General features: G+C 61.2%; 77 protein-coding genes, 4 tRNA genes and 1 pseudogene (1 of these 82 running past the window's edge). 28 read left to right on the top strand and 54 right to left on the bottom strand.

What is annotated here, in order from left to right; translation table 11 throughout:
- The 3 genes and pseudogenes from CCD76_RS19710 to CCD76_RS07325 all read right to left on the bottom strand — a co-directional run.
- Positions 1 to 126: pseudogene (locus CCD76_RS19710) on the bottom strand (ISL3 family transposase); the annotation flags it as partial.
- Between the two features lie 21 nt (positions 127 to 147).
- The gene (gene lspA / locus CCD76_RS07330) at positions 148 to 660 is read right to left on the bottom strand and encodes a signal peptidase II (protein WP_004863699.1); all 513 of its coding nucleotides are present in this window, start codon (positions 658 to 660) and stop codon (positions 148 to 150) included.
- 3 nt (positions 661 to 663) lie between these two features.
- Entirely contained in the window at positions 664 to 1,560 is an 897-nt protein-coding gene (locus CCD76_RS07325) for a cation transporter (RefSeq protein WP_004574643.1), read from the bottom strand.
- Between the two features lie 95 nt (positions 1,561 to 1,655).
- On the opposite strand from CCD76_RS07325, the gene cadR reads away from it, so the two are divergent.
- Together cadR and CCD76_RS07315 are read left to right on the top strand one after the other, a co-directional pair.
- Positions 1,656 to 2,063 (top strand): Cd(II)/Pb(II)-responsive transcriptional regulator, encoded by a 408-nt coding sequence (cadR, locus tag CCD76_RS07320; RefSeq protein WP_029396360.1) that lies wholly within the window; start codon positions 1,656 to 1,658, stop codon positions 2,061 to 2,063.
- Positions 2,064 to 2,160: 97 nt separating this feature from the next.
- The gene (locus CCD76_RS07315) at positions 2,161 to 2,829 is read left to right on the top strand and encodes a nucleotidyl transferase AbiEii/AbiGii toxin family protein (RefSeq protein ID WP_256961189.1); all 669 of its coding nucleotides are present in this window, start codon (positions 2,161 to 2,163) and stop codon (positions 2,827 to 2,829) included.
- Here CCD76_RS07315 and cydC read toward each other — a convergent pair.
- From cydC to CCD76_RS07295, 4 genes are all read right to left on the bottom strand, one after another.
- Positions 2,826 to 4,502, bottom strand: coding sequence for a thiol reductant ABC exporter subunit CydC (gene cydC / locus CCD76_RS07310; protein ID WP_087718870.1), 1,677 nt, complete (start codon positions 4,500 to 4,502; stop codon positions 2,826 to 2,828). The two genes, CCD76_RS07315 and cydC, sit on opposite strands and share 4 nt — an antisense overlap.
- Positions 4,499 to 6,178, bottom strand: a complete 1,680-nt coding sequence (gene cydD, locus CCD76_RS07305) for a thiol reductant ABC exporter subunit CydD (RefSeq protein ID WP_306298796.1) — start codon at positions 6,176 to 6,178, stop codon at positions 4,499 to 4,501. Before cydD ends, cydC begins: the two co-directional genes overlap by 4 nt.
- 113 nt (positions 6,179 to 6,291) lie before the next feature.
- Entirely contained in the window at positions 6,292 to 7,293 is a 1,002-nt protein-coding gene (gene cydB / locus CCD76_RS07300) for a cytochrome d ubiquinol oxidase subunit II (protein ID WP_087718868.1), read from the bottom strand.
- A 3-nt stretch (positions 7,294 to 7,296) separates the two neighbouring features.
- Positions 7,297 to 8,709, bottom strand: coding sequence for a cytochrome ubiquinol oxidase subunit I (locus tag CCD76_RS07295; RefSeq protein WP_087718867.1), 1,413 nt, complete (start codon positions 8,707 to 8,709; stop codon positions 7,297 to 7,299).
- A 594-nt stretch (positions 8,710 to 9,303) separates the two neighbouring features.
- Here CCD76_RS07295 and CCD76_RS07290 point away from each other — a divergent pair.
- From CCD76_RS07290 to CCD76_RS07275, 4 genes are all read left to right on the top strand, one after another.
- Positions 9,304 to 10,533 (top strand): multidrug effflux MFS transporter, encoded by a 1,230-nt coding sequence (locus CCD76_RS07290; protein WP_218776985.1) that lies wholly within the window; start codon positions 9,304 to 9,306, stop codon positions 10,531 to 10,533.
- A 166-nt stretch (positions 10,534 to 10,699) separates the two neighbouring features.
- Positions 10,700 to 12,457, top strand: coding sequence for a carbon starvation CstA family protein (locus CCD76_RS07285; protein ID WP_011507300.1), 1,758 nt, complete (start codon positions 10,700 to 10,702; stop codon positions 12,455 to 12,457).
- A complete protein-coding gene (locus CCD76_RS07280) occupies positions 12,444 to 12,740 on the top strand; it encodes a cory-CC-star protein (RefSeq protein WP_011507301.1) in 297 nt (98 codons plus the stop codon). Before CCD76_RS07285 ends, CCD76_RS07280 begins: the two co-directional genes overlap by 14 nt.
- A 27-nt stretch (positions 12,741 to 12,767) precedes the next feature.
- Positions 12,768 to 13,709 (top strand): ArsA family ATPase, encoded by a 942-nt coding sequence (locus tag CCD76_RS07275; protein WP_087718865.1) that lies wholly within the window; start codon positions 12,768 to 12,770, stop codon positions 13,707 to 13,709.
- 26 nt (positions 13,710 to 13,735) lie between these two features.
- Here the strand turns inward: CCD76_RS07275 and CCD76_RS07270 are convergent, their stop codons facing one another.
- Positions 13,736 to 14,710: a calcium/sodium antiporter gene (locus CCD76_RS07270; RefSeq protein WP_087718864.1), complete on the bottom strand. Its 975-nt coding sequence runs from the start codon at positions 14,708 to 14,710 to the stop codon at positions 13,736 to 13,738.
- Positions 14,711 to 15,077: 367 nt separating this feature from the next.
- On the opposite strand from CCD76_RS07270, the gene CCD76_RS07265 reads away from it, so the two are divergent.
- From CCD76_RS07265 to CCD76_RS07255, 3 genes are read left to right on the top strand one after another with little or no spacing between them, the layout of a single operon-like run.
- Positions 15,078 to 16,454, top strand: a complete 1,377-nt coding sequence (locus tag CCD76_RS07265) for a PqiA/YebS family transporter subunit (RefSeq protein ID WP_373419407.1) — start codon at positions 15,078 to 15,080, stop codon at positions 16,452 to 16,454.
- Positions 16,447 to 18,087, top strand: coding sequence for an intermembrane transport protein PqiB (gene pqiB, locus CCD76_RS07260; RefSeq protein WP_087718863.1), 1,641 nt, complete (start codon positions 16,447 to 16,449; stop codon positions 18,085 to 18,087). Before CCD76_RS07265 ends, pqiB begins: the two co-directional genes overlap by 8 nt.
- Complete coding sequence (locus CCD76_RS07255; RefSeq protein WP_256961188.1) at positions 18,084 to 18,713, top strand: PqiC family protein; 630 nt, start codon at positions 18,084 to 18,086, stop codon at positions 18,711 to 18,713. Before pqiB ends, CCD76_RS07255 begins: the two co-directional genes overlap by 4 nt.
- A gap of 175 nt (positions 18,714 to 18,888) precedes the next feature.
- On the opposite strand, the gene CCD76_RS07250 is transcribed toward CCD76_RS07255, so the two are convergent.
- From CCD76_RS07250 to fliD, 21 genes are all read right to left on the bottom strand, one after another.
- The gene (locus tag CCD76_RS07250; RefSeq protein WP_087718862.1) at positions 18,889 to 19,587 is read right to left on the bottom strand and encodes an RNA polymerase sigma factor FliA; all 699 of its coding nucleotides are present in this window, start codon (positions 19,585 to 19,587) and stop codon (positions 18,889 to 18,891) included.
- A 129-nt stretch (positions 19,588 to 19,716) separates the two neighbouring features.
- Positions 19,717 to 20,124, bottom strand: coding sequence for a flagellar protein FlhE (locus CCD76_RS07245; protein ID WP_179208870.1), 408 nt, complete (start codon positions 20,122 to 20,124; stop codon positions 19,717 to 19,719).
- Positions 20,125 to 20,234: 110 nt separating this feature from the next.
- Complete coding sequence (gene flhA / locus CCD76_RS07240) at positions 20,235 to 22,319, bottom strand: flagellar biosynthesis protein FlhA (protein WP_087718860.1); 2,085 nt, start codon at positions 22,317 to 22,319, stop codon at positions 20,235 to 20,237.
- Complete coding sequence (gene flhB, locus CCD76_RS07235; protein ID WP_087718859.1) at positions 22,316 to 23,479, bottom strand: flagellar biosynthesis protein FlhB; 1,164 nt, start codon at positions 23,477 to 23,479, stop codon at positions 22,316 to 22,318. The genes flhA and flhB overlap by 4 nt, the downstream gene beginning before the upstream one ends.
- A 151-nt stretch (positions 23,480 to 23,630) precedes the next feature.
- The gene (gene cheZ, locus CCD76_RS07230; protein WP_087718858.1) at positions 23,631 to 24,299 is read right to left on the bottom strand and encodes a protein phosphatase CheZ; all 669 of its coding nucleotides are present in this window, start codon (positions 24,297 to 24,299) and stop codon (positions 23,631 to 23,633) included.
- A gap of 19 nt (positions 24,300 to 24,318) precedes the next feature.
- Positions 24,319 to 24,708, bottom strand: a complete 390-nt coding sequence (cheY, locus tag CCD76_RS07225; RefSeq protein WP_071230202.1) for a chemotaxis response regulator CheY — start codon at positions 24,706 to 24,708, stop codon at positions 24,319 to 24,321.
- A gap of 76 nt (positions 24,709 to 24,784) precedes the next feature.
- Complete coding sequence (locus tag CCD76_RS07220; protein WP_087718857.1) at positions 24,785 to 25,849, bottom strand: protein-glutamate methylesterase/protein-glutamine glutaminase; 1,065 nt, start codon at positions 25,847 to 25,849, stop codon at positions 24,785 to 24,787.
- Between the two features lie 11 nt (positions 25,850 to 25,860).
- Positions 25,861 to 26,757: a CheR family methyltransferase gene (locus tag CCD76_RS07215; protein WP_087718856.1), complete on the bottom strand. Its 897-nt coding sequence runs from the start codon at positions 26,755 to 26,757 to the stop codon at positions 25,861 to 25,863.
- Between the two features lie 14 nt (positions 26,758 to 26,771).
- Positions 26,772 to 28,946: a methyl-accepting chemotaxis protein gene (locus CCD76_RS20580; RefSeq protein WP_087718855.1), complete on the bottom strand. Its 2,175-nt coding sequence runs from the start codon at positions 28,944 to 28,946 to the stop codon at positions 26,772 to 26,774.
- Between the two features lie 134 nt (positions 28,947 to 29,080).
- Complete coding sequence (locus CCD76_RS07205; RefSeq protein ID WP_087718854.1) at positions 29,081 to 30,715, bottom strand: methyl-accepting chemotaxis protein; 1,635 nt, start codon at positions 30,713 to 30,715, stop codon at positions 29,081 to 29,083.
- Between the two features lie 208 nt (positions 30,716 to 30,923).
- Positions 30,924 to 31,424, bottom strand: a complete 501-nt coding sequence (locus CCD76_RS07200) for a chemotaxis protein CheW (protein ID WP_087718853.1) — start codon at positions 31,422 to 31,424, stop codon at positions 30,924 to 30,926.
- On the bottom strand, positions 31,421 to 33,571 hold the full coding sequence (gene cheA / locus CCD76_RS07195; RefSeq protein WP_087718852.1) for a chemotaxis protein CheA: 2,151 nt from the start codon (positions 33,569 to 33,571) through the stop codon (positions 31,421 to 31,423). The genes CCD76_RS07200 and cheA overlap by 4 nt, the downstream gene beginning before the upstream one ends.
- Before the next feature lie 49 nt (positions 33,572 to 33,620).
- The gene (gene motB / locus CCD76_RS07190; RefSeq protein ID WP_087718851.1) at positions 33,621 to 34,535 is read right to left on the bottom strand and encodes a flagellar motor protein MotB; all 915 of its coding nucleotides are present in this window, start codon (positions 34,533 to 34,535) and stop codon (positions 33,621 to 33,623) included.
- Positions 34,532 to 35,419: a flagellar motor stator protein MotA gene (gene motA, locus CCD76_RS07185; protein ID WP_087718850.1), complete on the bottom strand. Its 888-nt coding sequence runs from the start codon at positions 35,417 to 35,419 to the stop codon at positions 34,532 to 34,534. Before motA ends, motB begins: the two co-directional genes overlap by 4 nt.
- A gap of 207 nt (positions 35,420 to 35,626) precedes the next feature.
- Complete coding sequence (gene flhC / locus CCD76_RS07180) at positions 35,627 to 36,217, bottom strand: flagellar transcriptional regulator FlhC (protein ID WP_087718849.1); 591 nt, start codon at positions 36,215 to 36,217, stop codon at positions 35,627 to 35,629.
- A gap of 3 nt (positions 36,218 to 36,220) precedes the next feature.
- The gene (gene flhD / locus CCD76_RS07175; RefSeq protein ID WP_087718848.1) at positions 36,221 to 36,553 is read right to left on the bottom strand and encodes a flagellar transcriptional regulator FlhD; all 333 of its coding nucleotides are present in this window, start codon (positions 36,551 to 36,553) and stop codon (positions 36,221 to 36,223) included.
- A 314-nt stretch (positions 36,554 to 36,867) separates the two neighbouring features.
- Complete coding sequence (locus CCD76_RS07170; protein ID WP_087718847.1) at positions 36,868 to 37,173, bottom strand: EscU/YscU/HrcU family type III secretion system export apparatus switch protein; 306 nt, start codon at positions 37,171 to 37,173, stop codon at positions 36,868 to 36,870.
- Complete coding sequence (locus tag CCD76_RS07165; RefSeq protein WP_087718846.1) at positions 37,166 to 37,627, bottom strand: flagellar hook-length control protein FliK; 462 nt, start codon at positions 37,625 to 37,627, stop codon at positions 37,166 to 37,168. Before CCD76_RS07165 ends, CCD76_RS07170 begins: the two co-directional genes overlap by 8 nt.
- 764 nt (positions 37,628 to 38,391) lie before the next feature.
- Positions 38,392 to 38,772, bottom strand: a complete 381-nt coding sequence (gene fliT, locus CCD76_RS07155; protein ID WP_087718844.1) for a flagellar protein FliT — start codon at positions 38,770 to 38,772, stop codon at positions 38,392 to 38,394.
- Positions 38,773 to 38,776: 4 nt separating this feature from the next.
- A complete protein-coding gene (fliS, locus tag CCD76_RS07150) occupies positions 38,777 to 39,187 on the bottom strand; it encodes a flagellar export chaperone FliS (protein ID WP_087718843.1) in 411 nt (136 codons plus the stop codon).
- Positions 39,188 to 39,214: 27 nt separating this feature from the next.
- On the bottom strand, positions 39,215 to 40,552 hold the full coding sequence (gene fliD, locus CCD76_RS07145) for a flagellar filament capping protein FliD (protein ID WP_087718842.1): 1,338 nt from the start codon (positions 40,550 to 40,552) through the stop codon (positions 39,215 to 39,217).
- A 236-nt stretch (positions 40,553 to 40,788) separates the two neighbouring features.
- Between fliD and CCD76_RS07140 the strand changes: the two genes are divergently transcribed.
- The 7 genes from CCD76_RS07140 (at position 40,789) to CCD76_RS07110 (ending at position 45,709) form a co-directional block, all read left to right on the top strand.
- Entirely contained in the window at positions 40,789 to 41,289 is a 501-nt protein-coding gene (locus CCD76_RS07140) for a hypothetical protein (protein WP_087718841.1), read from the top strand.
- Between the two features lie 71 nt (positions 41,290 to 41,360).
- A complete protein-coding gene (locus CCD76_RS07135; RefSeq protein WP_087718840.1) occupies positions 41,361 to 41,984 on the top strand; it encodes a CBS domain-containing protein in 624 nt (207 codons plus the stop codon).
- Between the two features lie 6 nt (positions 41,985 to 41,990).
- The gene (locus CCD76_RS07130) at positions 41,991 to 43,049 is read left to right on the top strand and encodes an asparaginase (protein WP_087718839.1); all 1,059 of its coding nucleotides are present in this window, start codon (positions 41,991 to 41,993) and stop codon (positions 43,047 to 43,049) included.
- A gap of 69 nt (positions 43,050 to 43,118) precedes the next feature.
- A complete protein-coding gene (gene queC / locus CCD76_RS07125) occupies positions 43,119 to 43,808 on the top strand; it encodes a 7-cyano-7-deazaguanine synthase QueC (protein ID WP_087718838.1) in 690 nt (229 codons plus the stop codon).
- A 126-nt stretch (positions 43,809 to 43,934) separates the two neighbouring features.
- Complete coding sequence (queE, locus tag CCD76_RS07120) at positions 43,935 to 44,588, top strand: 7-carboxy-7-deazaguanine synthase (protein WP_087718837.1); 654 nt, start codon at positions 43,935 to 43,937, stop codon at positions 44,586 to 44,588.
- Positions 44,588 to 45,442 (top strand): 6-carboxytetrahydropterin synthase, encoded by an 855-nt coding sequence (locus CCD76_RS07115; protein WP_087718836.1) that lies wholly within the window; start codon positions 44,588 to 44,590, stop codon positions 45,440 to 45,442. The genes queE and CCD76_RS07115 overlap by 1 nt, the downstream gene beginning before the upstream one ends.
- A 15-nt stretch (positions 45,443 to 45,457) precedes the next feature.
- A complete protein-coding gene (locus CCD76_RS07110) occupies positions 45,458 to 45,709 on the top strand; it encodes a YkgJ family cysteine cluster protein (protein WP_087718835.1) in 252 nt (83 codons plus the stop codon).
- Between the two features lie 30 nt (positions 45,710 to 45,739).
- Here CCD76_RS07110 and CCD76_RS07105 read toward each other — a convergent pair whose 3' ends face one another.
- The 11 genes from CCD76_RS07105 to CCD76_RS07055 form a co-directional block, all read right to left on the bottom strand.
- On the bottom strand, positions 45,740 to 46,744 hold the full coding sequence (locus CCD76_RS07105) for an NADP-dependent oxidoreductase (RefSeq protein WP_087718834.1): 1,005 nt from the start codon (positions 46,742 to 46,744) through the stop codon (positions 45,740 to 45,742).
- Positions 46,745 to 46,864: 120 nt separating this feature from the next.
- Positions 46,865 to 48,688: a SurA N-terminal domain-containing protein gene (locus CCD76_RS07100; protein ID WP_087718833.1), complete on the bottom strand. Its 1,824-nt coding sequence runs from the start codon at positions 48,686 to 48,688 to the stop codon at positions 46,865 to 46,867.
- Positions 48,689 to 48,928: 240 nt separating this feature from the next.
- Positions 48,929 to 49,201 (bottom strand): nucleoid-associated protein HU-beta, encoded by a 273-nt coding sequence (gene hupB, locus CCD76_RS07095; protein WP_071230177.1) that lies wholly within the window; start codon positions 49,199 to 49,201, stop codon positions 48,929 to 48,931.
- Positions 49,202 to 49,378: 177 nt separating this feature from the next.
- Positions 49,379 to 51,781, bottom strand: coding sequence for an endopeptidase La (gene lon / locus CCD76_RS07090; RefSeq protein WP_087718832.1), 2,403 nt, complete (start codon positions 51,779 to 51,781; stop codon positions 49,379 to 49,381).
- Between the two features lie 199 nt (positions 51,782 to 51,980).
- The gene (gene clpX, locus CCD76_RS07085; protein WP_087718831.1) at positions 51,981 to 53,261 is read right to left on the bottom strand and encodes an ATP-dependent Clp protease ATP-binding subunit ClpX; all 1,281 of its coding nucleotides are present in this window, start codon (positions 53,259 to 53,261) and stop codon (positions 51,981 to 51,983) included.
- Between the two features lie 63 nt (positions 53,262 to 53,324).
- Positions 53,325 to 53,945 carry an ATP-dependent Clp endopeptidase proteolytic subunit ClpP gene (clpP, locus tag CCD76_RS07080; RefSeq protein WP_071230174.1) on the bottom strand — a complete coding sequence of 207 codons (621 nt, stop codon included), beginning with the start codon at positions 53,943 to 53,945 and terminating at the stop codon, positions 53,325 to 53,327.
- 84 nt (positions 53,946 to 54,029) lie between these two features.
- On the bottom strand, positions 54,030 to 55,385 hold the full coding sequence (gene tig, locus CCD76_RS07075; RefSeq protein WP_087718830.1) for a trigger factor: 1,356 nt from the start codon (positions 55,383 to 55,385) through the stop codon (positions 54,030 to 54,032).
- A gap of 385 nt (positions 55,386 to 55,770) precedes the next feature.
- Positions 55,771 to 55,845 (bottom strand) — tRNA-His (locus CCD76_RS07070).
- Between the two features lie 22 nt (positions 55,846 to 55,867).
- A tRNA-His gene (locus tag CCD76_RS07065) sits at positions 55,868 to 55,942 on the bottom strand.
- Between the two features lie 45 nt (positions 55,943 to 55,987).
- A tRNA-Arg gene (locus CCD76_RS07060) sits at positions 55,988 to 56,064 on the bottom strand.
- A 45-nt stretch (positions 56,065 to 56,109) separates the two neighbouring features.
- Positions 56,110 to 56,186 (bottom strand) — tRNA-Pro (locus tag CCD76_RS07055).
- 246 nt (positions 56,187 to 56,432) lie between these two features.
- Here CCD76_RS07055 and folD point away from each other — a divergent pair.
- Together folD and mtnN are read left to right on the top strand one after the other, a co-directional pair.
- Positions 56,433 to 57,290: a bifunctional methylenetetrahydrofolate dehydrogenase/methenyltetrahydrofolate cyclohydrolase FolD gene (folD, locus tag CCD76_RS07050; RefSeq protein WP_087718829.1), complete on the top strand. Its 858-nt coding sequence runs from the start codon at positions 56,433 to 56,435 to the stop codon at positions 57,288 to 57,290.
- Between the two features lie 60 nt (positions 57,291 to 57,350).
- Entirely contained in the window at positions 57,351 to 58,055 is a 705-nt protein-coding gene (gene mtnN / locus CCD76_RS07045; RefSeq protein WP_087718828.1) for a 5'-methylthioadenosine/S-adenosylhomocysteine nucleosidase, read from the top strand.
- Between the two features lie 83 nt (positions 58,056 to 58,138).
- Here mtnN and cysS read toward each other — a convergent pair whose 3' ends face one another.
- Together cysS and CCD76_RS07035 are read right to left on the bottom strand one after the other, a co-directional pair.
- Positions 58,139 to 59,530, bottom strand: a complete 1,392-nt coding sequence (cysS, locus tag CCD76_RS07040) for a cysteine--tRNA ligase (RefSeq protein WP_179208872.1) — start codon at positions 59,528 to 59,530, stop codon at positions 58,139 to 58,141.
- Positions 59,531 to 59,551: 21 nt separating this feature from the next.
- Positions 59,552 to 61,291: a glutamine--tRNA ligase/YqeY domain fusion protein gene (locus CCD76_RS07035; protein WP_087718826.1), complete on the bottom strand. Its 1,740-nt coding sequence runs from the start codon at positions 61,289 to 61,291 to the stop codon at positions 59,552 to 59,554.
- Positions 61,292 to 61,475: 184 nt separating this feature from the next.
- On the opposite strand from CCD76_RS07035, the gene CCD76_RS07030 reads away from it, so the two are divergent.
- Together CCD76_RS07030 and CCD76_RS07025 are read left to right on the top strand one after the other, a co-directional pair.
- Positions 61,476 to 61,970, top strand: coding sequence for a peptidylprolyl isomerase (locus tag CCD76_RS07030; protein WP_087718825.1), 495 nt, complete (start codon positions 61,476 to 61,478; stop codon positions 61,968 to 61,970).
- Positions 61,971 to 62,016: 46 nt separating this feature from the next.
- Entirely contained in the window at positions 62,017 to 62,739 is a 723-nt protein-coding gene (locus CCD76_RS07025) for a UDP-2,3-diacylglucosamine diphosphatase (RefSeq protein ID WP_087718824.1), read from the top strand.
- A 177-nt stretch (positions 62,740 to 62,916) separates the two neighbouring features.
- Here the strand turns inward: CCD76_RS07025 and CCD76_RS07020 are convergent, their stop codons facing one another.
- Together CCD76_RS07020 and CCD76_RS07015 are read right to left on the bottom strand one after the other, a co-directional pair.
- Positions 62,917 to 66,816: an AAA family ATPase gene (locus tag CCD76_RS07020; protein WP_087718823.1), complete on the bottom strand. Its 3,900-nt coding sequence runs from the start codon at positions 66,814 to 66,816 to the stop codon at positions 62,917 to 62,919.
- A 101-nt stretch (positions 66,817 to 66,917) separates the two neighbouring features.
- A complete protein-coding gene (locus CCD76_RS07015) occupies positions 66,918 to 67,565 on the bottom strand; it encodes a tRNA-(ms[2]io[6]A)-hydroxylase (RefSeq protein WP_087718822.1) in 648 nt (215 codons plus the stop codon).
- Positions 67,566 to 68,076: 511 nt separating this feature from the next.
- Here CCD76_RS07015 and acnB point away from each other — a divergent pair.
- The gene (acnB, locus tag CCD76_RS07010) at positions 68,077 to 70,680 is read left to right on the top strand and encodes a bifunctional aconitate hydratase 2/2-methylisocitrate dehydratase (protein WP_087718879.1); all 2,604 of its coding nucleotides are present in this window, start codon (positions 68,077 to 68,079) and stop codon (positions 70,678 to 70,680) included.
- A 136-nt stretch (positions 70,681 to 70,816) separates the two neighbouring features.
- Here the strand turns inward: acnB and CCD76_RS07005 are convergent, their stop codons facing one another.
- Positions 70,817 to 71,185: a nucleoside-diphosphate sugar epimerase/dehydratase gene (locus CCD76_RS07005; protein ID WP_087718821.1), complete on the bottom strand. Its 369-nt coding sequence runs from the start codon at positions 71,183 to 71,185 to the stop codon at positions 70,817 to 70,819.
- On the opposite strand from CCD76_RS07005, the gene CCD76_RS19705 reads away from it, so the two are divergent.
- The 3 genes from CCD76_RS19705 to CCD76_RS06995 all read left to right on the top strand — a co-directional run bounded on the left by CCD76_RS19705 (position 71,184) and on the right by CCD76_RS06995 (position 74,095).
- Complete coding sequence (locus CCD76_RS19705) at positions 71,184 to 71,507, top strand: hypothetical protein (RefSeq protein WP_143543259.1); 324 nt, start codon at positions 71,184 to 71,186, stop codon at positions 71,505 to 71,507. The genes CCD76_RS07005 and CCD76_RS19705 overlap by 2 nt on opposite strands.
- Positions 71,504 to 72,103, top strand: a complete 600-nt coding sequence (locus CCD76_RS07000) for a porin family protein (protein ID WP_256961185.1) — start codon at positions 71,504 to 71,506, stop codon at positions 72,101 to 72,103. The genes CCD76_RS19705 and CCD76_RS07000 overlap by 4 nt, the downstream gene beginning before the upstream one ends.
- A 177-nt stretch (positions 72,104 to 72,280) precedes the next feature.
- On the top strand, positions 72,281 to 74,095 hold the full coding sequence (locus CCD76_RS06995) for a glycerophosphodiester phosphodiesterase (RefSeq protein ID WP_087718819.1): 1,815 nt from the start codon (positions 72,281 to 72,283) through the stop codon (positions 74,093 to 74,095).
- A gap of 107 nt (positions 74,096 to 74,202) precedes the next feature.
- Here CCD76_RS06995 and ppsA read toward each other — a convergent pair whose 3' ends face one another.
- Positions 74,203 to 76,581, bottom strand: a complete 2,379-nt coding sequence (gene ppsA, locus CCD76_RS06990; protein ID WP_373419406.1) for a phosphoenolpyruvate synthase — start codon at positions 76,579 to 76,581, stop codon at positions 74,203 to 74,205.
- Between the two features lie 272 nt (positions 76,582 to 76,853).
- Between ppsA and ppsR the strand changes: the two genes are divergently transcribed.
- The gene (gene ppsR, locus CCD76_RS06985) at positions 76,854 to 77,687 is read left to right on the top strand and encodes a posphoenolpyruvate synthetase regulatory kinase/phosphorylase PpsR (protein ID WP_087718878.1); all 834 of its coding nucleotides are present in this window, start codon (positions 76,854 to 76,856) and stop codon (positions 77,685 to 77,687) included.
- 73 nt (positions 77,688 to 77,760) lie between these two features.
- Here the strand turns inward: ppsR and CCD76_RS06980 are convergent, their stop codons facing one another.
- The 3 genes from CCD76_RS06980 to CCD76_RS06970 form a co-directional block, all read right to left on the bottom strand.
- Entirely contained in the window at positions 77,761 to 78,333 is a 573-nt protein-coding gene (locus CCD76_RS06980) for a hypoxanthine-guanine phosphoribosyltransferase (RefSeq protein ID WP_087718817.1), read from the bottom strand.
- 75 nt (positions 78,334 to 78,408) lie between these two features.
- Positions 78,409 to 79,425, bottom strand: coding sequence for a beta-N-acetylhexosaminidase (nagZ, locus tag CCD76_RS06975; protein ID WP_087718816.1), 1,017 nt, complete (start codon positions 79,423 to 79,425; stop codon positions 78,409 to 78,411).
- Positions 79,426 to 79,512: 87 nt separating this feature from the next.
- Positions 79,513 to 80,181 (bottom strand): TetR/AcrR family transcriptional regulator, encoded by a 669-nt coding sequence (locus CCD76_RS06970; RefSeq protein WP_087718815.1) that lies wholly within the window; start codon positions 80,179 to 80,181, stop codon positions 79,513 to 79,515.
- A gap of 237 nt (positions 80,182 to 80,418) precedes the next feature.
- Between CCD76_RS06970 and lexA the strand changes: the two genes are divergently transcribed.
- A complete protein-coding gene (gene lexA, locus CCD76_RS06965) occupies positions 80,419 to 81,072 on the top strand; it encodes a transcriptional repressor LexA (RefSeq protein WP_087718814.1) in 654 nt (217 codons plus the stop codon).
- A 19-nt stretch (positions 81,073 to 81,091) separates the two neighbouring features.
- The gene (gene dinB, locus CCD76_RS06960; protein WP_087718813.1) at positions 81,092 to 82,165 is read left to right on the top strand and encodes a DNA polymerase IV; all 1,074 of its coding nucleotides are present in this window, start codon (positions 81,092 to 81,094) and stop codon (positions 82,163 to 82,165) included.
- Between the two features lie 17 nt (positions 82,166 to 82,182).
- On the opposite strand, the gene purU is transcribed toward dinB, so the two are convergent.
- Positions 82,183 to 83,031 (bottom strand): formyltetrahydrofolate deformylase, encoded by an 849-nt coding sequence (gene purU / locus CCD76_RS06955; RefSeq protein WP_087718812.1) that lies wholly within the window; start codon positions 83,029 to 83,031, stop codon positions 82,183 to 82,185.
- A gap of 263 nt (positions 83,032 to 83,294) precedes the next feature.
- On the opposite strand from purU, the gene CCD76_RS06950 reads away from it, so the two are divergent.
- Entirely contained in the window at positions 83,295 to 84,983 is a 1,689-nt protein-coding gene (locus CCD76_RS06950; protein WP_256961184.1) for a ribonuclease J, read from the top strand.
- Between the two features lie 263 nt (positions 84,984 to 85,246).
- Here CCD76_RS06950 and CCD76_RS06945 read toward each other — a convergent pair whose 3' ends face one another.
- The 4 genes from CCD76_RS06945 to moaC all read right to left on the bottom strand — a co-directional run.
- On the bottom strand, positions 85,247 to 85,537 hold the full coding sequence (locus tag CCD76_RS06945; RefSeq protein WP_087718811.1) for an H-NS family histone-like protein: 291 nt from the start codon (positions 85,535 to 85,537) through the stop codon (positions 85,247 to 85,249).
- Between the two features lie 161 nt (positions 85,538 to 85,698).
- On the bottom strand, positions 85,699 to 86,688 hold the full coding sequence (moaA, locus tag CCD76_RS06940; protein ID WP_087718810.1) for a GTP 3',8-cyclase MoaA: 990 nt from the start codon (positions 86,686 to 86,688) through the stop codon (positions 85,699 to 85,701).
- Positions 86,685 to 87,146: a molybdopterin synthase catalytic subunit MoaE gene (gene moaE, locus CCD76_RS06935; protein ID WP_087718809.1), complete on the bottom strand. Its 462-nt coding sequence runs from the start codon at positions 87,144 to 87,146 to the stop codon at positions 86,685 to 86,687. Before moaE ends, moaA begins: the two co-directional genes overlap by 4 nt.
- A gap of 16 nt (positions 87,147 to 87,162) precedes the next feature.
- Positions 87,163 to 87,539: the final stretch of a cyclic pyranopterin monophosphate synthase MoaC gene (gene moaC, locus CCD76_RS06930; protein ID WP_087718808.1), read on the bottom strand. The gene runs 439 nt beyond the window's last position; only the last 377 of its 816 coding nucleotides appear in the window; its start codon lies off the right edge, out of view — the gene reads right to left on this strand; its stop codon occupies positions 87,163 to 87,165.

Raw genomic sequence — 87,539 nt, 5'->3', positions numbered from 1 at the left:
GCCGCATTCCTCGCAGGCGATGGGATCGGGCACGTCCACCTGGAAGTGCATTTCGTCGTCGGTTGATTTGCAGCCCAGTACTTGGTATTGCGGCAGGTGAAGGATGTTGTCGGGACGTTCGGTCATGGTGTTGTATAGGCGTAGGTGTCAGTCAGATCCATCCGGCTCGGCATTGGTGTTTGCTTTTTTACCCAACAAGCTGCTGGAAACGAAAAGTAAGGCACCGAGGACAATTGCAATATCAGCCAGGTTGAAGGCCGGCCAATGCCAGTCTCGCCAATAGAAATCAAAGGAATCCACAACATAGCCGCGAAAGACCCGGTCAATCAGGTTGCCCATGGCGCCACCGAGGATAAGACTGTAAGCGATGGCTTCTCCTTTATGACGATTTTCAAGGATCAGCTTGATCAGAAAAATCGAGACCACTACCGCGATTCCGATAAAAAAGTAGCGCTGCCAGCCTCCACCATTCGCAAAAAGACTGAATGCGGCACCGGTGTTCCATAGGTGCACCCAGTTAAAGAACGGGGTCACCGAAACATACTCGCCATAGGCCATTGATTGCTGCACCAGCCACTTTACAGCCTGATCAGACGCTGCCAGCAGGCCCGATATGGACAATAGGGCATACGGCGAGAGCTTTTTGCCAATAATGAGCATTATTTAACCCTTCAACGCCAAAATGCGTCTGGCACCGTTAAGTACAATGCCCCCCGCGATGGTGCCGATAATCAGATCCGGATAATTGGAACCGGTCCACGCGACCAGGGCGCCGGCGGTGATGACCCCCAGGTTGATCACCACGTCGTTGGCCGAGAATATCCAGCTTGCCTTCATGTGCGCCCCGCCTTCCCGATGTTTGGATATGAGCAGCAGACAACTGGTATTGGCAATCAATGCGACGAATGCGATAGCCATCATCACCAGCGATTCAGGCTCACTACCGAATACAAAGCGTCTCACCACCTCTACGAGCACGCCCACAGCCAAGATCAGTTGCAGTACACCAGCAAGATGCGCGGCACGTACCTGCATTTTCACGCTATGTCCAACCGCATAAAGGGCAAGCCCGTACACCGCCGCATCGGCAAAATTGTCCAGGGATTCTCCAATCAGGCCGGTGGACTGGGCGATCAGACCGGCAGTCATTTCCACCACGAACAGAAGTGCATTGATGCCGAGCAACCAGCGCAGGGTCCCGGATTCTTGCTTAGCAGAAGCTGCCGAAAACTCGGCGGCCTTGATGGTCTCCGGATTTGCAGCGACGGTTTCCTGAAGCGAGGCGCCTAGCCCCAAGGTCTTCAGTTTCGAGGTGACGGGCTCGACCTCGCCGTCATGCACGACCTTCAGCCGGCGGTTCGACAAGTCGAAGGACAGCGCCCGAATCTCCTCAAAGCCGTTCAGGGCTAGGCGAATCATTCGTTCTTCTGATGGACAGTCCATCTTCGGCACGGCATAAACACTGACCCATCTCCCTGGCGCCTCGGAGGAGGCCTGTATATCGGTATCCGCTGCGGACGTTGCATCACCGCCACAGGCGCCACCACAGGATTTGCTCATGATACGACTCCACTTGAACAATGTTGTGGTACCATTTAAAACTATAAAGCTACTATAAGGTCAATAGAGTAAAGAATCCGTTGGGGAGGAGGCTGATGCGCATTGGTCAGTTGGCGCAGTTGGTAGGGGTCGAAACACAGACGATCCGCTTCTATGAACAGCAGGGCTTGTTGCCGCCGCCTGATCGGCAGGACAACGGTTACCGTGTCTATACCGAGAAGCATGGTGAGGGGCTGGCCTTCATCCGTCGCTGCAGAATCCTGGGCCTGTCACTGGCTGAGATTCACGAACTACAGAGCTATCAGGACGCCCCTCATCAGCCTTGTACCGCCGTCAACGCCTTGCTCGATGATCACATCTCTCATGTGCGGTCGCAGATAACCGCTCTGCAAGCGCTTGAGAAACAACTCGTTTCACTGAGAGCGAGTTGCAACGATGACCGGGAAGTTGAGGCGTGTGGGGTTCTTGCTGGAATTAGCGAAGGAAACATGCACCAGCAGTAGGTGAAGCATCAACCAGATAATCCGATGAGATGCCGGTCTGTCTCACTCTCATGCAAAGGTAAGATCAACCATTTAATCCGCTTACCCTCAATTGGAAGTGACCGTCAAGCAACCGAAAACCCTCCGCGAAGATCCCCGCTATGCCGAAGTGAAAGTCGACAAATGGCAGGTGGCCGTCACTACCGCACCAGCCCGTCGTGACCTGGCCAAGCAGAAAATCAAGCTGGAGATCGCCAACATCCCTGCCTACACGCGGCAGGCACGGGGCTTGCAGCTACACTACCCGTTCCTGCCTGACGGCTATGCAGATCTGCTGGTCCTCACCGAGACAATGGACGAGGTGATGGCCGACAAACTGGTATCGCTGGTCAATACCCGGCGCTACGTCCGTAACCGCGATATCTGGGACCTGCAATGGCTGAAACAGCAAGGTGCGCAGCCAGACGCTACCCTGGTCCAGAAGAAACTGTCCGACTACCGAATAACGGACTATGTCGCCAAGGCAGAAGACTTGATCGAACGCCTCCCGGGGATCATTCAGGGAGCGGCGTTCCAGCAGGAAATGCAGCGATTCCTGCCAGCCGATACGCTCGACCGGACCTTGCGCAATCCAAGGTTTGCGGACTATCTGGCCCCGAGAACTGGCAAGCACTTTCTCGCAGCTCATCGATCCGCTCGAAGGCCGGAAGCCGGCGGGACCGGCTCCGGAATTCTTGCTGTAAACGCCAAAACACGCAGGTTTCGGTCGTCGAAAAGCCGCTGCTAACCGAGGAGCTGTGTGCCCTGCTTGCCCGGCACCAGCCGCCAGTAGCGGTCGCAGCGGGGCAGTGCCGCTTCGTCGTGCCCCAGCAATAGCGCCGTGCGTCCGGCCAGCCAGGCGTCCAGTGTCGTTGCGAGCGACGCGGCGGTGGCGGCGTCCAGTCCACTCAAGGGTTCGTCGAGGATCACCAGCGGCGAATCGCGCAGCATCACCCGCGCCAGTGCGACCCGGCGCGCCTGACCGCCGGAAAGCTGGCGCCCCTGCTCGCCAACCCAGGTTTCCAGCCCTTCCGGCAGCGCCTCCGCCCAGGCCTTGAGTTCGACACGCTCGAGCGCATCCCACAGCTGCGCATCGCTGGCGTCCGGGTCGCCCATGCGCAGGTTGGCGGCCAGGGTGTCGTGGAACAGCTCGCTGCGCTGGGTGAGATAACCGATCCGCGCTCGCAGGGAGTCGGGGGCGAGCCCGGCAATATCCTGATGATCGAATTCGACACGTCCACCCTGTGGGTCGAAGGCGCGCACGGCCAGTTGCGCCAGCGTCGACTTGCCGATCCCCGAGGCGCCGATGATGCCGATACGCTGGCCGGGGTCGAGGGAAAGATTCAGGCCGCTGAACACGACTCGCGCTCCGTGGGCGACCTCGACGTTTCGATAGCTCAGCGACGGCGCCGCGCCGCCCGAGGTCAAGCGCTCGCCGGTCAGCGGCGTCTTCAGTTCGGCCTGGGCGTTGAGTCGCTCCGCCGCTCTCACCGTTGCCCCCAGTTGCGTGAAGGCCATCGGCAGGTTGCCCAGGCCTTCGCTCACCGCGAGCGTCCCCAGCGCCAGCATCACCATGACCGGACCGCTCACCTGCCCGCTACGAAAGGCTTCGAGCCCCAGCAGCAGCACGGCCAGCGTGGCCAGTTGGATTCCCACGGTGACGACGAGATTGCCCGTTGCCGTGCGCTGGCCGAGTCGGCGCTGATCGTCGAGCAGCGCCCGCTCTTCGCGATGCCAGAGCGCGCGGTGGGCATCCAGTGCGCGGTAGCTGGTCAGTTCCGCCAGCCCTTCGACCTGCTCGATCGCGCGGACGCGCAGTCGTTCCTGACGGTCGACCCGGCGATGGCTGGCTCGCCACCCCCACCAGGCGCAGCCGGCGGTGGCAACCAGCCCCAGCGGCAACAGAACGGCTAGCAGGACGATTCCCGCGATGGGCAGAAACGCCGCCGCGAAGGCCGCGAAGGCCAGGATGCTGATTAGCGCGACCAGCGGCGGCGCCAGCAGGCGCAGGTAGAGGTTGTCGAGGGTGTCGATATCCGCCGTCAGCCGGTTGAGCCACTGGGAAGCGCGTGCCCGTGCCAGCGTGCGCGCATCCAGCGTGACCAGCCTCGCGAACACGCGCCCGCGCAGATCGGCCAGCAGCCGCAATATCGTATCGTGATTGTAGAGCCGCTCCAGATAGCGACTGACCGTGCGCGAGACGGCGAAGAATCGAATCCCGCCCCCCGGCGTGAACACGTCCAGATAGCCCGAGGCGCTGACCGCCGCGATCGCCGTGGCGGTAATGAACCAGCCGGAGAGCGACAGCAGCCCCAATGCGCTGAGCAGCGTGGCGAGCATCAGCACCGCCCCCAGCAGCAGGCGCCCGCGACGTTCGGCCAGAACGCCGAGCCATGGCCGCAGAGATAGCAGTGCTTTCATGAGTTCGTCTCCCGCGCATCGGCCGAGCGCTCGACCCGTGACAACCGCCCCTGTTCGATCGCGAAGACCCGGCCGGCCATCGCCATGATCGCCGGATGGTGGGTAGCGACGATCAGCGTCCGCCCGCTCGCCGCCAGTTGCGTCAGCCCCGCGATCACGTGCTGTTCGGTTTCCGGGTCCAGCGCCGCCGTCGGCTCGTCCAGCAGGACCAGCCTGGCCGGGGAGAGAAACACTCGGGCCAGCGCCAGCCGTTGCCCTTCGCCACCGGAAAGCCCGACGCCGCGTTCTCCCAACGGCGTCTCGAGCCCGCCCGGTGCCGATGCCAGCCACTGGCCCAGCCCGGCCTGCGTCAACGCGTTGCGCAAAGACTCGTCGCTGGCATCGGGCGCGACCAGCCGCAGGTTGTCGGCAAGCGTTCCCTGGATGATCAGCGGGCGCTGATCCAGCCAGGCGATGGCCGGATCGCGCCGTACCTCGACCTGCCCCGCACTGGGCGCAATGAAGCCGGCGATCAGTTGCAACAGACTGGATTTACCGCTGCCGGATGGGCCGATCAGCGCCACTACTTCACCGGTATCGATACGCAGCGACAGCGGCCCGAGAATCCGTTCGCGCCCCGCATGGCGCAGTTCAACGTTCACGAGCTCGACGGCACCCGGGACAAGCTCACGACTGGCCGTCTTGTCAGATCGGTCGCATTCCGCAGGTGCGGCTTCGTCGGCATCCGGTTCGAGCAGTGACACCAGCCCTTCGGCGGCCCCCAGGGCGGAGGCGCGATCATGATAGTGCTGGGAGAGCGTGCGCAGCGGCTGGAAGAACTCCGGCGCCAGCAGCAGGATGAACAGCCCGCTGAACAGATCGAGCTGCTCGGCCGGCCCGTACTGGATGTAGCCGAGCAGGCCGAGACCGATATAGATGGCCACGACGGCCACCGACACGGCAGCGAAGAATTCGAGTACCGCCGATGACAGAAACGCCACCCGCAGCGTCTTGAGGCTGCGCCGGCGATAGTCGTGGGCAACCTCGCTGACCTCTTCGACGCTGCGCTCGGCGAGCCCGAAGAGCTGAAGGGTGGCGATCCCCCGCACCCGATCGAGAAAATGACCGGAAAGCCGGGTGACCGCCTGGAACTGCGCCTCGTTGAGACGCTGGGCGCCCATGCCGATCAGCGCCATGAACAGCGGAATCAAGGGGGCGGCGATCAGCAACCAGATCGCCGCCAGCCAGTTGAGCCAGAACACCACGACGAGATAGACCAGCGGAATCAGCGCTGCCAACACCATCTGCGGCAGGAAGCGGGAGTAGTAGCCTTCCAGCGACTCGACCTGATCCACCAGTTGACTGGCCAGCCCCGCGCTATGGCGGGAAGCCAGGCGCACCGGCCCCAGCTGCTGCAGGCGCACCAGCAGGCGCGCCCGCACCTGCTGCTTGACCCGCAGGCCGCAAGCCTGACCGCAGACCTCCTGCCCCCACTGCGCCAAGGCACGGGCGGCAATGGCGATTACGATCAGCGCGACGCCGATGGCGACATCGCCCAGCGTGGCCTGGTTCGAGACGACATCGTCGACGACCCAGGCCAGTGCGCCCATCTGGATCAAGGTCGCGAGGCCCGCCAGCAGGCCGCAGCCGACGGCGCCTCGATACCAGGGCCGGACGCCGGCCGCTTGCTGCTTCAACCACGCTCTCGAAGCGCTCGTACGTGAAGCGCTCGTACGTGAAGCGCCCGTACGTGAAGTGCCCGTACGTGAAGCGTTCATACGTGACGGACCCGTGGTTCGCCTCGCGGCACTCAATGGTAGCCCTCACCCACGCGGACCTTGCCGCGGAAGACCCAGTAGGACCACGCGGTGTAGGTCAGCACGATCGGTACCACGAACAGCACGCCGATCAGGATGAAGAACTGGGATTCCGGCGCCGAGGCGGCGTCCCAAAGCGTGTAGTCCGGCGGAATCACGTAAGGCCAGCGACTGACCAGCAGTCCCAGGTAGGTGAAGATGAACAGGCCCAGTGTCAGCAGGAAGGCCAGACCTTCACGCCGGCGACGAGTCGCCACATAGATGCCCACGGCGCACAGCAGCGCCGCGAACGGCAGCAGCCAGATCACCTGCATGTGGTCGAACCAGCGATCGAACACGCCCGGATCGATCCACGGGGTCCACAGGCTGACGATGACGAACACGGCCAGTACACCGATCAGCAGCTTGGGAATCAGACCTCGCGCCCATTCGCGAACGTGCCCTTCCGACTTCAGCACCAGCCAGGTCGCGCCCAGCAGGGTATAGCCGACCACCAGCCCGAGACCGGTCAGGATGGAGAACGGGGTCAGCCAGTCGAACGCCCCACCGGTGTAGACACGATCGGCGGTTTCGAAACCCTGGATATAGGCACCCACCACGCAGCCCTGCGCGAACGCTGCAACGAAGGAGCCACCGGCGAACGCGGCATTCCACCAGCCGCGCGTGCGCTTGGACTTGAAGCGGAATTCGAACGCCACCCCGCGGAAGATCAGGCCGGCCAGCATCAGGAAGACGCCCAGATAAAGCGCCGGCAACAAGATGGTGTAGACCAGCGGGAAGGCCGCGATGAGTCCGGTGCCCCCGAGTACCAGCCAGGTTTCGTTGCCATCCCACACCGGCGCGACGGAATTCATCATCACGTCGCGGGCATCCTCGTCGGGCGCAAACGGAAACAGGATGCCCAAGCCCAGGTCGAACCCATCCATCAACACATACATGATGATGCCGAAAGCGATGATGACGGCCCAAAATAGTGAAAGATCGAACATTTCCATGGTTTAACTCCTGGACGAGGCGGTGCTGCCGTCAAAGGGAACACGGGTAGCGGAAAGCGGACGCTCGGGGCGGTCGTAATCGTGCATCTCCTCGTCTTCGCCGAGCTCATCCAGGCCCTGACGCACGACCTTGAAGAGGTAGTAGACGCCGGCCCAGAAGATCACCGCGTAAACCGCGATATAGCCGATCAGCGTCGCCAGCACCATTCCACCGGAAAGCGAAGGCGTAACGGCGTCGGCGTAGGAAAGAACGCCATAGACCAGCCACGGCGAGCGGCCGACCTCGGTCACGAACCACCCGGCCAGTACCGCCACGAACGGCGCCAGGCTCATCCCTTGCAAGCCGTGCAGAAACCAGCGCGAGGTATAGATTCGATCGCCCCGGCGCAGCACCAGTCCGGCCACGGCGAAAGCGATCATCAACATACCGAGCGCGACCATGACGCGGAAGCTGTAGAAGACGATCCACACCGGTGGCTGCTGGTCGACGGGGATATCCTTGAGCCCCGGCACCACGCCGTCGGCATCATGGCGCAGAATCAAGCTGGCGCCATTGGGGATGCCGATCTCCATCCGGTTGCCCTGCAGGCCACGATCCGGCAGTGCGAACAGCAAAAGCGGTACGTTGGACTGGGTGTCCCAGTTGCCTTCCATGGCCGCGATCTTCTCCGGCTGATGTTCTAGCGTATTGAGACCGTGCTCGTCACCAATCCAGGCCTGTAGCGGGGTCAGAATCAGCAGCAACCACATGGTCATGGAAAGCGCTCGCTTGTGCGCTTCCACATCACGCCGCCGCAGCAGGAACCAGGCACTGACGCCGCAAACCACGAAACCGCCGGTCAGAAACGCCGCCATCGCCATGTGCGCGAAGCGATACGGGAAGGAAGGGTTGAAAATGGCCTCGATCCAGGAGGTGACATGCACCATGCCCTCGCGAATCTCGTAGCCCTGCGGCGTCTGCATCCAGCTATTGGTTGCCAGAATCCAGAACGCCGAGATGAACGTCCCCGCGGCGACCATCAGCGCTGCGAAGAAGTGCACCGAAGGCGACACCCGATGACGACCGAACAGCAGCACGCCGAGGAAGCCGGCCTCGAGGAAGAAGGCGGTGATGACCTCGTAACTCAACATCGGTCCGATGAAGTTCGAGGCGAACTGGGAGAAGTTGCTCCAATTGGTGCCGAACTGGAATGCCATGACGATTCCCGTCACCACACCCATGGCGAAGACGACGGCGAAGATCTTGGTCCAGAATAATCCCAACCGATCCCACACGGCTTCACCGGTGGCTACGTAAAGGCCCTGAAGCAAGGCCACGTATGAGGCCAAACCGATCGTGAAGACCGGAAATATGGTATGAAAAGAGACCACGAAAGCGAACTGCAATCGTGACAACAGGATAGGATCTAATGCCATGGCTGACTCCTCGCAAGCGTTCAGGGCAGCGGTTCCCTCATGCCCCGACGACAGATGTTTCTTCGTTCTGTTTGCCCGTCGAACGACCATTGCAGCCGTCGATGCTTAACATCGCTTTACATCATAAGGAAAGTGTTTCCGTCGGCCGCCGTGTCCTGATGTCGCATGCCAGCGTCGACCTTTCCCTTTTTCTCCCTAGACAACCTAGGCAATAGTGCCGGAAGTCGCCAACGACGAGGGCTTGCGACCAGCCTCGAGGCTTACCGAGTGCGACGTCATGGCCTCGATGGAATTCATCTCTGCGACAATCTGTCAGCCTGACAGGATCGAATCGGCCTACCCGGCTCTCTCCTCGCCCGCCCTTGCTGCTCCGCGCGGAGTCCCTTCATTCGTCGGGTGCTGTTCGTGAACCAGGCTCTTGCCGACGATATGCAAGCGTTTCGGCGACGCGCAAGCGTTTCGACGACGCGCAAGCGTTCCGGTCAGACGCAAGGCTTTGGTCAAATAGTCATACAAAGTCGAATCGCGTAAGGTCCTAATGGCTACTGCGCTATTCGATTGCTCGACAACCACCGCCATTTCACGAGGCGCTTCGTGACCGATCCCGCCACATCGACGTCCTCTTCCGCAACCCAAGCCACGCCGGCACGCGCAGTGCCAGCGCTATGGATGCTGGTGCTCATCACGCTGGCCGGTACGTTGGCCATGCATATCTTCGTGCCGGCACTGCCCATTGCCGGCGAGGCGCTGAGCGCCGACAACGCCCAGATGCAGTTGACCATCAGCCTCTACATTCTGGGGCTGGCGATCGGCCAACTCTTCTACGGCCCGCTCTCCGACGCGGTAGGCCGACGACCGGCACTGATGCTGGGCATGCTGATCTACAGCGTGGCGGGGATCGTTGCCTGGCAGGCGCAAAGCGTCGAGACGCTGATCACGGCGCGCTTCTTCCAGGCCTTCGGCGGCTGTGCCGGGCTGGCACTGGGCCGCGCCATGATCCGCGACACCGCTGCGCCGGACCGCGCCGTGCAACGGCTGGCAGTGCTCAATCTGGTCGTGGCCATCGGGCCGGCCATGGCACCGCTCATCGGCAGCCTGCTGACCACCACGCTGGGTTGGCGTACCGTGCTGCTGGCACTGTGCCTGATGGGCGTGGGCAACCTGCTGTTCGTCTGGCGGCTGATGCCGGAGACCGCGAAGCCCAGCGGCCGGATCGATCTGCTCAATCTGGCGCATGAATATCGAACGCTGATCCGCTCGCCGGCCTTCATCGGTTACGCCATCGGCGGCGGTTGTGTCACCACCGCGATGTTTGCCTTCGTCGCTTCGGCGCCGTTCATCTTCGTCGAACAACTGGGCAAGCCGGCAAGCCACGTGGCGTATTACCTTTCTCTGCTGATCCTGAGCATTTCGCTGGGCAACTTCATCACCAACCGCACCATCCATCGTATCGGGCTGGTTCGACTGATGCTGTCGGCCAGCTTTCTGAGCCTGGCCGGCGGGATATCGATGCTGACCGTCGTGCTCGCCGGTTGGACTTCAGTCGTCACCCTCGAAGCCTCGATGCTGCTGTTCACCTTCGGCGTGGGCATGACCGGGCCGACCGCGTTGACGCTGGCGGTGGGCATCAACCCCAAGGTCGTCGGTTCCGCCGCCGGTCTTTACGGGTTCGCCCAGATGGGCATCGGCGCGCTCTGCACGGCGCTGGCCGGACTCGGCGACGACCCGGCCCTGGCCGCGGCCCTGGTGCTCGCCACGGCTGCCGTGATCGGCCAGATCGCGCTGAGGAGCGCCTTGCGATTCGATCGCCAGCAGCATCATTGATCGCGTGACTACCGCGCCGGCGGAACGCCTCGAATACCGCCACACCCTTCGCGCCTGATGCGTTCGTCTAACGGAGCGCGCCTCTCTTCTTCGGTAGGGTAGACGTACCACAACAGCGCATCGTGGATGCGGTCCATGCCGCACTCACTATCAACAAGGATCACTCATGAACGCTATCTGGATTGCCCTGTTCGGCGCCGTGTGTTTCGTGATGGGCTATCGCTTCTATTCGAAGTTCATCGCCGAACGCATTTATCGACTCGATGCCGACTTCCAGACGCCGGCGCACGCCTATCGCGACGGCGTCGACTACGTGCCCACCAACAAGTGGATTCTCTGGGGCCACCATTTCACGTCGGTGGCCGGAGCGGCGCCCATCGTGGGGCCTGCCATCGCGATCTACTGGGGCTGGCTGCCGGCCATCCTGTGGGTCGTGCTGGGGACCGTCTTCGCCGCCGGGGTGCACGATTTCGGCGCGGTGGTGCTCTCCAACCGCCACAAGGGCCATTCGATCGGCACGCTGGCCAACAAGCTGATCGGACAGCGCGCCAAATTGCTGTTCCTGTTCATCATCTTGATCCTGGTGTTGATGGTCAACGCGGTCTTCGCCTGGGTCATCGCCAAGCTGTTCATCACCTTCCCGGCCAGTGTGCTGTCGGTCTTCATCCAGATCCCGCTCGCCGTGTGGATCGGCTACCGCGTCTATCGCCATTCGGGCTCGATGCTGCTGCCGTCGGTGATTGCACTGGCCGTGATGTATGGCGCAGCGCTGCTGGCCAGCGAGATTCCCCTGCTGCAGATCGATCTGGTGAGCTGGTTCGGCGGTGCCGAGGCGCCGGTCGTGGGTGGTTTCAACGGCACCTCGATGGCCTTTCTGGTCTGGATCGTGGTGCTGATGACATACGTCTACATCGCCTCGACGCTCCCCGTCTGGAAGCTGTTGCAGCCGCGCGATTACATCAATTCGCACCAGCTCGTGGTCGGCCTGGCGCTGCTGTATCTGGGGCTGCTGTTCGGTGCACCGGAAATGACCGCCCCCAGCGTCAACGGCGAAGCGGACATCAGCTGGTACCCGCTGCTGTTCATCACCATCGCCTGCGGGGCGATTTCCGGCTTCCACGGCCTGGTCGCCTCGGGCACCACGTCCAAGCAGCTCGACAAGGAAACCGATGCCCGCATGGTCGGCTACGGGGGCGCTCTGGGTGAAGGCATGCTGGCGATGATCGCGATCATCGCGGTGGGCACCCTGTTCGCCTCCGGTACCGATTTCACCGCGACGTACTCGAGCTTTTCCGCGGCCGGCTCCAACGGCCTGGGCTCGTTCGTGAAAGGCGCTGGCCAGCTTGCCGGCAATCTGGGCATTCCCGAGCACATGGGCTCGACCCTGGTCGCGGTGATCGTGGTGAGCTTCGCCGCCACCACGCTCGACACCGCCGTGCGCCTGATGCGTTACATCATCGCCGAGCTGGGCAACGAGTACGGCATGCCGGTGATCGCCCGCAAGCACGTCGCGACCAGCATCGCCGTCATCGCCAGCGCCGCGCTGGTCATCCTGCCCGAAGGCCCCAACGGCTTCGGCTCCGGCGGCTACCTGCTGTGGCCGTTGTTCGGCACCAGCAACCAGCTGCTGGCCGGCATCACGCTGATGCTGGTCTCGGTATGGCTCAAGCGCCAGGGCCGCCCGGTGGTCTTCACCCTGGTTCCCATGCTGTTCCTGCTGGTCATGACGCTGTGGGCCATGGGGCAGCAGGTGATCTTCACCTGGTCGGGCTTCGGCGATGCCGACCGCAACCTGCTGCTGTTCACCTTCGGCAGCCTGATCATGGTGTTCACGCTGTGGATCCTGCTCGAGGCGTCGCGAAGCTTCCGTCAGGGTGACCCGGCCGCGCAGCAGCAACCGCTGAGTTCCGATGAATCACGCTGATGACGACGGTTCCGTGATCGCCCTGTGGCGATCACGGTTGCGCCGCGCGATCCAGGGTTACGACGCGGTCCTGAGCTTGCCGCACCGGCGCGAAATCGCCCGGGAGCTTCAGGATGAGGAGGACCTCTTCATGCTGCTGTGCTTCTGCGACATGATGGGCATCCCCAATCCCGTCAGCGACATGACCCTGGAGCTGTACCCGCACATGCTCGAGCGCTTCCATGAATGGCACCAGCGCCAAGGCATGCCGCGTTCGCCACTGGATGGATTTCGCTGCTGCTGAGCGTGCCTGTCCCACGAGGAACTACTCATGGCCAAGAGCCTTTTCTTCGGCGGCAAGGGCGGGGTCGGCAAGACCAGCTGCGCCACCGCCTACGCGCTTGGCTGCGCGGCGGCCGGCTGGCGCACCCTGCTGGTCTCCACGGACCCGGCGCACAATCTGGCCGATCTGTTCGGACGCGCGCCGGGGCCGACCCCCACACGCATGCAGGCCGGCCTCGATGTCGTCGAACTCGATCCCGACCACGAAACGCAACGCTACCTGGAGCAGGTCAAGGCCACGCTGCGTCCTCTGGTCAGCGGCGAGCGCAGCGCGACGGTGTTTCGCCAGCTCGATCTGGCGCGGCACGCGCCCGGCACCGAGGAAGCCGCCCTCTTCGATGCCCTGGTCGGCCTGTTGCTGGATACCGGCGAGAAGTACGATCGGCTGATCTTCGACACCGCCCCCGGCGGGCACACGGTTCGCCTGCTGGCGCTCCCCGAGATCATGGGCGCCTGGGTGGAAGGCTTGATGCAACGCCGCCGCAAGGTGCGCAGCGACTACAAGGCGTGGCTGGGCGACGGCGAGGTGGTCGACGATCCCATTCAGGAAACGCTGATGCGTCGTCGCGGACGCCTCGCCGCCGCCCGCGAGCACTTGACCTGTCCTGCGCATTCGGCGGTGATCCTGGTCGCCAACCCGGAACGCCTGCCGGCACTGGAAACCGCGCGCACCCGCGAGCTGCTCGAAAGCCATGGCCTGCACGTCGGTGCCGTGGTGATCAACAAGTGCCTGCCCGCCGAGGTCGACAGCCAATGGCTCGCCAATTGGCGCGAGGAACAACGCCCCTGGATCGAACATCTCGAGGCGTCTTTCCCCGACCGCGAGCGCATACGCATCGACCACCAGCCCCATGCGCCCGCTTCCTGCAGCGACCTGACGCCGCTCCAGGAGGCACTGGGTGGACTGGCCCCCTGGCACGCTCACGCCTGAAAGACAGGCCGCTAGTGTCGATCCATTTACCGTGCACCGATCACGCTGTAGACCAGCCACGCGGTGTAGGCCACGAAACTGGCAAGCAGCAAAGCGCCCTCCAGACGGTTGATGCGCCCCTGCCCCTTGAGCCCGATGCCGAATATCAACAGCGCCAGCGTCAGGGCCGCCATGACCGGCCAATCCCGCACCAGGACCGCGCCGTCGACGTCGATCGGATCGATGACACCCGCCAGCCCCACCACGGCGAGGGTATTGAAGAGGTTGGAACCCACTACGTTGCCGAGGACGAGGTCGTGCTCGTTCTTGCGAACCGCACTGATCGAGGAAGCCAGTTCCGGCAATGACGTGCCGATGGCGACCACCGTCAACCCGATGACCAGATCGCTGACCCCGAATGCCGAGGCGATATCCACCGCTCCCCAGACCAGCAGACGTGAGCTGACGATCAGCAAGACCAGGCCCACCAGGGTCCAGGTGATCGCCCGCTTGAGCGTCATCGCCTGGGTCTCGAGGTCGGCCGTGGTGTTGTCGGCGAGCTTGTCACTGCCCTGCTGCCGGCCGCGTATGATGCTGTAGGTCAAGAAGGCTGCCAGCATTGCCAGCAGCAGTACCGCGTCCCAGCGCGACACGGCACCATCCTGAAGGCACCAGAGCGATGCCAGGGTCACCAGCATGAGCAGCGGCAACTCTTGACGCAGCACTTGCGAGTGCATGGTCAACGGACTGAGCAGGGCCACGAACCCCACGATCAAGCCGATATTGGCGATGTTGGAGCCATAGGCGTTGCCCAACGCCAGGCCAGGGTTGCCTTGCCAGGCGGAAAGCGCCGACACCATCAATTCCGGCGCCGAGGTACCGAGTCCGATGACCACCATGCCGATCAGCAAGGGCGACAATCCCAGATGACGCGACGTCGCGGCCGCGCCATCGACGAAACGGTCGGCACTCCATACCAATACCGCCAGCCCGAGAGCGACGGCGGTGATCGCCATTAGCACGATAGAATCTCCTTGCACCTGATATAGGGATGGTGTGTGTCGGCGCATGCCGGAAACGCATGCCCCAGGGCCGTCGGCGCCAAGCTACTGACAAACATACGCATGTGAATGTACGCTGTTCGCTGCCCTGACCACGCCTGATCGTCGGTCGGCGTCACCGCACGCCACTCTAGATACCAGGCATTGAGGCAAAAGCATAGCGGAACGACAACGCTGCGAGTTGCTATAGTAGCGTGAGATCGATGGTACCGATGGTGGGCAATCGATCAATACTCGAGTCCCCCTTCGGGCCTGGTGCGCCTGAACCAACGGCTCAAGCCATCACGCATCACGACCGACACCCTGGAATATCAACGCGAGACTCAGCTTGGCCGACACGTTTTCGTCACAGACCGCTCATCCAGCGCGCGCGCCGCACGTGGCGACGACTCGTCATTCGCGGCGGCGTCTGCGCGCCTGTCACGAATGCGATCTGCTGGTGGCATTGCCGGCGCTGAAGCCCGGCCAGAAAGCGGACTGCCCCCGCTGCGAGCACACCCTGGCCGTCCGCCATCACAAGCCCGCCGAGCGTAGCCTGGCCCTGGCCATCGGCGCGCTCATCATGCTGCTGCTGTCGGTGGCGTTTCCTTTCGTCAGCTTCGAGGCCCGTGGCGTCAGCAACCGTATCGAGCTGACCGAGACCGCCTCGACGCTGGTCGGCTTCCATGAGCCGCTGGTGGCGATCTGCGTGCTGCTGACCGTGATCATTCTGCCCACGGTCTACCTGTGCGGCGTGATGTGGCTCTCGCTGGGGCTGCTGAGTCGGCGCTTCCTGCCGCATTCGCGGGGTGTCGCCCGGGCGCTGAAACACCTCACCCCCTGGATGATGGCCGATGTCTTCGTCATCGCCGCCCTGGTGAGCCTGATCAAGGTCGCGGGCATGGCCGAGGTCAGCCTGGGTCTCTCTTTCTGGACGTTTTGCGCCTACGCCCTGCTCCTGCTGCTGACGACGCAGTCCCTCGATACCGACTGGATGTGGTTCTCGCTGGCCAGCGAACCCCTGGCGCCGGCGGGCGCACGCCCGGGTGAGCCGGCCTCGCCCCAGGGATTGAGCGGTTGCGCCACCTGCGGCCTGGTCAATCGTCTCGATGCCAACGGACGCGGGCACTGCCGACGCTGCGGTGAATCCCTTCACGCTCGCACGCCCCGCAGCCGTCAGCGCACGCTGGCCCTGCTGCTCGCCGCGGTGGTGATGTACATACCGGCGAACCTGTACCCGATCATGACCACCACGTCGCTGGGCAACAGCTCCCCCTCGACGATCATCAGCGGGGTCATGCTCTTCCTGCAGCATGGCGATATTCCCATCGCCGTGATCATCTTCACCGCCAGCGTGGTCGTGCCCATCGGCAAGATTCTCGCGCTGGGCTGGCTATGCTACGCCGTCCGCCACCGGGGCGAACCGCTGCGCAACGTCACGCGCGTTCGCCTGTACCGCATGACCGAATTCATCGGCCGCTGGTCGATGGTGGATGTTTTCGTGGTCGCCATCCTGGTGGCACTGATACGCGCCGGCGAGTTGATGTCGATAGCGCCCGGCCCCGCCGCGCTCTCTTTCGCTTCCGTGGTCATCCTTACCATGCTGGCCGCGATCAGCTTCGACCCCCGCATGATCTGGGACGATCTGCCCGAAAAACCGCGGCGGCGCGGGATGTCCCGCATCGCCGCCCTCGCTTCTCCACGCAAGGAACCCGACGATGCCTGATGCTCCCCTGCGCGCGACGCGCCACCATCGCCGGCGGCTTTCGCCGATCTGGATCGTACCGCTCGTGGCGGTTCTCATCGGCGCATGGATGCTCTACGACAATCTCTCGGGACTCGGCCCCACGATCACCCTGGAGATGAAAAACGCCGAGGGCATCGAGGCCGGCAAGACATTGATCAAGACGCGCAACGTCGAGGTCGGCCGCGTCGAGGACGTGACACTCTCCGAAGACATGTCCCACACCATCATCACGGCCCGCATGAAGCCCGATACCGAACGCATGCTGAATGACGAGGCGCGCTTCTGGGTCGTCAAGCCGCGTATCGACCGGGAAGGCATCAGCGGACTGGGCACCGTGCTCTCGGGGGCCTATATCCAGCTGCTGCCCGGCAACGGCGAAACCGCCCAGCGTGAATTCGAGGTACTCGACCAACCGCCCGTGGCTCCGCCCGATGCGCCGGGCATTCGCGTCAACCTGGTCAGCAAGGTGGGCAGTTCCCTGCGCGCCGGCGACCCCATCACCTATCAGGGATTCACCGTCGGGCGCGTGGAGAACACCGAGTTCGATCCCGAAGAAAAGGAAATGCGCCATCGCCTTTACATCCAGTCGCCTTATGACGTTCTGGTCACGGACACCACACGCTTCTGGATCTCGTCGGGTGTCGACGTGCGCCTCGACTCCCAGGGCTTTCGGGTCAACGTGGAATCCATGGAATCGCTCATCGGCGGCGGCGTGACCTTCGGCGTGCCGGAGGATGTCGCCATGGGGCATCCCGCCGAATCCGAGGCGACCTACCAACTCTTCAGCGACGAGGAAAGCGCGCGTGAAGGCACCTTCGACCGCTACCTCGAATACGTGCTGCTGGTCGACGACACCGTACGCGGCTTGAGCCGAGGCGACTCGGTCGAGTACCGCGGCGTGCGCGTGGGGACCGTGGAAGCCGTGCCCTGGCGCTTCTCCGCTCCCCAGCCGGATACGCTGAACCGTTTCGCGATTCCGGTACTGATTCGCATCGAGCCACAGCGCTTCGACGACGCCATGGCGAATTTCGACGCCGAGGACTGGCGTGCCCGCCTCGAACGCATGTTCGAGCACGGCCTGCGCGCCACGCTCAAGGCCGGCAATCTGCTCACCGGCGCGCTGTTCGTCGACCTGAACTTCAGCGACGACGCACCTCCCTACGAGGCGATGACGTTCGACGACAAGCCGGTGTTCCCCACCATCTCCGGCGGCTTTGCCCAGATCGAACAGAAGGTCTCCAACCTGCTCGACAAGCTCAACGAGCTGCAGGTCGAACCGATCCTCGATCGTCTGGACGAGACCATGCAGACCTCCCAGCAGACGCTCGAACAGGTGCGCCAGATCGCCGAGTCGGTCAATGCCATCGTCTCCGACCCTGCGACCCAGCAGTTGCCAGGCAGTCTCAATGACACGCTGCAGGAACTTCAGAATACGCTGAATGGCTTCTCTGCCGGTTCTTCGGGGTACCGTCAGCTGAATGACACGCTCAAGCAGCTGGAGATGCTGACGCGGGATCTGCAGCCAGTCGCCAAGACCTTGAGCGAAAAACCCAACGCGCTGATTTTCGACCGTGAAGTTCAAACCGATCCCGTGCCGAGGGCTCCCCAATGATGAAGTCGTCCCTGCCCCGTTGGCGCCGAGTTGGCGCCACCGCCCTGCTGGCGATCGCCGCCGCGGCGCTTGCCGGCTGCGCCTCCCAGTCGACGCCGACCAACCGGTATACCTTGCCGAAGGCCGACAGTCCGCAGCAGGCGAGCGAACCTTCTCCGCAAGCGGCCACGCTGGCGGTCGGTCCTGTCGAGGTGGCCAGCTACCTCGACCAGGAAGGGATCGTCATGCAGACCAGCGATATCGAACTCAACGCGGCCAACCAGAACCTGTGGGCCGAGTCGCTGGGGCAGCAATTGACACGCCGTCTGCGGCAATCGCTGGCGGCCAATCTGCCGGATATCGTAGTCCTGAACACCGCCCGCAGCGAAGCGGGTGCGCAACGACTGACGCTCAGTGTCGACCAGTTTCAGGGCCGCTATGACGGTCAGGCGGTGGCATCGGGGGAATGGCAGCTCCATGATGGCAACGACCTGGTGGCACAGCGCCACTTCGAGGTCGCGCAACCCTTGAGCGATGACGGCTATCCTGCGCTGGTGCGCACTCTGGGTACCGTGTGGGACGACGTGGCGCGGCAAATCGCCGAAGACATCCGCGCTGTCTCGACGACGTCGCCAGCCGCCGACTAAGCAACGCCCAACGTCAAAGCGCCTATCGAACCTGCATGGCAACGTAGTCAGACATGTAGTCAGACAAAGTCTGCCATGCCGGGCTCGATAGACGCTCGGGAGCCGCCGGGTGTTTCTGGCGTGGGCAGAGAGCCCGATCTCGATCGGGAGCCCAGAGGATGAGTGATTCAGGCGATCAGTGATTCAGACGGCTGCGCAGACGCGCTACCGCCTGGCTGTGCAACTGACAGACGCGGGATTCGCTGACGCCGAGCACAGCGCCGATCTCCTTCAAGTTGAGCTCTTCCTGGTAATAGAGCCCCAGCAGCAGCTTTTCCCGCTCCGGCAAGGCATCGATCGCTGCCATCACATTGGTACGGTTGTCTGCATCGAGCAGCGCCTCCAACGGCGATGGCAGGTTACCTTCCGCAACCGAGGCGATGCCGTTCTCGGTGTCGCTCTCGTCGTAAGCCAGCAGAAAGCCGTTGTTGGCATCGGCCAGCAACTGATGGTAATCGTCGCGGGACATGCCCATCTCCTGGGCGATTTCGCGTTCATCCGGCGCCCGCCCCAAGTGCTGCTCCAGCCGACGCACGGCCTGATCCAGTGCCCGGGCGTTTCGCCGCACGCTGCGCGGCATCCAGTCACGACTACGGAGCTCATCGATCATCGCGCCGCGAATGCGCTGGTTGGCATAGGTCGAGAAACTCGCGCCGTGCGAATTGTCGTAGCGCCCCATGGCGTCCAGCAGACCGAGCATGCCGGCCTGAACGAGATCATCGAGTTCCACGCTGGCGGGTAGGCGCACCTGAAGGGAGAGCGCGTGGCGTCTCACCATCGGCATGTACTGCTCAATCAATGCGTGCTGATCGATTTTGCCCTGTGCGGTATACATCGAATGGCCTCGTGCAAAACACCTTACGGTCATGGGACGCATGACCTATATCCCATTATGCCGCGCGGACGCCGAGCCAAGACGGCAAACTGCCCGTTTTCCAGCGGCTATTTCGGCTGTTTGTCGGCCTCACTGGCGGTAGTCGACGATCAGCTGGCCGCCGGAGATTACCCGGTTGCCGTTGGCATGCTTTCCCGGTGGCCACAGGAAACGCAGCCGGAACGGAATGGACGTGGCTCGCCCCGAAAAGCGCTGCGTTTCCCCCCGCGACCGAGCCAGCGGTAGACAGAGCTGCCCATGGCAGAGCCAGGTCTTCAACGTCGGCGCTGGCGTATCGGTCTCGAACACCCAACGAACATTCGCGATTTCGCCCTGTTCCGCCGACGGCGGCAGCGTGATCGGCGCACTTTCCAAGGGTCGCTCCGACACCACGATCGTCTGGCGCGGCAGTTGGCCTACCCAAGTGGCCTGGGCCGCCCAGGCCGGCGCGATCGTACCCATGACCATCACAACCGTGGCGATCGCACCGCCTAGCATGCAGGTGGCCTTTGAGCGCACGTTCGGCACCAGGGAAAACGCTCTTAACAGAGACGACGCCCGTGGCATCGTAGACAGGGTCCCCGTTCTCATCGACCGGACACCGCCAGTCATGACGATGCCCCGATGGTCGTGGTGACTCGCAAGTTGCGGTCGTCGGGAATTTCAGCCTGAGAAAGCACGACCAGGGACTTGATCTGACGACGCAGGAAACGTGCCAGCAGCGCCCGCAGGCCATGCTGAACGACCAGCACGGTGGGCTCGTCACGGCTCTGCTGTCGCTCCACCGCAGCGGCGGTCTGTTGCATCAGCGTATCGGCCAGCCCCGGTTCGAGCGCGCCGCCGTTGTTGAGCGCTTGAGCCAGAACCTGCTCCAGCCGGGGTTCCAGCCCCATCACGTGCATCGGCTCTCGTCCCGGGAACCACTGCTGGGTAATCGCCCGGCCCAGCGCAACGCGTACCAGCGCGGTCAACTCGTTGGCATCGGATTGCTGCGGCGCGTACTCCGCCAGCACGTCGAGAATCGTGTGCATGTCGCGGATCGGGACGTCTTCGGCAAGCAGGTTCTGCAGGATGCGTTGCAACGTCGTCAGCGCCAGCAGCTTGGGCACCACGTCTTCCACCAGCGACTTCTGCTGCTCCGCCACCTTGTCCAGAAGCTGCTGGACCTCGGCGCGTCCCAGCATGTCGCCAGCGTTTTCATGCAGCAGATGGTTGAGATGCGTGGCGATCACGGTGCTCGCGTCCACCACGGTGTAGCCGTAGATCTGGGCTCGCTCCCGTTGCGCCGTATCGATCCAGTAGGCGGTCAGGCCAAACGCAGGGTCCTGGGTCCGGGTTCCGTCCAGCGATCCGGAAACCTGGCCCGGGTCGATCGCCAGCCACTTGCCCGGAAACGCCTCCGCACGACCGACTTCCACGCCCTTCAGGGTGATCACGTAGGCGTTGGGGCTCAGTTCGAGATTGTCGCGAATATGGACGACCGACGGCAGGAACCCGACGTCCTGGGCGAACTTCTTGCGCACACTCTTGATGCGTCCCAGCAGTTCCCCCTGCTGGCGCTGATCCACCAGCGGGATCAGGCGGTGCCCCACTTCCAGGCCCAGGGTATCGACCAGTTGAACGTCGTCCCAACTCGCCTCCGGCGTTTCCTGTACTGCCGGCGGTGCCTTTTCTTCCACTGCGCGCACGGCTTTGACCTGCTCGCGCCGGGACATCCACCAGCCCAGCGCCCCCAGGATGATGGCAAACAGCAGGAAGACCACGTTCGGCATGCCGGGGATCAGACCGAGCAACCCCATGACGCCAGCCGCAAGGAACATGACGCGCGGATTGTTGAAAAGCTGACTCAACAGCTGCTGACCGACGTCCTGATCGGTATTGACGCGGGAGACCGTGACGCCCGCCGCCGTCGAGATCACCAGCGCCGGGATCTGGGCGACCAGGCCGTCGCCCACGGTCAGCAATGTATAGGTTTTCACGGCTTCGCCGAATGGCAGGCCATGCTGCGCCACGCCGATCATCAACCCGCCGATCAGGTTGATCACCATGATCAACAGGCCGGCCATGGCATCACCGCGGACGAACTTGCTGGCACCGTCCATGGAGCCGTAGAACTCCGACTCCTGATTGATCTCGGTACGCCGCCTGCGAGCCTCTTCCTCGCCGATCAGACCGGCGTTGAGGTCGGCATCGATCGCCATCTGTTTGCCGGGCATGGAATCCAGGGTGAAACGCGCCCCCACCTCGGCGATTCGCCCGGCGCCCTTGGTGATGACCATGAAGTTGATCACCACCAGAATCAAAAACACCACCAGGCCGACGGCGAAGTTGCCGCCGATCAGGAACTCGCCAAAGGCCTCGATCACCTTGCCTGCGGCATCGCCCCCCTCGTGCCCTTCCATCAGCACTACACGGGTGGATGCCACGTTCAGCGACAGTCGCAGCAGCGTCGAGAACAGCAGGACCGCCGGGAACGCCGCGAAGTCCAGCGGCTTTTCCGTGAACATACTGACCAGCAGCACCATGATCGACAGCGCGATATTGAAGGTGAAAAAGAGATCGAGCGCGAATGGCGGCAACGGCAGGATCATCATGCTCAAGATCATGATGATCAGCACAGGGCCGGCCAGGATCTTGAACTGCGTGTCAGCCGGCCACTTGCGCTGACCGAACCACTGGGTGAGCGCGTTCATTCACTCTCCTTGGAAGAATCTGACGCCGCTTCGTCTAGCGCTGGCGGCACGGGCAGGTCGCGGGGCGTTGGCGGAATATCGCCGCCGTCGGTTTCGACCTGTTTGAGGCGGAAGGCCCAGGCCAGGACTTCGGCAACCGCCGTATAGAGATCGCCAGGGATCTCCTGTTCCAGATCGACATGGTGATACAGCGCACGCGCCAGCGGCGGCGCCTCCAGTCGCGGTATGCGATTTTCGTCGCCGAGCTCCCTGATCTTGGCGGCGACGTGATCGGCCCCCTTGGCGACGACCCGGGGAGCGGACATGGAATCCTGCTGGTAGCTCAGTGCCACGGCATAGTGCGTCGGGTTGGTCACGATCACGTCGGCGGTCGGCACCTTGCTCATCATCCGCCGTCTCGCCATGGCCTGCTGCTGAGAGCGTATGCGGCCCTTGACGTGCGGGTCGCCCTCGGTCTCCTTGTGTTCCTGTCGAATGTCCTCGCGGCTCATGCGCAGCTTCTTGTTGTGGCTCCAGAGCTGGTAGGGAACGTCGATCAGGATGACCAGTATCAAAGAGGTCACGATGAGCGCACAGCCCACGGCCGCCAAGCGCATCGCCGTGGCCAGCGCCTGCTGGATCGGCATCTCCATGAGACCCATCAGCGTATCGTGCTGCGCCCACAGGTACACCACGCCGACGCCGCCGACCAGTACCGACTTGGCGATGGCCTTGGCCAGTTCCGCCAACGCCTGGGTCGAGAACATGCGCTTCAAACCCTTGAACGGGTTCAGCTTGCCGAGCTGCGGCTTGAGCGATTTCGCCGAGACCAGCCAGCCACCCAGCATCGTCGGCCCCAGGATCGCCGCGGTCGTGAACAACAGAAACAGGGGCAGCAACGCAACCAGCGTATGTTGCCCCAACACCCAGACGTGGCTCAACATCCGGGCGCTGTCGAATGCCAGCCCATGGTCGAAAAGGAAGGACTGCTCCATGACGAGGCTCAACTCGTCATAGAGATTATTGCCCATGACCCATAGACCCAGCACACCGCTGACCAGCAGCAGGAAAGTGGCGAGTTCACGTGACCGCGCGACCTGCCCTTCCTCTCGCGCTTTCTCGATTCGCCTGGGCGTCGCCGGTTCGGTCTTTTCCTGATCGCTGTCGTTCTGCTCGGCCAAGCGCGCACTCCGCCACGGAAGGGGATGAATACCTGGACGCTATTCTGCTTGGAGAGAAGGAGTATCAAACGGAGAAATAGCAGGATGAACACCCTGCTATTTCGGGAGGCTAGACATTTGCGAAGGCCGGGGAAGGTTCTCTCGGCCGGGATCAGAACCCGAGACTGTCCAACAGATCGTCGACCTGATCCTGACTACTGACGACATCGGCAGCCTGCGGATTGACCTGAGGGCCATTGAGCAGCGAGTCGGGTTGCTCGGCCACGCGAGTGGCGCGCTCACGACGCTCGGTTCCCTCGGGCGCGTTATCGATCAGTACCTGCACCAGCTGCTGCTCGATCTCGTGGATCACGTCCATCATCTTCTTGATGACCTGGCCGGTGAGATCCTGAAAATCCTGCGCCATCATGATCTCGAGCAGTTGGGCATTGGTGGCACTGGTCTGCTTTGGCACGTTCTGCAGATAGGAACGGGTGTCCTTGACCAGCGCCTTGGCTTCGTCGAGCGCCTTGGGCTCGGCAAACCACTCGTCCCAACGCTTGTCGAGGGCGATCGCTTCACTCTCGAGCGCATTCTGCAGAGGCTGGGCATGATCAATGGCATTGAGCGCGCGTTCCGCCGCCTGCTCGGTCATCGACGCGACATAGCTGAGCCGGTCACGAGCATCGGGAATCGCCTGTGCCGCCTTTTCTACCTCTTTATCGAGGCCCAGCTCACGCATGTTCTCACGCAGCATGCGAGTGAGATGGCCAATACGGCGAATCAGATCGTCGGGAGCCACGCTTTCCGCACCGCTGCCTTGAGGGTTGGCACCACTCATGATCTACCCTCCGTAGGCGTCACTTGCCCAGTTTTTCAAAAATTTTGTTGAGCTTTTCCTCGAGCGTCGCCGCAGTGAACGGTTTGACGACGTAGCCGTTGGCGCCGGCCTGGGCAGCCGCGATGATATTTTCTTTCTTGGCTTCGGCCGTCACCATCAGCACGGGCAGCGAGGAGAGCTTGGGATCCTGACGGATCTCCTTGAGCATCTCCAGACCATCGAGATTGGGCATGTTCCAATCTGAGACCACGAATTCGAAGCCACCGGCACGCAACTTGGTCAATGCTTCCTGCCCATCCTCAGCCTCTTCCACGTTTTCGAACCCGAGTTCCTTGAGCAGACTGCGGACGATCCGACGCATGGTCGGGAAATCATCCACTACCAGGATGCTCATGTTCTTGTCAGCCATCATCTTTCCTCTTCACTTCATTAGGCGGGCATGGTGAGGTTATCGGCAGCATGCCCGCTCGCTTTAAACGTCCTGTTTATACGCGCTGCGCGCGTCCGGCCAAGTGCATCTGCTGAACCAGGTGTCCCGCAATATCATTCAGTGCAATAACGTCAGTCGCCCCGCCAAGCGCGATCGCTTCCTTGGGCATGCCGAATACCACGCAGCTCGCCTCGCCCTGCGCCACGGTATGGGCGCCGGCCTCGCGCATCTTGAGAAGCCCGGCAGCACCGTCACGCCCCATCCCGGTCAGGATGACACCCAGCGCATTACGGCCAGCACAGATGGCGGCTGACTGGAACAGCACATCGACCGAGGGCCGGTGGCGATTGACGGGAGGCCCGTCATCGAGCGCGATCACGTAGTTCGCTCCCGAGCGAGTCAGGCGCATGTGCCAGTCCCCCGGTGCGATATACACATGCCCGGGCAGGACGCGCTCACGGTCTTCGGCCTCCTTGACGGTGACCCGGCAAAGACGATCGAGCCGTTCAGCGAAGGAGCGCGTAAAGCCTCCCGGCATATGCTGCGTAATCAACACTGCGGGGCTGTTCGCCGGCAACGGCTCGATGACCTGGCGAATGGCTTCGGTCCCCCCCGTCGAGGCGCCGATAATGATGATCTTTTCGCTCGACAGCATCGGGGCCTTCAATACTTCACGCGGTGCCGCCGGCTTGGCCAGAGCGCCTTGGCGGCTTGGCCGGGCTTGCGCGGCAGCCCGGATCTTCTCGGCGATCATGCCGGCATATTCCAGCATGCCGTCCCGGATCCCGACTTCCGGCTTGGCGACGAAATCGACGGCACCCAACTCCAGCGCCCTCAGCGTGATTTCGGAGCCCCGCTGCGTCAGCGAGGAAACCATCAGCACCGGCATCGGGCGCAAGCGCATCAGACGCTCGAGAAAATCCAGCCCGTCCATGCGCGGCATTTCGACATCCAGCGTCAGGACGTCGGGGTTGTGCTTCTTGATCAGGTCCCGCGCCACCAGCGGGTCCGGCGCCGTGGCAACCACGGTCATGTCCGGCTGGGCATCGATGATCTTGGTCATCAAGTCGCGAATGAGCGCCGAATCATCGACACAAAGTACTTTGATCTTCGGGTTCACCGTTTCACTCCCTAGCGCGAGACGTCCGGCATCGTTCGCGCCGATGGCGATGCCAACGTATAAATGGTCTGGCCTCTCAATCGAAAAGCCTGACTCAGGAAGGAGAAATTCTCGGAGTGACCGGCAAACAGCAAGCCATCCGGTTTCAGCTGGGACGCAAAACGACGCAGGATATTCGTCTGTGTCTCTCTATCGAAATAAATCATGACATTGCGGCAAAAGATGATGTCGAACGGGCCATTGATAGACCACGTTCCCGTGACCAGATTGAGCGGCCGGTAATCGATCATTGCCGCCAGTTCGGGGCGCACTCGCGCTTTGCCGGCGCGAGCCCCGCTACCGCGCTGGAAGAATTGCCGGCAACGGGACTCACCGAGCTTCTCCACCACTTCCAGCGGATAGATACCGGCGCGCGCGGTATTCAGCGCTTCGGTATCGATGTCCGTCGCCAGGATTTTGACCTGGGAGGCCGCGGGCCCCAGCGTTTCCTTCACCGTCATCGCCAGGGAATAAGGCTCTTCTCCGGTGGACGCACCGGCACACCAGATTTTGATACCGGGTCCGCGTCGACGTATTTCTTCGGCCAATGCCGGGAAATGATGGGCTTCACGGAAGAAGGCCGTCAGGTTCGTGGTCAAGGCGTTGGTAAAAGCTTCCCACTCCTTGGAATCGGACCGGCGCTCGAGTCTGTCCAGATAATCGCTGAAACGATTCATGCCATGCAGGCGTAGCCGCTTGGCCAGGCGGCTATAGACCATTTCTCGTTTATTATCCGCCATGACGATACCGGCACGGCGGTAGATCAGATCCCGAACCCGCTCGAAATCGCGCGGGGTAAAATCGAGGTCTCGCGTGAAACCCGTGCCATTGTCACCGTTGCCACCTTGGGATCCGGGGCTCGAGAACATGGCTGCCTCGGTTTTCAAAATGCCTCCCACTCCTCATTGTCATCCGTCGCCGCACGACGATCGGCCTCTGGTTGCTTGGCCAGGGATTTCGCCGGCTTGGTTTTATGCTGCCTGTCGTCAGCATGGGTGACGGAGGCAAGACTCTCGAGTCGAACCACGCGCTCGTCACCGCTGCCCGCAAGACGAAACACGGCAATGGACGTGGTCAGATGTTCGACGCTGGCTCGCAACTCGGCGGCAGTGGTTGCCGTGATTTGCACTCGTTCGGCGTTCTGCTGGGTCACTTGATCCATCTGCGTGACCGCCTGGCTGATCTGCTGGATCCCGCTGGTCTGCTCTTCGGAGGCCGCGGAAATCTCGCTGATGATATCGTTGACGCGCGTCACGGCGCTGATCACTTCCTCGATCGATCCTTCGGCCTGACGCACCAGATCGGCACCGCGCCCCACCTCCTGGGTCGAACTATCGATGAGGTTGCGAATCTCCTTCGCGGCATCGGCGCTGCGGCTGGCGAGATTGCGCACTTCGCCGGCTACCACGGCAAAGCCACGCCCCTGTTCGCCGGCTCTCGCAGCCTCGACGGAGGCATTGAGTGCCAGGATATTGGTCTGGAACGCGATCGAGTCGATCACGCCGATAATATCGGCGACCTTGCGCGAGCTATCGGTAATACGATCCATGGTGCCAACGACCTGCCCCATCACCTCGCCGCTTCGGCGTACGGTGTCGGTCGCGCCATCTGCCAGCTGACTGGCTTGGCGAGCATTGTCGGCATTCTGTTTCACGGTCGCCGTCATCTGCTCCATGCTGGTTGCGGTCTCCGCCAGTGAAGCAGCCTGCTGTTCGGTACGTGAGGAGAGATCTTCGTTACCGCTGGCGATATCCCGCGTGGCCGGGACCACAACCGCCACGTTCGAATTGACGTCGCCCACGATCGTGCCCAGACTCTGGCGCATGCGATTGAGTGCGCCGACCAGACGCCCGACCTCATCATCACCGCGCTGCTTCAACGTGGCACCCAGATTGCCCGAAGCGATCTGCAGTGAAAATTCCAGGGCTTCGCGAACCGGCTTCAGTGTCGCGCGTATCGTCGTCCACCCCACCGCAATCAGCAGGACGGCGCCTACCGCCAGCAACGAGATAAAGATGAGCATCGTGGTGCGCTGGGATTCGGCAGCGCTGATTGCCATCTCCGCCCCGCTCGCACGCTTCGCTTCGACCAGGGCATTCAGGTCACTGCTGATCTTGTCGCTGTTGGCCTGCAGCACGTCGTTGTAGGCTACGTAGGACTGGTAGAAATCCCCGCCGTTGAGCGCCGCCATCACGCCCTTGAGGCCTTCATCGCGATAGGTCTGAAGATCGGCCGCAAAGATTTCCGCCGCCTCTGTCCGGTTGGCAGGTCGCCCTTCGTAGTAGGCGTCCCAGGTGCGGTTCAATTCGGCGATGAGCGCGTCGACCTGCGCATTCACCGGCGCCAGATCCGCGGCCATCGGATTGCTGACCGGTTTGTCAACCAGATCACGCCCTTTCGACATCAACTGATCGATCTTCTGTAGCCGAGCCAGATCCTCCAACCCGTTGGTGGTCAGCTGCTGCAACCGTTGTCCATCTTCATGCAACGCATACATCGAAACCCCACCACTGCCCGCCAGCACGACCAGTGCCAACACCATCATTGAAATCAACCGTCCCTTGAGCGAGCGCAGGCTGATGCGCCGAAGCGCCGGGAGCACTCCTCGCGGCTTCAATTCGCCGTGATCGAGTTTGATGCCTCGCTTGCGCCCTGCCAGCAATTGCGGATAGTACTTTTCAGCCAGACGGCGAGGCTTATCGGCGACCTTGACCCTCACCGAGGTGTAACCCGCGACCTTGCCGTCTTCGACGATGGGCGTAACGGTCGACTGGACCCAGTAATGCGACCCGTCCTTGCGCCGGTTCTTGATGATCCCCGACCAGTTCTCGCCCCTCTCGAGCGTCTTCCAGAGATCGGCGAAAGCCGCCGCCGGCATGTCCGGGTGACGAATGATGTTATGAGGTGCACCGATCAGCTCTTCGCGGCTGAAGCCGCTGATCCGGACGAAAGCCGGATTGGCGTAGGTGATCCTGCCTTTCAGATCGGTTCGCGAGATCAGGTAATCCGATTCGCTTATCACGAATTCCTGGTCGGTCACAGGCTGATTGTTTCGCATCGCAGCATTCCTGGTGTTGTTATGCCCACTCGCGATTCGCCGGAGGGCAATGGAGGCAGACCAAACGTCACTATTATTACCAATTGTTATCGGCCGGCCGCCGACACTCTTGAGCCCTCCGGGGCGCTACCGGTTCAGGCCGGCTGCTCATGCCCCAGGCGCGCTCGCTCGGTGTCGGGGCGCCACTGGGTCAGCCCGGCTTCACTGGTACCGTCGGTCGGCGCCAGACGGTACTGTTCCAGTGTCGATTCGAGCTTTTGCGACTGGCTCACCAACGACTGCGAGGCGTTGGCCGTCTGCTGTACCAGAGCGGCATTCTGGCTGGTGACCTGATCGAGCTCGGTGATCGCCTGGTTGACCTGTTCGATGCCGCTGCGCTGTTCACGCGATGCATTGGCGATCTCTTCCATCAACCCGCTGACGCTGGTCACCGAGGAAACGATCTCTTCCATGGCACGCCCCGCCTGCTCGATCAACGTGGCGCCGCTGTTCACCTGCTCGCCCGAGCCGGTGATCAGCTTGCGAATGTCTCTGGACGCTTCCGCGCTGCGGCTGGCGAGGTTGCGCACTTCCTCGGCGACCACGGCGAAACCCCGTCCGGCGGACCCGGCACGGGCGGCTTCGACAGAGGCGTTCAACGCCAGGATGTTGGTCTGGAAGGCGATGTTGTCGATCATGTCGACGATTTCCGCCATCTGTCGTGAGCCATCCTGGATTCGCGCCATCGTCGTCTCGATGTCACGCATCATCTCGCCACCCTGCTGCGCACGCTGACGCGTCTGCGCCGCGGCCCGGGTCACCGCTTCGGCGTTATCGGCGTTGTGGCGAACCGTCTGGGTCAGTTGCTCCATGCTGGAGGCCGTTTCGACGATGGCCGCAGATTGCTGGTCGGTGCGTACCGCCAGGTCCTGATTGCCGCTCGCGATCTGCCCGGCACCGACATTGACCCATTCAGCGCTGGAGCGGATGTCGGCAAAGGTTCTCGAGAGTCGCTGACGCATGCTTTCTATCGCGAACAGCAGGCTGTCGGTATCTTTCGGCTTGAGTACCAACGCCTGGGAAAAATCTCCCTCAGCAATCTTCTGGATGCTGTTGCGGGCATGTCCGGGATCGCCCCCCAGCCGGCCAAGCACGTTGCGGATGATCCAGGCGACGATGAGAGATAGCAGGCCGCCGATTGCTGCGATGAGTGCCAGATAGACCACGGCCCCATCGATCAGCATGGCATCGATGTCGTCGATGTAGACGCCCGTGGCGATCTGCCAGTCCCACTGAGGCACGCGCATCACATAGCTGAGCTTGTCGTACATGGTTTCGCCGTCGCTGCGACGAGAGGCGTAAGTCACGAGCCCGCCCTCGGGCTGCTGCGCGGCAGCGAGCATGTCTCGATAGAGATAGAGACCGTTGGGATCCTGATAATCCCGCATACTGTCTCCCACCGCGCGCCTAGGATGCTCGACGATCTCGAGATCGGAATCGAAGACGAAAATGTAGCCGTCGGCACCGAATCCTAGATGGGCAAGGGCATTGCGCGCCTGCTGCTTGGCATCCGCTTCACTCAACTCGCCACGTTCCGACTGAACGACGTAGTTGTCGACCAGTTGCTTGGCACTACCGATGAAGTACTGCAGGCTCTGGACTCGCTGCTCCAGCAGATTTTCCCGCATGGAATAGAGCGACCAGCCCGCTACCATGATCAAGCCGACCCACATCAACCCTAACGTGGTCCATAACTTCCGCCGCATCGTCCATTCGCGAAAACTCAGCATGGCATCTCACCCGAATTGCTCGAAATATTCACTAGAAAGGTGCCACGCTCGCTTCCATGAAGCCGATTTTTCAGCGCGGCAGAGGTTTCATCGGCCCGCCGATGGATCACCTTTACCTTTATTAGACCAAAGCCTAAAAACCGACGAATTTACCCTGGATACAACCGCAGCCGAGACCGCGGTTGATAACGAGCTTTCTTGGCGGCAGTCAGACGCTTTCTGCCGTACGCTCGACCAGCTGCATTTCTTCGTGGGTCAGCAGCTTTTCGATATCGACCAATACCAGCATGCGGTCCTCCAGGCTGCCGATTCCGCTGAGATAATCCGACGATAGCGTGACACCGAACTCCGGCGCCGGCTTGATCTGATCCGGTGACAGACTCATCACATCCGAGACGCCATCCACGACAATGCCGACGATACGATCGTCGACATTGACCACGATCACGACCGTCTGCCCGCCGTATTCGACCTTGTCGAGATGGAACTTCAGTCGCAGATCGATAATGGGAACGATGACGCCACGCAGGTTGGTCACCCCCTTGATGAACTCGGGCACGTTGGCAATCCGGGTGACATTCTCGTAACCGCGGATCTCCTGCACCTTGAGGATATCCACGGCATACTCCTCATCGCCCAGAGAGAAGACCAGATATTCGCTGCTCGCTGCGTCAGCGATGTGGGCATCCATGTTCGCTTGCGGACTCATACTCGCGCTACCTCATGTAAGTGTTGGCGTTTCGCCTCGTGACGCTGTTGCGATTTGCGACGATCGAGGCGATGGAGATCGGCAATATCGAGAATCAGCGCAACGCTACCGTCGCCGAGAATGGTAGCGGCGGAAATCCCCGGCACTTTGCGATAGTTGGTTTCAAGGTTCTTGACCACGACCTGCTGCTGGCCGATCAGGTCGTCGACCAGCAAGGCATAGCGGCGGCCCTCGCCCTGGACGATGACCGCAATGGCCTCGGTCAATTCGGTCTTGGCGCCGGCCACATCCAAGGCATGGTGTAACGCGATGATCGGCAGATACTCGTCGCGGACCTTGAGAAGCTGATCGTCGCCCGCCATCGAGTAGACATCCTCGGCTTGAGGCTGTAGCGATTCGAGCACCGCATTGAGCGGCAGCAGGAACGTCTCCCGGCCGCAGCGAATGGACATGCCGTCCAGAATCGCCAGCGTCAGCGGCAGCACGATCCGCGTCGTCGTCCCCTCGCCGGGCTTGCTGAGGATCTCGACGTGCCCGCCCATCTCCTGGATGTTGCGCTTCACGACGTCCATACCGACGCCACGCCCAGAGACATCGCTGACCTGTTCGGCAGTCGAGAAACCTGGTGCGAAGATCAATTGCCAGACGTCATCGTCGCTCATGGTGTCAGTAACGGCGATGCCACTGGATTTGGCCTTGGCCAGAATCTTGTCGCGGTTGAGTCCGGCACCATCGTCGATCACTTCGATCAGGATGTTGCCGCCTTGATGCTGGGCAGAAAGGGTAAGACGCCCGGTCTGCGACTTGCCGGCGGCTACCCGCTTCTCCCGCGATTCCAGCCCGTGATCCAGGCTGTTGCGCACCAGGTGGGTCAACGGGTCGATGATGCGTTCGATCAGACTCTTGTCGAGCTCGGTGGATTTGCCTTCCGTCACCAGTTCGACATCCTTGTCCAGCTTGGCAGCCAGATCCCGAACCAGGCGCGGAAAGCGACTGAAAACGTAGTCCATCGGCATCATGCGGATCGACATCACCGATTCCTGCAAGTCCCGGGCGTTGCGCTGCAGCAGGTTCATCCCGTTGACCAAAGGCCCGTGGGAGACGATATCCAGATCGCTGGCCGTCTGTTCGAGCATCGACTGGGTGATGATCAGCTCGCCGACCAGATTGATGATCTGGTCCACTTTATCGACCGGCACCCGGATCGTGCTGGACTCGCTACCCTTGGCACTCTTGCCGCCAGACTTTCCGGCAGCACGAGCCGGAGCGGCTTGGCTCTTGGCTGGCTCAGGGCTGGTGGTCTGTTCGGGAATCGCTGGTGCTGCCGGTTCGCTTACCGGCGCTGGCGCTTGCTCGGCTGGCTCGCGCTCTGCTGGCGCCTCCGGGGTCTCCGTACCAGCGCCAGGGGAGGCGCTGCCGTCAACTTCGATCGACAGCTGCTCCGGCTCGATGATGAAGCAGAGAACGGCTTCGATATCGTCCTGGGATTCGGCACTGTCCAGAGACACCTGGTAGCGCTGCGCATCCCCCGACTGCGAAACGATCGTGCCGAAATGCTGCAACTCTTCGACCAGCAGGGCACGATCCTTGTCGCTGACCCCTACCAACGCGATCGAGAGCCGTCGCTTTGCGTTCTCCGCGCCATCTCGAGTCGCCTGGTCATCGGCAGGCTGCCGAGGTGCCTCGACCTCTGGCGTCGGCGCTGGAGCCGGTTCGGCGGCCGGTGCCGCTGTTGCCTTGGTTACCGCCTTCTGCTGACCCAACTCATCCAGCGCTATCTGCTGCAGGACACGCGAAATCCGTTCGAACGCCTCGGCATCGGGTTCGCCGCCATTACGGTAGGCATCCAATTGGTCATGAAGCATATCTTTGGTTTCCAGAAACGTGTCGACGATATCGCGCCGCAGACTGAGTTCGCCACGCCGAGTATGGTCCAGCAAGTTCTCAAGCAGGTGGGTCGTCTCCTGCAGGACGGTGAATCCGAAAGTACCTGCGCCGCCCTTGATGGAGTGTGCCGCGCGAAAGATCGCGTTGAGATCCTCGACATCCGGATCGTCGACATCGAGATCCAGCAGCAGGCGCTCCATATCCGCCAGCAGCTCTTCGGCTTCTTCAAAGAAAGTCTCGTAAAAATCTGAAATATCCATGAGCACCTGCCATAGAAGCCCCGCAAATAAGGGCGTGAACGCGTTTGCGTCAGTCCGCTGAATCCTGCCCGGTCGCCGTCACTCCACTCCCCTCGGCGGGCGCCGGTACGCTATCGGAAAGCGGCGCTTGTTCCTGCTGTTCGATTGCCTTGGCCGCCCGGTTGTCCAGCACCACGATGCTGATACGCCGATTGACGTCGTCGCTGGGGCGAGTATTCGGGAGTGTGACGCGCGACCCCATACCCGCCACTCTCAACAACTTGTCGGAAGAAAGACCGGCGGCCACCAGTTCACGTCTCGAGGCATTGGCACGATCGGCGGAGAGTTCCCAATTGCTGTATCCCTTCTCCCCCCCGGCATAAGGGAGGTTATCGGTGTGACCACTAATACTGATCGGGTTGGGCATTTCGTTGAGCACCGGCGCGATCCGCTGGAGTATCTTCTGCATGTAAGGTTCCAGCCGATCACTACCGAGTTCGAACATCGGACGCTTGTCGCTGTCCACGATCTGCACTCGCAGCCCTTCCGGCGAGAAATCCATACGCAGCTGCGAGCGTAGCTCGCGAAGCTGCGGGTCATTCTGAATTACGCGTTCCAAGCGATCGCGCAGGAAGCGCAAGTTACGCTGCTCATCGCTCGGGCGTGTCTGCTCATGAGGGCTCACACGGCGCACTTCACCCTCGGTCTTGGTCGGGTCTTTACCGCCACCCGGGATAGCACTGGTGCTCGCTGTCGTTTTGTCCCCACCCGTCAAGGCGACGGCCAACGGGGTACGGAAGTATTCGGCGATACTTTCGAGTTCGTGATCGTTGACGGTGGACAATATCCACAGCACCAGGAACAGGGCCATCAACGCCGTCATGAAATCGGCGTAGGCAATCTTCCACGATCCGCCGTGATGTCCGGCGCTTTGAACCCGCTTGCGCTTGACGATAATCGGTCGACGATCCCCTCCACCACTCATGCGCCATCCGTCCCTGTTCCCTTGAGCGTCTGGCCGCTGGATCTCACGTGCTCTTCCAGCTCACCAAACGAGGGGCGTACGGCGGTAAATAGCGCCTTACGGCCAAACTCGACCGCCAACTGAGGCGCCAGACCGTTGAGACTGGCCATCAGCGTCACCCGGATGCACTGCAGCATCTTGGTCGCTTCGCCCACCTGAAGATTGATATGGTGCGCCACCGGCGTTACGAAGCCGTAAGCCAGCAGAATGCCGGCGAAGGTTCCCACGAGCGCCTGGGCGATCATTTGTCCCATTACGGCGGCGCCTTGGTCGGCGGACCCTAGCGCATGGACGACACCCATGACCGCAGCAACGATCCCGAAGGCCGGCAGGCCGTCTCCAACGGCAGAGAGTGAATGGGCCGGCAGTTCTGCCTCATGTTGGAAGGTCTCGATCTCGTGTTCCATCAGCGCATCGATTTCGAACGGATCCATGTTACCGCTGACCATCAGACGCAGATAATCGGTCAAGAACGCCATGATCATGGGGTCAGAGAGGATCTTGGGATAATCCGCGAAGATAGCGCTGTCCTGCGGCGCATCGATATCCCGTTCTATCGCCAACATGCCATCGCGACGCGCCTTGGTCAGAAGCCGGTACTGAAGCGCCATCAGCTCCATGTACATCGTCTTGTTGTAGCGCTTGGTGCGCTTGAGCTTCGAGAACGTACGCAGCGTCGCCTTGATCGCCTTGCCATTGTTGGCACACACGAAAGCCCCAAGTGCAGCACCGATGATCATGACGAACTCGGCAGGCTGCACCAAGGCACCAAGGTGCCCGCCGATGGCGACGTAGCCACCGAACACACTACCCAAAACGATGATGTAGCCCAGTAGAATCAGCACGGAAATGCTCCCGAATACAGTGCGTGGCGAACCTGATAACTGTATCGGCAGCGGGACCGCTGCTCTTGAGGGTAGAAATATCAGAAAAGCGTGATTCGTCGACAACAGTGCGACAAATCCATCGACATCATGCTCATGCCAGGAATAAAAAACACGCAAACAAAAAAGGCGGGCCATGATGGCCCGCCTTTTGAAGACATTTCCGAACTAGACCGCCAAGCGTCGAGCCAGCGGCAACTCCACGGGAATGAAGGTACGCCCTGCCGATTTGGCCACTTCTTTGGCCTTGCGTGTCTTGCCTGCACGGGACGGCGGCTGACAGATACCGCAGACATAATCGTGCATGGGGCTGTGCGCGTGGGCCACGAAGTCACCGTGGCAACTCTTGCACCGGGACAACTGCAGCAGGTCGCTCTCGAAGAAACGAACCAGCGTCCAGGCACGTGTCAGGCCCAGAGTCGGCTCCACGCCATCGAGTTCGACCTGCTCGAGATAAAGTCGATAGGCCTTGACGAATGCCGGCATCCGCTCGCACCCCAACTCCTCATTGAGACGGCGATAGATATTGTAGAACAGCGAAGAATGGATATTCGGTAGCCAGGTGATGAACCAGTCAGCCGAAAACGGCAACATCCCCTTGGGCGGCGACATTCCCTTGACTTCCTTGTACAGCTTGATCAGACGGCCGCGACTCAGATCGGTCTCCGTCTCGAGAACCTGCAAGCGAGCACCCAGCTCGATCAATTCAATTGCCAGCTGTACCTGAAGCATTTCTGCAACGAGACTTTTATCCGCCATGACTCAGTTCCTCTGCTGAACAGAAGACCGGGCATGGCTCGCGCCAGCCATCAACAGTGAGGCGTGAGTTTGCTCAAGCCCCTGCGCGCGCGGGTTATGAATCAGCAGATTCAACTGATCCGCGTCAGTGAAGCGCAAGTTGCAAAGCAGCTGGTTGCTACGCGACAGCTGGGTCAACTGCTTGATCGACAGCCTGCCAATGATATCCGCCAGATCAGCACTCAGATCCAGTCGAAACATGGCCGTCTCGCGATCTTCGTTCAGCAGGCGCTGAACCAGCAGAAGATAGGAAAGATTGAGATCCTGGATGTCATCCAGAAGGCTATTCGAGTGCATGCTTGGATTCCCTGCGTATCGTCTTATTGGCACCCGTTGACCGGATGCTTCATCTGCCTGCAGCCATCGGCCACATCAGCTCTTTATGATGGAGCTAGTTTGCGACTTTTTGATGAAAAAAATCAAGCTCCGTAACCAAATTTGTATCGAAGTAACGGATTGATCTCGCATCGCAGAACATTTATTTATATAAACTATTGTTATTATTGGACAATATCAAAATCACACTACATGTAAGAACATGTACGTTACACAAGGCTTTGAAGCGAAGTGATACACTAGGATACTTCAGCGTTGAACCTTGCAGCCAGAAATCAACGCTTTTCGTCTATTCTGGATACTATCGAGCGGTCGACCTGCCCGATCCACACCAGCAACTCTGCTATCACTTGATAGAGCGACTCCGGGATACGGGCGTCCAGGTCGACTTGCATCAGGAGAGCGACCAGCTCGGGGGATTCATGGACGAAAACGCCTTCCTGATCGGCAAGTTCGATAATACGATCCGCCAGATTCCCGTAGCCTTTGGCAACCACCCGTGGCGCATCCGTGCGTTCACCGCTATAAGCCAGAGCGACCGCACGACGCCGGGAATCGGACACGCTATCGTCGTCACTCATACTCCGATTCTCCTACTATCAGCTCCACGCTCATTCCCAGTGACGCCAACCGTTCGCGCATGGGTATCAACTCCTGACGGAGCTGAACCCGGGTTGTCTCCTCGGCAGGCTTGACCTCTACCTGCAGCGCGGCATTGCGACGCGTCACAAAGATGATATCGATAACGCCCAGAGATGGCAGACGAACCTGAACTTCGGCGCGCCAGTCGCTGGCACCCTCCTCTTGCTCGGATCGATCGGGGGAGTCGCCAGCATCGTCATGAACGTTCTCGCGCGGAAGCTCGGTCAGTATCATCGTCATGGGCACGCCAGGCCAAAGCTGCCCTTCCCAGCGCAGATTGGGTGCCGCGATCAGTTCCAGCTGCTGCCGAACCAGTGCTTGCAGCGCATCCGATGAGGACTGCGATAACTGGTGGGCGCGCGTCATCGAAAGCGACGATGGATCCTCCGCCATGCCCTTCCCCGAGGACGCCCACTCCCCGGCAGTACCGCTCCGCGCGGCAGACGGCAAGCTTCGGTCGGAAACCATGGAAGCTGCGAGAACATCGCCCCCACGGCCCACGCTCGATGACGAGGCGGACTGGGTGCTCGAATTCCCCCCGGTCATCGTCCCGGACGAAGCGCCGGGCCGAGGCGCTGCTCGACCATCTTTTGCGGCAAAGGGGAAGCCGTAACTTGTCAGCAAAGACGTTGGCGTGAACGGTCGAAAGGTCAGACTCAGCCAGGCCTGGGGCTCACGCATCAATGATGCACGAGGGTATTGACCGGACATCCAGCGCAACAGATGCGACTCATAGAAAACGCCGCTTTCCCGCACGCTCTGTGAAAGCGACGCCGCCAGCATGTCGGGCTTCTCTATCGGATGAGCCATGAGCGCCAATAATGGCCGAATCGAGGGGGATTGAGTCGCAGGAAAGCGCGAGAGGATATCGGCAATCTCGGTCGCGGTATGGCTCAAGTGCAACTGCGCCGAGGGGACTTTCGCCAGCCCAGGGGCTACTGGTAGCTGAGAGACACCTTCACGCCCTGCGCCAGAGGGCATGGCGGCAACTCTTTCCCCGCCCTGCTGATGCAATCTCGAGTCGCTACGCGCCGGCTGGATGGCATCCGTCGATGCCGTCGCTGAAACCGGCAATGGCTGATCCTTGACAACCGGCGTATCGACCCGTCTGCCGAGAACTTGATGCAGCAGGGTGTCGATTAGCGGCGTGATGCCGCTCACGGCCGTTCATCGGTTGGCACCGCGCGCAGGCGCGAAGCAATGCTGCCTCGTCCCGCCTGATACGCCTGCCCCAGCGCCTGCTGCCGCCGCGAGCTGCCGATAAGATGGCTCAGCTCTTCCCGGCGGGACTCCAGCATGCGACGAGTCTCGGCATCCTGCTCCAGAATCCGCTCGAGCAGATCGCGCTTCTGCTCACGCTCCGAGCCATTCAACGACTGCTCGCGATCCAAAGACTTCACACGCTGCAAAGACACCAGGTAGCCCGCCTCGCACTGGACGAGAGCCTCCCACTGCTGCTCACGTGCCAGGCCCAGCATCTGGGTCGACACTTCGAGCAACTGACGATATTGCTCAATCACCGGCGAGCCTGATGTCATGTGATCATGCTCCTCCAGCCAACTCGGCCGACGAATGCCGAAGCTCGCGCCAGCCGGAACCGATATCGTCGAGCAGTGACGCCGCCTGGTCCAACTTGGCGATATCGTCACGCAAATTGGCCTGCAACAGCAGTCGTGCAATGTAATCGTAAAGCTGCCCGAGGTTGGCAGCGATATCCCCACCGCGCTCATGGTCCAGCGCTGCCGCCAGACCATTATTGACGATGTCTATCGCCTTGGAGATAGCTGCCCCCTTGGCCGCACGATTGCCATCTTCCATATGCAGTCGGGCGCTATTGATGGCTGCTTGCGCCCCATCGAAGAGCATGACGATCAGTTGGTGGGGATCGGCGGACATGACCGCCGACTCGACCCCGACCCTGGCATATGCACCGGCACCACGCCTGATATTCATCATTTTATCGCTCTATCACTGATTGGTTTACGCGCTGAGGGCATCGAACTGCTGTGTCAGATAATCACTGGTCGAGTTCATCTGTGACACCAGCGAATCCAGGCTGGCAAATTGCGTTCGGTAACGGGCGACCGTGGCATCGATGGACTCTTGCATCCGGGTATATCGATCATCCAGACTGCTGAGCGTGGTATCGATACCGTCGGTGGCAGTCTGCAGCAAGCCGCCGTCGTCGAGGATCGACCCCATGGTGTCGTCGATACTGGCGACCAGACCACTCTCGCCATCGGCACCAGAGAAGAACTGGCTGACGGCATCACTGTCGTTCGTAATGGCGTCGCTGAGCTTGTCGTCGTCGATTTCCAGCGTGCCGTCCAACTGCCGCTCGATCCCGAGATCCGACAGCATCGAGAACGCACCCTCGCTATCGCTATAGCTGAGAACGCTGCGCAATCGGGACTCGATACTGCGCATGGTCGAGTTGCCCAGCAGTGTCCCTGCGGTATCCGACTCGGAATCGTAGGAGGTCAGATTGTCGGCAGTGCTCTGGAAGCTATTGTAAGCCTTGACGAAGGCCTCAACGGCCTCGGTCATCGATTCCGTGTCCTTGGACACGGTAAGCGTCTCTGCGCTTTCCGTGGTCGAGGTCAGGTTGAACGTGACGCCCTGCAGAGCTTCCTCGACGGTATTCGATTGGCTGGTGATCGAGATGCCATTGACCGTGAGCTTGGCATCCTGCGCGTCGACGGTAGTCGAGAACCCGGGGGTAGCCGTATCGCCGAAGGCAGCCGTATCGCCAGATAACGACATTGTGGAATCGGTACCGGTTGCGTCGGACGTCAGCGTCAGGCGATAGCCATTGCCATCGTTGACGATGGCTGCCGTCGCGCCGGCGTCGGCCGCATTGATGGCATCGCGGATGTCTTCCAGCGAATCACCTTCGGCGTAATCGATGTCGACAGAGGCACCATCCCCCACGGATAACGTCAGGGTGCCGCTGATACCCAGGTCATCGGACTTGCTGTCGAAGGCCTTTGAAGCCATCGACTCGGCCTGAGCCAACTGGGAGACTTCGACCTGATAACGCCCAGCAACCGCATCCCCGGTGGTACTGGCTGTCACCGCATCGCCGGTCATGGAGCTGGTGACTGCAGTGAACGTCTCGGGATCGCTCAACTTGGTTGCCGCGTCGCGCAACGCGGTCAACGAGCTTTCGAGCGTACCGAAGGCCGACAGCTTGGTCTTGTAACTCTGCTGCTGCGAGACGATCGGCGTGAGCTTTTCCTGCTCCGCGCTTTCCAGGTCATCGAGCAAGCCGCTCAGATCCAGTCCGGAACCGATACCTAGTGACGATATGGAAGCCATATAACCTCTCTTTGCCTGGCGCAATTTGTAACACGCCGATCAAGACAGCAGGCGCCGATTAGGCGCATTTTAATACGTTATTCTCCTGATCGGCTGCCGACTCGGAAACTTTAGCGCTGACTGATTTTCTTTTTTTCGCTCCGCCAGTGCGGGGAAAGGAGAACCTCGGGTGGTCAGATAGCCGCCGGATGGGCGATCATAGGCCACCGACATATTCGTCACTATCCGGAGAACACATGGACGCCAACTCCTTACATGCCAATTATCGCCTGTGGCAGCGTTTTCAGCGCCAGGAACAACTGGGGCGCGAACATCAGGCGGCGCTGCGCAAGCTGGCGGATACCGGTGCGATGGCGTCCCGTGTTACCGAGGCCTATCGCAGCATGGCGGACCGCGCCGCCAAGGAAGGCGCCAGTTACCGCACCCTGTTCCAGCGCCAACGTGACAACGGCGACAACCTCGCCTGCGAGGGCTGGTTGTTCGTGCGTCGCGTACTGGCAGAAGGGGGAACGACCCGCATCCGTGCCACGCTTTTCGAAACCTTTACCCTGGAAGAGGGTGACATCACCCCGTCCGCAGAGAGCCCGAAGAAGGTCACGCTGGATATTTACGACGAGCTTCTGGTCCAGAAGAGCATGACACTGGGCTGTCGCACCGATCGCCAGGACGATGAGCGCGATACCCGCTTCATCACCTTCCTGGACAGCGTACGCGGCGATCTACGTCAGTATCTGTAACGCTTCATCAAGATTCGGACTTGATCTTCAAATCTCGATTTCAACATTTTGGCTTGCCTGGAGATTTCTCGATGGCCAACACAATTCACCCTTCAAAGATCCATTTTTCGGCATTGGCCCTGGAAAATCTGGACGGTGTCAGCGGCATTGTACAGCCGGTAGCCCAGACGCAGTCCGTGACGCTGGAAAGTTCCGCTACCATGCTGGTCACTGATTTCAGCGTCAGTCATCCGTATACCCTGTCTACCGGGAGCTCTATTGCGCAAGCGCTGGAGACGATGAAGCAGGCCGGCGTACGCCTGCTGATGCTGGTCAATGCCAGTGGCAATTTCACCGGCGTGGTCAATGCCCGCGAACTGATTGGCGGACGCCGCATCACATTGGCGATGCAGAAACATCAGATCGGCCGGGACGAAGTCACCGCGGAGATGATCCAGACCCCGCGCAGCGAGCTCCACTCGCTCTCGTATGCCAAGATCTCCCACGCCAGCGTCGGCGATCTGGTCGAAACGCTGAAGTCTTCGGGCGATCAGCACGTGTTGATTACCGAGCCGGACGGCAGCGGCGGCGGCAGGATTCGCGGCATCATCTCGGCCTCCAATATCAGCCGAGCATTGGGCGTCGACCTGAACCACCCGCCGGAAGCACGTACCTTCTCGTCGATCTGTCAGGTCCTCCTGGGTCACGATCTCTAGACAGCCATGTGCCTCACAGCTAACGACCAAGCCCCTCTCCCTATTCTGGTGATTTACACCGGCGGCACCATCGGCATGCGCGACAGCGACCGCGGCCTGGTGGCCGCCGGTAACTTCGGTTCCCGCATGGCGGCAGCGCTGTCGACGCTGCCGCCCGACCGACAGGGCAAGCTGCCCCGGTATGCAGTCTGGGAAACACCACGCCCGATCGACTCCAGCAGTGCCACGCCAGCCGACTGGGCTGCGCTGGCACTGCTGATCACCGAGCGATATCAGGATTATGCCGGGTTCGTGGTGCTTCACGGCACCGATACTCTCGCCTGGTGTGCGTCCAGTCTGGCATTTCAGCTTCAGGGCTTGTCCAAACCGGTCATCGTCACGGGTTCGCAGAAGCCACTGGGTATCGAGGGCAGCGACGCACTCGACAATCTGGAAGCCTCGTTGATGTTCGCGACACAAACCGACTTGCGAGAAGTCTGCGTGAGTTTCGCAAATCGCCTGATGCGAGGGTGCCGGACACGAAAATGGTACACTCAGGACGCTCAGGGCTTCGAAAGCCCCAATTGGCCGCTATTGGGCGAAATAGTGGATCACGCCCCGGTCATTTACGCTGCACGCTGCAGTGGCATTCAGGGTGCTCCTCGTTTCGAACTGGCCACCGGCCCGACGCCGGTGGTCGTTCGCCTGACCTTGTGGCCGGGCATTCGTGCTCAGGACGTGGACCGATGGTTGGATGACGACCGCATACGTGGCGTCGTGATCGAGTGCTGGGGCAGCGGCAATCTGCCGGAAGACGAAGCACTACTCGGTGTTCTGGCCCGCGCCAGCGCGGAAGGCAAGGTGCTGGTCGCCATCAGCCAATGTCCCTTCGGCGGCGTCCATCTCGGCACCTACGCCGCTGGTCGAATACTCGAGGAAATCGGCATTCTGTCCGGCGATGACATGACGCCGGAAGCAGCCCACTGCAAGCTCATTCATCTGCTCGCCCAGGGATCGTCACAAGAGACGCTGAGACAACGCTTTCTAACCCCCCTGGTCGGCGAAAGAGGCGCCTTCGCGACGTGATCGTACGCCGCGTCGGCCGCCCTCCATCACTTCAAGTTCCAGACAGCTTGCTTGTTATAGGTTGACAGCATGACATCCTCGACTTCCCAGACTACGTCCAGACCGGCCGTCGTGATCTATTCCGGCGGCATGGACTCCTATACGGTCTTGCATAGAGCGCTGCGCGAGGGCCACGACGTCCATGCGCTATCGTTTCACTACGGTCAGCGTCATGCTCGCGAGCTCGATGTCGCTCGCCAGGTATGCACCGACTTGGGCGTCTCGCACCGGGTCGTCGATATTCGCGCCATTCACCAACTGATCGGCAATTCGGCACTGACCGACAGCGATCGAGCCATGCCGAAGGCGGACTACGCCGAGGACAACCTGGCAGATACCGTAGTTCCCAACCGCAACATGATTCTGTTGTCGCTGGCGATCGGCCACGCGGTCAATATCGGCGCACCGATCTGTTTCTACGGCGCGCATGGCGGCGATCACGTTCTCTATCCCGACTGTCGCCCGGCATTCGTCGAGCGCATGAACGATGTCGCTGCCATCGCCAACTTCGAGGCCGTCAGGATCGAAGCGCCGTATCTGCATAGCGATAAAGCCCAGATTCTTGCCGACGGGCTCGAAATGGGTCTGGATTACGCTCAGACCTGGACCTGCTACCTGGGCGAAGCCACCGCTTGCGGCGAATGCGGCAGCTGTCGAGAGCGGCTCGCTGCGTTTGCCAGCATGGGAAAGACGGACCCACTGCCCTATGCCAAACGCTGATATCCGAATCTCACGACAATCTCGCGACGAGACCTGATGCCAGGCAGGACCTGGCGCCAAAGGTAACGCGTAGAATGTCGTCGACATCCAGTGCGTCGAGTCTGACAGCCCAGAACGGAAACTTGCATGTATAGCGTCAAAGAAGCCTTCTACACCCTGCAGGGGGAAGGCGCCCAAGCCGGTCGCGCCAGTGTTTTCTGCCGTTTTGCCGGTTGCAACCTCTGGTCGGGTCGGGAACGGGACCGTGCCGCCAGCCAGTGCACTTTCTGTGATACCGACTTCGTCGGCACCGATGGCCAGAATGGCGGCCAATTCAACGATGCCGACGGCCTGGCTTCACATCTCGAACAACTCTGGCCGACGCCTGCTCGAGGCGACTTCACGCGTTATGTGGTCTTCACCGGTGGCGAACCTCTGCTGCAACTGGACCCGGCGCTGATCGCTGCCATGCATGCCAGAGGGTTCGAGATCGCCGTCGAGACCAATGGCACGATTCAGGCACCCGACGGCATCGACTGGATCTGCGTCAGCCCGAAAGGCGACACGGCATTGCGCCAGACCCGGGGCAACGAGCTCAAGCTGGTCTATCCCCAGGCCGGCGTCGACCCCGAAACGTTCGCTGGACTGAATTTCACCCATTTCTTTCTGCAGCCGATGGATCTCGCGCCAGGCGCCATCGTTACCGATGGCAGCCCGATGGAGGCGACGGTCGAGTACTGCATGCGCCATCCTCAATGGCGACTGTCGCTGCAGACCCACAAGATTGCAGGAATCGATTGATGACCCTGTTCGTGAACAACCTGACCAATATCGACGCCTCGATCTGGTCACCTCAACGCGGCCTGAGCGGCGCCAGCTGGCACGTCGATGTCGAGCTCGACGGCGAACTGGGGGAAGACGGCATGCTGTTCGATTTCGGCGAGGTCAAACCCTGGATCAAGTCACGTCTCGACGCCGGCCTGGACCACACCTTGCTCGTGCCAACCCAGGCGGCGGGCGTCAGGATCGAGGAGTGCAGCGAAGGGCTGCACATGGCGGCGGAACTCCCCTTCCCCTTCGAGGTGCGCGCTCCGCGCCAAGGCTTCACGCTGTTCCCCTGGGGGGAGATCACTGCGGAGCGACTGGGAGCGCATCTCAGTAACGAACTCAGCAAGAGGCCACCACCTCGCGTCGAGGCGATCCGCATTCGACTGCGCGAGGAATTGGCCGATGGCGCGATCTATAGCTACAGCCATGGCCTCAAGCACCACAAGGGGAACTGCCAGCGCATCGCCCATGGCCACCGTTCGCACCTGAGAATCTGGCGCGACGGGCAACGCGACCCGGAGTTGGAAGCGTTTTGGGCGCAACGTCTGGACAATGGTTATCTCGTCGACGATGCCGATATCGTCGACCCTCGCCGCAACGATGACGTCATGCGCGTTCGCTACCGCTCCGGACAGGGGCAGTTTCAGCTCCAGTTGCCGAAAGAGCGCTGTCACATCTTGCCAGCGCCCACGACCGTCGAAAATATCGCGGCCTGGCTGGCCCATCAGATTGCGCAATCCACCGGCGCGCATATTCGGGTGCAGGCATTCGAAGGGATCGACAAAGGCGCTCTCGCCGAGAGCCGTGGTACGGCTACGGCAGGTTAAGGAGACCGAAACACAATGAGTTGTCGGATCGGCTGCGGCGCGTGTTGCATCGCGCCCTCGATCACCTCGCCCATCCCCGGCATGCCCAACGGCAAACCCGCCGGGGAGCGCTGCGTACAGCTGGACGAAAACAACCTGTGCCGACTGTTCGGAGATTCTCGGCGCCCGGCTGTCTGCCATCACTTCGAGTACGACAGGCAGCTGTGCAGCGATGACCGCGAGCAGGCACTCAGAATTCTGGGGGAATGGGAGCGCGCCACTCAGTAGGCGCCCTCCCCATCATCGAGGCTTCCGGGTTCAGGGAAGGCGGACCAGCATCTTGCCCTCGTTCTCTCCCGAGAAAAGCTTCAGGAAGGCGTCAGGCATCTGCTCCAGCCCCTCGATGACAGTTTCGCGGTAACGGATCGCCTCCCGCTCGACCTCCGGGGCCACCTGCTCCAGGAACGTCTGATAGTGACTCCAGTGTTCGCCGACGATGAACCCTTCCATGCGCGCCTTGCGAAACAGCAACTGGTTGAGATTGCCGGGACCACCCGACGGCCCTGTCGCGTTGTAACGGTCGATCATCCCGCAGATCGCAATGCGAGCATGATCGCGAAGATTGGCGAGCGCCGCCTCCAGCAGAGGGCCACCCACGTTTTCGTAGTAGATGTCATATCCTTCGGGGGAAGCTTCGTGGAGTGCCTGTGTCAGCGCCTCGACATCCTTGTTCCGGTAGTTGACTGCCTTGACGCCCATCGATTCCAGCCACTCGCACTTGGCCGGACTGCCAGCGACGCCGACGACATGGCAATCCGCCGCCTTGGCTAGCTGCACGGCCAACGAGCCCACGGCGCCCGAAGCCGCGCTCACGAGGACGCGCTGCCGTGGCTGTAGCTCGGCAATGAGGTTGAGCCCGGTCCAGGCCGTCATGCCCGGCATTCCCAGCACGCCGAGGTAAGCCTGTTCCGACACGTCGAACTTAGGCAGCGGCTCGACCTCGTCACCTGGCAATTGAGCCACATCCCGCCAACCGGCCATATGCCGAACACGGTCGCCCTGTTGAAAGTGCGGGTGACGAGAAGCAATGACTTCGCCCACAGCGCCACCAGACATCGGCTCGCCAAGCGCGTAGGGCTCGACATAGGTCGTGATGCCACTCATCCGGCCGCGCATGTAGGGATCGACCGACAGCCAGCGGTTGCGGATGCGCACTTCGTTAGGTGCCAGATCCGACAACGCCTCTTCTCTGATGGCAAATTGATTCGGCTGCGGCAACCCTTGCGGGATCTCGAGCAGTGCGAAGTATCGGGTGACGGTCATGAAAAACCCTCCTGGCCAACGGTAGATATGCCGTTCAGCCTAGGAGGGCATCCAAAGTCGGGCAAGGTCGCAGTGAAGGTTCGGTGAACCCAGACTAACGCTCCGCCCTGGCTCGATACGTCAGTGACGCTCGACGTCGGCTTCTTCCTCCAGCGTCTGATTCAAGCCCTGAATGGCGATCTGGGCTTGCAGCCGCTGCGCCAGGCGCGTCACGAAATCCGCATCGTCTGAACTGGCGTCACCTGCAGTGACCGCCTCGACGCCGACAATGGCAACGCCACTCTGACTTTCGGTCTGCCCCCAGGTAACCGCACCCGCCTGCGGGCGGGAAAGGCGGAAAGCTTCCTGCAGAATCGGCGCCGGTACGCTATCGGCATCGCGAGTCACGCTATCGGCCTGTTGCCAGTCGAGCCCCGGTACATCATCCCCGTTGCGTAGCGCCACCAACACCTCTTCCGCTCGGGCCTGCAACTGCTGCCGAGTCTGCTCGATCTTGACTGCCGCCAGGACCTGGTCACGAACCTCGTCGAGCGGTAGCGTGCTTGCCTCACGATGGTCCACGACCCGCAGCACGACACGTTGCTGGTCATCCGTCTCGATGACATCACTGTTATAGCCATCCTCGAGCACATCCGAGGAAAACGCAGCAGCGGCGGCATCAGGGTTGGAGAGCACGTCTTCACCACCGGCATCCTGAGAAAACCAGTCGCTGGTCTGAACCGTCAGCCCCATTTCTTCTGCGACCGACTCGAGATCGTCTGCCTGATACGCATCGTCGGTCAGCTTCTGCACCCGCTCGTTGAACAGCGACTCGGATTGCTCGAGCTTTACCTGCTGGGCAAGCGTCTCGCGATCCTCCTCGAAAGAGGGAATGTCGACCCCCGTCACCTTGATGAGATGAAGACCGTACTGAGTCTGCACGATCTGGGATACCTGTCCCGGATCGAGCGAGAACGCGGCGTCGTCGAAGCTATCGCCAAAGAACCCTTTCTGGATCGCGCCAAGATCGCCCCCATCGCCAGCAGACGAGGAATCATCGGAATACTCACGCGCCAGCGCGGCGAAATCCGTTCCCTGCTCGAGTTGCTGCTGCACTTCGGCAATGCGGTCGCGGGCTTCCTGTTCGGTCCGGTCGTCGCCGAACGTCACCAGAATATGGGAAACCTCACGCGGGGCCGCGGCCTTGGCCTGTTCATAGACCTGGCGCAGCTGCTCGTCGGTAACCTCGACATCCTTGGCCACGTCCTCCTGGTTCAATACCAGATAGTTGACCTTGACCTGCTCCGGGCGCCGAAAATCTTCCTGATGCTGGTCATAGTACTGCTGGAGGTCGGCATCGCTCGGAGCAACGGGCTGGTCGAGATCGGCGGGGCTCAACTGCGCGTAGCGAAATGTTCGCTGCTGCTGCTGCAACGATGCCAGTCGCGCCTTTTCCGACGGCAACAGGAAAGCTGATGCCGCAAGCCCCTGCTGAACCTGCCGACGCAGCGTGTCCGCGCGCAGTTCACGGCGGAAGGAAGCGGGCGTATAGCCGGCCTGCGCCAGTCGATTGGTAAATAGCTCTTCGGAGAAGCGGCCATCCTGATCCTGGAACTCAGGCAGCGAGACGATGAGCTGGTCCAACTGACTGTCGGAGATATGCAGACCGCCCTCGTCGGCATATTGATCCAGCGTTCGCTGGCGGATCAGTTGGTCGAGTACCTGTCCGCGAAACTGCCGCTCCTGCTCGGGCGGCACCTGCCCGGAGCGAATACCCCGCTGCACTTGCGTCTCGACCGCCTGACGACTGATGGATTCACCATTGACGGTTGCCGCATCGTTACTGCCCGCCGAGAAGTAGCTGACCAGGGATTCCGCGCCGAAAAGCGCAAAAGTCACGATGATAGCCCCCACGACGACTTTTGCCGCCCAACCTTGGGAACCCTCACGAATTCGTTGCAGCATGCTGTCCTCGCATGTCGATTACCCAATGTGTCGCGCGCGTATCGTACACCGCCATGTCACCACAGCGCATCCGTACACGAAACATTGGCTATCCTTTCTGCAAAAGGTTCGCTCTTGCAGCACGACAATAAAAAAGCGCATCGCTGAGGCGATGCGCTTATGTTTTGCGAACTCTTACCGGCTGGAAGACCTCGGTTTTCCATGCACGCCGGAACGTCGGTCCGCGCGACGGAGCGAAACTCAGTTCACCGCGTCTTTCAGCGCCTTGCCTGCCTTGAAGCTCGGCACCTTGGCAGCGCTAATCTCGATCGGCTTGCCAGTCTGCGGGTTACGGCCAGTACGCGCTGCGCGCTCTTTCACCGCAAAAGTCCCGAACCCTACCAGTGCTACGGAGTCGCCCTTCTTCAGGCTGTCTGACACGGACTCGATCATTGCATCGAGAGCACGCGTTGCAGCCGCCTTGGGAATGTCGGCAGACGCAGCAATGGCTTCAATCAGCTCGGATTTATTCACACTTCACCCCTTGACTGTATACGAAATTAACAGGACATCGATGCGTAATCAGAGACGCGATCACGATCACAACAAGTGGGCATTTTATAGCAATGCCGAGTTTCTGCTGTCAATCGAGATCATCAGAAAAACCGCGTCATATCGGGCCTGACGCACGAAATTTACGCATCGATGAGATCAATGTGTGCTGACATTGGTTTGCGAAGAAGCTACATCTTCGGCGAGTTTATCATCGTCGTTGACATGGTTCGTCAATGCCGTTGACAACACATCATCAATCCACTTCACCGAACGAATGTCCAATGCATTCTTGATGTTCTCGGGCACCTCTTTGAGGTCCCGACGATTCTCTTCCGGTATGAGTACGATCTTTATACCACCGCGCCGTGCAGCCAGCAATTTCTCCTTGAGCCCGCCGATCGGCATGACCTCGCCGCGCAGATTCACTTCACCGGTCATTGCGACGTCACAGCGTACGGGACGCCCGGTGTAGGCTGACACCATGGCCGTTACCATACCGATACCCGCGCTCGGACCGTCCTTCGGCGTAGCGCCCTCGGGAACGTGAATATGCAGGTCTTCCTTTTCGAAACGCTCGGGGTCGATACCGAACTGGCGCGCTCTCGCCCGCACCACGGTATGAGCGGCACTGACGGACTCCTTCATGACGTCGCCCAGCGAGCCAGTCTTGTTGACTCGCCCTTTGCCCGGCGTCACGACAGACTCGATGTACAGCAGCTCGCCGCCGACCGAAGTCCAGGCCAGGCCCGTGACACGACCGACCTGATGCTCCTGATCCGCCAGGCCATAGCTGTATCGACGCACACCCGCGTAGCGTTCGATATCGTCCGCCGCCAGGGTCAGCCCGGCCTGAGCACCTTGGCCTTTCACCGCTTCCAGGCGCTCACGCAGCACCTTGCGGCTCACCTTGGCGATCTGGCGCTCGAGCTCACGCACGCCGGCTTCGCGGGAGTAGTAACGGATCAGCTCGAGCACGGATTCATCGCTGAACGTCAGCTCGCCCTCCTTGAGACCGTTCGCCTTGAGCTGCTTGGGGATCAAGTAGCGTTTGGCGATCGCGAGCTTCTCGTCCTCGGTATAGCCCGGCAGACGGATGACTTCCATACGGTCCAGCAACGGACCGGGAATGTTCATCGAGTTGGCCGTGCAGATGAACATCACGTCCGACAGGTCGTAGTCGAGCTCGAGATAATGGTCGTTGAACTTGTCGTTCTGCTCAGGATCCAGCACTTCCAGCAGCGCAGAGGAAGGATCACCACGATGATCCATGCCGATCTTGTCGACTTCGTCGAGCAGGAACAGCGGGTTACGTACCCCTGCCTTGCTCATGCGCTGAATCAGTTTACCCGGCAGCGAGCCGATGTAGGTACGTCGGTGACCACGAATCTCGGACTCATCGCGGACGCCCCCCAACGCCAGGCGAACATAGCGCCGGTTCGTGGCGCGCGCAATCGACTGACCGAGTGACGTCTTGCCTACGCCGGGAGGACCGACGAGACACAGCACCGGCCCCTTGAGCTTCTTGACCCGTTTTTGTACGGCAAGGTATTCAAGAATGCGCTCTTTGACTTCTTCCAGACCATAATGGTCTTCGTCCAGTACCTTGGCAGCATGCGGCAGGTCATGCTTCACCCGAGTCCGCTTTTTCCACGGCACGGACAGCACCCAATCCAGATAGGAGCGGACGACGGTGGCTTCGGCAGAGGTGGGCGACATCATCTTGAGCTTGCCGAGCTCCTGGGTGGCCTTGTCGACGGCCTCCTGAGGCATCCCGGCTTCCTTGATGCGCTGCTCGTACTTTTCCGCCTCGTTGGGTACGTTCTCGAGCTCGCCCATCTCTTTCTGGATGGCCTTCATCTGCTCATTGAGATAGTACTCGCGCTGGGACTTCTCCATCTGATCCTTGACCCGCGAGCGGATGCGCTTCTCGACCTGCAACAGATCGATTTCGGACTCGATCAGTGTCATCAGGTGTTCGACCCGATCGCGCACGCGATCCATCTCGAGCAGTTCCTGCTTGTCATCGATCTTCAGTGACAGGTGCGCACAGATCGTGTCGACGAGCCGACTCGGATCCTCGATCTCCTGCAACGAAGAAAGGACCTCGCCAGGCACCTTCTTGGACAATTTGACGTACTGCTCGAACTGGTTGAGCAGCACACGAACCAGGGACTCCTGCTCACGCTCGCTCAATGGCTCGCTATCACGCGCCACTGCCTGCGCGCTGATGAAGCCGTCCTCGTCGTGCGAGACCTTCTGGATATCGGCCCGAAAGCTTCCTTCGATAAGTACCTTGACCGTACCGTCGGGAAGCTTGAGCAGCTGCATGATATCGGCCACCGTGCCGATACTGAAAAGATCGTCGACACCGGGGTCGTCATGCGCCGCCTCACGCTGAGCCACCAGCAGCACGCGCTTGTCGTGCTCCATTGCGGTTTCCAGCGCCCGGATCGATTTTTCCCGCCCTACGAACAATGGTATGACCATCTGGGGATAGACCACCACGTCACGTAGCGGCAAGAGCGGAAGCGTCAATGTCTGGTCAGAGCTCTGCGCCATTACAGCATTTCCTCGACAAACTTTCGGATGGGTGAGCCACCAGAGCGGCAATATCAATATGCAAGGTACGTGGGGGCGTCATCGTTCAGATGCAAGTAGCAACCGGTAGACTAGCGAATCCATGAAAGACCGAATCCATAAAAAAGGGGGCCATCAGGCCCCCTCGCTAGACAGCTGGACGGGTAACGACGCGCCCCGATCATCCGTCCTTGTTGGCAACGCGACTCTCTTCCTGCTTGGAGTAGATCAGCAACGGTTCGCTGTCGCCGGCGATGACGGAGCTGTCGATCACGACTTTGGTAACGCCGTCGAGTGACGGCACGTCGTACATCGTTTCCAGCAGCACCGACTCCAGAATCGAACGTAGCCCACGTGCGCCCGTCTTGCGCTCCATGGCCTTGTGCGCCACGGCCCGCAAGGCGTCCTCGCGGAAATCCAGCTCCACCCCTTCCATCTCGAACAGGTGCGCATACTGCTTGACCAGCGAGTTCTTGGGCTCGGTCAGGATCTGGACCAGCGCATCTTCGGTCAGTTCGGTCAACGTCGCGATCACCGGCAGACGCCCGACGAACTCGGGAATCAACCCGAACTTGACGAGATCCTCGGGCTCGACGCCGGCAAGGATGTCACCGACACCCTTGTTGCTCTCCTTGCTCTTCACCGCGGCGTTGAAACCGATACCACCTTTTTCGGCACGGTCGCGAATGACCTTGTCCAGGCCCGCGAAGGCACCACCGACGATAAACAGGATATTGCCGGTGTCCACTTGCAGGAATTCCTGCTGCGGATGCTTGCGGCCGCCCTGCGGTGGAACGGAAGCCGTCGTCCCTTCGATCAGTTTGAGCAGCGCCTGCTGGACGCCCTCGCCGGACACGTCACGCGTGATGGAGGGATTGTCCGACTTGCGCGAAATCTTGTCGATCTCGTCGATATAGACGATCCCGCGCTGGGCTTTCTCGACGTCGTAGTCACATTTCTGCAGCAACTTCTGGATGATGTTCTCGACATCCTCGCCCACGTAGCCCGCTTCGGTGAGCGTCGTGGCATCCGCGATCGTGAACGGAACGTTGAGCAGACGCGCCAGCGTCTCCGCCAGCAGCGTCTTGCCGCTGCCCGTCGGACCAATCAGCAGAATGTTGGACTTGCCCAGCTCGATGCTGTCGCTCTTGCCACCACTACGCAGACGCTTGTAGTGATTGTAGACCGCAACGGACAGCACCATCTTGGCACGGTCCTGACCAATCACATAGTCGTCGAGCGTGTTACGGATCTCTCGGGGTACGGGAAGACGGTCTTCATCGCTCTCGGCGTCGGCTTCCAGAACCTCCTCGCGAATGATGTCATTGCAGAGATCGACACACTCGTCACAGATGTAGACAGACGGGCCTGCGATGAGCTTGCGAACTTCGTTCTGGTTCTTGCCACAGAACGAGCAATACAGCAGCTTGCCGTTGTCGTCTTTGCCTTTACCGTCGGCCATTCGTGTACCTCGTCAGGACGACGGCGCAGCGCGCCGTCGTGTGAAACCTTGACTCAAACGCTATCAGGATACCGGACGCTTATCCAGCACGGCGTCGATCAGGCCGTATTCGACGGCCTGACTACCATCCATGAAGTTGTCACGGTCGGTGTCCTGGGCGATCTTGTCGATATCCTGACCCGTGTGGTTCGCCAGGATACGATTCAGCTTCTGGCGAATGGTCAGGATTTCACGGGTGTGGATCTCGATGTCCGCTGCCTGCCCCTGATAACCCCCAAGCGGCTGATGGATCATCATGCGCGAATGCGGCAGGCAGAAGCGCTTGTCCTTCGCGCCACCAGCCAGCAACAGCGCGCCCATGCTAGCCGCCTGGCCGATACAGACCGTCGAGACATCCGGCTTGATGAACTGCATGGTGTCATAGATGGACATGCCCGCCGTCACTGAACCACCCGGCGAGTTGATGTAGAGGTGAATATCCTTGTCAGGATTTTCGGACTCGAGGAATAGCAGCTGTGCCACGACCAGGTTGGCCATGTAGTCCTCGACCGGGCCGACCAGGAAGATGACACGTTCTTTGAGCAGACGAGAGTAGATATCGTACGACCGCTCGCCGCGCGCACTCTGCTCCACCACCATCGGGACCAGGCCGCCGGCATTACTGATGTCGAACTCGTTACGCATCGCGATTTCCTTACAGCTGGTGATTGTCAGGCCCATCGACTAGCGGCCCGGCTTCTGCCGGGCCGCTCGCTTACCAAGCACCCATCATGCTTTGGAATCGCTTTCCTCGGCCTCGTCTTCTTCAGCCGATTGCTCGGCCTGTTGAGCCGCCTGAAGCACTTGCTCATAGCTCATGCTGACGTCGTTAACCTGAGCCTGCTCGAGGAGCTTGTCAACGGCCTTGTCTTCCAGCACCGCGGACTTGATCTGCCCCTTGAGCTCGTCGTTCTTCATGTACTGCTCGACGGCCTGCTCGGGCTGCTGATACTGGGACGCCAGTTCTTCGGCGCGCGCACGGATTTCGTCGTCACTGGCATCCAGCTCGTGCTGCTTGATGACTTCCGCCAGCAACAGGCCAACCTTGACGCGAGTACGGGCCTGGTCGGCAAACAGCTCGTTGGGCAACTGGCTGACATCGAAGTCTTCGCCAAGACCGAACTGCTGAGCCGCCTGACGCTTGAGCCCTTCGGTCTCCTGGTCGACCAGTGACTGGGGCACGGTGACGTCATTGGCTTTCTGAAGCGCATCGAGAGCCTGCTGCTTGACGCGATTCTGCGCCGCCTGCTTGACCTCGCGCTCCATGTTGCTCTTGATCTCGGCACGGAACTTGTCGGCATCGCCGTCTTCCACGCCGAATTCCTTGATGAAGTCGGCATCGACTTCCGGCAGCGCCTTGGCGGAGACCTCGTGGACCGTCACCTTGAAGGTCGCTTCCTGACCCGCCAGGTGTTCGGCCTGGTAGTCTTCCGGGAAGGTCACGCTGATACGCTTCTCTTCACCAGCCTTGGCACCGATCAGTTGCTCTTCGAAGCCGGGGATGAAACGGTTGGAGCCCAGCTCCAGCTCGTGACCTTCGGCAGCGCCACCTTCGAACGGCTCGTCTCCCAGGAAGCCCTGGAAATCGATCTTGACCTGATCGCCATTTTCCGCCGCGCGCTCTACCGGCTGGAATTTGGCGCGCTGACCGCGCAACGTTTCGATCATGGTGTCGATATCGGCGTCAGTGATTTCCGTCTTGGGGCGTTCCACGACCGTACCGTCGATGCTCTGCAGTTCGATCTCGGGATAGACTTCCAGCGTCGCGACAAACTCCAGATCCTTGCCCGTCTGATCGACCTTGGGTTCGATCGATGGATAACCGGCCGGGTTCAGGCTCTGCTCGGTGATCGCCCGCACGTAGTGCTGGCGCATGAGCTCGCTGACGACTTCGTTGCGCACGTCCTTGCCGTAGCGCTGACGCACGACCGCCATCGGGATCTTCCCTTGACGAAAGCCATTCAGACGAACGCGCTTGGCGGTGTCTTGCAGGCGAGCAGAAACGGCCTCGTCAACCTCGGCTGCCGGAACCTGAACAGTGATGCGACGTTCGATCTGGGATGTCGTCTCAACGGAAACTTGCATAGATGATCCTCTACCGACGGGGGCGTTCTGTGATTGCAACTCAAAAACCAGGCTTCAAAACTGTCATTTCAAAGCACTCATTTCAAAACAAGAGGGCGATTTTATGAATCCCCATGCCTACTGGCAAGCAGACTAGCGCGGTAAATGGTGCCAATGGGGATGAAATACAAGCCCGAGGCCATAAAAATCGACTCAAGACCAACTTTGCAGGCGTATCGAACCCCAAAACCGGAGATAAGACCCAGACGGGAGCGCAATAACAAACTAGAGGTGCTATCAAAAAGAAGGGATGACAATCGAGAAAGAANGAGATAAGACCCAGACGGGAGCGCAATAACAAACTAGAGGTGCTATCAAAAAGAAGGGATGACAATCGAGAAAGAAATGGGGTGGATGATGGGGATCGAACCCACGACCACCGGAGCCACAATCCGGGGCTCTACCACTGAGCTACACCCACCATTTCTTGAAGCTGATCGGCATGGGGTGGATGATGGGGATCGAACCCACGACCACCGGAGCCACAATCCGGGGCTCTACCACTGAGCTACACCCACCATACCAATTCCGCATCGACCGGGGCCACATCAACAAGTGATGAATGGCGCGCCCAGCAGGACTCGAACCTGCAACCTACGGCTTAGAAGGCCGTTGCTCTATCCGGTTGAGCTATAGGCGCATTCCAATACCGGCTGCATTTCCACCGGCACGAGCGGTATCATCATGGTCGGGGTAGAGGGATTTGAACCCCCGACATCCTGCTCCCAAAGCAGGCGCGCTACCAGACTGCGCTATACCCCGTATGATGCCATTCATGCCCGATGACTCTACGAGCCCCTCGATGCGCTGCGTATTCTACGGATCCTTTCTGTCGGGTCAAGCCCTTACGTGCACTTAACCTCGATTGCCTCTCGCAGCACGGCATCAAAAAATGCCGCAGATCTCACTAACGCCCCGTCGCGCGTTGACTGCATCTCTGGGCATGCGAAAATTGCCGACCTTCGTCGGCCTTCCGCCGACCCCTACAGCACTCATAAAGGAAAGTCGATGACCGCTCAGTTGATCGATGGCAAGGCCATTGCCGGCTCAATCCGCAATCGAGTGAAAGTCGACGTGGAGCATCGAACCCAGCGCGGGCTGCGTCGCCCGGGGTTGGCCGTCATACTGATCGGTCATGACCCGGCGTCGGAGGTTTATGTCAGCCACAAGCACCGTGCCTGCGAGAACGCCGGCATTCTCTCCTTCAGCCACCGGCTCGAGACCACCACGACGCAGCAGGACCTGGAAGCGCTGATCGATCGCCTGAACGACGACCCCGCCGTCGACGGCATCCTTCTACAGCTTCCGCTACCCGCGCATCTCGATGCCAACCCCTTGCTCGAGCGCATTCGCCCGGACAAGGATGTCGACGGCTTTCATCCGTACAACCTGGGCCGGTTGGCGCAGCGGTTGCCGTTACTGCGCCCCTGCACGCCCAAGGGCATCATCACGCTGCTCGAACAGAGCGGGATCCCGCTCCGAGGGCTGGACGCCACCATCGTCGGCGCTTCCAATATTGTCGGCCGGCCGATGGCACTGGAGTTGCTGCTCGCCGGCTGCACCACCACGATCTGTCATCGCTTCACCCAGGGGCTCGAAGACAAGGTCCGACAGGCCGATCTCCTGGTGGTCGCTACCGGCAAGCCCGGCCTGATCGATGGCAACTGGGTCAAACCCGGCGCCATTGTCATCGATGTCGGCATCAACCGTCGGGAAGACGGCACTCTGGTGGGCGATGTCGATTTCGACACCGCAGCCGAGCGCGCCAGCTGGATCACCCCGGTGCCCGGCGGTGTCGGACCGATGACGGTCGCCACCTTGCTGCAGAACACCTTGCAAGCGGCCGAACTACACGATGCGCAATGACGTATCGACGACACTTCAACCTTACGCACTGATCTGACGGACCAACACGACGGATAACGCATGCAGACTATCGGCATCATTGGCGCCATGGAGCAGGAAGTCGCCCTGCTCGCTTCCCAGCTGGACAACGCCCGGATCGAACATCATCCCGGCGGCACTTTTCATGTAGGTGAGCGCCACGGACTTCGGGTCGTGCTACTCCAGTCAGGCATCGGCAAGGTCAATGCCACGGTGGGCGCAACGCAGCTGATGACCCACTACCGGCCGGACGCCGTCATCAACACCGGCTCTGCCGGCGGCTTCGGCACGGCCATGGAAGTCGGCGACGTGGTCATCTCCAGCGAGGTGCGCCATCACGATGTCGACGTCACCGCTTTCGGCTACGAAATGGGCCAGGTTCCCGGCATGCCGGCAGGCTTTGCCCCTGATCCCAAGCTGATCGAGACCGCGCGCGCCTGCATCGAAAGCCTCGGGGATCTGCGCGTCCACGAAGGCCTGATCTGTACCGGCGACAGCTTCATGGCCGATCCGACACGGGTCGACACCGTGCGCGAACACTTCCCCCAGATGCTGGCAGTAGAGATGGAAGCCGCCGCGATTGCCCAGACCTGCCATCTGTTCGAGTGCCCGTTCGTGGTCATCCGGGCGCTGTCGGATATCGCCGGCAAGCAGTCCGAACTCTCTTTCGATGCCTTTCTGGAACGAGCGGCAACCCACTCCGCCAAGATGGTCGATGCGATCATCGCCCGCCTGGCCGGGCAATGATCCCGTTTCCCGAATCATGACGACACCCCCAACGACAAACCCCGCCGATTGGCGGGGTTTGTCGTTTCAGGGGCATCACGCCATCACGCCGGAGGCGCCTCGAAACTCCAACGGGTACCTTCGCGAGAGTCCTTGAGCACGATACCCAGCGCTGCCAGCTCGTCGCGGATCCGGTCGGCTTCGGCGAAATCCCGATTGCCCTTGGCTGCGGCCCGCGCCTCGATGCGCGACTCGATCTCGGCTTCGCTCAGCGGCAAATCGGCAGCCCCCGCCTTGAGGAACTCGGCAGGTTCCCGCTCGAGCAGCCCCAGCACGCTGGCCAATCGCTTGAGCTCCTGCCCCAACGCCCCGGCATGCGCCGGCTCGGCGTCGCGCAGCCGGTTGATCTCCCGGGCCATATCGAACAGCACCGATAGCGCTTCCGGCGTATTGAAATCATCATTCATCGCCGTCGAAAAACGCTCGGCGTAGATTCCCTCGACATCGCCGTGGACTAGCTCGACGCCATCGAGCGCGTGATAGAAGCGCTCGAGGGACTTGCGCGCCTCGTTGAGCGACTCCAACGCGTAGTTGATCGGGCTGCGATAGTGGCTCGCTACCAGCAGGTAGCGAACCACTTCCGGATCGTGCACTTCCAATACATCACGGATGGTGAAGAAGTTGCCCAGCGACTTGGACATCTTCTCCTGATTGACGCGCACGGCCCCGGCGTGCATCCATACGTTGACGTAGGGCTTGCCCGTCGCCGCCTCGCTCTGGGCGATCTCGTTCTCATGATGCGGAAAGGTCAGATCCGGCCCGCCGCCATGGATGTCGAAGGTCTCGCCCAGGCAGCAGGTCGACATCGCCGAGCACTCGATATGCCAACCGGGCCGCCCTTCGCCCCACGGCGACGACCAGCTCGCCTCGCCTGACTTGGCCGCTTTCCACAGGACGAAGTCGAGCGGGTCTTCCTTGTGCGCATCGACATCGACTCGGGCGCCAGCCCGCATGTCGTCGAGATTGCGGTTGTTGAGCTTGCCGTAGTCGGCGAAGCGCCGGACCCGATAGTAGACATCACCGTTATCGGCCGCATAGGCATAACCGCCTTCGATCAGCCGCTCGATCATCGCCACGATCTCGGGGATATGGCCGGTCGCGCGCGGCTCCGCATCCGGGCGCAGCACGCCAAGCCGTGCTTCATCCTCGTGCATCGCCGCGATCATGCGCTCGGTCAGTGCCGAGATCGACTCACCATTCTCCTCCGCGCGCTTGAGGATCTTGTCGTCGATATCGGTGATATTGCGAACGTATGTCACGTCCAGCCCGGTCTGACGCAGCCAGCGCGTAATCACGTCGAACGCCACCATGACGCGGGCATGGCCCAGGTGGCAGTAGTCGTAGACCGTCATGCCGCAGACGTACATCCGCAACTTGCCGGGCTCGATCGTCTCCAGCGCCGCCTTGCGTCGCGTCAGCGTGTTGTAGATCTCCAGCGCGCTCATGTTGTCGTTACCTTAGCCCTGCTTCTTCTGAATCTTGGCCCAGCTATCCTTGAGCCCCACGGTGCGGTTGAACACCAGCTTGCCATCACGACAGGCGTGACGATCGGCACAGAAGTAGCCAACGCGTTCGAACTGGTAGCGCGCTTCGGGCTGGACATCCGCCAGCGCCGGCTCGGCGATGCCTTCCACGACAATCAGCGACTCCGGATTCAGGTGCTCGAGGAAATCGGCGTCCTTGTCACGGTCCGGCGCCTCGTCGAGGAACAGGTTGTCGTACAGACGGACCTCCACCGGTACGCCATGCTCCGCGCTGACCCAGTGAATGACGCCCTTGACCTTGCGCCCTTCCGGATTCTTGCCCAGGGTGTCGAAGTCGACGCTGCAGTGGAGCGCCTCGATCTCGCCGTCTTCACCCTTGACCACCTCGTCGCAGCGGATGACATAGCCGTTGCGTAGACGGACTTCCTTGCCGGGCGCCAGGCGGAAGAATTTCTTCGGCGGCTCCTCCATGAAGTCGTCACGATCGATCCAGATCTCGCGGGTGAATGGCAGCCGGCGCATGCCCATGTCCTCGCGCGCCGGATGCCCGGGCACCTCGAAGACCTCGTCGTGATCCGCCGCGATGTTGGTCAACACCACCTTCAGCGGGTTGAGAACGCACATGGCCCGCGGCGCGTTGTCCTCGAGATCCGAGCGAATGGCGAAATGCAGCATCGCGATGTCGACCACGTTGGCGGCACGGCTGACACCGGTCATGTCGCAGAACTTGCGCAGCGACGCCGGCGTGTAGCCCCGACGGCGCAGCCCGGAGATCGTCGGCATGCGCGGATCGTCCCAGCCATCGACCACGTTCTGGTCGACCAACAGCTTGAGCTTGCGCTTGGACGTCACCGTATAGTTGACGTTCATCCGCGCGAACTCGGTCTGCCGGGGTCTGGACGGAACCGGCAAGTGATCCAGGAACCATTCGTACAGCGGTCGATGGTCCTCGAACTCCAGCGTGCACAGCGAATGCGTGATGCCCTCGATGGCGTCGGACTGCCCATGGGTAAAGTCGTAGGAGGGATAGATCTTCCACGCATCGCCAGTCTGGTGGTGATGCGCATGACGAATGCGGTAGAGGATCGGATCGCGCAGATTGATGTTCGGCGCGGCCATGTCGATCTTGGCCCGAAGCACTTTCGATCCCTCGTCGAACTCGCCCAGGCGCATGCGCTCGAGCAGATCGAGATTCTCGTCGACACTACGATCACGGTACGGACTCGGGCGGCCCGACTCGGTCAGCGTGCCCCGGTATTCGCGGATCTCCTCCGGCGAGAGATCGTCGACGTACGCCTTCCCTTCCCGCACCAGGTGCTGGGCCCAGGCGTACAACTGATCGAAGTAGTCGGAGGCAAAGCGCACCACCCCACTCCATTCGTAGCCGAGCCAGCGAATGTCCTCCTGGATGGCGTCGATGTATGCCTGCTCTTCCTTGGCCGGGTTGGTGTCGTCGAAACGCAGGTGACAGCGTCCGCCGAACTGCTCCGCCAGGCCGAAGTTGACCCAGATCGACTTGGCATGGCCGATGTGCAGAAACCCGTTCGGCTCCGGCGGGAAGCGAGTCACGATCGTCTTGGCCTGGCCCGACTCGATCTCGTCCCGAATCTGGTTACGCAGGAAGTTCGATGCCCCTTGCTGGACATCGGCACCGTGCTGGATCTCGGGGTTGTGGTTGGGGCTCTCGGCGCTCGTGTTGCTTTCGACGCTCATGGAATGCAGGCAACCTCTGTGATTCGAATGATCGGCCGACGTCACGGCCCTGATGGCAGCAGGTTAACACGCGCGTACCGCGGTTTCTTCCAGCGGCCCAAAACGGCTATTATAGCGCGACGCGCGCGGCCGGCGCCAAGCCGTCCGCCACCTCCCGACAGCCCAGAATCACCCAGGATTTCCGATGATCGTCTTGCATACCAATCACGGCACCATCACGCTCGAACTCGACTTCGAAAAAGCCCCGAAGACCGCCGCCAACTTCGAGCAGTACGTCAAGGACGGCCACTACGACGGCACACTGTTTCACCGCGTGATCGACGGGTTCATGGTCCAGGGCGGCGGCTTCGATACCGATTTCGAGCAAAAACCGACTCGCGCCACGATCGACAACGAAGCCGACAACGGCCTGACCAACCAGAAGGGCACGGTGGCCATGGCGCGCACTCAGGACCCGCATTCCGCCAGCGCACAGTTCTTCATCAACGTCGGCGACAACGACTTCCTCAATCATCGCGACAAGAGCCTGCAGGGCTGGGGTTACTGCGTGTTCGGCCGCGTGATCGAAGGCATGGATGTCGTCGACAGCATCCGTCAGGTCGCTACCGGGCGTCGTGGCATGCACAGTGACGTTCCCACGGAAGACGTCATCATCGAACGCGCCGAAGTCACCGCCTGACCTTCATCCCGATACTGGCCGACTATCGAAAGGAACGATCTCTCGCATGCAACTGCTGATTGCCGACCTCCATCTTCACCCCTCCCAGCCGGATATCGCCAAGGGGTTCATCGACTACCTTCGGGGTCCGGCCCGACAGGCATCATCGCTGACCATCCTCGGCGATCTGTTCGAAGCCTGGATCGGCGATGACTACCGTGGCGAGTTCGAACAGCAGATCATTGCCGAACTGAAGGCCTGCAGCGATGCCGGCACGCGGCTGGCGTTCATGCACGGTAATCGGGATTTCCTGATCGGGGAGTCGTTCGCGGCTGACAGCGGCTGCGCCCTGCTCGACGACCCGACCGTGGTCGAACTCGCGGGTCAGCGCGTTCTGCTGATGCACGGCGACAACCTTTGCACCCGCGACGAAGCCTATATGGCCTTCCGCCAGCAGGCGCGCAATCCGGCCTGGCAGGCGCAGATCCTGGCGATGCCGGTCGAAGAGCGCTTGGCGCTGGCCAAGCAGTTGCGGCAGCAGTCCGGCGAAGCCAATACCAACAAGGCCGAAGACATCATGGACGTCACTCCCGAAGCCGTCGTCGAGACCATGCAGGCTCACGAGGTTAAGATCATGATTCACGGCCATACCCACCGTCCGGCCGTCCACGATCTCACCGTCGATGGCGAGCCGGCAAGACGCTACGTCATCGGCGACTGGCGTCCCGGCGTGGGCTGGCAGTTGAGAGTCGAAGACGACGCGCTGACACTCGAGTCGTTCGCCATCTGAGCATTTCGGAACCGGCCAGCCAATGCCAACGCCCGGCTCTAAGACTCGAGCCGGGCGTCTGCTTTTCTGCGGCTATACAGGTCATTCCTACGACGACGCCAGTCCCACACCGCACCGATCATCCCTCGTAGCGATGCCTGCAGCGACAGCCGCCCAATGACTACGGCCAAAAAGTGGCTACATCTGATAATCCGGGGTCCGGGAAGCAGCGCTGACGTTGTCCAGGAGCGTCCGCCAGCGAGTCAGAATCGGCGCATCGGACAGCGCCACTTCTCCCAGCCGATAACGCAGCGCTTGCTGCTTTTCCTTGTCGCCGGCATCGACCAGCGAGAGCCACATTTCGAGGCTCTTCAGCTCCACATGGGCGCAGCCCACCTCGACCGCCCAGATTCTCGCCTCTTCGATCAAAGCCGCAACTGTCTGCATGTCATCCCCCATGCGATGCCTGGCGCGAGCCATCTGCAGCGCTATCTGCGGCATCATCAGCGAACGTCTGGTTCGCGCCTGGTCGAGACAAGGTTCGAGATACGCCACAGCGAGCGCTACATCGTTGAGCGCCAGACAGGCGTCGCCGTACCACAGCAAAGGGCGTTGATGAGGCTCTCGGCCGGTCAGTTCGCTCAACTGCGCGACACAGGCCTCGATTCGCTCCAGGCCGCACGCCTCCCCCGCCAGCGACTGACTCCAACCAAGGACGCAGTCGGCCTCCCAATGCCAGCGCTGGAGATCCGGGGTTCGGGTCATTTCGTACGCCCGGCGACCACGCTCCGTGGCCAGGTGGATATGACCCAATTGCCGGTAGAGCGAGGCGGCAAAAATCAGCGCCAGGGCCAGCGATCCCGGATGGCGAATCGACTCGGCCAAGCGAATGGCGGCCTCCATCTGCTGTTCCGCGCGCAGGTAGTCACCGCGCAGACAAAGCGCCCAGCTCTGGTAGCAGGCTGCCGCCACCTGCGGATGATCGGAGTATGGCAACCACTCCAGCACCATCGGCTGATTCAACGGGTCGATCTGGTCGAGATGTTCGTAGGCAAGCGATATCTTGCCGCTCCAGTACTCTCCGTGAGCCCGGGCATAGAGCGCCAGGCGCTGGTAACGAGGGTCGTCGATGCGCTGGGCGAGCTCGCGCAGCTGCATGGCCAGCGACTCCGCGTCGCGATTGGCGTGACGTTGGCTGGCGCCGACCCAGAGCCCCCAGGTCACCAGAAACGCCTGGTCATCGGCAGCCTCGTCGTCCAGATCTGCACTCTGCCAGAGCGCCTGAGCCTGAAGGAAACTCTCATGCGCCGCGCGCGATCCGTGCCCCTCCAGGGCATAACACGCCTGTCCCTTGACGGTCAGCAGACTGATCTGACGCTCGGCGCCACCGGCGGGCACCTCGTTCAGGCAGGCCAGGCCGGACTCCGCCAGCCTCAGCGCCGTACGGCTGGCACTCACCTTGAGCCCGCTTCGGGCCGCCATCTCGAAGTAACGCGCGGCACGCGCCGGATCGCCACTTCGCCGCAGGTGCTCGGCGAAGTCGCCGGGATGACGGCTGATCCAGGCGGGATGACGCGATTCGATCATCTCGACCACCCGCTGGTGCAGGACGATACGCACGTCCTGCGGACAGGAAAGATAGGCTGCCTCCTGCAGCAGCGGATGCGTGAACTGGAAATCGTAAGGATAGGTTTCGCAGGGCTCGATGATCTCCAGCCGCCGCATCTGCTCCAGCGCGGCCTTGAGAGTACCGTCATCGACTTCCAGACAGTCGCGCAGCATGCCGGCTTCGAACTGCCGGCCAAAGATGGCTGCCATGTGAGCAACCTGGCGGTCGCCTTGCAACTGATCGATACGGCTGGCCAGCAGCCCCAATAAACCGCTCGGCAGGCTGTCGACATCCAGCCGCCGGCCTTCGCGCCGATCGATTTCCAACCGGCGGCAGATTTCCTGCAGATAGAGCGGAACACCCTCGCAGCGCTGGACCAACTGTTCGCGCAACCGGGGCCCGAGCTTGAGGCGATGGCGACGCGCCAGATACTCCAGCATATCCGCTGATTGGCGACCATCGAGACGCCCCAAAATTACCTGCTGATCCCAGTTCAACCTGATCGGAGGGACTTCACGATTCTGATGCGAGGCTATCAGCAACGAAGCGGTATGAATCGGCAGTCTGGCCTGCAGATTCAGCAATACCTTGAGAGAGGGTTCGTCCAGCCACTGCAGGTCATCGACGATGATCACCAGCGGACGACGGGAGGCCATCTCGAGAATCAATGCCTGGACCAGTTGGGTGACCAGCTCCACTGCCTCGTCGGCATCTTCGCGCGCCAGGGGTTCGCGACCCAGCACATCGATCAGCAGCCGCCGGCGCTCGCTGCCGATCTTCTGCAGTACAGCAGTACGATCGATCAGTTGGCCGAGCGCTTCGCTATCCGGCTCCTGTGCCAGATACCATCTGAGCAGCGACTGGATCAGCCCGTACGAAGTCTGGCTGGACAGCCGAGTCGTGGGCCGCCAGAACACCGCGACGTCCTCGTGCTGGAGGTATTCACGGAAATGGATCATCAAGGCGGACTTGCCAATGCCGGTATCTCCCAGCACCAGCAGGCTCTGGCGTAGCCCCAGGGAAACCCGAGCCAGCGCATCCCGCAACTGGCGCAGCTCCGCCTCGCGCCCCATCAGGCTGGGCGGCAAGGCCTCGCGCCTGGAGGATTCCACGCCCAGCACCAGCCCACGCCGCTGGACACGGCCGTCACTGCTGATCAGACGCGGCGTCAGGCGAGATTGCAGATCGAACGCGGGCGGCAGATGCTGGCTGGCATTGAGCGATATCACCAGCTCGCTGCTTTGCGCTGCCGCCATCATCGCCAATGCCACTTGTGTCACGTCACCGAACGGGTCGATCGATTGTCGCTCCGGCAACCAGATCACTCGCCCGCTATCCAGTCCGGCCGTCAGCGTGAATCGCGGGGGCGAATCATCACCTTCCCAAACGCTGTCGAGCTCGCGAGCCAAGCCTTGTCGGCAGTGTTCGAACAGCGCCACCAGTTCGGCCAGCTGATGCGTCGGCCCATGAGTACCAAAACACGCCAGGCCGATCCCGCTGCCCACAGCGGTCTGCCAGAAACCGCCCAGATGCCGGCACTGGGTTTCCAGCCATTGAAACAGTCGCCCCTGCGCTTTCAGGCATGCCAGCGCCCGGCCGAGATCGTTGCCGGCATCCACCGGCCTGAGAGCGATCGCCATCACCGTAATCTGGCGGTAATCGATGTCTTGGGCGACGTAACCCAAAGCACCCGGCTGCGCCGCTTGAGCGGCGGGCGAGCCCGCCTGACTCAGCCAATCGGCGCCGGCCACTCCCTGCGCTGGCACCTCCGACCAGAATCGCGCCAACTGCAAGAAGCCGGGCTCCGGCTGCTGTCCCGAGAGCGCCAGGTGCTGCAGGAAGGCGTTGAACTGTTCCCGAGCAGCAGCAAACTGTCCATGCTCGGCGAGCTGTCGTACGAGACGCTCATGAAAGGGGCAGTAGTCGGGAATACGATGAATCAGGGTGCGTAGCAACGCCTCCGGTAGCGCCGAGGCAGCCTCCAGAACCCGCTCCGCGTATTCGATCAGCCGCTGGCGCCACTCGCCTCGCGTACGCACCAGCCACTGCTGGAAAGCGACACACTGCCCCAGATGAAGCTCCGCCAGCAGATCGCCCCGATAATGGTCGAGCAACTGCTCCAGAGTCGCCACGGTGGGCGGCTGCTGAAGCAGCTCGTCCGCCGCGCGGAGATCCCAGACGACAGAGGCCGGCAGATCGAAGGCGATCGTCTGCCGGGTGACGGACAGGGATACCTCGGCAAGATCACCGAGGCTGTGACGCAGACAGTGCAAGGCGTGGCGAAGGTTGGTTCGGCCGGACTTGACGCCCTGATCCGGCCACAGCATCTCAGCCAGAGCGGCACGACTGACCGGTGTTTCCTGCATCAGGAGATAGACCAGCAGCGCCTTCACCTTGTCATAGCTGAACTGCGTCAGAGCCCGCTCGCCCTGCTGATAACCGAAGTGTCCGAAGAGCGAAATTGTTGTTGTAGCTGGACCTGAGTTCATTGCTTTCCATTCATCCGGTGAGAGGTACAGCCGCCCGGTGGTCACGAACGAGACAGCCGTCGTCGTGCCATGGCTCGAGAGCCATGGTTCCAAAGCGGTGATCAGGAGGCACGGGCTGCCGGCACGCCGCTGTGAAAGCGAAACATGGCGTCTTCACCTTCGATCAGGGCCTGTTCGTGAATGGCAAAGCGGGCCACCCGTTCAGCGACGACCTCCTTTCCCGCATAGCGCTCGGCAAGCCCCAGGTAATCCTCGAAATGGCGCCCTTCCGACCGCACCAGCGAGCGATAGAACTTGGCAAGCGTCTCATCAAGGTAGGGAATCAATCTGGCGAAACGTTCACAGGAACGCGCTTCGATGAAGGCCCCGACGATCAGGATATCGATCAGGCGGTGCGGCTCCTCGCGCGCCACGTGCTCGCGCAGCCCCTCCGCATAGCGCGAGGCCTGAATGTGGGAATAGTCGACACCCCGCTCCTGCATCAGCCCCACTACCTGCTCGAAGTGCAGAAGCTCCTCGCGGGCGAGCTGAGACATCTTGGTCAAGAGTTCGGGGCGGTCCACGTAGCGAAACATCAGACTCATGGCCGTCGACGCCGCCTTCTTCTCGCACTGTGCGTGGTCGATCAGCAACAACGCGGGGTTCTCCAGCGCTGCCTCTATCCAACGCATCGGAGTTTCACACGGCAGAAAATCGAGCAGCTCGGCAGGCAGCAGGTCGTCGGTAGTGCAATCGGTATAAGCAGTCATTCGTTCAGTCGTCATTGACGTTCGTCGAACACTCGACAGGCCATGTCGAGTACATGATAAAAGCGGAGCACATGGGCAGACGACGATCCGGACAGCGCGTCCTGATACGACGCGACCCGCCGAAAAGCGGGTCGGGGCCTCGCCGACCGGCGCCCTCCGCCGGATCGTTGATTCGAGCGTGATGAGACGCGTAAGCATCAGTGCGTTGAATCAAAGTGGATTCGCTGAATTTTCGCCCTATGGTAGCGCCTGGCCGGTCAGACTTCGACACCCATCTGCTCGACCATGGTGACATTGACTTTCTCTGTGACTTTCTCTGTTACTTTCTCCACTCTCCACTCTCCCCCTGCCCAGCCCGAGCAAAGACGGCTTCTTAACATTGTCGACAGTTTCACGTAGACTTCGCTGCGCCCACCGCAGCCGATCTATTTACCGACCGAAACGTACCCACGTAGCGGTTACGAATACACATCGCTCATGCGGGCTCTAACACTAGATGAGGCTCTCCACCGTGCTTGAAGCTTACCGCCAACATGTCGAGGAGCGCGCCGCCGAAGGCGTGCCGCCGAAGCCGTTGAACGCCGAAATGACTGCCCAGTTGATCGAGCTGCTGAAACAGCCGCCAGCTGGCGAAGAGGCATTTCTCCTCGAACTGATCACCGATCGCGTACCACCGGGCGTCGACGAAGCCGCTTACGTCAAGGCAGGCTTTCTCACCGCTATCGCCAAGGGTGAAGCGACCTCACCACTGATCGACAAGATTCATGCGGTCAAGCTTCTCGGCACCATGCAGGGTGGATACAACATTGCCACGCTGGTCGAACTGCTCGACGATAGCGAGCTCGCTCAGGAAGCCGGCGAGCAGCTTAAGCACACACTGCTGATGTTCGACGCCTTTCACGATGTCGCCGAACGCGCCAAGAACGGCAACGCCATTGCTCAAGGCGTGCTCGAATCCTGGGCCGAAGCCGAGTGGTTTCTTGCCAAACCGGCTCTGCCCGAGAAAATCAGCATCGCCGTGTTCAAGGTGCCGGGCGAGACCAACACCGATGATCTCTCCCCTGCCCCGGATGCCTGGTCACGCCCGGACATTCCACTGCATGCCAACGCCATGCTCAAGAACCCGCGCGAGGGCATCGAGCCGGAAGTCGCCGGTACCAAGGGCCCGATGTCGCAGATCGAAGCGGTCAAGGCCAAAGGCTTCCCGGTCGCCTATGTCGGTGACGTGGTCGGCACCGGCTCCTCGCGCAAGTCCGCCACCAACTCGGTGCTGTGGTTCTTCGGCGACGACATTCCCCACGTGCCCAACAAGCGCGCCGGCGGTTTCTGCTTCGGCGGCAAGATCGCTCCCATCTTCTTCAACACTATGGAAGATGCCGGCGCCCTGCCGATCGAAATGGATGTCGACAAGCTCGAGATGGGCGACGTCATCGACGTCTATCCCTACGAAGGCAAGGTGACCCGGCACGACAGCGACGAAGTCGTCTCCACCTTCCAGCTCAAGACCCAGGTCATCCTCGACGAAGTCCGTGCCGGCGGCCGTATCCCGCTGATCATCGGTCGCGGTCTGACCGAGAAGGCCCGCAACGAGCTCGGGCTGCCGGACTCCGACATCTTCCGCAAGCCGGAGCAGCCGGTCGACACCGGCAAGGGTTTCACCCTGGCGCAGAAGATGGTCGGCAAGGCCTGCGGCATGGATGGCGTTCGCCCGGGCATGTACTGCGAACCGAAGATGACCACCGTCGGTTCTCAGGACACCACCGGCCCGATGACGCGGGACGAGCTGAAGGATCTGGCCTGCCTCGGCTTCCAGGCCGATCTGGTCATGCAGTCCTTCTGTCACACGGCGGCCTACCCGAAGCCGGTAGACGTCGAGACGCATCACACCCTGCCCGACTTCATCATGAACCGTGGCGGCGTCTCGCTGCGTCCTGGCGACGGCATCATCCACTCCTGGCTCAACCGTATGTTGCTGCCCGATACCGTCGGCACCGGCGGCGACTCGCACACCCGCTTCCCGATGGGCATCTCCTTCCCGGCGGGCTCGGGCCTAGTGGCCTTTGCCGCCGCCACCGGCGTGATGCCGCTGGATATGCCGGAATCGGTGCTGGTGCGCTTCAAGGGCGAGCGCCAGCCGGGCATCACCCTGCGCGACCTGGTCCATGCGATTCCCTACTACGCTATCCAGCAGGGCCATCTGACCGTCGCCAAATCCGGTAAGAAGAACATCTTCTCCGGCCGCATTCTGGAAATCGAAGGTCTGGAAGATCTCACCGCCGAGCAGGCCTTCGAGCTTTCCGATGCTTCCGCGGAGCGCAGCGCAGCGGGCTGTACCATCACGCTGGGTGAAGAGAGTGTGACCGAGTACCTGAACTCCAACGTCACGCTGCTGAAGTGGATGATCAGCGCAGGCTACGGCGATCGCCGCACGCTGGAGCGTCGCATCGAGGCGATGGAGGCCTGGTTGGCCGATCCGAGCCTGATGCGTGCCGATGCCGACGCCGAATACGCCGCGGTCATCGAGATCGACCTGGCCGAGATCGACCAGCCGGTGCTGTGCGCACCCAACGATCCGGACGACGCCCGCCTGCTCTCCGAAGTGGCCGGCACCCAGATCGACGAAGTGTTCATCGGTTCGTGCATGACCAACATCGGTCACTTCCGTGCCGCTGGCAAACTGCTCGAGAAGCAGCCCGCCGGTAGCCTGAAGACGCGTCTGTGGCTTGCGCCGCCGACCAAGATGGACCAACATCAGCTGACCGAGGAAGGTTACTACGGTATTTACGGCAAGGCGGGCGCGCGCATGGAAATGCCGGGCTGCTCGCTGTGCATGGGTAACCAGGCACGCGTGGCGCCGAAATCCACCGTCGTATCCACCTCTACCCGTAACTTCCCCAACCGTCTGGGCGACGGCGCCGATGTCTACCTGGCATCGGCAGAGCTCGCGGCAATCGCTGCCGTCGAAGGTCGCCTGCCAACGGTCGAGGAGTACAAAGCTACCATGGGCGAGTTCAATGCCATGGCGGGAGAAATCTACCGCTACTTGAACTTCCATGAGATAGAGGATTTCCAGAAAGCGGCCGCTACTGTCATTCCGGTCGCCCAGGAAGCCTGACACGTCTCTTCCGATGCTCGCAGCTTCAAGAAGAGGTCACCGAAACGCCCCGCCATGCGGGGCGTTTTTTTTGTCTCTTCATTTCGCCGGATGCCCGGTTTCACCTTACTGGTGGCGAACGGGCATCGTGACAAGACTAACGCTGCCGCTCCCTCGCACCGAGTTCCTCCAATAGCGACTCGCCGACACGCCATTGCGGCTGCCAATGCGCATCGTCGGCCGTGGCACGCTTTATTTCCAGTCGGTCGTCTTCCGTGGCAATGACCAGGTAGTCGATGGATAGGCGACGGTAGAGAGACGGCACTTCGCTGGGATAGCGAAGCGGCACGTCGTCGAGACGAATACCGTGCTGCCAGGGTTCGGTGGTGACTAACGCAAGGACATCGCAGTGGGAACGAAGTCGTTGCAACAGCCCATAGTGCGCGCTATCACTGCCACAGATGACGATGCGCTTTCTGTTATCGGTCCGGAAGGCTGGCAACCATTGTTTGATAGCAGAGAACATGGCATTCGACCTGATGGGAAAATGGAGACAAGTGACTGTCGGTCATGGGAAAGCTTCTGGCAAGCACAAGCAAGGCGTGATGGTTATCCCGTTTTCCAGCGGCTGCCATGTCGATTTCGACGTCTGCTCGGCCATTCCGGTCTACATGAGGCCATGTACGGGTATGCGTATCATCGCTGTTCTGCCAATATTTGCCACGGTCTGCCCAAATCGTGATTTCCATACTCTCTCACGATTGGCTGAGCAGACCATTCATGCTGAAGGCTTGATACCTCTCTACACACACGGACCGCGACAGTTTCCACAAGGAGTCACAACGTGAAATTCAAGGCTTTGTTCGCCCTCCCCCTAGCTTCCGTATCATTGATTGCCATGGCCCTGCCAGCCCAGGCAGCCAATGTCGACGGCCTCTATCTCGGCGTGGGGACCGGTTTCAGCTCGCTGAAGAACGACGACAGCGATGTCGGCGACTTCATCGAATCCGGTAGCGACGATTTCGATGTCGATGACGACGACAATGTCTACAAGGCGTTCGTCGGCTACGAATACAACCGCTACTTCGCTACCGAAGCCTTCTACGCCGATCTCGGCAAGGTCAGGTTAAAGGGTAATGATGTGTCGAATACGGATCTCGAGAGCAAGGCCTATGGCCTCAGCCTGGTCGGGAAATTACCGATTACCGACTGGTTCGAGCTTTTCGCCAAGGCGGGCATGGCGAAGTGGGAAACCGATGTCGACGGTCATCTTGGCAACGCCTCGGTCGATCTCGACGACAACGACGGCATCGATCCCGTTTACGGCGCCGGCGCTCAGCTCAACTTCCATCCGCTGCTATTGCGTGCGGAGTACGAACGCTACGACTTCGACAGCGATTACGAAATGGATTCGTTTACCGCCTCGGTAGGCTGGCAATTCTAGGCAGTGCTTGTCCCGGAACCGTTTCAAGCCGTCCGCCAAGGGCGGCTTTTTCGTTCGATGCCAGACACGCCTGGACTTGCGCGGATGACGGTTTGACGACAACACTGACAATCCATTCATCCTTGCCGTTACTCCGCCGCACCCACTCGATTCAGGAAGGAACGCCGCCTCCAAGCCATGCTAGCCCCTCGATCACTGATTCAGGACATCGCCCGACAGATTCGCGTCCATCTGCGCTCGCTGGTCGCCTTTCATCTCTTCTTCACGCTGCTGGCATCGGCCGTCTGGGTGCCGTTGTCGGCCAACACCCTCTCCGGCCTGCTTCACCGCATCGGTCGCCCGGTGCTCAGCAACGGTCAGATCTTGGACGTTGCGCTTTCGCCCTGGGGGTTGATATGGCTGCTCACGGCAACGGGGCTCAGCTTCCTGGTGATCTTCCTTCAACAGGCCGGGATGATGCTCGTCGTCTCGAACCCGGCCGGCAACCGCTATCGGGCGGCCATGGGCTCGCTATGGCACGTGTTGCGCCGATTCCCGGCGCTGGTGGCGCTCACCTTTCTTCAGGTAGGCAGCCATCTGCTTCTGGCCGCGCCGTTTGCCGTAGGGCTGGCCCACCTCTATGACGTCATGCTCGGTGATATCGAACCCTACATCCTGATTCATCTCAAGCCGCCGGTCCTGTGGGAGTTCCTGGCCGTCGCCACGCCCATCTTTCTGATCCTCGTCCTGCTGAGCGCCGCCCTCTATTTTCGCTGGTTCCTGGCACTGCCGGCGATGATGCTCGACAACCTGAAACCCGTTGCCGCGCTGAAGCGCAGCCGCGAACTGACCCAGGGGCGACGTCTCCCCATGGCACTGCTGGTGGTCGGCATCGCACTGCTCGTGGCAGCCATACCGATCGTTTTCTCCTTGAGCTTCAATGCTCTGGGCGGCGTACTGCTCGGCCATCTACCGGAACGCAACAGCGTGCTGGTGCCCGCCATGCTGACCTATCTGGCGCTGTATATCGTCGCCACCATCGCGCTCACGTTCCTGGGTATCGCGGCCAACAGCCTGCTGGTGATCACGCTCTATCATCGCGCCGTGGGTCGAGCCACCGTGTTCCGCCCTGCCGCGACGCCTCAACGTTCCGGCGTCATCGCCTGGGGCGCGGAGATCCTGCTGCTGATCTTCGCGCTCGGCCAGGCGGGCTGGATACTGCACGGCTTCGAGATAAACGATCATGTCACCATTACCGCCCATCGCGGCAGTTCGCTGGTAGCGCCGGAAAATACGCTGGCATCGATGAACCAGGCCATTGCCGACGGTGCCGACTACCTGGAGCTGGACGTGCGTCTGAGCGGTGACGGCCGGATCGTCGTGTCCCACGACAACGATCTGAGCCGACTGACCGGCGTCGACCGCCGGATCAGCGACATGACACTGGCGGAGATCGAACAGGTCGACGTCGGCTCCTACTTCGGCGATGCCTTCGTCGGCGAACGTATCCCGACCTTTCAGCAGATTCTCGACAACGCACGGGGCCGTATCGGGCTCTACGTCGAGCTCAAGCCCGCGCCCGGCACGGCCGAGGAACTGACCCGCAAGGTGATCGCGCAGTTGAACGCTGCCGACATGGCGGACCGGGCCGTCCTCGCCTCGCTGTCGCCGGAGGTCATCGAACGGGTCAAGACGATCGACGACGACATCCGCACCACGCTCTTTCTGCAATTCGTGCTGCCCGGCGCGCTCAATACCACCGATGCCGATATCATCGGATTGCGCCACACTCAGGCCACACCGAGCTTGCTGAGAACCATCCACGACACGGGCCGTGAAGTCGCGGTATGGACCGTTAACGGGATTGGCGACATGTCGCGCTATATCGACATGGGCGTCGACAACATTATTACCGATCGACCCGACGCGTTGACCGGCATTCTGGAAGAGCGCCGCGAGATGTCCGACGGCGAACTGCTGCTGGTGAAGTTGCGCAACTGGATTCGCACCTGAGGCAACGCAGCTCGCGGCACAGATGCCAACGGCCCCGGACAATATCTCTGCGCAGAAAAAAGCCGGCGCGAGAGTATCGCACCGGCTCGGTGGTTCTGTCGTCGGGCTCAGCCCAGCGTTTCGCCCGCCAGCATGAACCAGGTCTCCAGCACTGCATCCGGGTTCAGCGACACGGAATCGATCCCCTGCTCCATCAGCCACTTGGCCAGTTCCGGGTGATCCGACGGGCCCTGGCCGCAGATCCCCACGTACTTGCCCTGTGCCTTGCAGGCCTGGATCGCCATCGACAGCAGCTTCTTGACCGCAGGGTCACGCTCGTCGAAAAGGTGCGCGATGATGGCGGAATCGCGATCCAGCCCCAGCGTCAACTGCGTCAGGTCGTTGGAGCCGATGGAGAATCCATCGAAGTGCTCGAGAAACTCGTCTGCCAGCAGCGCGTTCGAGGGCAACTCGCACATCATGATGACCTTGAGAGCGTTCTCTCCACGCTTGAGACCATTGGCTTCGAGCAGATCGACGACGGCCTTGCCTTCGGCGGGCGTACGCACGAACGGCACCATGATCTCGACGTTGTTCAGCCCCATCTCGTCGCGAACGCGCTTCAAGGCTCGGCACTCCAGCTCGAAACAGGCGCGGAAATCGTCGGAGATGTAGCGCGAGGCGCCACGGAAGCCGAGCATCGGGTTCTCTTCGCCCGGCTCGTAGAGCTTGCCGCCGATCAGGTTCTCGTATTCGTTGGACTTGAAGTCCGACAGCCGCACGATCACGCGCTTGGGATAGAACGCCGCCGCTAGGGTAGAGATCCCTTCGACGAGCCGGTCGACATAGAAGCTGACCGGATCGGCATAGCCTGCCGTGCGGAGATCGATGGTCTGCTTCAGGTCAGGCGAGAGCGTGTCGTAGTCCATCAACGCGCGCGGATGCACCCCGATCATGCGATTGATGATGAACTCCAGCCGCGCCAGCCCGATACCTTCGTTGGGCAGTCCCGCAAAGGCGAAAGCCCGGTCCGGATTGCCGACATTCATCATGATCTTGAACGGAATTTCCGGCATGGCGTCGACGCTGGTGGTCTGGCAGTCGAAGTCGAGCTTGCCCTGGTAGACATGGCCGGTATCGCCCTCGGCGCAGGAAACCGTCACCTCGACATCGTCTTCCAGCAGTTCGGTGGCATCACCGCAGCCGACTACCGCCGGGATGCCCAGTTCGCGGGCGATGATCGCCGCGTGACAGGTTCGACCACCGCGATTGGTGACGATGGCGGAGGCCCGCTTCATGATCGGCTCCCAGTCGGGATCGGTCATGTCGGTCACCAGCACGTCGCCGGGCTGCACCTTATGCATGTCTTCCGGCGATTCCACCAGTTTGACCTTGCCCTGGCCGATGCGCTGACCGATGGCGCGACCGTCGACCAGCACGCGGCTCTTGCTCTTGAGCGTGAACCGCTCCAGCGTGCCACCTTCGAGATTCGACACCACGGTTTCCGGTCGGGCCTGGACGATATAGAGCTTGCCGTCGTCGCCGTCACGCGCCCATTCGATATCCATCGGCCGGCCGTAGTGCTGTTCGATGGTCACGGCCTGGCGCGCCAGCTCCATCACGTCTTCGTCACTCAGGCAGAACCGCTGGCGGTCCGCATGGGCGACATCGACGGTCTTGACCGACCGGCCCGCCGCGGCGTCATCGGTGTAGACCATCTTGATCCGCTTGGAACCCAGCGTACGGCGCAGCACGGCAGGCCTGCCGGCCGCCAGCGTCGGCTTGTGCACGTAGAACTCGTCAGGGTTGACCGCACCCTGCACGACCGTCTCGCCCAGGCCCCAGGCACCGGTGACGAAGACCGCATCCCGATAGCCGGATTCGGTGTCGAGGGTAAACATCACGCCGGACGCTGCCGTCTCGGAGCGCACCATCTTCTGCACACCGGCGGAAAGCGCCACGTTCTCGTGGGCGTAGCCGCGGTGCACACGATAGGAGATGGCGCGATCGTTGAACAGCGAGGCAAAGACTTCGTGGACCGCCCGCTTGACGTTGTCGAAACCGTCGATATTGAGGAAGGTTTCCTGCTGCCCGGCGAACGAGGCATCGGGCAGATCCTCTGCCGTCGCCGAAGAGCGCACCGCCACCTTGAGATTGGGGTGCTTCGCCTGCAGCGTCTGATAGGCGTCGGCCAGCGCGCTTTCGAAGGCGGGCGGCAACGGCGTGTCGATCACCCACTGCCGGACTTTCTCACCCACTTTGGCCAGCATTTCGGTGTCGTCGACGTCGAGCCTGGCGAGCTCTGCGTTGATTCGATCGTTCAAGCCGTCATGGGCCAGAAACTCGCGATAGGCATGCGCCGTGGTCGCGAACCCGCCCGGCACGGTGACGCCAGCGTCCGCCAGGTTGGAGATCATCTCTCCCAGCGACGCATTCTTGCCACCGACGCGCTCGACGTCGGACATCCCCAATTGCTCGAAAGTGATGATGAACGGTTCCAAAGTCATCTCCTGGTAGTCTCGTCCGGCCATGGTCCACGGACCATCTTCAACGGCATGTGGCGCGTTCCGCTGCACCTCGATGGAGCCAGAAGCTAACAGGCGATTTTCGGCTTAGCCAGAAGTTTAAAGGCGTAGAGTTTGGAGTATTTCTACAAGAATCCCGAGTTTTTCAGGATTTCTGTAGTCGACCACGGGAAGCCGCGCCCAGGACGACAACGAGTTGCCCGGACAGGGAATTTCGGCCGACAATGAGCCATCGACACACACGGATGAACGCCATGCCCCGCACCGCTTTCTTCATCTCCGACGGTACCGGCATTACCGCAGAAACGCTCGGTCGCAGCTTGCTCTCGCAATTCGAGAATACGGATTTCATCCAGGTCACCAAGCCCTACATCGACACGCTCGACAAGGCACGCTCGCTGGTCAGCATCATCGAAGCGACCGGCGAACGCGACGGCATGCGCCCCATCGTCATCGACACCATCGTCGATCAGTCGATTCGCGACATCGTCTCCCAGGCATCGGCGTTCAAGGTCGATATCTTTTCCACCTTTCTCGCCCCGCTGGAAGAAGAACTGGAGACCCATTCGACCTACACCGTCGGCCGAACCCATGCGATCGGCCGCGACGATGTCTACATGCATCGTATCGAGGCGGTGAATTTCGCGCTGGACAACGACGACGGTGCGCGCACGCACCAGTACCAGGAGGCGGACGTGATCCTGATCGGCGTCTCCCGGTGCGGCAAGACGCCGACTTCACTCTACCTGGCGCTGCAGTTCGGCATCCGCGCGGCCAACTATCCGCTGACGGAAGACGACCTGGACGACAACGGCATCCTCAACCTGCCGCCATCGCTGGCCAAGCATCGTCACAAGTTGTTCGGACTGACCATCGATGCTCGCCGACTATCGGCCATTCGCACCGAACGCCGGCCCGACAGCCGTTACTGCTCGATGGATCAATGCATGCAGGAGATCGGCCAGGCCGAAGCGCTCTATCGGCGCCACAACATTCCCTACATCGATACCACCCGCTTCTCGATCGAGGAGATCTCGACGCGGATGATGAACGAGACCGGGCTACAGAGACGATTCAGCCCGCGTTGAGCGGGCCGAAACGGAGCAAGAGAAGATTGTGAACAAGAGGAGATTGGGAAATCGCCAACAGGTCGGGCGCGCGTCACATCCCCTTGGGCGCGAAGATTCCCGGCGCGTTACGCCAGTAGCCCTTGTAGTCCATGCCGAAACCGAAGACGTAGCGGTCGACGACTTCCAGGCCGCAATAGTCGGCCTTGAGATCGGGCGAGGCCTTGCGATCATGACGCTTGTCGACCAGAACCGCTGTCGAAATGCTCGCCGCGCCAGCTTGCCGACAGTAATCCAGGATCGCCGCCAGCGTGGCTCCTTCGTCGAGGATGTCGTCGACGATCACCACGTGACGACCGGCCATGGGTACTTCCGGTGACACCCGCCAGAACAACTCACCGCCTCGAATTCCGCCGCGATAGCGCGTGGCGTGGAGATAATCGACTTCCAGGGGAAACCCGAGCCGCGTCAGCAAATGCCCGGTGGTGATCAGACCACCGTTCATGACGCAGTAGAAAACCGGCAGCTTGTCTCCCAGTTCGCGCGTGATATCGGTCGCCATGCGATCGAGCGCTCGCTCGACCTGAGCCTGATCGATCAGACAGTCCGCACTGTCCATGACTTCCTGCATCGAGCTCAGGGCGTCGATCGGTGGGGATTGAGTCATCGTTTACGATTCACCATACAATGAGCGGCGGCAGACCATCGAGCGCTGCCGCCGAAGAACGAGAAACGGTGCACGTCATTCGGATTCGCTGAGCGCTTCCAGACGTACGTGGGTACGCCGCCATCGGGAGATGGCGGCCAGCGATTCGAGGCTGGGACGCGCGCGCGCATAGCGCAGCTTGGCGATGCGCTGGGCCTGCCGGCCTTCGCAGGCGGCAACGACCTCGCGCGCCGCATCGGGCGCGTTGCAGATCACGGCCATGTCGCAACCGGCGCTCCAGGCGGCCTCGGCCCGCTCGCTGGGCGATCCGGCGGCATGCGCCGCGGCCATGGTCAGGTCATCCGAGAAGATGGCGCCCTTGAAACCCAGCTCCTCCCGCAGCATGCCGAGCCAGCTGGGCGAGAACCCGGCCGGCCGATCATCGAAGGCCGAATAGATGACATGCGCCGGCATGATGCCATCCAGCTTGCCGGCCAGCCGGGTGAAAGGAATCAGATCGTGCTCGCGCAGCTCCGCCAGCGAGCGCGGATCTTCCGCAACATCGAAGTGGGAATCCTGGCGCACCCCGCCATGGCCGGGAAAATGCTTGCCGATCGCCACCATTCCCGCCTCGTGAAGCCCTTCGATGAACGCGCCAGCCAAGGCCGTCACTACCTCGGGATCCGGCGAAAAACTCCGCGAACCGATGGCCGGCGACTGGTCGTCGTCGAGATCCAGAACCGGGGCAAAGGTCACATCGAAGCCGCAGGCCGCCATCTCCATACCCAGCAGCCAGCCAGTATCCTGCGTCAGCGTCAGCGCCGCTTCGGGAGACTCGGCGAATTGCCGCCCCAGCGTGGCCATGGACGGAATTTGTGTCACTCCCTCCTTCAATCGCTGTACCCGGCCACCTTCCTGATCGATGGCAACCAGGATATCGGGACGACATTCGCGGATCTGGCCGATCAGCCGTTGGGTAGTGGCAACGTCCGGTGCATTTCGAGCAAACAACAGTACGCCGCCGACCTCTGCACGAGAGATCAACTGCCGCTCTTCATCACGTAGCCGAGTGCCTTCGACATCCAGCATGACCGGACCGAGAGGTTGAGTCATAGCAAACACCTGAGACCATTGAGCGCCCGATTCTAGACGACACGGGGGATGCATGACAGAGGCAGCCCGCTACTGGGGCCCATTGGCCTACTCGGCGGCCGAACCGAGCTTCTCCAGCGACTCGGGTAGCGGTGCCTGCATGCCGGCAACCACCACGGGACGGAGATGCCGGATCAGTTCCCGTACCGACATGTGCTCCTGATACTCGCTGTCGGCGATATCCCGCAAGGCATCCAGGCCGGACAAGGTAAAGACCACGGTGCCCAGCATGAAATGCAGGCGCCAGAACCTTTCGGCATCGGGGAGGTCCGGCGTTGCCAGACGCAGGCACTCCACGAAGCGACGAAAGGTTTCGCCATAATGCTCCTGGATATAGCGCCGCAGATGGCCCTGCGCCTGCGCATATGCCAGACCCAGAAGCTTCATGAACACCTTGAGACTGTTGCGCTCGGCGGGCACCTCCAGAACCGTGATAGCGAGCTGCTCGAGCAGCACTTCCAGCGGTACCTGCTTGCCCTGATAGCGGGCCTCCAGCTCGTCGAGCGCCGCGTTCAAGCGTTCGGAGAACGGATCGAGATAGCGGGCAAACACCGCCTGGATGAGAGACTTCTTGGATCCGAAATGGTAATTCACCGCGGCCAGATTGACCTTGGCCCGCGTAGTGATGTTGCGCAGCGAGGTTTCGGCGAAACCCTTCTCGGCAAAAAGGACCTCCGCCGTATCGAGAATACGCGTAACGGTATCGGGTTGGGCCATGTCATACCTCGCGCCAGAGAACGGCAACCAAAGAACAACAACTTAGAACGATTACGATTCTAATCATTCCGCGACAAGAGGCACAATCCAGCATTTGGTCGGGCCCAAGTCGCAACGCCGACGACTCGAGCGCCGAAGGACTTCCCTCACCGGCAATGACTGGATACAATTCCAGGCTGTATACATGAACACGCCTGATCGACGATCACAATGATGGCACAGGCCCGGGAGAAACCAATGGCGAGACCGCTCACCGCACGGCAGCAAAACGTCTATGACTTCATCGTCAAGACGATGAGCGAATTCGGCTACCCCCCGACGCGGGCCGAAATCGCTCGGGCCCTGGGCTTTCGCTCTCCCAACGCTGCAGAGGAACACCTGCGGGCGCTGGACCGAAAAGGCGTCATCCGCATGATCCCCGGAACGTCCCGCGGCATCCGGCTGCCGGCCAATGGCAACGAGACCGAGCCCGCGGAGTCCCAGCCCCAGTCTCCCGGCTTGCCGATCATCGGGAGCGTCGCGGCCGGCAGCCCGATTCTCGCCACCGAGCATATCGATCGCTACTGTCCATTGCCGGCCGACTACTTTTCGCCGAGTGCCGACTACCTTCTCCGCGTACGCGGTCTCTCGATGAAGGATGCCGGCATCTTCGACGGCGACCTGCTTGCCGTGCACCGCACCCAGCAGATACGCGACGGCCAGATCGTCGTCGCCCGGATAGACGACGACGTCACCGTCAAACGCTTCCAGCGCGAAGGCAATCGCGTCACGTTGAGCGCCGAGAATGCCGACTTCGCGCCGATCGTAGTCGATCTCGAACACCAGCACCTGGAAATCGAGGGGTTGGGGGTCGGCGTCATCCGCGGCGGCAACGGCTCCGGCCTGCATTGAGGCGCGGGCCTCCGGTTTCATGCGCAAGATTCTGCATGCCGACTGCGACTGCTTCTATGCTGCCGTGGAGATGCGTGACAATCCTGCCCTGAGAGATATCCCCCTGGCGATCGGCGGTAGCGCCAATCGTCGTGGTGTCGTCGCCACCTGCAACTATCCGGCCAGGAAGTACGGCATACACTCCGCGATGCCCACGGCACGGGCGGTACGTCTCTGCCCTCAACTGAAAGTGCTATCGCCGGACTTCAACAAGTATCGCGAAGTCTCGCGACAGATTCAGGCCATCTTCCACGAGCTGACGCCGCTGGTCGAGCCGCTCTCTCTCGACGAAGCCTATCTCGACGTCACGGCGGTCACGCAGTTCCAGGGCAGCGCTACCTGGATGGCCCGCTGGCTCAAGGAAGAGGCACTCGCACGAACGGGAATCGTCGTGTCGGTCGGCGCCGCGCCCAACAAGTTTCTCGCCAAGATCGCCAGTGACTGGGACAAGCCCGATGGCCTGTTCGTGATCCCGCCGGAGGAAACGGAGTCTTTCATCACCGATCTCCCCGTCAAGAAGCTTCACGGTGTCGGCCCGGCGACGGCCGCCAAACTCGATGCCATGGGAATCGCCAATTGCCACGACCTGCGAACCCAGCCGCTGGACCGGCTACTGGATCAGTTCGGCAAGTTCGGCCAGAGGCTATATGAGCTGGCCCACGGCATCGACGAGCGGCCGGTCAACGTCTCCCGCGAACGCAAATCGGTCAGTGTCGAGACTACCTACGACCACGATCTTCCCGGTCTCGTCGACTGTCACCAGGCACTGGAGCCTCTAATCGAGAAGCTCCACGACCGCCTGGCACGGCACGGCGACCCGGCCATTGCCAAGCAGTTCGTCAAGATTCGTTTCAATGACTTTGCCAGCACGACGCAGGAAACAGGCGCTCGCGGTATCGTCCACGCACGGTTCCATGAACTGCTGAAGAGCGCCTGGCGTCGGGGAGAGCGGCCGGTTCGGTTGCTGGGCGTCGGGGTACGTCTGATGCCGGAACCGGACCAGCGCCAGCTCGGGCTGTTCGACGACACCGATCCCGGCTCGGTGTCGCCATGAGCCTCAAGCAATAGGCATCACGAGAACACTACGGTCTTGTTGCCGTGGATCAGCACCCGATCCTGCAGGTGCCAGCGCAGCCCCCGCGAGAGCACCGACTTCTCCACGTCACGCCCCAGGCGCACCAGATCCTGCGGCGTGTGGCAGTGCGATACGCGCTGGATGTCCTGTTCGATGATCGGCCCTGCATCGAGCTCTTCGGTGACATAGTGGCAGGTCGCGCCGATCAGCTTGACGCCACGATCGAACGCCTGATGGTAGGGCTTGGCGCCAGCGAACGACGGTAGAAAGCTGTGGTGGATATTGATCACACGCCCGGCGTAGCGCTGGCAGATATCCGGCGGCAGGATCTGCATGTAGCGGGCAAGGACCACGCTATCGGCTTCGGCCTCCTCGATCAGACGTTCGGTCCGGGCGAAGGCGGGACCCTTGTCCCGAGGATCGACCGGCACGTGATGGAACGGGATACCGTGCCACGCCGCCAGCGGCCGCAGATCCTCGTGATTGGAGATCACGCAAGGAATGTCACAGTCTAGCTCTCCGGCCGACCAGCGGTAGAGTAGATCGACCAGGCAGTGAGACTCCCGCGACACCATGATCACCACCCGCGGGCGGCGGGCAGAATCGCTCAGCCGCCAGTCCATCTCGAACTCATCTGCAATCGGCGCGAACGAAGCCCGGAAAGCATCCGCGCTCAGGGCGTTGGACTGGATATCGTAACGCATGAAAAAGCGCCCCGTATCCAGGTCGGAATGCTGGTTGGCTTCGACGATCGAGCCGTTCTGGGCAGCGATGAAGCCCGACACGCGCGAAACGATGCCCACGCGATCGGGACAGGAAACGATCAAACGGTAATTGTGCGACATGGCTCTCGGAACTATTTTTTAACTCGAAAAGACGCTTTGACTCGAAAAGACGCTTTGACTCGAAAACATGCCCTGGTTCGGAAACGCCCTGGAGCCCTGTTCAGCACAACGGATAGGGCTCGGCGCGCCCCGGCACGGCCTGCCACGTCAGCGAGAGCGGCATTGTACCCCAATGCCGAGCGTCGGCCAGCGCCGCGATGGGTTTGAGCGGGTCGAGACGCATGACTTATAGTGAAGCCAGATTTCACCCTTTAAGGATGCCGATGTTTCGTCCGCGCGCGCAGATCCGCCCCCGCACTTACCCACCACTGCTGTTCCACCCTCTGGGTGGCTGCGGTGAGATCGGCATGAATCTGTCGCTCTATGGTTACGAAAACGACTGGATAGCCGTCGACTGCGGCATGATGATTCGTCAGGATCTGCCGGATCAGCCTTTGCAGATTCCCGATGTCGAGCATCTGGCAACCCAGGCGATGGTGCCCTCTGCCGTCTACATCACCCACGGCCACGAAGACCACCTTGGCGCCCTCGCCTGGATCTGGCCACGCTGGAACTGCCCCGTCTACGCCACCCCGCTGGCCCTCGAGCTGCTGCGAGCCAAGTTCATCGAACAGGGGCTCAAGACCGACGCGCTCAAGCCTATCCAGCCCGGCGCCAGCGTGACGACCGGCCCTTTCGAGGTCACCTTTTTGCCGGTGACGCATTCGATACCGGAAAGCTGCGCCCTCTCGATCATCACGCCGCGCCATCGCATTCTGCATACCGGCGACTGGAAGCAGGACCAGCGCCCGCTCATCGGCCCGCCGCTATCCGCCGCCCAATTCCAGGCGCTGGCTCCGGTGGACCTGGTGGTGGCGGATTCCACCAACGCCGATGTGGAAGGCCACTCGCGCAGCGAAGCGGAAGCCGCAAGCGCGCTGGAGGCGGTCATCCGCAACTGTCGCGGTCGTGTCATCGTCAGCTGCTTCGCCAGCAATATCGCCCGGATCAAGGCGCTGGGCGGCATTGCGGAACGCAGCGGGCGGCGAGTGGCACTGCTGGGCCGTTCGATGGAACGCATGGTGTCGATTGCCCTGCAACTCGGGTATCTGGATGACTTCCCGTCCCGAGTGCCGGCGAACGATCTCGGCTACCTCCTTCCCGAGGAAGTCCTGATCATCGCCACCGGAAGTCAGGGCGAGCCCCGTTCGGCATTGTCACGCATGGCCCAGGGCAGGCACCCCGCCCTGGACCTGCAACCGGGCGATGACGTCATCTTCTCGGCCCGGGCCATTCCGGGCAACGAGCGCCCCATCGAACGGCTCAAGGCCGGCTTCAAAAGGCTCGGCGTCAACGTGCACGACGAACATACCGATCCTGCCCTTCACGCCTCGGGACATCCGGCGCGAGAAGAGCTGCGTCAGCTCTACCGCTGGATACAGCCAAAACTGCTGCTGCCGGTGCATGGAGAAGCCTCGCACCAGGAAGCCCATCGCGAACTGGCGTCCGAGCTCGGCATTGAAGTCCCCCAACTGGTCAAGAACGGCGCCGTGCTTGCCCTGGAAGCGGAAACGTTGGTACCCAGAGCTCAGCACCACCTACGACCGCAACTGATTGCCTCGCGCGCCCGTCCCGGTGAGCGCATGCATCCGGTTTCCGCTCGTCAGCACGCGCATTCGCTGTCGATTGCAATGAACGTGCTACCGACCGCGACGGGCTGGACTCGAATCGGCCGGCTGATGTGGGATAGCGAAATATCGCTACCCCTGGACGAGGACGCCCTGGCTGACTGGCTCGATGAGCGCGTAGATTCGATCAAGGCGGATACGCTGCTGCAACTGCGGCAACAGCTCTTCGGCCCGCTGCGTGACTGGCTACAGGACCACCTTCCCGTTCTCCCGGAAATTCACCTTCAATTAATGCCGGTCGACCCTCAGCCGGAGTATGAAGTGCGCACGGCATCCTCACGCTAGCGCCTGCTGCCGTGAAAGCGGCGTAAACCTGGTTTGATATATCGCACGAACACAAGCGTATTTCGAAATAGCCAGGTCAGGTGCCTAGAGAAAGAAGTTTGGCCGGCACCTCGGATGTGCTTAAACAGAAAAGCGCGCCTGCTTTACAGCAGACGCGCTTTATATAAAACGAACATTAGAGACCCGATAGAGTCACTCAGTCGGCAGCTACGTCGCGTGCGACCATACAGGCAACACCACGCGACATGGCATCACGCGCGGAATCAGCCCTTGCTGGCATTCTTGGGCGGACGACCCCGGCGTTTGCGCGGCTGCTCACCGACAAGATCATCCATAGACAATCCGGCATTGTTCATCGCCTCGCGGATCTCAGCCAACTTCTTTTGCTTGTCGGCTTCCTCTCGCAGGCGTTGATGATCTTCCTGCTGCTTCTGTTCGATCACTTCCCCGATGACTTCGGACAGCTTGTGCAACTGCTCCATGCTCAGTTGACGCGCTGCAGCTCGAGCAACGTTCTTGTTGCGAGCAATGCGTTCCAGTGATTCGGTGGACATCGTCCTCTCCTTGCTAGATTCCGATACGGCATTACACCGACTGTTTTGATAAAAGTATATTCTTACTGCCCTTTTTGGCAAGAAATTAAATCAGAAAAGCACGCGTTATTCGCGTGCCTTTTGTCGAGAAAATGTTTTGGGGGGGCAGGGAGAAAAGTGCATTAACCGCCGGTCATATTCATGAAGCGGACAACTTGTACGTCACCATCAGTCGAGAAGTGATGGCGCTCCGGCTTCAAATCCATGGCTGCGATAATCTGATCCTTCAAGGGTTCCAGCTCTCCCGGATAACGGCGCAAGGTGTCACGCAGATCCACCGAATGCTCGTTGCCCAGGCAGAGCAGCAATCGGCCTTCGACCGTCACGCGAACCCGATTGCAGGTACTGCAGAAGTTATGACTATGAGGCGAGATGAAACCCACCCGGCTGTCACTGTCGGGCATCCGGAAGTAACGCGAGGGCCCCAATGTCGTTTCCGGCGACGGAATCAGAGCGTGGCGAGACTCGATCGATGTCTGAACGTCGTCGCTGGAATAGAAAGTCTCGCCACGGGAATGATCCGATACATCACCCAGCGGCATTTCCTCGATGAAACTGATATCCAGTTGCTCTTCGCGGGCGAAGTCCACCAGATCGAGAATCTCGTCATCATTGCGACCGCGCAATATGACCGCATTGAGCTTGATACGCTCGAAGCCGGCATCCTGCGCCGCATGAATGCCGTCGATGACCTTGGCCAAATCTCCCGTTCGCGTCAGCCGCTTGAAACGTTCCGGATCCAGCGAATCCAGGCTGACGTTGAGACGAGTCATGCCACCTTCACGCAACGCCCGGGCGTGACGACGAAGCCCGGCACCATTGGTCGTCATGGCGAAGTCTTTCAACCCCGGCAGCGCGCCGATATCCGTTACCAGATCATCGATCCCCTTGCGCACCAGAGGCTCGCCGCCGGTCAGGCGAATCTTTTCCACGCCCAGCTCCGTGAAGGCTCTCGCCACCTGCGACAGCTCTTCCAGCGACAGAACCTCTGCGCGAGGTAGGAAGGTCATCTCTTCGCTCATGCAGTAGACGCAGCGAAAATCGCACCGATCCGTCACCGAGATCCGGACATAACGAACCTGACGCGAGAACTTGTCTATCAAAACGGTCATGAATGCTCCCAGCGACTCGCGGCTTCGCGGTCGCTTTGCCGTTCGGACACCCAGTAAGAGCCGTTATCGGTATGCTCCTTTTTCCAGAAAGGGGCCCGTGTTTTCAGATAATCCATGATGAAATCGCACGCCTCGAACGCCGCGCGGCGGTGCGCACTGGCAGTCATGACCAGCACGATAGCATCCCCGGGTGCGAGACGCCCGACCCGATGAATGATGGTAACGCCCTGCAGTGGCCAACGTTGCCCGGCTTCGATGCCGATCTCATGCAGCGCCTTCTCCGTCATTCCGGGAAAATGCTCCAGCGTCAGTGCAGTGACATCAGGTCGTTCGTTGAAATCCCTGACCCACCCGGTAAAGCTGACGATGGCACCGATATCGGAACGCCCTTCCGTCAGACGCTCTTGTTCCACCCTGGTGTCAAAAGCGTCTTCCTGTACGTTGATGGCAATCTTCATGACGGCTCCTTCTCGTTCAACCGCCGGTAACCGGAGGAAAGAACGCGATTTCGTCACCCGGCGCAATCGCAGCTTCGTTCTGGCTCATGGCTTCGTTGCGCGCGCACAGGACACGCTGATTCAGCAACGCCTTGTACTTCGGATCCTGGTCGATCAATGCCAGCTTGATGCCGGCAATGTCATGGGAAGGAAGCCGGGCCCATTCCAGAACATACTCGGCAGTCTCGAAGCGCTCGCGCAGCTCTGCCAGAAACTGAATCTTCACTCCGCTCGTCGGCGATATCGCAGCCGACTCTTCCGCTGACACTTCCGCTTCCGGCGACGAGTCATTGTCAGACGCCACCGCCGCCTCGGGCATCGGCTCCCGCGACCAGTTCCCCGAACGTCCGCCGC

The organism is Salinicola salarius (genome assembly GCF_002179555.1).
GTDB lineage: Bacteria > Pseudomonadota > Gammaproteobacteria > Pseudomonadales > Halomonadaceae > Salinicola > Salinicola salarius_A.
Note: the sequence above shows the minus strand (reverse complement) of the source record. Positions and strands in the feature narration are given on the sequence as shown.

Coding starts and splice junctions, on each gene's coding strand:
- CCD76_RS07105 (WP_087718834.1), bottom strand. CDS start 46,744: ATGACCGTCACCCGATACTTCGCACTGCTCGAGATCCCGCAAGGGTTG.
- CCD76_RS07170 (WP_087718847.1), bottom strand. CDS start 37,173: ATGAGTGACGACGATAGCGTGTCCGATTCCCGGCGTCGTGCGGTCGCT.
- lspA (WP_004863699.1), bottom strand. CDS start 660: ATGCTCATTATTGGCAAAAAGCTCTCGCCGTATGCCCTATTGTCCATA.
- CCD76_RS07025 (WP_087718824.1), top strand. CDS start 62,017: ATGCAACTGCTGATTGCCGACCTCCATCTTCACCCCTCCCAGCCGGAT.
- CCD76_RS06950 (WP_256961184.1), top strand. CDS start 83,295: ATGTTTCGTCCGCGCGCGCAGATCCGCCCCCGCACTTACCCACCACTG.
- CCD76_RS07135 (WP_087718840.1), top strand. CDS start 41,361: ATGGCCAACACAATTCACCCTTCAAAGATCCATTTTTCGGCATTGGCC.
- flhC (WP_087718849.1), bottom strand. CDS start 36,217: ATGGCGGATAAAAGTCTCGTTGCAGAAATGCTTCAGGTACAGCTGGCA.
- fliT (WP_087718844.1), bottom strand. CDS start 38,772: ATGACATCAGGCTCGCCGGTGATTGAGCAATATCGTCAGTTGCTCGAA.
- CCD76_RS07115 (WP_087718836.1), top strand. CDS start 44,588: ATGACCCTGTTCGTGAACAACCTGACCAATATCGACGCCTCGATCTGG.
- CCD76_RS06995 (WP_087718819.1), top strand. CDS start 72,281: ATGCTAGCCCCTCGATCACTGATTCAGGACATCGCCCGACAGATTCGC.
- queE (WP_087718837.1), top strand. CDS start 43,935: ATGTATAGCGTCAAAGAAGCCTTCTACACCCTGCAGGGGGAAGGCGCC.
- tig (WP_087718830.1), bottom strand. CDS start 55,385: ATGCAAGTTTCCGTTGAGACGACATCCCAGATCGAACGTCGCATCACT.
- CCD76_RS07215 (WP_087718856.1), bottom strand. CDS start 26,757: ATGTTCTCGAGCCCCGGATCCCAAGGTGGCAACGGTGACAATGGCACG.
- fliS (WP_087718843.1), bottom strand. CDS start 39,187: ATGAATATCAGGCGTGGTGCCGGTGCATATGCCAGGGTCGGGGTCGAG.
- CCD76_RS07285 (WP_011507300.1), top strand. CDS start 10,700: ATGAACGCTATCTGGATTGCCCTGTTCGGCGCCGTGTGTTTCGTGATG.
- CCD76_RS07325 (WP_004574643.1), bottom strand. CDS start 1,560: ATGAGCAAATCCTGTGGTGGCGCCTGTGGCGGTGATGCAACGTCCGCA.
- moaA (WP_087718810.1), bottom strand. CDS start 86,688: ATGACCGTTTTGATAGACAAGTTCTCGCGTCAGGTTCGTTATGTCCGG.
- lexA (WP_087718814.1), top strand. CDS start 80,419: ATGGCGAGACCGCTCACCGCACGGCAGCAAAACGTCTATGACTTCATC.
- moaE (WP_087718809.1), bottom strand. CDS start 87,146: ATGAAGATTGCCATCAACGTACAGGAAGACGCTTTTGACACCAGGGTG.
- CCD76_RS07255 (WP_256961188.1), top strand. CDS start 18,084: ATGATGAAGTCGTCCCTGCCCCGTTGGCGCCGAGTTGGCGCCACCGCC.
- CCD76_RS07200 (WP_087718853.1), bottom strand. CDS start 31,424: ATGAGTCCGCAAGCGAACATGGATGCCCACATCGCTGACGCAGCGAGC.
- CCD76_RS06945 (WP_087718811.1), bottom strand. CDS start 85,537: ATGTCCACCGAATCACTGGAACGCATTGCTCGCAACAAGAACGTTGCT.
- cheZ (WP_087718858.1), bottom strand. CDS start 24,299: ATGAGTGGTGCCAACCCTCAAGGCAGCGGTGCGGAAAGCGTGGCTCCC.
- nagZ (WP_087718816.1), bottom strand. CDS start 79,425: ATGACTCAACCTCTCGGTCCGGTCATGCTGGATGTCGAAGGCACTCGG.
- CCD76_RS20580 (WP_087718855.1), bottom strand. CDS start 28,946: ATGCGAAACAATCAGCCTGTGACCGACCAGGAATTCGTGATAAGCGAA.
- motB (WP_087718851.1), bottom strand. CDS start 34,535: ATGAGTGGTGGAGGGGATCGTCGACCGATTATCGTCAAGCGCAAGCGG.
- cydC (WP_087718870.1), bottom strand. CDS start 4,502: ATGAAAGCACTGCTATCTCTGCGGCCATGGCTCGGCGTTCTGGCCGAA.
- CCD76_RS07110 (WP_087718835.1), top strand. CDS start 45,458: ATGAGTTGTCGGATCGGCTGCGGCGCGTGTTGCATCGCGCCCTCGATC.
- CCD76_RS07280 (WP_011507301.1), top strand. CDS start 12,444: ATGAATCACGCTGATGACGACGGTTCCGTGATCGCCCTGTGGCGATCA.
- clpX (WP_087718831.1), bottom strand. CDS start 53,261: ATGGCCGACGGTAAAGGCAAAGACGACAACGGCAAGCTGCTGTATTGC.
- clpP (WP_071230174.1), bottom strand. CDS start 53,945: ATGCGTAACGAGTTCGACATCAGTAATGCCGGCGGCCTGGTCCCGATG.
- CCD76_RS06970 (WP_087718815.1), bottom strand. CDS start 80,181: ATGGCCCAACCCGATACCGTTACGCGTATTCTCGATACGGCGGAGGTC.
- queC (WP_087718838.1), top strand. CDS start 43,119: ATGACATCCTCGACTTCCCAGACTACGTCCAGACCGGCCGTCGTGATC.
- CCD76_RS07205 (WP_087718854.1), bottom strand. CDS start 30,715: ATGCTGAGTTTTCGCGAATGGACGATGCGGCGGAAGTTATGGACCACG.
- pqiB (WP_087718863.1), top strand. CDS start 16,447: ATGCCTGATGCTCCCCTGCGCGCGACGCGCCACCATCGCCGGCGGCTT.
- flhD (WP_087718848.1), bottom strand. CDS start 36,553: ATGCACTCGAATAGCCTTCTGGATGACATCCAGGATCTCAATCTTTCC.
- CCD76_RS07020 (WP_087718823.1), bottom strand. CDS start 66,816: ATGAACTCAGGTCCAGCTACAACAACAATTTCGCTCTTCGGACACTTC.
- CCD76_RS19705 (WP_143543259.1), top strand. CDS start 71,184: ATGGCATTCGACCTGATGGGAAAATGGAGACAAGTGACTGTCGGTCAT.
- cheY (WP_071230202.1), bottom strand. CDS start 24,708: ATGGCTGACAAGAACATGAGCATCCTGGTAGTGGATGATTTCCCGACC.
- CCD76_RS07005 (WP_087718821.1), bottom strand. CDS start 71,185: ATGTTCTCTGCTATCAAACAATGGTTGCCAGCCTTCCGGACCGATAAC.
- flhA (WP_087718860.1), bottom strand. CDS start 22,319: ATGAACGCGCTCACCCAGTGGTTCGGTCAGCGCAAGTGGCCGGCTGAC.
- purU (WP_087718812.1), bottom strand. CDS start 83,031: ATGTCGCACAATTACCGTTTGATCGTTTCCTGTCCCGATCGCGTGGGC.
- CCD76_RS07275 (WP_087718865.1), top strand. CDS start 12,768: ATGGCCAAGAGCCTTTTCTTCGGCGGCAAGGGCGGGGTCGGCAAGACC.
- ppsR (WP_087718878.1), top strand. CDS start 76,854: ATGCCCCGCACCGCTTTCTTCATCTCCGACGGTACCGGCATTACCGCA.
- ppsA (WP_373419406.1), bottom strand. CDS start 76,581: ATGACTTTGGAACCGTTCATCATCACTTTCGAGCAATTGGGGATGTCC.
- mtnN (WP_087718828.1), top strand. CDS start 57,351: ATGCAGACTATCGGCATCATTGGCGCCATGGAGCAGGAAGTCGCCCTG.
- CCD76_RS07015 (WP_087718822.1), bottom strand. CDS start 67,565: ATGACTGCTTATACCGATTGCACTACCGACGACCTGCTGCCTGCCGAG.
- CCD76_RS07140 (WP_087718841.1), top strand. CDS start 40,789: ATGGACGCCAACTCCTTACATGCCAATTATCGCCTGTGGCAGCGTTTT.
- CCD76_RS06980 (WP_087718817.1), bottom strand. CDS start 78,333: ATGACTCAATCCCCACCGATCGACGCCCTGAGCTCGATGCAGGAAGTC.
- CCD76_RS07250 (WP_087718862.1), bottom strand. CDS start 19,587: ATGTATACCGCACAGGGCAAAATCGATCAGCACGCATTGATTGAGCAG.
- CCD76_RS07030 (WP_087718825.1), top strand. CDS start 61,476: ATGATCGTCTTGCATACCAATCACGGCACCATCACGCTCGAACTCGAC.
- folD (WP_087718829.1), top strand. CDS start 56,433: ATGACCGCTCAGTTGATCGATGGCAAGGCCATTGCCGGCTCAATCCGC.
- CCD76_RS07100 (WP_087718833.1), bottom strand. CDS start 48,688: ATGCTGCAACGAATTCGTGAGGGTTCCCAAGGTTGGGCGGCAAAAGTC.
- CCD76_RS07295 (WP_087718867.1), bottom strand. CDS start 8,709: ATGGCATTAGATCCTATCCTGTTGTCACGATTGCAGTTCGCTTTCGTG.
- cheA (WP_087718852.1), bottom strand. CDS start 33,571: ATGGATATTTCAGATTTTTACGAGACTTTCTTTGAAGAAGCCGAAGAG.
- fliD (WP_087718842.1), bottom strand. CDS start 40,552: ATGGCTTCCATATCGTCACTAGGTATCGGTTCCGGACTGGATCTGAGC.
- dinB (WP_087718813.1), top strand. CDS start 81,092: ATGCGCAAGATTCTGCATGCCGACTGCGACTGCTTCTATGCTGCCGTG.
- CCD76_RS07165 (WP_087718846.1), bottom strand. CDS start 37,627: ATGGCGGAGGATCCATCGTCGCTTTCGATGACGCGCGCCCACCAGTTA.
- lon (WP_087718832.1), bottom strand. CDS start 51,781: ATGGCGCAGAGCTCTGACCAGACATTGACGCTTCCGCTCTTGCCGCTA.
- cadR (WP_029396360.1), top strand. CDS start 1,656: ATGCGCATTGGTCAGTTGGCGCAGTTGGTAGGGGTCGAAACACAGACG.
- CCD76_RS07245 (WP_179208870.1), bottom strand. CDS start 20,124: ATGCTAGGCGGTGCGATCGCCACGGTTGTGATGGTCATGGGTACGATC.
- cydB (WP_087718868.1), bottom strand. CDS start 7,293: ATGGAAATGTTCGATCTTTCACTATTTTGGGCCGTCATCATCGCTTTC.
- CCD76_RS07035 (WP_087718826.1), bottom strand. CDS start 61,291: ATGAGCGTCGAAAGCAACACGAGCGCCGAGAGCCCCAACCACAACCCC.
- CCD76_RS07130 (WP_087718839.1), top strand. CDS start 41,991: ATGTGCCTCACAGCTAACGACCAAGCCCCTCTCCCTATTCTGGTGATT.